Annotated in this window: 82 protein-coding genes, 1 tRNA gene, 8 pseudogenes and 4 CRISPR repeat arrays; of the genes and pseudogenes, 29 read left to right on the top strand and 62 right to left on the bottom strand. The window is 70.8% G+C overall.

What is annotated here, in order from left to right:
* Positions 1-99: 99 nt before the first annotated feature.
* Together ABZ573_RS26205 and ABZ573_RS26200 are read right to left on the bottom strand one after the other, a co-directional pair.
* Positions 100-1,803, bottom strand: a pseudogene (locus ABZ573_RS26205) (ATP-binding cassette domain-containing protein); the annotation flags it as partial.
* A gap of 150 nt (positions 1,804-1,953) precedes the next feature.
* Positions 1,954-2,436, bottom strand: a complete 483-nt coding sequence (locus tag ABZ573_RS26200; RefSeq protein ID WP_225852426.1) for an NUDIX hydrolase — start codon at positions 2,434-2,436, stop codon at positions 1,954-1,956.
* Positions 2,437-2,683: 247 nt separating this feature from the next.
* Between ABZ573_RS26200 and ABZ573_RS26195 the strand changes: the two are divergent.
* The 15 genes and pseudogenes from ABZ573_RS26195 to ABZ573_RS26125 all read left to right on the top strand — a co-directional run.
* A pseudogene (locus tag ABZ573_RS26195) lies at positions 2,684-3,343 on the top strand (helix-turn-helix transcriptional regulator); the annotation flags it as partial.
* Between the two features lie 629 nt (positions 3,344-3,972).
* The gene (locus ABZ573_RS26190; protein WP_225852427.1) at positions 3,973-4,182 is read left to right on the top strand and encodes a hypothetical protein; all 210 of its coding nucleotides are present in this window, start codon (positions 3,973-3,975) and stop codon (positions 4,180-4,182) included.
* Positions 4,182-4,640 carry a 2'-5' RNA ligase family protein gene (locus ABZ573_RS26185; protein ID WP_225852428.1) on the top strand — a complete coding sequence of 153 codons (459 nt, stop codon included), beginning with the start codon at positions 4,182-4,184 and terminating at the stop codon, positions 4,638-4,640. The genes ABZ573_RS26190 and ABZ573_RS26185 overlap by 1 nt, the downstream gene beginning before the upstream one ends.
* A gap of 519 nt (positions 4,641-5,159) precedes the next feature.
* The gene (locus ABZ573_RS26180; RefSeq protein WP_151456700.1) at positions 5,160-5,666 is read left to right on the top strand and encodes a hypothetical protein; all 507 of its coding nucleotides are present in this window, start codon (positions 5,160-5,162) and stop codon (positions 5,664-5,666) included.
* 649 nt (positions 5,667-6,315) lie between these two features.
* Entirely contained in the window at positions 6,316-7,455 is a 1,140-nt protein-coding gene (locus tag ABZ573_RS26175) for a DUF932 domain-containing protein (protein WP_151456701.1), read from the top strand.
* A gap of 136 nt (positions 7,456-7,591) precedes the next feature.
* Positions 7,592-8,128, top strand: a complete 537-nt coding sequence (locus tag ABZ573_RS26170; RefSeq protein ID WP_151456702.1) for a hypothetical protein — start codon at positions 7,592-7,594, stop codon at positions 8,126-8,128.
* A 164-nt stretch (positions 8,129-8,292) separates the two neighbouring features.
* Positions 8,293-9,990, top strand: coding sequence for a ParB/RepB/Spo0J family partition protein (locus tag ABZ573_RS26165; protein WP_151456703.1), 1,698 nt, complete (start codon positions 8,293-8,295; stop codon positions 9,988-9,990).
* A 139-nt stretch (positions 9,991-10,129) separates the two neighbouring features.
* Positions 10,130-10,912 (top strand): hypothetical protein, encoded by a 783-nt coding sequence (locus ABZ573_RS26160; protein WP_151457440.1) that lies wholly within the window; start codon positions 10,130-10,132, stop codon positions 10,910-10,912.
* Positions 10,913-11,488: 576 nt separating this feature from the next.
* Positions 11,489-11,818: a hypothetical protein gene (locus ABZ573_RS26155; RefSeq protein ID WP_151457439.1), complete on the top strand. Its 330-nt coding sequence runs from the start codon at positions 11,489-11,491 to the stop codon at positions 11,816-11,818.
* 273 nt (positions 11,819-12,091) lie between these two features.
* On the top strand, positions 12,092-12,769 hold the full coding sequence (locus ABZ573_RS26150) for a hypothetical protein (RefSeq protein WP_358121624.1): 678 nt from the start codon (positions 12,092-12,094) through the stop codon (positions 12,767-12,769).
* Between the two features lie 498 nt (positions 12,770-13,267).
* A complete protein-coding gene (locus tag ABZ573_RS26145; RefSeq protein WP_151457437.1) occupies positions 13,268-14,785 on the top strand; it encodes a hypothetical protein in 1,518 nt (505 codons plus the stop codon).
* A gap of 157 nt (positions 14,786-14,942) precedes the next feature.
* Positions 14,943-15,653, top strand: coding sequence for a hypothetical protein (locus ABZ573_RS26140; protein ID WP_151457436.1), 711 nt, complete (start codon positions 14,943-14,945; stop codon positions 15,651-15,653).
* An 84-nt stretch (positions 15,654-15,737) separates the two neighbouring features.
* A complete protein-coding gene (locus ABZ573_RS26135) occupies positions 15,738-16,250 on the top strand; it encodes a hypothetical protein (protein ID WP_151457299.1) in 513 nt (170 codons plus the stop codon).
* A gap of 287 nt (positions 16,251-16,537) precedes the next feature.
* The gene (locus tag ABZ573_RS26130; RefSeq protein ID WP_358121621.1) at positions 16,538-17,179 is read left to right on the top strand and encodes a GGDEF domain-containing protein; all 642 of its coding nucleotides are present in this window, start codon (positions 16,538-16,540) and stop codon (positions 17,177-17,179) included.
* 147 nt (positions 17,180-17,326) lie between these two features.
* The gene (locus tag ABZ573_RS26125) at positions 17,327-17,770 is read left to right on the top strand and encodes a hypothetical protein (RefSeq protein WP_151457301.1); all 444 of its coding nucleotides are present in this window, start codon (positions 17,327-17,329) and stop codon (positions 17,768-17,770) included.
* Between the two features lie 822 nt (positions 17,771-18,592).
* Here the strand turns inward: ABZ573_RS26125 and ABZ573_RS26120 are convergent.
* Positions 18,593-19,021, bottom strand: coding sequence for a hypothetical protein (locus tag ABZ573_RS26120; RefSeq protein WP_151457302.1), 429 nt, complete (start codon positions 19,019-19,021; stop codon positions 18,593-18,595).
* Between the two features lie 235 nt (positions 19,022-19,256).
* Between ABZ573_RS26120 and mobF the strand changes: the two genes are divergently transcribed.
* The 4 genes from mobF (at position 19,257) to ABZ573_RS26100 (ending at position 26,867) form a co-directional block, all read left to right on the top strand.
* Positions 19,257-23,498, top strand: coding sequence for a MobF family relaxase (mobF, locus tag ABZ573_RS26115; RefSeq protein ID WP_358121618.1), 4,242 nt, complete (start codon positions 19,257-19,259; stop codon positions 23,496-23,498).
* A complete protein-coding gene (locus ABZ573_RS26110; RefSeq protein ID WP_151456327.1) occupies positions 23,498-24,553 on the top strand; it encodes a DUF3800 domain-containing protein in 1,056 nt (351 codons plus the stop codon). Before mobF ends, ABZ573_RS26110 begins: the two co-directional genes overlap by 1 nt.
* A gap of 193 nt (positions 24,554-24,746) precedes the next feature.
* Positions 24,747-25,097: an Lsr2 family protein gene (locus ABZ573_RS26105; protein WP_358121615.1), complete on the top strand. Its 351-nt coding sequence runs from the start codon at positions 24,747-24,749 to the stop codon at positions 25,095-25,097.
* Positions 25,098-25,439: 342 nt separating this feature from the next.
* Complete coding sequence (locus ABZ573_RS26100; protein ID WP_358121613.1) at positions 25,440-26,867, top strand: NF041680 family putative transposase; 1,428 nt, start codon at positions 25,440-25,442, stop codon at positions 26,865-26,867.
* A gap of 35 nt (positions 26,868-26,902) precedes the next feature.
* On the opposite strand, the pseudogene ABZ573_RS26095 reads toward ABZ573_RS26100, so the two are convergent.
* From ABZ573_RS26095 to ABZ573_RS25985, 23 genes and pseudogenes are all read right to left on the bottom strand, one after another.
* A pseudogene (locus ABZ573_RS26095) lies at positions 26,903-27,280 on the bottom strand (transposase family protein); the annotation flags it as partial.
* Positions 27,281-27,810: pseudogene (locus ABZ573_RS26090) on the bottom strand (transposase family protein); the annotation flags it as partial. It abuts the pseudogene before it with no gap.
* Positions 27,811-27,936: 126 nt separating this feature from the next.
* Positions 27,937-28,467: a hypothetical protein gene (locus tag ABZ573_RS26085; RefSeq protein WP_151456329.1), complete on the bottom strand. Its 531-nt coding sequence runs from the start codon at positions 28,465-28,467 to the stop codon at positions 27,937-27,939.
* Between the two features lie 72 nt (positions 28,468-28,539).
* The gene (locus tag ABZ573_RS26080; protein WP_151456330.1) at positions 28,540-29,829 is read right to left on the bottom strand and encodes a hypothetical protein; all 1,290 of its coding nucleotides are present in this window, start codon (positions 29,827-29,829) and stop codon (positions 28,540-28,542) included.
* Entirely contained in the window at positions 29,826-31,628 is a 1,803-nt protein-coding gene (locus ABZ573_RS26075) for an RICIN domain-containing protein (RefSeq protein ID WP_358121611.1), read from the bottom strand. Before ABZ573_RS26075 ends, ABZ573_RS26080 begins: the two co-directional genes overlap by 4 nt.
* 331 nt (positions 31,629-31,959) lie before the next feature.
* Positions 31,960-33,134 (bottom strand): annotated as a pseudogene (locus ABZ573_RS26070) (IS256 family transposase).
* A gap of 52 nt (positions 33,135-33,186) precedes the next feature.
* Positions 33,187-33,549, bottom strand: coding sequence for a hypothetical protein (locus tag ABZ573_RS26065; RefSeq protein WP_151456332.1), 363 nt, complete (start codon positions 33,547-33,549; stop codon positions 33,187-33,189).
* A 180-nt stretch (positions 33,550-33,729) separates the two neighbouring features.
* Positions 33,730-34,766 (bottom strand): annotated as a pseudogene (locus tag ABZ573_RS26060) (IS110 family transposase).
* Between the two features lie 104 nt (positions 34,767-34,870).
* Positions 34,871-35,329: a hypothetical protein gene (locus tag ABZ573_RS26055; RefSeq protein WP_358121608.1), complete on the bottom strand. Its 459-nt coding sequence runs from the start codon at positions 35,327-35,329 to the stop codon at positions 34,871-34,873.
* A gap of 33 nt (positions 35,330-35,362) precedes the next feature.
* Positions 35,363-36,697 (bottom strand): MFS transporter, encoded by a 1,335-nt coding sequence (locus tag ABZ573_RS26050; RefSeq protein WP_358121606.1) that lies wholly within the window; start codon positions 36,695-36,697, stop codon positions 35,363-35,365.
* A gap of 185 nt (positions 36,698-36,882) precedes the next feature.
* The gene (locus ABZ573_RS26045) at positions 36,883-37,407 is read right to left on the bottom strand and encodes a MarR family transcriptional regulator (protein WP_358121604.1); all 525 of its coding nucleotides are present in this window, start codon (positions 37,405-37,407) and stop codon (positions 36,883-36,885) included.
* Positions 37,408-37,593: 186 nt separating this feature from the next.
* A complete protein-coding gene (locus ABZ573_RS26040) occupies positions 37,594-38,670 on the bottom strand; it encodes a M23 family metallopeptidase (RefSeq protein WP_358121602.1) in 1,077 nt (358 codons plus the stop codon).
* Positions 38,667-39,158: a hypothetical protein gene (locus tag ABZ573_RS26035; protein WP_358121600.1), complete on the bottom strand. Its 492-nt coding sequence runs from the start codon at positions 39,156-39,158 to the stop codon at positions 38,667-38,669. Before ABZ573_RS26035 ends, ABZ573_RS26040 begins: the two co-directional genes overlap by 4 nt.
* Positions 39,155-39,373, bottom strand: coding sequence for a hypothetical protein (locus tag ABZ573_RS26030; RefSeq protein WP_358121599.1), 219 nt, complete (start codon positions 39,371-39,373; stop codon positions 39,155-39,157). The genes ABZ573_RS26035 and ABZ573_RS26030 overlap by 4 nt, the downstream gene beginning before the upstream one ends.
* A gap of 5 nt (positions 39,374-39,378) precedes the next feature.
* Complete coding sequence (locus ABZ573_RS26025; RefSeq protein ID WP_358121597.1) at positions 39,379-39,645, bottom strand: hypothetical protein; 267 nt, start codon at positions 39,643-39,645, stop codon at positions 39,379-39,381.
* A complete protein-coding gene (locus ABZ573_RS26020; protein ID WP_358121595.1) occupies positions 39,642-40,247 on the bottom strand; it encodes a hypothetical protein in 606 nt (201 codons plus the stop codon). Before ABZ573_RS26020 ends, ABZ573_RS26025 begins: the two co-directional genes overlap by 4 nt.
* Positions 40,247-42,097 (bottom strand): TraM recognition domain-containing protein, encoded by a 1,851-nt coding sequence (locus tag ABZ573_RS26015; protein WP_358121593.1) that lies wholly within the window; start codon positions 42,095-42,097, stop codon positions 40,247-40,249. The genes ABZ573_RS26020 and ABZ573_RS26015 overlap by 1 nt, the downstream gene beginning before the upstream one ends.
* Positions 42,097-43,497, bottom strand: a complete 1,401-nt coding sequence (locus ABZ573_RS26010; RefSeq protein WP_358121592.1) for a hypothetical protein — start codon at positions 43,495-43,497, stop codon at positions 42,097-42,099. The genes ABZ573_RS26015 and ABZ573_RS26010 overlap by 1 nt, the downstream gene beginning before the upstream one ends.
* A 170-nt stretch (positions 43,498-43,667) precedes the next feature.
* Positions 43,668-45,134: an SCO6880 family protein gene (locus tag ABZ573_RS26005; protein ID WP_358121591.1), complete on the bottom strand. Its 1,467-nt coding sequence runs from the start codon at positions 45,132-45,134 to the stop codon at positions 43,668-43,670.
* Positions 45,135-45,155: 21 nt separating this feature from the next.
* Entirely contained in the window at positions 45,156-47,195 is a 2,040-nt protein-coding gene (locus ABZ573_RS26000; RefSeq protein WP_358121590.1) for a hypothetical protein, read from the bottom strand.
* Between the two features lie 3 nt (positions 47,196-47,198).
* Complete coding sequence (locus ABZ573_RS25995) at positions 47,199-47,822, bottom strand: hypothetical protein (RefSeq protein ID WP_358121589.1); 624 nt, start codon at positions 47,820-47,822, stop codon at positions 47,199-47,201.
* A 79-nt stretch (positions 47,823-47,901) separates the two neighbouring features.
* Complete coding sequence (locus ABZ573_RS25990) at positions 47,902-48,270, bottom strand: hypothetical protein (protein ID WP_358121587.1); 369 nt, start codon at positions 48,268-48,270, stop codon at positions 47,902-47,904.
* 2 nt (positions 48,271-48,272) lie between these two features.
* The gene (locus ABZ573_RS25985) at positions 48,273-49,244 is read right to left on the bottom strand and encodes a hypothetical protein (protein ID WP_358121585.1); all 972 of its coding nucleotides are present in this window, start codon (positions 49,242-49,244) and stop codon (positions 48,273-48,275) included.
* 404 nt (positions 49,245-49,648) lie between these two features.
* Between ABZ573_RS25985 and ABZ573_RS25980 the strand changes: the two genes are divergently transcribed.
* Positions 49,649-50,086, top strand: coding sequence for a hypothetical protein (locus ABZ573_RS25980; protein WP_151456373.1), 438 nt, complete (start codon positions 49,649-49,651; stop codon positions 50,084-50,086).
* A gap of 216 nt (positions 50,087-50,302) precedes the next feature.
* Positions 50,303-52,401: a CRISPR direct-repeat array (repeat unit 28 nt; unit sequence CTGCTCCCCGCGCACGCGGGGGTGGTCC).
* A gap of 124 nt (positions 52,402-52,525) precedes the next feature.
* Positions 52,526-54,077: direct repeats of the CRISPR family, unit length 28 nt; unit sequence CTGCTCCCCGCGCACGCGGGGGTGGTCC.
* A 354-nt stretch (positions 54,078-54,431) separates the two neighbouring features.
* On the opposite strand, the gene cas2e is transcribed toward ABZ573_RS25980, so the two are convergent.
* The 9 genes from cas2e to ABZ573_RS25935 are packed head-to-tail and all read right to left on the bottom strand — an operon-like array spanning position 54,432 to position 65,638.
* The gene (cas2e, locus tag ABZ573_RS25975) at positions 54,432-54,788 is read right to left on the bottom strand and encodes a type I-E CRISPR-associated endoribonuclease Cas2e (protein WP_151456374.1); all 357 of its coding nucleotides are present in this window, start codon (positions 54,786-54,788) and stop codon (positions 54,432-54,434) included.
* Complete coding sequence (gene cas1e / locus ABZ573_RS25970) at positions 54,788-55,738, bottom strand: type I-E CRISPR-associated endonuclease Cas1e (RefSeq protein WP_358121582.1); 951 nt, start codon at positions 55,736-55,738, stop codon at positions 54,788-54,790. Before cas1e ends, cas2e begins: the two co-directional genes overlap by 1 nt.
* A gap of 14 nt (positions 55,739-55,752) precedes the next feature.
* A complete protein-coding gene (gene cas6e, locus ABZ573_RS25965) occupies positions 55,753-56,418 on the bottom strand; it encodes a type I-E CRISPR-associated protein Cas6/Cse3/CasE (RefSeq protein ID WP_358121580.1) in 666 nt (221 codons plus the stop codon).
* Between the two features lie 2 nt (positions 56,419-56,420).
* Positions 56,421-57,122, bottom strand: a complete 702-nt coding sequence (gene cas5e, locus ABZ573_RS25960; RefSeq protein WP_358121578.1) for a type I-E CRISPR-associated protein Cas5/CasD — start codon at positions 57,120-57,122, stop codon at positions 56,421-56,423.
* Positions 57,119-58,243: a type I-E CRISPR-associated protein Cas7/Cse4/CasC gene (gene cas7e / locus ABZ573_RS25955; RefSeq protein ID WP_358121576.1), complete on the bottom strand. Its 1,125-nt coding sequence runs from the start codon at positions 58,241-58,243 to the stop codon at positions 57,119-57,121. Before cas7e ends, cas5e begins: the two co-directional genes overlap by 4 nt.
* Positions 58,240-58,914: a type I-E CRISPR-associated protein Cse2/CasB gene (gene casB, locus ABZ573_RS25950; RefSeq protein WP_358121574.1), complete on the bottom strand. Its 675-nt coding sequence runs from the start codon at positions 58,912-58,914 to the stop codon at positions 58,240-58,242. Before casB ends, cas7e begins: the two co-directional genes overlap by 4 nt.
* Positions 58,911-60,572 carry a type I-E CRISPR-associated protein Cse1/CasA gene (gene casA / locus ABZ573_RS25945; RefSeq protein WP_358121572.1) on the bottom strand — a complete coding sequence of 554 codons (1,662 nt, stop codon included), beginning with the start codon at positions 60,570-60,572 and terminating at the stop codon, positions 58,911-58,913. Before casA ends, casB begins: the two co-directional genes overlap by 4 nt.
* 36 nt (positions 60,573-60,608) lie before the next feature.
* Positions 60,609-63,452 carry a CRISPR-associated helicase Cas3' gene (gene cas3 / locus ABZ573_RS25940; protein ID WP_358121570.1) on the bottom strand — a complete coding sequence of 948 codons (2,844 nt, stop codon included), beginning with the start codon at positions 63,450-63,452 and terminating at the stop codon, positions 60,609-60,611.
* Complete coding sequence (locus ABZ573_RS25935; RefSeq protein ID WP_358121568.1) at positions 63,449-65,638, bottom strand: UvrD-helicase domain-containing protein; 2,190 nt, start codon at positions 65,636-65,638, stop codon at positions 63,449-63,451. The genes cas3 and ABZ573_RS25935 overlap by 4 nt, the downstream gene beginning before the upstream one ends.
* Before the next feature lie 352 nt (positions 65,639-65,990).
* Here ABZ573_RS25935 and ABZ573_RS25930 point away from each other — a divergent pair, with 352 nt between their 5' ends.
* A complete protein-coding gene (locus ABZ573_RS25930; protein ID WP_358121566.1) occupies positions 65,991-67,223 on the top strand; it encodes a serine/threonine-protein kinase in 1,233 nt (410 codons plus the stop codon).
* Here the strand turns inward: ABZ573_RS25930 and ABZ573_RS25925 are convergent.
* Positions 67,162-67,776, bottom strand: a complete 615-nt coding sequence (locus ABZ573_RS25925) for a hypothetical protein (RefSeq protein WP_358121564.1) — start codon at positions 67,774-67,776, stop codon at positions 67,162-67,164. The genes ABZ573_RS25930 and ABZ573_RS25925 overlap by 62 nt on opposite strands.
* Positions 67,777-68,174: 398 nt before the next feature.
* Here ABZ573_RS25925 and ABZ573_RS25920 point away from each other — a divergent pair, with 398 nt between their 5' ends.
* Both ABZ573_RS25920 and ABZ573_RS25915 read left to right on the top strand, forming a co-directional pair.
* Positions 68,175-70,271, top strand: a complete 2,097-nt coding sequence (locus tag ABZ573_RS25920) for an N-6 DNA methylase (protein WP_358121562.1) — start codon at positions 68,175-68,177, stop codon at positions 70,269-70,271.
* A 573-nt stretch (positions 70,272-70,844) separates the two neighbouring features.
* A CRISPR array of direct repeats spans positions 70,845-72,579; the repeat unit is 20 nt; unit sequence CGCGCACGCGGGGGTGATCC.
* A gap of 563 nt (positions 72,580-73,142) precedes the next feature.
* Positions 73,143-74,501: an MFS transporter gene (locus tag ABZ573_RS25915; protein WP_358121560.1), complete on the top strand. Its 1,359-nt coding sequence runs from the start codon at positions 73,143-73,145 to the stop codon at positions 74,499-74,501.
* A 597-nt stretch (positions 74,502-75,098) separates the two neighbouring features.
* Here ABZ573_RS25915 and ABZ573_RS25910 read toward each other — a convergent pair.
* Complete coding sequence (locus ABZ573_RS25910; RefSeq protein ID WP_358121558.1) at positions 75,099-76,295, bottom strand: hypothetical protein; 1,197 nt, start codon at positions 76,293-76,295, stop codon at positions 75,099-75,101.
* Between the two features lie 403 nt (positions 76,296-76,698).
* Between ABZ573_RS25910 and ABZ573_RS25905 the strand changes: the two genes are divergently transcribed.
* The 3 genes from ABZ573_RS25905 to ABZ573_RS25895 all read left to right on the top strand — a co-directional run bounded on the left by ABZ573_RS25905 (position 76,699) and on the right by ABZ573_RS25895 (position 78,561).
* On the top strand, positions 76,699-76,875 hold the full coding sequence (locus tag ABZ573_RS25905) for a hypothetical protein (RefSeq protein ID WP_358121556.1): 177 nt from the start codon (positions 76,699-76,701) through the stop codon (positions 76,873-76,875).
* 115 nt (positions 76,876-76,990) lie between these two features.
* Positions 76,991-78,406 (top strand): ISL3 family transposase, encoded by a 1,416-nt coding sequence (locus ABZ573_RS25900; RefSeq protein ID WP_358121554.1) that lies wholly within the window; start codon positions 76,991-76,993, stop codon positions 78,404-78,406.
* Positions 78,307-78,561 carry a transposase gene (locus ABZ573_RS25895; RefSeq protein ID WP_358121637.1) on the top strand — a complete coding sequence of 85 codons (255 nt, stop codon included), beginning with the start codon at positions 78,307-78,309 and terminating at the stop codon, positions 78,559-78,561. Before ABZ573_RS25900 ends, ABZ573_RS25895 begins: the two co-directional genes overlap by 100 nt.
* Positions 78,562-79,027: 466 nt before the next feature.
* A CRISPR array of direct repeats spans positions 79,028-81,979; the repeat unit is 28 nt; unit sequence CTGCTCCCCGCGCACGCGGGGGTGATCC.
* A 20-nt stretch (positions 81,980-81,999) separates the two neighbouring features.
* On the opposite strand, the gene ABZ573_RS25890 is transcribed toward ABZ573_RS25895, so the two are convergent.
* The 10 genes and pseudogenes from ABZ573_RS25890 to ald all read right to left on the bottom strand — a co-directional run bounded on the left by ABZ573_RS25890 (position 82,000) and on the right by ald (position 92,350).
* Positions 82,000-83,127 carry a site-specific integrase gene (locus ABZ573_RS25890; RefSeq protein WP_358121552.1) on the bottom strand — a complete coding sequence of 376 codons (1,128 nt, stop codon included), beginning with the start codon at positions 83,125-83,127 and terminating at the stop codon, positions 82,000-82,002.
* Positions 83,128-83,243: 116 nt separating this feature from the next.
* Positions 83,244-83,317, bottom strand: a tRNA-Pro gene (locus ABZ573_RS25885).
* A 198-nt stretch (positions 83,318-83,515) separates the two neighbouring features.
* Positions 83,516-84,919: a ribosome biogenesis GTPase Der gene (gene der, locus ABZ573_RS25880; RefSeq protein ID WP_132234404.1), complete on the bottom strand. Its 1,404-nt coding sequence runs from the start codon at positions 84,917-84,919 to the stop codon at positions 83,516-83,518.
* Positions 84,916-85,596 carry a (d)CMP kinase gene (gene cmk, locus ABZ573_RS25875; protein WP_151453735.1) on the bottom strand — a complete coding sequence of 227 codons (681 nt, stop codon included), beginning with the start codon at positions 85,594-85,596 and terminating at the stop codon, positions 84,916-84,918. The genes der and cmk overlap by 4 nt, the downstream gene beginning before the upstream one ends.
* Before the next feature lie 157 nt (positions 85,597-85,753).
* Positions 85,754-86,524, bottom strand: coding sequence for a pseudouridine synthase (locus ABZ573_RS25870; RefSeq protein ID WP_121397673.1), 771 nt, complete (start codon positions 86,522-86,524; stop codon positions 85,754-85,756).
* The gene (scpB, locus tag ABZ573_RS25865) at positions 86,511-87,371 is read right to left on the bottom strand and encodes an SMC-Scp complex subunit ScpB (RefSeq protein WP_358121635.1); all 861 of its coding nucleotides are present in this window, start codon (positions 87,369-87,371) and stop codon (positions 86,511-86,513) included. Before scpB ends, ABZ573_RS25870 begins: the two co-directional genes overlap by 14 nt.
* Before the next feature lie 605 nt (positions 87,372-87,976).
* Positions 87,977-88,885 (bottom strand): annotated as a pseudogene (locus ABZ573_RS25860) (ScpA family protein); the annotation flags it as partial.
* A gap of 35 nt (positions 88,886-88,920) precedes the next feature.
* Positions 88,921-89,844, bottom strand: coding sequence for an AAA family ATPase (locus ABZ573_RS25855; RefSeq protein ID WP_121397670.1), 924 nt, complete (start codon positions 89,842-89,844; stop codon positions 88,921-88,923).
* A 386-nt stretch (positions 89,845-90,230) separates the two neighbouring features.
* Positions 90,231-91,223 (bottom strand): site-specific tyrosine recombinase XerD, encoded by a 993-nt coding sequence (locus ABZ573_RS25850; RefSeq protein WP_358121633.1) that lies wholly within the window; start codon positions 91,221-91,223, stop codon positions 90,231-90,233.
* Positions 91,224-91,234: 11 nt separating this feature from the next.
* Entirely contained in the window at positions 91,235-92,350 is a 1,116-nt protein-coding gene (gene ald / locus ABZ573_RS25845; RefSeq protein WP_151455220.1) for an alanine dehydrogenase, read from the bottom strand.
* A 226-nt stretch (positions 92,351-92,576) separates the two neighbouring features.
* On the opposite strand from ald, the gene ABZ573_RS25840 reads away from it, so the two are divergent.
* The gene (locus ABZ573_RS25840) at positions 92,577-92,918 is read left to right on the top strand and encodes a TM2 domain-containing protein (RefSeq protein WP_327031199.1); all 342 of its coding nucleotides are present in this window, start codon (positions 92,577-92,579) and stop codon (positions 92,916-92,918) included.
* Positions 92,919-92,982: 64 nt separating this feature from the next.
* Here ABZ573_RS25840 and ABZ573_RS25835 read toward each other — a convergent pair whose 3' ends face one another.
* The 13 genes from ABZ573_RS25835 to ABZ573_RS25775 all read right to left on the bottom strand — a co-directional run bounded on the left by ABZ573_RS25835 (position 92,983) and on the right by ABZ573_RS25775 (position 108,755).
* Positions 92,983-93,588, bottom strand: a complete 606-nt coding sequence (locus ABZ573_RS25835) for an NUDIX hydrolase (RefSeq protein ID WP_358121631.1) — start codon at positions 93,586-93,588, stop codon at positions 92,983-92,985.
* A gap of 109 nt (positions 93,589-93,697) precedes the next feature.
* On the bottom strand, positions 93,698-95,449 hold the full coding sequence (locus ABZ573_RS25830; RefSeq protein WP_151455222.1) for a CTP synthase: 1,752 nt from the start codon (positions 95,447-95,449) through the stop codon (positions 93,698-93,700).
* A 151-nt stretch (positions 95,450-95,600) separates the two neighbouring features.
* Entirely contained in the window at positions 95,601-97,988 is a 2,388-nt protein-coding gene (locus ABZ573_RS25825; RefSeq protein WP_358121549.1) for a hypothetical protein, read from the bottom strand.
* Complete coding sequence (locus tag ABZ573_RS25820; protein ID WP_358121547.1) at positions 97,988-99,154, bottom strand: glycosyltransferase family 4 protein; 1,167 nt, start codon at positions 99,152-99,154, stop codon at positions 97,988-97,990. Before ABZ573_RS25820 ends, ABZ573_RS25825 begins: the two co-directional genes overlap by 1 nt.
* Before the next feature lie 55 nt (positions 99,155-99,209).
* A complete protein-coding gene (locus tag ABZ573_RS25815; RefSeq protein WP_358121545.1) occupies positions 99,210-100,910 on the bottom strand; it encodes a lipid II flippase MurJ in 1,701 nt (566 codons plus the stop codon).
* 1 nt (position 100,911) lies between these two features.
* Positions 100,912-101,778 (bottom strand): hypothetical protein, encoded by an 867-nt coding sequence (locus ABZ573_RS25810; protein ID WP_151455225.1) that lies wholly within the window; start codon positions 101,776-101,778, stop codon positions 100,912-100,914.
* A 61-nt stretch (positions 101,779-101,839) separates the two neighbouring features.
* Entirely contained in the window at positions 101,840-102,778 is a 939-nt protein-coding gene (locus ABZ573_RS25805; RefSeq protein ID WP_151455226.1) for a copper transporter, read from the bottom strand.
* 27 nt (positions 102,779-102,805) lie between these two features.
* Positions 102,806-103,984, bottom strand: coding sequence for a putative cytokinetic ring protein SteA (steA, locus tag ABZ573_RS25800; RefSeq protein WP_151455227.1), 1,179 nt, complete (start codon positions 103,982-103,984; stop codon positions 102,806-102,808).
* A gap of 118 nt (positions 103,985-104,102) precedes the next feature.
* Positions 104,103-105,860, bottom strand: a complete 1,758-nt coding sequence (recN, locus tag ABZ573_RS25795; protein WP_151455228.1) for a DNA repair protein RecN — start codon at positions 105,858-105,860, stop codon at positions 104,103-104,105.
* A 115-nt stretch (positions 105,861-105,975) separates the two neighbouring features.
* Positions 105,976-106,893, bottom strand: coding sequence for an NAD kinase (locus ABZ573_RS25790; protein WP_151455229.1), 918 nt, complete (start codon positions 106,891-106,893; stop codon positions 105,976-105,978).
* A 40-nt stretch (positions 106,894-106,933) separates the two neighbouring features.
* On the bottom strand, positions 106,934-107,794 hold the full coding sequence (locus ABZ573_RS25785; protein WP_151455230.1) for a TlyA family RNA methyltransferase: 861 nt from the start codon (positions 107,792-107,794) through the stop codon (positions 106,934-106,936).
* Between the two features lie 21 nt (positions 107,795-107,815).
* Positions 107,816-108,124 carry a hypothetical protein gene (locus ABZ573_RS25780; RefSeq protein ID WP_327027799.1) on the bottom strand — a complete coding sequence of 103 codons (309 nt, stop codon included), beginning with the start codon at positions 108,122-108,124 and terminating at the stop codon, positions 107,816-107,818.
* A 28-nt stretch (positions 108,125-108,152) separates the two neighbouring features.
* Positions 108,153-108,755: a hypothetical protein gene (locus ABZ573_RS25775; RefSeq protein WP_151457614.1), complete on the bottom strand. Its 603-nt coding sequence runs from the start codon at positions 108,753-108,755 to the stop codon at positions 108,153-108,155.
* Between the two features lie 113 nt (positions 108,756-108,868).
* Between ABZ573_RS25775 and ABZ573_RS25770 the strand changes: the two genes are divergently transcribed.
* Positions 108,869-109,207, top strand: a complete 339-nt coding sequence (locus tag ABZ573_RS25770) for an SCP2 sterol-binding domain-containing protein (RefSeq protein WP_132234479.1) — start codon at positions 108,869-108,871, stop codon at positions 109,205-109,207.
* Positions 109,208-109,332: 125 nt separating this feature from the next.
* Here ABZ573_RS25770 and ABZ573_RS25765 read toward each other — a convergent pair whose 3' ends face one another.
* A complete protein-coding gene (locus ABZ573_RS25765; protein WP_358121541.1) occupies positions 109,333-110,349 on the bottom strand; it encodes an HAD-IIA family hydrolase in 1,017 nt (338 codons plus the stop codon).
* Positions 110,346-111,326, bottom strand: coding sequence for a Replicase polyprotein 1ab (locus tag ABZ573_RS25760; protein WP_358121629.1), 981 nt, complete (start codon positions 111,324-111,326; stop codon positions 110,346-110,348). The genes ABZ573_RS25765 and ABZ573_RS25760 overlap by 4 nt, the downstream gene beginning before the upstream one ends.
* Between ABZ573_RS25760 and ABZ573_RS25755 the strand changes: the two are divergent.
* Positions 111,282-111,911: pseudogene (locus ABZ573_RS25755) on the top strand (hypothetical protein); the annotation flags it as partial. The gene ABZ573_RS25760 and the pseudogene ABZ573_RS25755 sit on opposite strands and share 45 nt — an antisense overlap.

Below are 111,911 nucleotides of genomic sequence, written 5' to 3'. Positions count from 1 at the left end.
CAACACCCCCCGGATCATCCAAACGACAGGGGCAGTAAGTCATACCGGGCCGGGCGACCGAGGGTCCCCGGCTGGGGACGATCAAAAAGGTAACGGGGCGAGGGCGGACGACGGCTCGTCCATGATGAGCACGTCGGCGTCGCGGAGGAATCCGCGGGCGGCGGTGATGCGTTGCCACTGGCCGCCGGAGAGGTCCTGGCCGCCGGCGAAGGTGCGGTCGAGCAACGTCTCGTAGCCGTGGGGCAGGTCGGTGATCATGTCGTGGGCGACGGCGCGGTCGGCGGCGGCCTCGATGCGGGTCTGCTCGGCGTTGGTGGTGATGTCTCCGACGGCGATGTTCGTGGCGGCGGTGAACGGCCACTTGTGGTACTCCTGCGTCACGACCCCGATCCGCGCCCGCAGCGCGTCGGTGCCCCAGTCGTCGGCTGGTCGGCCGTTGTAGCCGATGGTGCCGCCGGTAGGGGTACGGAGGGTGGCGATCATAGTGGCGAGGGTGGACTTGCCGGAGCCGTTCTCCCCGACGAACGCCACCGTCTGCCCCGCCTCGATCCTTAGGCTGACCTGGTCGACGGCCGCGGTGTCGCGGTCCGGGTAGCGGAGACTCACCGCGTCGACGGTGATCTCCCGCAGCCGGTCCGCAGCGGGCGTCTCGGCGGCCAGGCTCGGGTGCGATGGCAGGTAGTCGGCGGCGCGGGTCATGAAGCCGGTGTAGTCGCGGAAGTGCTGCCCCTCGGTGTAGACGCGGTCGACCTGGAAGGTCACCACGGCCAGGGACCGTTGCGCGGACTGGACGGCGATGACGCAGGTCGCGGCGGCGGCGAGGGGGATCTGCCCGTCGATGAGCAACAAGCCGAGCAACACGTAGACCGCGGTGGTGGCGATCCCGCCGATCATCGCGCCGACGGTGGTGGTCGTGGTGACCCGCCGGGCCAGGGCGAGTTGAATGCCGGTCTCGACGGCCATGACCCGGTCGTACTGGTCGAGCAGGAACCCGCGCAGGCCGTAGGAGCGCAGTTCGGGGGCGGAGTCGCGTTCGGCCATCAGCCGGTGCAGCAGCCACAACCGCCGACGGCGTACCGATCCGGCGGCGTAGGTCTGGTAGCGCAGGTGCCCGGCGCGCAGCGACGCCCACCCGTTCGGCACGGTCGCCACCAGCAGCGCCAGGAGGAGCAGCGGGTGGACCACCACGACGGCGACGGCGACGGCGAGGACGCCGGCAAGGCCGGCGAGCAGGTTCATCGAGGCCTGCACCAGGCCGGTGGTGGAGTTCGCGCCGCGGGAGGCGCGTTCCATGTCGTCGGCGAACGCGTCGGCGTCGAACGCCTCCAACCGCACCGCCGTGGTCACCTCGAACAGGCCGCGCTCGATCTCCCGGTCCACCTTCGGGGTCAGGCCGTTCTGGGCGTACCCCATGGCGGTGGCCATGCCGGCCCGCAGCGCAGTCACCGCCGCGAGCGCGGCCAGGGCGGGCAGCGCGGCCGTGACCTTGTCGGCGGTCGGGCCGCCGGCGAACAGTTCCACCGCCACCCGCTGGGTGGCGAGGAGCCCGAACGCCGCCAGCACCCCCGCGCCGACCGTCGTGCCCGCCACCACCGACGTGCGGACCCGGTCGGCGCGCCACCTCACCACGAGCGCGGCCCAGACCAGGCGGGGCAGCTCGGAGAAGACGGCGAACAGACCGGCCTGCGCCCTGGCCCGCACTCCGGTCTCCCACCACACTTCCCGCAACTCCGGCAACACCGAATCCCGCTGTGGCGGCTCGGGACGGGCGGGCGTCCGGTCGGAGTGAACGGTTCTGGGCATGGCGATACCTCCCGAAGGTGAGCAGGGTGAACTGCGGTGGGTGGTGGTGTCTCGATGGCGGACGGCCGGACGCCCAGGCCCCATCGGTGATCTCGGCGGGCGCCGCCGAAGCCGCGCCTCCTGCAGGAAGAGCCCTCAGGTGGCCAGCGGTCAGGTGACCCGGACGCCGTCTTCGAGGTAGTAGCAACACCCGTCAGCGCGGGCGCGCAGCGCCTCGGCGATCCGGCGAGCCAACAGCGGCCGTAACCGCCGGGCGATCTGTAGCGGGTCGCACCACGCCCAGCCCTTCAACTCCCCGGGCGGCACCACGATCCATTCCGTCGCGGTGGCGTCGAGGGTGCCGCCGTCGTAGATGACCATGACGCCCTCGGTACGCCCGTCGCGGGCCGGTACCCAGTCCACGACGAGCAACCGGCCTGGCGTCAGGTCCACGCCGAGTTCCTCCCGGCACTCCCGGACCGCGGCCTGGTACGGCGACTCGTCAGCCTCGACGCACCCGCCGGGAATCTCCCAATCCGCCTTGTACACGGGTTCGACCAGCAGAACCCGCTCGTCCGCGTCGGTGATCAGCAGCCCGGCGGCCATCCGCTTACGAGGCAGATCGGCGGTGACATCGCGGCGTCCGGAAGGCATGCGGAGACGGTAGGGCGCGGCAGAGGCGACACGCCCGCAGCGCCGTGCGCCGACATTGTCGGCAGATTCCGACACCAACTCCGACACCGCCAGCACCGCCGCCCCAGCCTGCCGACAGCGGCGTCGAGAACCCGCGCGAGCACCGCCGACAGCCGGGCAGGGGCCGTCGCCGGCAGCTCGGAAAGTGTCACCCGGGGCAGCTATGGTGTTCGCTCATCGTGACCGCGGCAACCCGGGGGTGGCAACGATGGCCGACCACGACGAGATCACCACCGCCCGCCGCGCGCTCGGCCGCCACCTCGCCCACCTGCGCAAAGACGCCGACCACACCCAGCACAGCCTCGCCCGGCTCGTGCAGTACGGGCGCAGCTCGATAGCGAACACCGAGACCGGACGACAGCATCCCGAACGCCCGTTCTGGACCCGCTGCGACCACGTGCTTCGCACCGGTGGTGTGCTGACCGCCGAGTACGACCGCATCGCCGACCTGAACCACCGCCGCCACCGCCCGGCGGATCCCCCCGGCAGCACCAGCGCAGCGGCGTGGTGGGAGCCCGAGGACGCCATCACCGCCCGCCGGTCGGCGCTGACCACCGCCACCGACGACGACGCCCGGCTGGCGCACCTGGAGGACGAGGTCCGGCAGGCGATCGCCGACAACGAACGCTGCCCACCCGCCGTCCTCGTCGCCCGGCTACGCCCCCTGCGGGTCTGTGTCGACCAGCTGATGGCCGGCCGGCAGCACCCGCCACAACGCGCCCGGCTCTACACCGCCGCCGCACACCTGTCCGGGCTCCACGCCGCCCTCGCCCTGGACCTGCGCGCCTTCCGCGTCGCACACGCCTACGCCGCCGAAGCGTTCGACCTCGCCCACACCGCCGAGCAACCCGACACACAGGCCTGGGCCCGCGCCACCCAAAGCCTGATCGCCTTCTACACCGGCAACCACCGCGACGCGCTCGCCTACGCCGAAGACGGCCTCCGCCACGCCGGCACCGGCCCCCACCGGATCCGCCTCACCGTCAACGGACAGGCGCGGGCCCTCGCCCACCTCGGCGACCGCAGTGCCGTCGACCGGGCTGTCGGTCGGACGTTCGACCTGCTGGCCGAACACCCGTCGGACGGGCAGGTCAGCACCAGCCTCACCCTCGGCCCCTACTGCCCCACCCGGGCCGCGGCCAACGCGACGACCGCCTACCTGGCCCTCGGCCACACCACCGACGTCGCCGACTATCTCGCCACCGCCATCGCCGCCTTCGACACCGCCCAGCTACGCGGCCCGCAAGCCCTCAGCCGCCTCGACCTGGCCACCGCCCACCTCCACGCCGACGACCCCGACCAAGCGGCCGAACTGGCGATGCAGGCCCTCACCCTCACCGCCGAGCACCGCTTCGAATCCGTCCACCAACGCACCCACCAGTTCCTCACCACCGCCCACCCCCTGCGCCACCACCCGCAGATACAGGACGTCGCGAACCTGCTCGCCGACCGCACACGCCCCCGCACGGCGCCACCAGCGGGCCTACGATCGCCGACATGAGCAGCCGGGAACCGACTAGCCTGCGGCAACGGTGGACCGCCTACCAGGACCTGCCCACCCTCACCGAGCACTGGTACTGGCGTCCCGGCTGGCACACCGGCCGCCACTTCTACACCTGGCACCCACCTTCCAACAGCAGCCCGCACTCCACCACCACGTCACCAACCTTCAACAGCAACTCGCCCCGCTGCCGGGGCTGGACCTAGTGCCGCTCGACGGCCTGCACCTGACCACGCAAGGAATCGGCTTCACCGACGAGGTACCCGACAACGACATCGACGCGATCGTCGCCGAAGCCCGCCAGCGGTGCGCTGCCCTGCCACCGCTGGAGCTGTCCCTCGGACCGGTCGACCCTGACCCCGAAGGCATCGGCCTGCTCGTCCAACCCTGGAACCCCGTCGAGCGGGTCCGCACCACCATCAGGGCCGCCATCGCCGCGGTGTGGCCCGTCGTTCCCGAACCAGCCGACGAAATCCGGCCCCACGTCACGATCGCCTACAGCAGCGCGCCCGCACCCACCGCGCCGATCCGCGCCCGGCTGACCGAACTGCGACACCTACCCCCCGTGACGGCGACGATCAGCGAAGTCTCACTGATCGCACTACGCCGGGAAGACCGCACCTACCGATGGTCGACCGTCGCCACCGCGCCCCTGAACGGATAAAGCCCGCCGGTCAGCACGTGATGCCGGTGAGACGGGCGACAGCGGTGTTCGCCGCGAGCCAGCCCGACACGTTCCCGCAGTCCTAGTAGTCAGCGCAGACGGCCAAGACGAGTACGTCGTGGTCGGCGGCATCGGCGTTGGCCACGTCTGTCGTCAGGAACTCGCCGGCCTCTCCGCCTCGCCCCTCGACTGGCGGATCGGAAGCATACGCGCGGTGCAGACGCCCCGGTTCTCGGCCGCCGGCCAACCGCGGCCCATAGGGTCGGCCCAGCGCACCCAACCCAGCGCCCTGAGCACCACCCACGATGCGCTGGCCGTGGTGCTACGCGCTCAGCGATCGGAAGGTCTGAGACTCAACTGCTAGCATCAGAAGCTCTTCGGCCTCACGTTCACGGCGTTTGCGGTGTGAGGTTGGGTTGTTGGTTGTTTCAGGCGGCCGGGGGGTTGCCACTTCGTCCGCGCGAGCGGATGAAGTCCCCCGGTCGTTTCCACCGCTGGACAGTCGCGGGCAGGGGCAGCATGGAGATCCGGAACATCGGTGGTCAGCCGCACACCGACATCGCCGGGGCGGCCGAGTTCACACGTCGTTCCGAGGCGACGGTCCGACTCAAGACCTCACCCAAGCAACGCGAGCAGGGCTCTGGTTGGCCCGCGCCAGTCAAGCAAGACAAGAAGTCCTGGTTTCCCATCGACGAGCTGAATCGCGTCCGGGACATCCTGCTGCCACAGATCGGCGAGTCCACGAGAGCACGTGTTCATCACGTTGACCTTGACGGCGACCCAGAGGAATTGATTTCCGCTTCCGAGTTTCGGAGACTTCTCGACATCAGCCAAGGGGCATGGGCCAGGTACGTCGATCTGAGCAGAGCGGCATGGAGAGGCCAAAAGGATGGCTACCTGCCCTTCTTCGATGACGAAAAACCGGCCCCTGTGCAAGGCAAAATTCGCTATTGGAAGCGCCGCCGCGTGCAAGAATGGATCAACAACAGGGCTACCAGCCTGCGAGATCCTGGACAGCCCGAGTGAACCACCACTGCACTAGCTGACGAGTGATCGACCGCTCTCGTCTATTGAGTCACACCGCCCGCCTCCGCTACCCGGAAGTCCTCCTCCGGCCGGGTTAGCGCTCCGCTGCATTATTCGACTTTAATCGGCGTTTCGCCCTGCAAGCATGGCGACAGCGTCCGTCGTGAACCACCCAGCAACCCGCCGTACCGACCGGGCACCCTGTCTAGCTGAGGTCAAAAACTATCACCGGCGGAAGGGGTGGCGTTCGCGGCTTTCCGGGTGGCGCTCCCAGGTGAAGGCCGCCGACGGCTGAGGTGAGGTCAACTGCGCCACGGTGGCAGTGGCCGAACGAATTCCGGCCGTAACACGAAAGCCGACTTAGTCGCATGCCCACAACCAAGATTGCCGCCAATCGCGCAACAAATGTTTACTTTCCGTCACGCAGACATCCGCCTCACCACACCTCACGACGGACCACCCACACCTTTGGGTCAACATCTGCCACCATGCCAAGCGAATTCAACACGAGATTCATCCAGAATCGTTCACAAGGAAGTGCCACCGAGTGGACAGACAAGCGCTCATGATGTACCATTAAATACATGAGGGAGGGGCGGCAACCCCCGACCGAATGACCAACAATTCCAACCTCACCGAAGGAAGTGCCGTGAGCGACACGATCAGCACCATCCCCCTGTCGGCCCGACACGCCTCCCTGGCGGACCTGACCGCCATCCTCAATCAGCAGCAGGGCCACAAGCTCGACATCGTGGCCGGCACCGGGATGCTGCGAGCCGAAGCCGGCCACCTGCGCATCACGGGGGCAGAGCCGGTCCTCACCGACACCGGGGTCACCTCCGCCGATGGGCTGTACCTGCCCACCGAACTCGGCGACGCCGGACTCGGCGAGAAGCTGGGCATTCCCACCGCCTACCTCCGCAAGACCCGCGCCCAGGCGCTGCACCTCTACGACACCAACGTCAACGGCTGGCTCGATCTCCAACACGGCAAGCGATACCTCGCCCGCTGCCTGTCCGACGGCAACGGCGGCGGCATCCTGCGCGCCTTCCTCAGCGACGGCTACAAGATCATCGATCACCTGGACGTGTTGATGTCCGCACTGACCGGCATCCGTGAGTCCGGGCTACGGGTGAACCTCGCGTGCGACCTGAGCGAGCGGCGCATGGTCGTGCGGGTTCACTCCGAGGCGATCAAGTCGCTGGCCCCGACTCTGCTGCGCAACTACCGCAGCCCTTTCACCGGAGCGACCGGGGCGGACAACCCGACTGTCTTCGCTGGGCTCGTCTTCACCAACAGCGAGACCGGTGCCGGCGCGATGACCATCACTCCGCGCATCGTCGTTCAGGTCTGCGACAACGGCGTGACCGTCACCAAGGATGCCCTGCGTGCGGTTCACCTGGGCGCGAAGATGGACGAGGGAACGATCCGGTGGAGCAACGACACCCACGAGGCGAATCTCAGCCTCATCGGTAAGCAGGCCCGCGACGCCGTGCGCCGCTTCCTCGACGTCCGCTACGTCCGCCGCAAGATCGAGGAGATCGAGGAGAAGGCGGGCCGGCGCATCCCGGACCCCGACCACACCATCCGCGTCGTCGGGCAGCGGCTTCGCTTCACCGAGGACCAGCAGCGCCTGATCCTGAACCACTTCATCGACGGCGGGGACCGAACCGCCGGGGGCATGCTGCACGCGGTCACCAGCGCCGCGCAGACCCTCAGCGACCCCGATGCCGCGTTCGACATGGAAAGCGTCGGCATCCGGGCCATGGAGATCGCTGCCACGCTCTGACCGTTGGGCGGGTGCCGCCGCCAGCGGCACCCGACCCCCAGCGGCCCGCACCCGCACTTCCGCCGGTGTTCCCGCTTCGCACGCTCGGTTGTCGCGTGCCATCCCGTGCCGATCTTCTCCCACCGATGGAGCACCCATGCCCATGTTCATCGGGCTGCCTCACGGCGTATCACTGCCCCGAAACCTCGCAGAGCCCGACGCGCGACACCTCGTATCCGTACTCGCCCGCACCTTCCAGTGGACTGGCCCCCTGTTCGGCCGCGCGGAGGTCGAGGCGTACCTACACGCCCAGGCAGACGACCCCGCCACCCTGCCCAGCCCCGCACTGACCGAAGAGAACTGGCAGCGCGTGCAAAAGACCGCCGCGTGGAAGGGCCTCGCCCTCGATGCCCGCCGCGCGATCGTCACCGCCGACGTCATCGGTCAAGCCCTCCGGCAGGCCGGATGCTGCTGCACCCACTGCGACACCCCGATTTCCGGCCCACCAACCGCCAACTGGGGCCTGTGCCCCGTCTGCCTGAACCGCGCACACCTCGCCGACCTACAGCTCATGCCGTGCCCGGCAGGCGACGGTGCCAGCAAACACCGTTGGGACGGCGGCACCTGCACCGACTGCACCATGCCGTCACCACCCAACCGCCCACACCTCACCGCCCTCGCCACAGCCGCCTGACTGGTCCAGCCCGGTTCCTTGACAACTCCACAGCGACCCGCGCGTAGCCCACCACCACCGCTGCCTTCGGTAGCGGTCCCACGAACCACCGGAGTGCTCTGGACGGCAACCCCAGACGCGCCCCGGCCAACCAACACACCCACAAACCGAAGGGAGCACGAACCGTGCTCACGGAAACCGCACCCGCACCAGAGATCGACAACGAAGCCCCAGATGACCGCCCGGACGCCGTCGACCTTCCCGAGATCGCCGAGGCAGCGACGACCGACAGCGACGCCCGGTCGCAAGGCACCGGCGACGACCAGGACATGCCCGAGCTGCCCGGCCGGCACTGCATGGTCGAGGTCGCCAACATCAAGCCCAACCCGGGTAACGCCCGCGACGACGCGCAGGCCCTCCCCGGCATCGTGCAGAACCTGCACCAGGACGGTGTTCGCGGCCTGCTCTCGCCGCTGATCGTCACGCCGCTCGGGCTCGGCGACGACGACGGTCCGTACCTCATCATCGACGGCGAGCAGCGCTACTGGTCCGCCGTCGAGGCAGAGCAGAAGTGGATCCAGGTCATCGTTCGTGACGACCTGGCCGCCAACCGCGAACAGCTCATCAGCATGCTCCGGCAGGTCCACCGCACCGACCTCACCGCCGCCCAGCAGGCCCGAGGCATCCAGCAACTCGCCCTCGACGGCATGAACGACGACGACATCGCCCGACACACCGGCTACCGGCCAGAGCAGATCAAGGCCGGGCGGCAGCTCGCCACCCTGGACAAGCGCACCACCGAGCGCACGCACACCCTCGGGCTCGACCTCACCCAGGTCGCCGCGCTTGCGGAATTCGCCGACGAACCCGAATGCGTCGAGACGCTGTTGGACGAGGCCGAGAATGGGCCCTTCGCCTTCGCCCGTGCCGTCGAGCAATATCGCGGCACGCGCGCCGCCATCGCCGCAGAAGCCGCCCGCCGCGCCGAACTGGTCGCCGCCGGAATCACGCTGCTGTCCGAGCACCCCCGATACAACGACCCCAAGATCAAGGAGGTCAGCGACCTACGCGACGCCGAGGGCAACCACGTCGACCCCGAAGGGCACAACGGCTGCCCCGGCCATGCCGTCCGACTGTTCCTCACCCACGACGACCGACGGACGGAAACCATCTACTGCACCGACTGGCGCGCGCACGGCCACGCCCTGCCCGCCTACGCCGTGACCTCCACCCGCAGTGGTCCCATGACCGAGCAGGAGAAGGCCGAACGGCGACTGGTCATCGAGAACAACAAGGCCATGGAGGTCGCCAACACGGTCCGCCGTGAATGGTTGGCGACGTTCCTGACCGCCAAGACCCCGCCGAAAGGCACGGCGAAGCTGATCGCGGAGATGCTGGCCGACTCCGGCTACATCCTCTCTACCTGGGTCAACGGCGGACGGAAGATGCTCGACGAACTCCTGTCACCGGGCAAGACCAAGCGACCCGGCACCAAGCGCGTCCCCGCGCGAGGTGTCAGCGACGGCCGTTACTCGGTCATCTCGCTCACGGCAATCGCCGCCGCCAACGAAAGTGGCATCACCCGGTCCTCCTGGCGGGCACCCGACCCGGCGGTCGCCAAGTGGTTGCAGTGGTGCGTCTCCAACGGCTTCCAAGTCGGCGAGGTCGAACAGCTCATCATCGACTCCGTCGCCAACCGCACGAAGCAGCGTGCCGACCTCAGCGTCGTCACGGCCCCGGAGCCCGACGAGCTGCTGTCTGGGCTCGACACCGACACCGCCGACAACGAGATCGCGCCCCGGCCGGACGAGGGGACGCCCAGCCCCTCGGACGACACCGACGAACCTGCCGGGTCCGCGCCCGAAAGCCGTCTCGCCGCCTGATACCGCCGGTCGGGGGCCACACCAAGCCCCCGACCGGCCCCCTCCCCCGGCTCCCCACTCCCCCGCCGTCCGCCCAGCACGGCACAACGAGCCCTCGCCGGTCAGACCCACATGCCCGACAGCACCCGAACGGACCGTCATGCCCACCCAGAACCCGAACCCGCGCCCAGCACTCAGCACCTCCAAGAAACACCTGCACGTCGTCCAATACTCCGGAGGCATCGGAAGCTGGGCCGCCGTCCAACGCGTCGCCGCCCAACACGGCACCGACCGACTCGTCCTACTCTTCGCCGACGTCCTCACCGAAGACCCAGACCTATACCGCTGGCTGCACGACAGCAGCGCACAACTCGGCGTACCCATCACCCGCGTCGCCGGCGGCCGCACCCCCTGGCAGCTCTTCCACGACGTCCGCTACCTCGGCAACAGCCGCATAGCCCCCTGCACCGTCACACTGAAAATCCGACCCTGCCGACGCTGGCTAGACGCCCACGCCGACCCGGCATCCACCACCCTGTACATCGGCCTCGACGCCTCAACCCGCGACCGCCGCCGCGCCCCCGCCATCGCCACCGGCTGGAACCCCTGGACCACCCGCTTCCCCCTACTCGACCCGCCGCACCTGACCAAGCAGGAACTGTTGGACTCGGCCCGGCAACTCGGACTACGCCCACCACGGCTCTACGACCTCGGCCTACCACACAACAAGTGCGGAGGAGCATGCGTCCGCGCCGGCAAACACCACTGGGCACGACTACTACACGTCCTGCCCGACCACTACACCGCCGCCGAAGCAGCCGAAACCCAACTACGCGAAAAACTCGGCGACGTCGCCATCCTCACCAAACAACGCCACCGCCAACGCCACCGACTCCCCCTGACCGAGCTGCGCCGCCGCCTCGCCACCGGGCAGCAACCGTGACCTTCGCCCACCACCGCCAGCCGGAAAGTCGACGGCTGGTGCCAACGCTGGCACCAGCATTCCCTGCGGCGCCACGACAGCCCAGGCTTCGAGCCTGACCGATAAACGGTGGCACCGGCCGCCGCCTCCGCCACGGGCTCACCGACCGCGCCAAGCGGGCCGCGATCCCTCCCGCTGTCCTCAACCCAGATATTGCCTCGGCCCGCCCTGGTCCAGACCGTTGCTCCCGCAGACAACGGCCGACCCGGCCGCTCGCTACGCTCGCAACCAGCCGCGTCGGCCTGCCAGCTCCGCCGTCCGCCCTACGATGGATCGCCCGCCACCACCCGAACAGGCCCGCCGCCCAGCGAACAACGCTCTGACCTTGGCAAAAGATCCTTAAAGCGGGTATAATAATAGCTATTCTGCTGAAGATGGCGAACCTTCATCAGAAGCCCACACGCCGGCCCCAAGGAGTTAGTCATGCCGCCCAGACCCCTCACCGATTCGGAACGCGCGAGGGCGCGTCACCTACCGTTGTGTCGTCACTGGCAGTGCCACGCGACGCGACCCCAGCTACTCGACGCGCAGGCAGACGTGGTGATGATCCGCGACTGCGCCGGCCAGTACCACCTGTTCCGCGATGGCACCGACCACGGCTTGATCCTCAAAGCCGACAAAGACCGCTGGTCGCTGACCCGAGAGCGCCATGCCCACATCGCCTCAGCCGAAGGCGAACGCTGGGAGCTCGTCGCCGAGTCGACCCCCGTGTGCGCCGGCGGATGGGACGCGCTGCGACGCGAGTACGTGGCACGCCACCTGCCGAGCGGACGGGTGATCGCACGATGCGACACGCAGTACGGCCTACTCGCCCGAGCCGCCCGCCGCCACCTTCGCGTCACCACCAGCAACCCACCAAACCAGTGACGCCACCGGCGCGCATCGCCGAATCCTGCGCCGTCAATGCTCGCAGCGCCGGGCCGCTGACGGGCAGGGCAACGGCCGGGGGGTTAGTTTGGCGAACTCCCCCCGGCCGCCTGGTGCCGACGCCACACAGGCCCCCAAAGGCCCATACGCCGAGCACGTGCCCGCCATTCTACGACAGACCGATCATCGACCAACGAAGCAGTAAGCATGGTCAACGCCCGCCTCGCCCATCCCCTACAGCCGTCCCATCGACCGATACGGCATCATCGGCGCATGCCCACCCGCGATGCCCACAGCGGTAACCACGTAGGTCGCACCCAGGCGGCGGCGATGCTTGGCATCTCCGTCAGCCACTTGGACCGGCTCTACGGCGAACGGGCCACCAACGGCTTCCCTGAGCGCGTCGACGGCACCAGATGGCGCACTGACGACATCGCCGCCTTCCAGCTACCCCGAGACAAGGCCCGACGCGCCGCCAGCGCCGCCGTGGACCGCAGCGGCGATCCCGACGAACTCGTCAACACCACCACCGTCGCGCACATGCTCGGCTATCAAAGCGTCGACTCCCTGCAAGGACGCAATCGGATCTGGCCGCTCCTGCTGGAGCGCGTCGACGACGAATCGCTGACTCCCACCGGCCGTAAGCGCCGCCGCTGGAGGCGCCGCACCGTGTGGGAGATCGCCGACAGCCGCACCGGCCAGGGCGCGCCCCACACCGGTCGTCCCCGGGCCACTCCCCACGGCCACCCAGATCGCTCCGGCGACCCCGACGAACTCGTCGGCGCCGCTGAGGCCGCACGCGTGCTGGGATACAACCACCCGACCGCCCTGCCCGACGAAGTGCTTCGTCAGGCAGACGAAGACACCACCGGCCCAAAAGGCCGCCACCGCCGCAAGTGGAAGCGCGCGACGCTCTGGACAATCCTCGATCAATCAGAGCAGCGCCGATAGCTTCCCGCCAGACTCGAAACCGGCACCCGCTCGCACTGCCCGCCGGTCGGTGGCGGGTCGCAGGCCCGGTCCTGACGGACCGGAAACCGGAAGCGGCCTCCGGCCGCACTGCCAAAACCCCTTCTTCCTTCGGTGGGGGCCCAACAGGCTAGCGACGTGCTCGCTCCGGTCAAGTCCGGGCGCGGCTCGCAAAACATCATGCACACCCCGCATGATCTTTTCCTCGAAACCCCGCGCCCGAACTTGACCTCCACTGCGCGCGCCGCGGGACGAGTGAACTCGCCCCCACCGCCGAAAGAAGTGGGGGACGCCGCCAGGGCCGCACGCCGCGAGCTGGTCGGCGTAGCCGCCGGCATCCCACCAGCAAGATCATAAAATCTCACGTCCGAACAGGACGGACACAGGTAGCCAACAGACGCCGAAACGGGTATAGTAAGAACTGTTCGGAGGGGACGGCGAACCCCCACCGCACACCACACACCAACCCCAAGGAGACGCATGGCCATCCATGACGACACCCTGCCAGCCATCGAGGGATACGGCTGCGCGACCTGCGGCGTACCCCTGACGGTCATCACCACCCACGGCGAGAGGACGTTCCACCACCCCGATCACAGCCCTCAGGACCACGATCCCCACCCGATTCCCCTCGCACAACTCGCCAACTCGCAAATGATGTGCGACTTCTGCTCCGCGCCGCACCCCGTCGCAACCTTCACCTTCGGCAACCTCGACGTAGCGATGTCGACCGACGCGGCTGGTGTGCGGATGCACAACCTCGGCAACAGTTGGGCCGCATGCGAGATCTGCGCCCGCCTGGTCGAGCAGCGCGACCCCGAAGGGCTCACCCGACGCGCACACAAGCGGGCTCGCCGCCACCATGGCCGCGTGGCAGGCGCACGGGTGCTACGACCCCTGCACCAAGCACTATTCGCCGCCACGCCCAACACTCCCGTACGGCGGCCTCTGTCGAGCCACGATGCGACTCCCCCCGTCGTCGGCTCCCTCAGCGACGCCCCCGCCGCGCCCGAATTTCGCTCACTGCGCCCGCAGATGCTGCCCAAGGTGCGGAATCGGCTGGTGCGCTTCTGGCGGACCTCCGGTCAGGGGTACCTACTCGACGTGGTCGCCAGCGGTGAGAGATACAAGGTCCCCGGGCACGTGTTTCCCGGTGCCGACCTCCACGCGCCGGCCGCATTCGTGGACGCCCGCGACCCCGAGCCGCTACGGCAGTACACCGCACTCATGGCCAATCACGTCGAGAACGCGCGGATCTTCTGGATTGACCCCGACTTCACCACCCTCGCCGCGCACGCCGCACGCGACCTTCCGGACGTACGCATCGAGCCGGTGGAAATGCCCGCCCCCGACGGACTGCTCATCTGGCACACCCCGGTCTACCAACCGACCGACCTGCAAACCGGCATCACGGTACCGATCATCGCGGCACAGTGGGGACCAGTCCCCGGCGGAGTGTGGATCACGTTCTACACCCCCGCCGAAGTCCTCGCGCAGGGCCGGCAACTCACCGAACCCGACCTGCAAGGACTCCGCGAGCGCATCGGATGGCTGGTCCCGGTCAGCACCGGCGCGGGACTGCGGTTCGGCCAGCCCTACACGCCCGCCAGCGAACAGACCCGCCTCATGCTGTGCTCACTGATCGCCACGTGGATCCTCACCACGCAACCAGACGCGGAGATCACCGACGAGCCGGCCGACAAGGCGACCCGCAAGGCGTACCAGCGCACCAACCGGCCCGCCCCCCTCGTACGACTCGTGCGGCTACGCCGCAAACATCAGCCACGACGCGACACCAGCGGCGACACACCGACGCGCGTCTACACCCGCCGATGGTGGGTGTCCGGGTTCTTCCGTGAGCAGCCCTGGGGACCCGGCCGCGCGCTACGGCGCCGCACCTACGTCCGCCCCCACGTCAAGGGACCGGCCGACGCGCCGCTCATCCTGAGCCAGCAGGTACACGTACTCGGCGACCCCGCAAATCAGAACAAGCCGTGACAGCACCCGGGGGAGTCGTCACGCACGACTCCCCCGGGCCGCACCACCCACGGCGCAACCAGGTAGACACCCACCATCGGAACGGGTATAGTAATAATTGTTCAGGCGGGACGGCGAACCCCACCGGGACAACCACCAAAACCCCTAGGAGACCCCTGTGAGCAGTCACCAACTCGACGCCCTCCCCGGCCGGGACGGCTACATCGTGCGCGTGGGGTGGGACCGCCCGTTGCACAGCTTCTTCGCCCAGGTGATCAACACCGGCGTCCTGGACGAGGAAAGCCCCGACGCCATGCCCGTCTGGCTCGGCGCAGAAGAATGCATCACCGACCCGGAAACCGTCATCGAGGCCGTGCGTCCGTATGCCGCCATCCCCGACACCCTGCGCGCCGACCTGGAGGCGGATCGAGCGTGGGAGGGCACCCGGGCACGGCCTGGATTCGCGCACACGGTACCGGTGATCCCCGGCCCGGCCCCGCTCGAACTGACGGCCACCCTGACCTACCCGACCACCGGCGGCAGCCTGGTCACATGCCCGCTGCGGGTGTACCGCACCGGCATCTTCTCCGTCACGGTCGTCGTCACCGACACGACCTCCCGCACCCCGTCACGGACGCAGCGCATCATCCGCGCCCTGAGCCGCAGCAACACCCCGGGTCGGACGCCGGACACGGACCACGCCGCCACCATTCACGCCCTACTCCGTGCCGCCTTCGGCGAGGAGCACGTCGAGTACATCCAGTACACGCCGCACCAGAGCGGCGAAGCCTTCCACGCGTTCCGAATCGCCCACGACGGCAGCACGGTCCGCGAGGCAATCCCGCTCAACGACATGCTGCGCCGCTTCGGCGCGGACATCACCCCCTAGGGCCGGGCACGCCCCACCCGCCCACCCGACCGCCGGTGCCGGCCGGGCCCTCCGGCCGGCACCACCCGAGCCAGAAAGACCCTCATGCTCGAGATTCCCATCCCGGTGACGCTGCGGCACCGCCCAACCGTCGGCGGCCTGGTCGTGCCATGGATCACCATGCAAATGCCCGACGGCCGACACCGGTTCGGAGCCATCGACGCCGAACGGCTCCTAGCAGCCCTGACCGACCGCATCTGCCAAACCTGCGGCTACGAGATGTCCCCGCCGTTCGTCTTCGCCATGCGAGACGTCGACCTCTCCCGGCTCATCTCGACAGAGCCCGCCATGCACCCTGAGTGCGCCCAATACAGCGTGACAGCATGCCCCATGCTCGCCGGCACCATGACCCGCTACCGCACCCAGCCACCAGACGCACCCGCATCCACCGGCGACCCGGCCGGCGTCCGCTCAGGCCACGCCGCCCAGGCCTGGCGGCTGCTCTGGACCAGCGGTTACCGGCGAATCTGGGATCACCGAACGCACACGCCCGCCGCTCAAATCCTCATCACGCAACTGCACCGCGTGCAACAGATCAAGCCACCCACCACCGACTAGCAAACAAGCACCGACCGGCGGCGACCCACCCCGGCCGCCGCCGGTCGGTGGCGGGTCGCAGGCCCGGTCCTGACGGACCGGAAACCGGAAGCGGCCTCCGGCCGCACGCCGCGAGCTGGTCGGCGTATCCGCCGGCATCCAACCATCAAGATCATAAAATCTGAAGTCCGAACAGGACGGACACAGGTAGCCAACAGACGTCGAAACGGGTATAGTAAGCACTGTTCGGAGGGGACGGCGAACCCCCACCGCACACCACACACAAACCCCTACGAGGGAGAGCACACATGCTCACCGCATCCACGATCCTGCTCGCAACCACCACCGCGTCATGCATCGCCCTTCTCATGCGCAACGCGAAGCTTCGCGCAGACCTGGCCACCGCCCGCCACGAAGCCGACCACGACGCGCTGACCGGACTGCCGAACCGCCGCGCCCTGCTCCGGCACCTCAACACCCTGCTCGCAGACCCCGCCCGCCCGGTAGCCGTCGCTCTTCTCGACCTCAACCGCTTCAAAGAGATCAACGACGAACACGGCCGCACCGCCGGGGACCTCGTGCTCTGCCAGGTAGCGAACACCCTGACAGCGCTCGACCTTTCGCGCGCGAAGGTCGGTCGAATGGGAGGCGATGAGTTCATGATCATCACCGACGACGGCATGCAGACCGCCCGGATCAACGCCAAGGCCGCCGCTCAGGCTCTCGACGCAGCGACGGTCGCCCTCGGGGAAACGAACTTCGGTTGTTACGCCAGTCTCGGGCTCGCCCTCGCGGACCACAACGAGGTGACCGCCGCCGACCTACTCAGCCGAGCAGACGCAGCCATGTACGCGGCCAAGCGACGCGGCGGAGGCGTCAAGGAGTGGCACCCCAACATCGGCGCGACCGTCGCCACGAAGCGCCCTAAGCAGCGCCGCCGCTACCGGTAGCCGGCATCCGTTCGGGTGGCCCGAAGCACTGAAGAGGCCTCCGGCCACCCGGACGAAAAAGCCCTCAGCGGTTAAGCAACAGGTGTTCGAGGGGGGACAGCGAACCCCGCTCGAACACCCCACCAAACCCCACAGCAGGAGTCCCCCATGGCAGCACCAGCCGGCCCCACCATGCTCCTACCAACCCTGCCCGCCGACCAGCGCACACGGCACATCCTTCACCTGCTCGACACTGCCCGCCGCCGCATGGCACAGGCGCTTACCGTCCTGCACCTCTGCGAGCACGCCCCGACGTGGCCCACTACACGCATCAACAACACCGCCGCCGCCATCGAGCTACGCGCCGCCACCGTCGCCCTGATCAAGTACGCCCGCCGCCACCACTGCGACGCCTGCAACCCCGGCCGCATGCGCCACACACTGCGCCTGGCCGCCCTCCTGCTCGACCTCTGGCAGAGCAGCAAACACCACGCGCAGCGACCCGACCTGTACTCGATCACGCTCGCCCACCGCGCCGAACGACTCTTCGGCGATACCGCCGGATGGGTCACCACCGGCGACCACCGCCGCCTCCTCGGTCAAACCGACTGATCAGCGCGCGGCCCGGCCGCCAACTCGGCGGCCGGGCCGCCGCACCGCGACGGCGTCGGCGCGCATCGAGCACGCCGCCGCCGGCTGCCGCTCCCGCCCCTCACCCCACGGACGCACCGTCAATGGAAGGCAGAATCTTGAGTCCCCTCAGCCGCACCGATCGGATCACCATCGCTCACGTCTGCCAGGACTGGGCTCCCAACTATCACAATGGTCCGTTCGCCTTCTCCACCGCTGACACCGTCCGCTACCTCGCCGACGGCCACCTAGAAGCCCTCACCGACCGGCACGGCCGAGACACCATCTGGCGCGCGGTCGCCGCACACCTCGCCGCCCACCCCGACACCCTCACCGCGCCCCGCACCACGCAGGCACTACGCGATCAGCGCCGAGCGCGACGCCCGGGCCGCCGCTCACCTGGACGCGGCCCGCGACCACCACCGCCGGGACCTGCCGTATGAAGCACTCGCCCTCATCGACCGCGCCGAGCTGTGCTCGCCCTCATACGACAACTTCGACCGCTTCCGCGCCAGCGTGCACCGCAAGTTGCCCCCGCACACCCCTACCAACCTGGACGGGACCGAGCTGCGCTACCGCCACACTCTCCCCTTGGCCCGCCCCACAGCGCCCGTCGCTTTCCACGGCGCGCGGGAGCAGCAGTGGGTCTACCCCGGTCGACAGGTCATCGTCGGTCCCTGGCCCGCCCCTACCTCCGAGCAGTGCACCGCAGTGGAACAGGACGGACTCTGGCTGGACGAAGGAACTGCCCTCGTGTGCCCTGGCTGCGGGCTGGACATGACCTGATCCGCGCTCGCCTTCCGCTCAGCCGCCGGCCGTCGGTCCGGCGGCTGACGCCGTGTCGTCGACCAGGCCCCCGCGCGAGAAGTTGTCCGCCACGCGGGGACGGCCGCGACGACGCGGCACCACCACGCCGAGCTGCGCGACGCGCTCCCGTACCGCTGCCCCGTCCGCCGTGCGCCGCAGCGCACGCACCCTGCTCACGTCCACCCCGGACAACTCAGCGGCTAACGCGTCATCACGCAGAACCGCCGCCAGGACCACCACCGACAGCTCATGCGCCGCCGTCGCGTCGCGGACCTCCCCGTCGAGCTTCGCCAGCATTTCAGCGCGCCGCTGCGCGACCTCGGCGACCGCCGCTCCGGACTGCGCGACGGCCCGCACCGCGCGCCGCTCCACCTCTTGCCGCGCCCGAAGTGCGCGGACCGCGTCATTCCCCGTTTGACTTGCCATGCAACGACCGTACCGACATTCCACGACCGCCAACACATTCCCAGCCCATCAATCTGCCAATTTGTTCGACAGTAGCCGCAATTCCAGAATTCATTTGCCAAGCGCTTCCCACCTAGCCACACATACGCCTGCCTGCCCAAACACACCCGTCATGATCATCTACTCACTTTAGAGGCGACACACCCTCTTGCATTCTCCATAGCCGCCTATGGTGTTGATCTTCTACGGTTTCGGCATGTTGGCCATCACGCGTATCTCGCCGGGCAGCGGATACCGGTACGTGATGGAGCAGGTCGCCGCCGGACGGCACGACCTGCGCGCCCCGACCAGCGATGACCCCACCGCCTACTACACCGACCCGACCGCGCGGGGCGAGAGTCCTGGGTGGTGGGCCGGTGACGGCGCCACGGTGCTGGGTGTGAGCGGTTGGGTCACCGAGAAGCAGATGCGTCTGCTCATCGGTGAAGGCCGGCACCCGCGCGTCGGCCATCAGCTCGGGCAGCGATGGCGCACCTACGCGCCGCAGACCGACGAGTACCGGGCTGCCGCCGCGCAGCGGGCATTGGACCTTCTTCCGCCCGATGCGACGGTCGAGCAGCGAGACAAGGCGTGGTACGACGCGATGACCGCCCCGGAACGCCGGGCCGTGTCCGGGTACGACGTCACCGCGTCCCCGGTAAACAGCGTGTCGCTGCTGTGGGCCTTCGGCGACGACGACGTCAAACGCGACGTCATGGCCGCCCACCACGCTGGTGTCCGCGCTGTGCTCGCTCACCTACAACGCCACGGCACCTACGCCCGCGCCGGCGCCGGCGGCGTGCGGCAGCTCGACACCGCCGGACTGGCGGCCATGGTCTTCGACCACCGCCTCAGCCGCGCACGCGACCCCCAACTGCACGCGCACATCGTCATCAGTGCCAAGGTCCTCGCCCGCACCCACGACGCAGACCCCCAGTGGCTGGCGCTGGACGGCAAGGCCCTCTACCGCGCCGCGATCGGCGCCCGGATCGCCTACGAACGCGCGATCGAAGCCGAGCTAGGCAAACGCCGCGGCATCACCTTCGCGCCCCGCCCCGACTCCGGGATCCGCGAAATCGTCGGCATCAGCGACGAGTCCCTGCGCCACTACGCCAAACGCCGTACCGCCATCACCGAACACCTACAGCACACCCCGAACCCGCAACAGCGCACCTCGGCACGAGGATGGCGGGCACGGGCGCAGCACGCCACGCTGCGGACCCGCCAACCGCACAAGGGCGCCGAGTCCACGCACGAGGCCGTGCGGCGGTGGCTTGCCGAAGACCGCAAGGCCGGCCTCGACACCAGCGGACAGATCAGCCGCCTGCTCGCCGGCCACGCACACGACACCACCACCGACACCGCGGCCAGGGTGCTGCGCCGTGCCCGGCGTATCGCCGGAAGCGCCGCCACCGTGGACGAAGCCACACTGCGGGCCGCCGCCACCCAGCTCCGCGTTCCGCACGCTCACTGGCCGCGCGTCCTCGACGCCGCCGTGCGTGCCGACGAACGCCTCGCGGTCGCCCGCGCCGTGCACACCCTCAGCCGCGAACGCGCCGTCTTCGGCCCCGACCACCTCGAACTCGCCATCGGCCGAACCCTCGGCATCACCCCGGGCCACTCCCCCACCGACGACTGGCGACGCGTGCAGCAGCTCGCCGCCACAGCCATCACCCAGCACACCGCGGGCCTGCGCGTCCTGACACCTCCCGCGCTCGTGCAGTGGGGCCCGAGCCTGCAACGCGCCAGCGACCAGCACAGCGAATACACCCGCCACCGCGACCTTCACCTGACCACCCGCAGCGTCCTGGCCGCCGAGCAGCACGTCATCGCCTACGCCCGCCGGCGCGGTGCCCGACCCGCACCCGCACACGCCATCAACGCCGCCATCACCGAATCGAACCTGCTGGGAGAGAAGACCGACGTCCTACGGTTCATCGTCGGTGACGACCGCCGCGTCACCAGTGTCATCGGTCCTGCCGGCAGCGGCAAGACGCACCTGCAACGGGCCGTCGTCGCCGCCGCGGCCCACGCGGGAGTACCCGTGCTCGGTCTCACCGTCGGCCAAGCCGCCGCGAACCTACTCGCCGACGCCACCCGTCGACCCGACGGCACCACACTGCGCACGGAGAACATCGCCCGATGGCTGCACGCCCAACAGCGGCCACCCGCCGGCACCCGCGCCCGCGACTGGCAGTTCGCGCCAGGACAGTGGGTCATCATCGACGAGGCGTCCCAGGTCTCCAGCCACGACCTCGCCCGCCTCACCCTCCAACTCGACCAGGTACGCGGGAAGCTCGTCCTCGTCGGCGACCCCCACCAGACCTCCGCCGTCGGCCCCGGCGGACTGCTGCGCTACCTCGCCACGCTCGGCGTCGCCCGCACCCTCACCGACGTGCACCGCTTCCACCAGCCATGGGAGAGATCCGCCTCGCTGCGGCTACGCCACGGCGACATCACCGTCCTGGCCGACTACGACCGACACCACCGCCTCATCGGCGGACACCGCGCCGACCTCGTCGACCAGATGCTCACCCGCTGGCTCGCCGACACCACCACCGGGCGCCGCAGCCTGATCCTCGTCGACACCAACGACGAAGCAGTAGACATCGCCCACCGCGCCCGGGCCATGCTCATCGCCGCCGGTCACGTACGAGGCCCAGCGGTACGCCTGCGCGACGGCAACACCGCCAGCGTCGGCGACATCATCGTCACCCGCCGCAACGACCGGCGCATCGCCGCCGGCCCCGACTACGTCACCAACCGCGACCAGTGGCGCATCGACGCCGTCACCCGCAACCGCCAACTGCACGTCACCAACGTCGTCACCGGCACCACCACCGTGCTGCCCGCCGCCTACACCGCCCGGCACATCCACCTCGCGTACGCCCAAACCGTCGACTCCGTCCAAGGACAAACCGTCGACACCGCCCGCGCGCTCATCGACGACAGCACCTCCCTGGAACGCGTCTACGTCATGCTGACCCGCGCCCGAACGCTCAACGAGGCGTACGTCGTCACCGACGACGAGCCCCGCGAAGGCACCCCACCCGCGCCACCCACCGCCGCCGTCGCGGTGCTCGCCGACATCATGCGCCGCACCGCACCCGAACGCTCCGCCACCGAAATCGAACAGCAACTCTGGGCCGACGTCGACGCCCTGCACGCCTGGACGCCGATCTACGACGACCTCGCCGCCCGCGCCGGCATCCCCGAATACCTCGCCATCGTCCGCCAACTCCGAGGCCCCGCCGTCGCCGACCGCCTCGCCCGTGAGCTTGCCCTCCCAGCACTCATCACCCGACTCACGACCTACGCCGCCGCCGGACACGATCCCCGCGACGTCCTGAGCCGCGTCATCCGCGTCCGCGAGCTAGACAGCGCGGAAGACCTCGCCGCCGTCCTGTCCTGGCGCATCGACCGCCTGATGCAACGCGCCACCGCGGACCCGACCGTCGCCGAGCGCCCCGAGCAGTGGGGCACCTACACCGACCGCCTGCCGGCCAACATGACCGGCGACATCGGCGACGCGCTGCGCCAGGTCGCCGCGATCTGTGACCGCCGCACCCACAGCCTCGGCCGGCTCGCCGCGCACGCCCGGCCCGCCTGGACGGCCGCTCTCGGTGACCTACCCACCGACGACGCGGGCCGCCAGCAGTGGCTCACCCGCGCGGAAGTTGTCGCCGCCTACCGCGACACCTACCAGTACACCGGCAAGCACCCCATCGGACCCGAACCACGTACCAGCGACATCAACCGCTGGAACGCCTGGCACCGGGCCCGACTCGTACTCGGCACCGCCACCCTCGCCGGCCAACTCACCACCGCACCCGACACCGAACTCACCCGCCTCATCACCGCGCAGCAGACCACCGATCGTGCCGCACCCGCCTACGTTGGCGACGACCTCCGCGCCACCTACCGCGCCCTCACCGCTGCCGAACACCACCGCCACGACCTCACCCAGCAGATCACCACCACCAACACCGCACACCACGAGGCGCGTGTACAAGCTCAGCAGCTGCAACCGCGCTGGTGGCACCACGGGCCCGCGCGCACCCGGCGCCTCACCGCCCAACGCGACGTGCTCGCCCACGCCACCACCGCCGCCCACCAGATCGGTCAGCTCCAGCAGCAGCTCGTCCGTCTCGACCACCAGATCGCGGGCAGCACCCACCGCGCCACAGCCCTCGACGGCCAGCACGCGACCTGGAAACGCTGGTACGACGGTGCCCTGCCCACGCGCTACGCCGGCCTCGCCGCCGCCGCCGAACAAGCCCGCCGCGCCGCCAGCCGCAATACCGCCCTCGCTGACGCCGTCGCCGCCACTACCGCCCGCGTCACCGCCGTACACGACACCCGTCCGGCACCCCAGAGCACGCCTGTCCCCGCGCAGCTGCGCACGCAAGCGCACGACGCACAACAGCGCACCGCTGAACATGAGACGGAGATCGACTGATGTTTCCCAGTGCCTTCGTCGACGAGTCCTTCTGGCAACCACAGAGCCGCCCCGGCGCGTACCTCATGTCCGCCGTCATCATCGACCAAGACGACGTCGCCCCCGCCCTCGCCGCCGCCAGCGCCGCCGCACGCGGCCAGCCCTACCACTCCAGCGAGCTCTACCACCGCGGGCACGTCGGCATCATCGAAGACATGCTCGACGTCGCCGCCAACCACGCCGGCTGGTCCGCCGTCTCCCTACAAATCCCCCTCGACACCCGACCAACCGAAACCTCCAGCGACGCCACGCGCTCCGTCCACCGCGTGCTCGGCGAACGCGAGTACGCCCGACAGGCCAGCCTCGAACAACTCCTGCGTTACCTCAACACCCAACGCGTACGCGATGTTTACCTCGAAAGCCGCGCCAGCCACCGCGAATGGCAACAAGCACGCACCGAAAACCGCCGCGTCCCCACTACCGACCGCAACGACATCCGCACCTACCGACGGCTGCTCGAACAACACGCCATCAGCCACCGCGTACGCATAGTCCACATCAAAGACCACACCCACCCCGGCCTCTGGCTCGCCGACGCCGTCGCCTGGTCCGTCGGCCGCGCCATCCGCACCAACGAGCCCCAATGGTTCAACCGCATCACCGACACAGCCACCATCATCGAAGCCGCCACAGGCAAAGAACTCCACATAAACGAGAGAGGGGCCGCTCCACCAACCGGCGAACGCGACCCCCACAACCTGAGCCAACGCGCCCAGATCATGTCCTCACCAACAGCATACCCGACAACCACAACGCCCGACCACACCCCGAACATCTACACCACACTGCTTCAGCAAGCAGAACAGGCACGCAACCCAGCCGCCCCGCTAGCCCAGCAACTCCTGAACAACATGCAAATACTCGCCGTGAAAGTCCAGCAACTCCAAGAAACCGTCGACAGGTTGACGCCCCACACGCGAGCCACCACGCAACACGCAGAGCACAGCCCGCATCTTCCCACGCAGGCCCCCTCTTGGCCGCAACAGCCCATAGACTCCGAGCCCGAACTACCGTAGATGCCAAGAATGAAGGGCTCAGCTGATCGCGCCAGCCTCTGCGCTCCGCAGGCGTGAGTAGTCAGGCACTGCCTCTCCGAGGTTTGCGGTTTCTGTAGCCCGACCATCATCCCCTACCGGTTGACTGAGCAGGCATCTCGTACGCTACCCTGCACCCCGTATTCGTAGACGCAACTCTCTCCAAGGATGCGGTGTGGCCAAACAAGTTATTCACAAGCTAGTCGACGACTTGGACGGTGGAGACGCTGTCGAGACCGTCAAGTTCTCGCTCGACGGTGTTCAGTACGAGATCGATCTGTCGAGCGCCAACGCCGAAATACTGCGTGGCGCCTTCGCGCCATACGTCGCTCACGGCACGAAGGTAAGCCGTGGAGGCGTCGTCGTCGGTGGGCGAGCCGCCCGCGGCCGGGCAGGTGCCACCGCTGACCGCGAGCAGAACAAGGCGATCCGCGCTTGGGCGAAGAAGGCCGGCAAGGACATCTCCGACCGGGGGCGGATCCCACAAGAAATCGTCGACGAATACCACGCGAAGGCCGGCCGCTAGCATCGCTGAAGGGCACAACGTGGACGTCAGCCCAGCGTTCGGCAGGGCGGTGGCGGGCAAGCCGTTGCCGGGAGTTCCCCTGGCTGATCCGGCTCGGGTTGCGCCGCCACACTCCGTCGAGCAGGTCGAAACTCGGCGAGGAACGCGAGCCTAGACGTGCACACTAACTTGATTTTTAACCTTCGTAGGTCCTTTTGGGGACCCTGGCTGGTCATGGAAACAGCCCTTGGTCATGATCTTCTTGTCTAGGGAAGAGCGTCAATAACCAAGGGCTGTTCTGGTAACCAGTGTGCATGATCGTGCTGCGGCTGATGCCGTCGGGGACCTGGACAGGTCCGACGAGTGTTCTACGGCTACTTGACCGCGCGGGCCGACGCTTTGTTCGACCTGGCGGATGCGGTGTCGTGCGCTGATGGGCCGGTCCGGTCGTTGGTGGAGTTGTCTCTGGTGGGTGAGCACCGCCGCGGTCATGGGGCGTTGTACGACGCTCTGGCGTGCGGGCGGCTGGACATCGACCGGCTGCGTACTGCTCTCGCCGCGGTGCCGCTGCCTCGGGCGGCTGACGGGCGTCTCGTGCTGGCGGTGGACATCACCTGTTGGCTGCGGCCGGACGCGCATACCTCGCCGCAGCGGGTCCTGTGTCACACCTATGGGCGTGGCAAGGACCAGACGATCATGGTTCCGGGTTGGCCGTACTCTATGGTCGTGGCCCTGGAGTCGGGTCGCAGTTCGTGGACCGCGCCGTTGGACGCGGTGCGGCTGGCGCCCGGTGTTGACGCGGCGACGGTCACCGCCGGGCAGGTGCGGGAAATCGTGGGCCGGCTGGCATCGGCCGGGCAGTGGCGGCCGGGTGACCCGGACGTGCTGGTCGTGGCGGATGCCGGCTACGACGCGCCCCGGCTGGCGTTCCTCCTGGCCGATCTGCCCGTGCAGGTCCTGGCGCGGATGCGCTCGGACCGGGTACTGCGCCGGGCCGCGCCGCCCCGCCTGCCGGGAACGAACGGCCGCCCGCCCCGCCACGGCGGCGAGTTCGTCTTCGGTGATCCCGCCACCTGGGGCGAACCCGACGCGGCCACGATCACCGACACCCGCCTCTACGGCACCGCGTGGGCCCGAGCCTGGAACCGGCTGCACCCACGGCTGACCCATCGGAACGCCTGGATCACCTCAGCGAAGATGCTGCCGGTCATCGAGGGAACGGTCGTTCGACTCGAGGTCGTCCACCTGCCCAGCGGAGCGACCCCGAAGCCGGTGTGGCTGTGGTGGTCCGGCGTCGACCCCACCGAGGCCGACGTCGACCGGCTCTGGCAGACGTTCCTACGCCGCTTCGACATCGAGCACACATTCCGCCTGTTCAAGCAGACCCTCGGCTGGACCTGCCCGAAAATCCGCACCCCACAGGCAGCCGACCGCTGGACCTGGCTGATCCTCGCCGCCTACACCCAGCTCCGCCTGGCCCGCGCCGCAGCCGCCGACCTGCGTCGCCCCTGGGAGAAACCAGCACCACCCCAGCGCCTGTCACCCGCCCGCGTTCGGCGAGGATTTCGACACCTCCGCGCGAAGTCCACCTGCCCCGCTGGCGCGCCGAAACCCTCCCGGCCAGGGCCTGGACGGCCACCCGGACGCCGCAACACCCAGCCCACCCCGCGTCACGACGTCCACATCGCGACTACCAAGAAGACCAACAGACCGGACACCAAGAAAACGAAGACCCCCGAATCCCCGTCCACGTCGAACAGGTTAAAGATCAAGCTAAGGGACGTCTCGTAACCGGGTGAAGGCGTTGCCTGGGAAGAGGTCGGCGGTCAGCCGGCGAGGATGATGTCGTGGAGGTTGGCGATGCCGGAAGCGGCGTCGGCCAATGTGTGGGCGGCGCGGCGGTAGTCGCGCAGGATCTTGAAGCACTTCATCCTGGCCAGGGCGTGTTCGACCCCTGCTCGGACGGTGCGGTGTTCAACGTTGAGAGCTTCCTTCCAGGTCGGCAGCGAGCTGCCGTCGGCGGGCTTGCGGTACGGCATGATCACCTCGGGGTTGCCTCGGTAGCCGCCGTCGGCCATCACCGGCCGCCCGTCCAGCTTCTCCTGGATACCCGAGGTGCGGTAGACGATCGTGTCGTTGCGGTTGCCGGGCTGCGGGTCGCCGACGGTGATGACCAGGCGGGTGCTGGCGTCGATGGCGACTCTCTTCCAGGTCTTGAGGGTGGCGATAGCCCGTTCGCCGCGGGCGCGGAGCATCGCGTGGGTCCGGGCCGCGGTCAGGTCGTGGACCAAGCCGGGCAGCGCCGGCGAAGCCCAGACGAGACGGCCAGCCGCGTCGGCGATGACCTGCACGTTCACGCCGTGCCGCTTATGTTTCCGGAGTAGTACGGTTTCTGCTCGGCGACCCGATCGATCGGGATCAGGCTGCCGTCCAGGATCGCGTACGCCAGCCGGCGGATCCGGTTCATGGCGGTGGTCAGGTCGTCGGCAGCCGACGCGAGCAGGCTATCGCTTCCTGCACGTACCGCCATGCGGTACTCACACCGATCTCGAAGCCGACAGCGAGGCGTGTGTAGGTATCACCGTTGCAGGTGAGCCAGAGCGAGCAGTGCCTGCCGTCCCGCGTTGAGGCGCCGCCACCTGGATCGGTGCTGGTTGCGGTGGCGGCGTATACGGTCAGCGAGGTGGTTCAGGGGCCGGCTGGACAACGAGGTCGTGGATGGGTAAAACAGCAGAGGCAAGGCTCCCGTGTTGGGGCATCGGGTTATGGTCGAATTGCTGTCTTACCTGGAGCCTCGCCCTCATCGATCCCCCGGGCTACGTACACCATCTCTGACCTGCAAGATCAGGTTCGAAAAGGCTCAATCGTTAAGACGGTCGGGCCAGAGTCGAATCAGGTACTGCTCGACGCCGTCGAGGCTGCGCCAGCCGGCGAGGGAATCGTCGGAGGAATTGGACTGGTTTGCCGCGCTCACCCGTACCGACTGCTGCTGGACCTCGGCCCGGCCGGTGTGCCCGAGTGCGACTGCGTAGCGGTCCGGCCCACCGGGGAGATCGATTACCGGCAGATCGAGCGGAAAGCTCGGATCAGATTCCACCATGAGCCGGCCGGTGGCGAGTTCCATCGCGGCGCGGGGCTCCCAGTGCCATGGTCGATCGTCAGTGGGTGCGGTGTCGAGGATCTCGATGCGGACCCGGGGCCAGGTCATCTGGTGGGCGCCACGCACTAGGAGGATGCCACCGGCGGCGGCGCAGAGATGCCCACGGCGGGTGCCGGGGATGCGGGCTGCCTTGAAGGCCGCCTTTCGGGCCTCGAAGCTGTCGGCGCTGACGTCTCGAACCAGGAACAGTCCGTTGTCACTGCGAATGACAGTGTCGATGACCGTCGGCATTGAATCAGCTCCTTTGGGAAGGACGCTCAGGGGGTTTCCGCGCCGCAGCGGCGCGGAAACCCCCGAGCGTCGTCAACGCTCGATAGCGACGAAAAACGGGTCGCCGTCCAGGATACGGTTGCCTTGGTAGAAGGCGATGTTCAGGTACAGGTTGCCGGATTCCTGGTTGTCAACTTCACCGATGATTCGGGACGATCCGTGCCAGGTGCGCCAGCCGTCCGGATTGCCGGTAGAGGCTGCACTGCCCGTGTAGGCACCCTCCATCGTAGACGCAAACGGGTACTCGTCGCAGTTGAGGTTGGGAGTGACGGCGCCCTCGCCCCAGACGTCCGTGCAGACCTTACCGGCAAACTCCCGATTCTTGATCCTCAAGGTATCGTTGACGAGCCGATGCAGTGGTCGCTGATTAGCCCCCAGCGAGGCGTTGTACTCCCCGGGCGGACTCTTACCCACGAACGACGGGAAGGTGCGGTTCAAGTTGTGCAGGGCGTCGTCGATGTGCTGGATAGATTCCTTGTAATCCGTTTCGTGTTCGTTGTCCGCCCTGGCCAGTGCGAGCAGGTCGAAGGTGGGGATGAAGTCGGAGAAGACCGTACCGTTATGCATCCCGGCTCTCTGCCCGGCCGAGTCGAACCGCACTACTCCGGTGGTCATGTTGTTGTCGATCCACGGGTCGATGGTCGGCGACACTGGCGTGATCGCCATGCTCATGTTCACCAGGGCGCTGGCCAGGTATTCGACTCCGATACCGGTCTGGTTCACTGAGGTCATCGTGACGTGGAAGTGGGGGCTGGTTCGCCACGAACCGAGCGGCTGGCTGAACTCGCCAAGGCTCGGGTTGCAGGACACAAAGGAACCACAGCCGCTGAGGCTAACCCGCATCGGGGTCGTCTCCCGTTCCTGCCCGCCGAGTGCCTCCCAGTCATCAAAGGTCAGCGTGAAGTCGACTTGCCGGGTGCCGTTCTGAGCGATGCCTACGAGGGTGTAGTCGAACTCGACACTGGCGATGTAGGTCGAGCAACCGCTGCACTTCAGCTCGACCTTGCGGTGACCGATCCAGCAACGGTTGTAGCGGTCAGCCATCCAGCCCAGTTGGGTGGATGCCTGTCCCGCGTGCTGGCTTCGGCACTCCTGCTTGAGGTCAGCAGGCGTGGAGGTGAGGCCGACCTGGCCGGTGTCCCGCGGGGAGTTGCTGTTGGTCTGCGGTGGCGCGTCCGCCGGGATCGGCTCGCCACCAAAGGACTCGGTGACCTCCCATCCTCGCTGCGGCTGGACGGGAGCGGCAGTGGCTGGGGCGGTGATGCCGAGGACCACGACTGTAGTGGCGATCAGGAGTGCTATTCGGTTCGTCGTGCTGGTCACGGCGTCTCCTTCAGTGCGCAGGTCTGACCCAAGCAGGCGTAGAGCAGCCTCCCGGTTCGCGCCTGGTAGACCATGGCGTAGCCGCGGAACTCGCGGTCCGGGCGGCCGCTCAGGCTCTTTACCGTGCCGGTACCGGTCACTACGTGAACCTGTTCCGACGGGTCTACCCCTCGAAGGGACGCTTTCGACCGATCGAGGAGTTGCGCGATGCTCATGCTGGTGGTGGCGATGCCCGCGCTGTCATCCATGACCGTCTGTTGGGCGATCTGCCGGGCCTTATCGGCGCTCAGCGGCACACCTCGGACTTCGGTCGCACGGCGGGTGGTGTTACACACCTTGCGGGCTTGGACGCATTCGGCCAAGCCCGGCACGGTGGCCAGGCACCGGGCGGCGTCGGTTGCCATGCAAGCGGCAAGTCGTCGTTGGTCCACGCCGTTATGCGTCCCAACCGAGGCGGGTCCAGACCGGTCGGCGGCCACGTTCGGTCCTGAGGCGAGCGTACCGACCGCCGGCTTACCCATCACGAACCGGTCGACCTCAGCGGGGTCGCCAGCAGTGGCGGACGCCCGTGGGACGAGCGATGTGGTGAAGCAGTAGGGTGGCGTGTTCGTTTCGCCGTACTCGATGGCATAGGGGTCCGGCTGGCCGCAGATGTTGGCCTGGAACTGGGCGACCTCGCCGAGGCGTGGACGGCGCCACACGCTGTTGCCGTCGAGGATCTGCAATCGGTTCTCGAAACCCGTGGCGAGTGCGATGTTTTCCGCGTACTGCGGCAGGAGCCCGTACTCCAGATCACGGGTGCGATTGCCAGCGGCGAGGCGGGTAGTCCCGACGGGGTTGAAGTCGTAGAACATGTCCCACTGTCCGTTGGAGTTGCCGAGGCTCATCCAGGTGTGTGTTGAACCGTCCGCGAGCGTGGAGTCGGATTCGTTGATGGCGTATAACTCCTCCACGATCTCGTCGTTCTCGATACCGCCTTCGAGCCAGTAGGCGCCGTGGACGGTGGTGTTGCCGTCAGAGGCCCATTTACCTCGCCAGCCCAGCTCGGCATAGTCGTAGCCAGGATTGGAACCGCTGCTGCTCAGCGGATCCCAGGTGACGAAGTTTGACATGGTGTTCGCGTCCGGATCGTAGGAGCCGGGCTCAGCAAGTGAGATGGGCTGCTGGCGCCAGGCTCCCATCACACCGAACACAGGCTGTGCGGGCTTCACGCAGAGACCAACCACCGTACGTTCTGAGCAGTCGAAACCACCAACCCTGGCCCGCCACAACTGTGTGTCGTAGGTGCTGCTGCAGGTCCACATGGTGGCCGGTTGGCCGTCATCGCTGTAGTAGAGGTCGAGGCACCGCCCGTCGCGCTTGCTGCGCAGGTTGAAGCCTCGGAACGGAAACGTCTGGGCAGTGCCGTTGGTCCACAACTGCGGATTCGTCGTCGCGCAATCGGCGAGGACCACATTCGCCCCGTCGGCGGCGGCCGACGACTGCAGGCAGCGGTTTGATGAGAGGTGCCGGATTCGGTACACCGGTACGGTGCCCGGCGTGACCACCTCGAACTTCCAGCGCTGGCTTTTCACTGCGGCGGGCAGTCCACTCTGGTAGGTGCGAATCTTCACCTGGGCGCCCGCCGTGTCGGAGTCGGTGGCCAAGACATGGGTATCGCCCGTGCTGGCCTGACCGATCGCCACCGGATCCGGGGCGGGTACGGCGGCATTGGCCACTCCTACCGGGCCTAGTACACCTCCGGTCACCGCCATGACGGCGACAAGCGCAGCCGCGCACCGACGTCTGAACTCGTGCATACGTGCTCCTTCCCTTGATGCCATTGGCACGGGGGCACGCTGAGGCCAAGCCACAGAACGTTCTCCCCCGTGCCGCACCGACGACCGTGGCTGGAAGTCAGCCTTGCATGCATCGAAAGGTGACGCTGTGATGAGTTTCACTACACGCAGGGTGACTGTTGAAGCTCTGGTCGAGCCTGCCGCAGTGAGCTTCAGGACGGCAGCAGCGGCCGTCATCGTCCCTTGGAGGCGGATTCAACCGGTCGTGGCAACACCTTGTCGGAGAGGTGGCGCGATGGTCACGTCCGCGCTGGTGGTGTAAGAGACGGCCATCGCGGGATCCGGTCTGATGCTATGCGGCGATCGGTGCCGTGTCGGTTTGGTTGGTGTCGTGTTGGCTGGTGTCGATCGTGATGAGGCGGGCTTTGGCGAGTAGTTCTAGGCCCGTGTAGCGGCGTCCTTCGGTCCATTCGTCGGTCTGTTCGGCCAGGACCGCGCCGACGAGGCGGATGATCGCCGGCCGGTTGGGGAAGATACCGACGACGTCGGTGCGGCGGCGGATCTCCTTGTTCAGCCGCTCCTGCGGATTGTTCGACCAATCTTGACGCCAAATCTCACGGGGGAAGGCGGTGAAGGCGAGCAGGTCGTCGCGGGCGGCGTCGAGGTGCTCGGCCGCGGCCGGGAACTTCGCCTCGATCGTGGTCATGACCCGGTCGAACTGGGCTCGGACGGCGTCGGCGTCGGGCTGGTCGAAGATCGTGCGCACGAGAGTGGCGATCCATGGCTGCGCCGACTTCGGGACCTTCGTCAGCAGGTTGCGCAGGTAGTGGGTGCGGCACCGCTGCCACGACGCTCCTGGCAGAGCCGCCCCGATGGCCTGGACCAGGCCGGCGTGGGCATCGGAGATGACCAGACGGACGCCGGACAGGCCTCGGGCGGTCAGGCTGCGCAGGAACGCCAGCCAGCCGGCGCCGTCCTCGTCCGAGGCAACGCCCAGGCCCAACACCTCGCGCCCTCCGTCGGCGTTGACCCCGACGGCGATCAGGGCGTAGACGTTCACCGTGCGGCCGTGCTCACGGACCTTCATCGTCAGGGCGTCCATCCACACGAACGTGTAATGCCCGGAATCGAGGGGCCGGTTGCGAAACGCTCCACCTGGACGTCGAGGTGGGCGGCTATCTCCGAGACCTGCGACTTCGACAGCTGCCGGACCCCGAGCTGCTCAACGAGCTTCTCCACCCGCCGCGTCGAGACCCCCAGCAGATACGACGTCGCCACGACTGAGACCAGTGCCTGCTCCGCCCGCCGCCGGTGCGTCAACAACCAGTCCGGGAAGTACGAACCCTGGCGCAGCTTGGGAATGGCCAAGTCGATCGTGCCAGCGCGGGTATCCCACTCGCGCCGGCGGTAACCGTTGCGGGAGTTCACCCGCTCGTCACTGCGCTGCCCGTAACCGGCACCGCAGATCGCGTCGGCCTCGGCGGACATCACCGCCTGCGCGAACGTCTTGATCATCGCCTGCAACATGTCCGGCGACGCGCCCTCGATGTGCTCGCACAGCAGGTCAACAGGGACGCTCCTATTGATTGTCAAGTTCCGAGGGAGTGGGCCAGGCAGCTTGCAGGGCCGTGAGGAGGTTGGTGAAGGTGGGCGTCACGGTCCGCCAGGAGATCTGGCGGGGGTCCGTCCATATGTCGGACGCCACGACCCGTGGATCGGCCGCGTCTGTGCGGTAGTCCAAGGCTAAGGCCACGTCGTCACCCGCGTACTCGTTGACTGCGATGAGCACGGCCTGGCCGACGTCGAGCCACGGCAGGTCGAGCGGGTGTTCCGAGCGGCTGCCACGAGTCATGCGGAACAGGTCGCAGATCGAGCTGTCGTCGGCGATGTGGTCCAGGGCCGCGTTCTGGAACCGCATGGCGTGGAGGTTCGGCATGAACATGAGAGGTTCTTCGAACCAGGGCATGAGGTCATGAAGAGCCTGGCGTCCTGGGTGCAGCCATCTACCGGTTCGCAGGAGCGACGTAAGTGCGTCGGGCAGGGGCAGGCCACGCACAGTCCAGTCTGGTGGATCGGGAAGGGGTTGTGGCTGCGGCAAGGTCACCGTCCAGGCTGGTTGGCGTTAGGTCGTCACGGTAGCTCGTAGCAGGGCGAATGTTTCGCGGGCGATATAGCGCTTGAGGCATCGCATGATCTCGGTCTTGGTTTTGCCTTCGGCGGTGCGGCGGGTGACGTAGTCCTTGGTGGGTTGGTGGCAGCGCATGCGGACCAGGGTGATGCGCCAGAGGGCGCTGTTAGCGTCACGGTCCCCGCCGCGGTGCAGGCGGTGGCGGTCGGTGCGTCCGGAACTGGCGGGAATCGGGGCCACGCCGCAGAGCCGGGCGAAGGCAGCTTCAGACCGCAGTCGGTGGGGGTTGTCGCCGGCGGTGACGAGGAGTTGTCCGGCGGTGTCGATGCCGACGCCGGGTAGCGCGACCAGCTCGGGTGCCACGTCGGTGACTACGGCGGTCAGGTGGCTGTCAAGAGCGTCGATTTCAGCCTGGAGGGCGAGCCAGCGGCGGGCGAGGCTCCGCAGTCAACCTTGGTGGCGGTGGCCGGATCTGTCACCGCTCCAGGCCGGAGAGCGGCGCAGGCGCGGACACGGTGCTTGCCGGCCAGGCCACGCAGGAGCTGCCTGACGGATTCGGGTGCCGAGACGATGAGTGCTTCCAGCTGGCCTCCGGCTTGGATGCGAGCCTTCATCGCTCCACGTCGGGCGACGCGCAGAGCCCGGATCATCTCGACCTGCGCGTCGCGGGTCTTCGGGGTGCCGTTGGCGCGGCCGGACAGCACTGCGCGGGCGGCGGATTCGGCGTCGATGGTGTCGGTCTTTCCGATACGGCGGCGGGTGGAGCGGTCTGGGCGGTCGACCTCGATAACTGCCAGGCCGTACTCGGTCAGGAACCGTAGCAACCCGGCGCCGTAACTGCCCGTGCCTTCCATGCCGATCGCGATGACGGTGCCGAAGGATTCAGCCCAGGTCGCCAATTGCGCGTAGCCGCGTAGCGTGCCCGGAAAGCTCCTCGGGCCTAGCACCCTGCCGGCCTGATCTAACACCGCCGCGACGTGCACGTCCTTGTGGGTGTCGACTCCGACGGTGACGTCCTGATCCTCGCTCACACTCTGCCTCCTATGTGGCGGATGAAGGCCATCGCTCGGCTGCCGAACACGAGGAGAACGCTGGACAAAACGGGATGAGGGACGAACCCAAGCTCCTAATCAAGTCACTCTTGCCCACCTGCGTAACCGCGACACCTACACCCGACTCGCGGTTCCTCCGCACCAGCGCCGGGCTGTCCGCGGCCACGGTCACCCGGGCTGACCAACCAGTGGCAGGACGAGGCTGCCGTCCCGAGTCGGATGCGTGCCAGGTGCAGGGCGTGCAGTGTGGCGTCGGCGGCGTTGTGGGTGACGCAGCCCCACCATCGTTCAGGGGCGCGGAACAAGCCGGCGAAGAAGCTCACGGCTTCGCGTTCGAGGTCGTGGCAGTGGTTGAGGTGGGTGGGGTCGGAGTCGGTGTCGCCGCTGTTGTAGATCGCGAAGTCGAGCAAGGGAGCAAGGGCGCGGAATCCGGTGGTGGCGGTGGTGCCGGTCAGGTCGATTCGGCGTGCGGTGGTGAGCCACTCGCACAGCGCGGCCAGCCGGGAGCCCAGTTCGGGATCAGGGTGAGCGGTGTGGGGCATGGGTGTTCCTTTCGTCGGTTCGGGGATGCCTTGTCAGGGGCGCAGGCGCGAGGCTGCGGCGGCGGCTGCGGCGGGCAGCAGCGCGGCCAGCGCTAGGGCGATGCTGGGTCCGCAGGGTTGCCACAGGGCGGCGCAGAGTGCGGTGCCGCCGCCTCCGCCGGTAAAGATCGCGAGCATGAGTAGTCCGGTGGCGCCGCCTCGCTGTTGTGGTGTGACGTGGCGGGTGATTTCTGCGGTGAGCAGCATCTGCGCGGTCGCCGATGTGGCGAACGCGGCTGTGGCTGCTGCGGCGACGCCGAGCGGCCTGGGGTCGAGTGCGGCGTAGCAGAGCGTGCCTGCGAGGAGCAGGCTGGCTGCCGTCAGGACGTGCCGGGCGGGTAGCCGTCGGGCGGCGACGGCGGCACCTCGGGCCAGCCCGGCGCCAACAGCGGCGCCGGGCAGCAGGAGCAGCCCGATGCCCATCGTGCTGTAGCCGAGCGTGGTCAGCAGGTGGGGTGCGGCGTAGAGGACGGCGAACAGCCCTGCGTAGACGCCCGCGCCAGCGAGTGCCGCGCGCCGGAACCATGGGGCCGCGAGCACGCCGTCGACGACGAATCCGTTCGTACGGCGGCTGCGAAGTGCGAGGGCCAGGGCGGCGGTCACCGTGGCTGCCGCGGACACCGCGATGGTGAGTGCACTGGTGTGCTGAGCAGCGGTCCGGGCAGTCAGGAGGAGCCCGGCTGCCACAGCGGCGAGGAGTCCCGCCCCGGGCCCGTCCAGCGGTTCTCGCTGGCGCCGAGGGGTGGTCAGGGGCCAGCAGAGCGGGATCGCGGCGATGGACAGCACGGGCAGGGCCAGGGCCACACGCCAGGACCAGGCTGCCGCGAGCGCGCCGGCCAGCGGCGCGGTAGCGCCGAACGCGGCCAGACACGCACCAAAACGCGCCAACGCCGTGGGTCGCTGCGGTGCGGGGAGGCGTGCGGCCGTGGCGAGGCTGACGGCTTTGACCGCGCCGGATCCCACTGCCAGCAGAATGCGCCCCGCAACGGCGATGGTCAGGTTCGGGGCCATGACGCAGGCCAGTGTTCCGGCGGCGAGCAGCGTGACCGCGATCAGCAGGACCGGTCGGTCACCCCACAGGTCGATGGTGCGTCCGGCGGTGACGGCGCCGACGCCGATGCCCACGGCGTACGCGGTGAGCAGCCATGCCAGAGCTGGGCCGCTGGCGTGCAGGTGTCGGGCGGCGTCGGGGAGCGCGACGGCTGCGGCGCTGACGCCGTATACGGCGGGCCCGTACAGCAGGCCCAATCGCCATCCGGCCCCTGCGGTGATGTGTTCTGCGGTGGGTCGGTCTGGCTTCGGGCTCGACAGGGTTGCCTGCGTGGTCATCGGGTTCTCGCTTCCGTCGCCGCCGCGTCAGCGGAGGTCTGGGTGGAGGCGGCACGGTGCGTATGCGCCCCCACCAGCAGTTCGGCCAGTACGGCGCCGGGGACGGCCACGGTCGGCGTGACAAGGACGCTGGGGCCGGAGGACGGGGCTGACGCACGGGACGGCGTGTTGGGCCGTGCGGCGGGTCATCGCGTGTTCCCTCCCGTGGCGGGGGTGTCGTTGGGGTGGCTGCGGGTGGCCACCACGCGCAGGACCTTCGTGAGGGCGTCTCGTGGTGGCATCCCTGGAGCGGCGAACAGCTCCGCCTGCTGTAGGTGGACGCGGTGTTGCAGCTCGCGTGCCAGTTCCATGCCGGCTTGTGTGGGGCGGACGACGATTCGTCTGCGGTCACGCTCGTGGAGCTGGCGGCGCACGAGGTCGCGCTGAACGAGGTCGCGGAGGACTTTGGTGAGGGTGGCTTTGGCGATGCCGACTTCCATGGTGATGGCGCGGGTTTCGATGACGCGGTGGGTGCAGATGAGCACCAGCACGTCGTAGCTGGTCCAGGTCAGGTCGGCCTCGCGCAGCACGCTGCGTTCCAGAAGGGCGCGGACGCTGTTCGCGGTGCGGCACAGCTGCGACACCGCATCGGGACGCGGTGGTGCGATGGGCCGGGCGTTGACCGGTGGGCGGTAGACGCCGGCGGTCTGCCGGCGGTGGCGGTGGTTCATCGCGGCCTACGCAGGTGTCGCGGTCGGCGCAGGGTGTTGCGGTCTCGGCGCTGGCCTTTGCCGCCGGCACGGTCGGCCGGTGGCGGCGGTTGTGGTGTGGGCACGCGCGGGTGCCCGTTCTGATCGGTGCGCATCTTCACCCCCGTGATTGGTGCGCTATCGATGTCCGGGATGAGAGGTCGTGGCTTAGCTGCTGTCGCCGAGTGGGACGCCGCGTTCACGCATGAACGGCACCGGGTCGGTGGAGTTGGCGCTGCTGAGGTCGCAGCGCGACTGGTCGCAGACCGCCTGGTGGGTTTCGAAGTGCAGGTGCGGGCCGGAGGAGTGGCCGCTGGTGCCGACCAAGCCGATCAGCTGGCCCGCCTGGACGGTGTCGCCGTCGCGGACGTCGGGGCGGCGGACCATGTGGCAGTAGCGGGTGCCGTAGCCGCCTGCGTGCACGAGGTCGACGTACCAGCCGCATCCTCGGGTGCTCGGGCTGCCGTCGATGTCGCAGTTGCCGGTGCTCGGGTCGCAGCCGGACCACACCACCTCACCGGCGCTGGCCGCACGGATAACGGTGTTGCGGGGGACGCTGAGGTCCACGCCGGCGTGCAGCCGGCCAGCGCGCGGCCCGTAGCCGCTGCCCACTTTCGCGCGCAACGGCACGGTCCAGCCCGACGCCGCCACGTTCGGTGCGCTGCCGCAGGAGGCGAGACTCGCCCCGGGCAGCTCACCGATCGCGTTGACGCCGACCACGGCCGCGACAACCTGCTCGGCGTCCTGCTCGTACTCGCCATAGCGGTCGGGGAACGCCGAGACCTGTACCCGCTGCGCGGCGACGGTCAGCGGCATCTTCTCCCAGCCGTCGATGCGCAGCAGCTTGTCGTAGAACTTTGCGCTGGCGTAGACGGGATCGAGGATCTGCGCGGGAGGGCCCCATCCCTGGCTGGGCCGCTGCTGAAACAGGCCAAGGGAGTCACGGTCGCCGCCGCGCAGGTTGCGCAGGCTGGACTCGACCATCGCCGTCGCTACCGCGATGACCCAACCTCGGGCAGGTATCCCCCGCTGCTGACCGACCGCGATGATCGTGGCCGCGTTGGTGACCTGCTCACTGGTCCACCGGCCGACTCCGCCACGGGCACCAGCACTGCTCGCGGTCTGCGCCGTGGTGGGGCCGCAGGCCACAGCCGGCGCCTCGGTGATCACCGACGCCACCGGCAGCCCACACAGCAGCAGCGCGGCCACCACCGCCACTACGAGCCCGGCCCGGCCCCGGCTCATCGGCGGTTACCCGAGTTCCTGCCGACGGTGGCCACCAGCCACCGCTGGTCGCCGCGCACGCACACCACGCGGATCACGCCTGCGTCGGTGCCGACGTCAATCTCCGCCCGGGTGTCGCTGGCGGACACGACACGGGCGGGCGCGGTGATGCGGGTGGCGGGCACGTTGGCCGGGTCGACGGTGTCGAGCAGATCCGCGTAGGCCGGCACCGCGTAGGGACGCAGTTCAGCGCGCCACCGGGCGGCCGGCACCGCGGGGCGGGCCCACAGTCCGACGAAGCGGGCCGCCGCGGTCGCGGCAGCCGGATCCGTGGCGGCGGAGCGGGTGGGCAGCACCCCGTCCGAATCCGCAGCCAGTCCCGACGGCGACTGACCGGCTGAGATGCTGGTAGTCGGCGCCGCCGGGGCCTGGTACGTCGGGTTCGCGCATCCGCCGGTCAGCAGCACGGCCGCCGCTAGGACCTGGGCGGTAAGGCGAGGGCGGGTCATGTCGGCTTCGCGGGCTCAGCGTCCGGGGCGGGCGCCGGGCCGAGCGCGGTGTTGACGCACTGTCCGAGCACACGTAGTTGGTGGTGCACGTCGACCAGCGCGGCGCTGCGCTGCGCCGAAAGTTGCCCGGCGGAGGTGTCAACGAAGTCGTTGATGTCGATGTGCAGGTAGGTGAGGCTGGTGATGATCGCGGTAAGGCGAGCGTCGCGCGACATCGCGTCTACTCCTCGATGTCGCGGTGGTAGTCGCCGTCGAGGTAGCCGTCGCTGGCCCAGTCCAGCTCCGTGTTGCGCCGTGTCTGCTGATCGATGTCCGTCCACTGCTGCTTCTCCTCGGGGTTGCGGCTATTGCCGTATGCCTCGTTGGGGTCTTCACGCAGGCCGGTGATGAAGTCGTCGAGGGTGTCGACCCCGACGCGCAGCCCGGTCAGGGCGGCCTCGAAGCGCTGCCAGTCCCACACGTTGGTGATCTCGGCCGGGTGTGTCATCTGCTGTTCTCTCCTTCCTGAGCCACCGCCGCAGCGGGCGGCGGGCGTGCGTCGATGTCGGCGCGCACGGCGTCTTCGGCCGGTGTCGGCCACGGCTGCGACCAAACGGCGTCCGGGCTGGGTTCGCTGTGCTGGCCGTAGCGGCAGCGGGGGTAGTCCCACTGCTGCCAGCGGGTGCGTGCGCGATGCAGCGCCTCGTGCCAGCGCAGCGGCGCGTCAGGGTCGGCTTTGGTCGAGTAGGCGTGGTGCCACGACATCGCCAAGGCAGTCAGTTCCTCCACCAGCGGCGGGTGTGCCGGCCAGCAGGCGCCGAAGTCCTGGGCCAGCCCGTAGCGGTCGGACAGCCAGCGGGTCCACGCGATCAGCCACGCCCACAGCTCCCGGGCGCGGTCGCGGTCCAGGTCGCGCCAGCAGTGCCGCGCCGGCACGAATCCGGTCGGTGAGTCGAGGGCGTCGACGCGCTCGGACAGCGTCACGTGGGCCTGGGCGAGTTGTTCCACCGAGCCGCGCAGTGTGTCGATCAGCGCGGCGAGTTCGGCGGTGGCGCGTTCCTGCGGTGACGCCTGCTCAGGGATGTGGAACAGGAAGGTGCGGTCCGGCATCAGCTGGCCCTCCCCAGTCGCGCGTCGAAGGCGTCCTGCGCGGTGTGGAATCGGTCGGCGTCCGGGCGTTCCCACCACGCCTGCTGCACCACCTCGACCGGTGGCATGTTGCCCAGCAGCACCAGGGCGTGCCCGGTCGGCAGGGTGCGCAGTTCCGCCAGGTCGACCAGGTGCTCGCGGCGGCTGTTCTCCTGCACGCTCGCCTTCCCACCACCCCACGACGCGGACGAGGACAGCTCCCGCACCTGCCCGAGAAGGGCTTGGGCGTCCTTGAGGGCGTTGACGTCCTGCGTGCCGCCCATCACGAAGCGGGCGTTCGCGCCGTCGCGCAGGGCCTGGCCGCCGTCGCGGCCCCATCGTTCTTCGAGTTGGTGGGTGTTCTGGCAGGCGATCGACAGGGCGATGCCCGAGCCGCCGCCCTCGGACGCCAGCGCCGGTAGGGAGGGCAGCGGCGCGATGTTGGTAATCTCGTCGCCGACCAGGTACAGGCAGGGCTCGACCCGGCCGCCTGGGGATACGAATGACCGTTGCAGGGTGCGGTAGATGATGTCCTCAGCGATGGCGGCGAACAGCGGCGCGGTCAACGCTTGACCGCTGCGGGTGCCAACCAGGTAGAGGGTGCCGGACTCATCCAGCCACTGCTCGGGGTCGAACTGCTGCCCGCGAGGCGGTGAGCAGGCGTGCAGGATACGGGGATTGCTGAACGCGTCCAGTGCGCCGAACACCACCGACTGGATGGCGTCACGGCTACGGCCAGAGGACTCGCGGTGGAAGGCGAGGCGGTCGGCCCACACCGTCTGCCCGTGGTGGCGCAGGATCCGCTCGGCGCGCGGCTCGCTCGGGTTGGCCGTCCAGCTCGCCACCTCGGTCATGGTGGCGTGCTCGTCGAGGGCGGCGGCGTGCAGCAGCCCACGGATGATCGCCGCCGCCTGGTCCTGGAAGTATTGGCCGTTGTCGACGTTGCCCTTGAGTCCGGCGCCAGCGGCGAAGCCCTTGGCGCGCAGTGCCGCGATGTCCGGGTCGTCCGCGCCGTCGATCGGTGACCAGCGCAGCCGAGGCACCCCCGGCACCTGGCCCTGCGGTTCGAAGATCCACGTCGGGCCGAGCGCGGCACGCAGGTCGTAGGTGACCGAGGCGACATCGAGGCGGGTGGAGGTCGTGATGACCGCGCCGCGAGCGTCGGCGACCCTCGGGATGATGTAGCGGGACGTCTTGTTCGCGAACCGGGCCGCTCCGGCGAGCAGCTCGGTGTACTCGTTGGCGAGATAGAGCGGTTCGCCAGTGAGGGCGTGCCGGCCGAGTAGCCGGGCCACTTCGAGGGGATCGCTGCGGCGGCGCTCCTTGACCGTCACCATGCCGGCAGAGTCCGTGTCGCGGATCGTCAGGCCAGGTCGCAGCACGTCAACGCGACGCAGCACCGCTTGGGCGGTCACCACCCGGTCCAGGTCCTTGCGGCCGGCGAACCCACGCCGCCGCGCCCACCGGCGAGCCACCCGCAGCGCCGGCACACCGACCCCGGCGAGAGCAGCGATGAACAGGACGATCCACAGCCCGTACAGCAGCGGGCCCGGCGGCAGGTCCTGGCGGGCTGCGCCCGGCCACGCCTGCTCGGGGTCGCCTGGCGCGGTGACGAACCGGGCGGCGATGCCGGGCATGTCGGCCGGTGAGCTGTCCGGCCACGCGGCATGGGTGAGTAACCCGCCCACCTGCCCGGCCAGCCACAAGGTGACCGTTCCGGTCACCACGAGCAGGACGGCGATGCCGGCCAGGGTCAGTCGGGCGAGAATATCGGCGCGGGCCACCCCACGGCGGGGCAGCCGATGCCCGGGAGACATCAGCGAGCCGGCCATCACCGCACCGCCTCGGCCTCGTCCGGCTCCCCCGGCGACGCGGTCGCTACGCGCGGGGTCTGCCGCATCCGACTGTCGGTGTCGACCATCTGCCGCTCGATGGCGGAGAGCTGGTGCTTGACGACGTAGGAGCGCAGCCCCACCTTCCACAGCCCGACACCACGACGTAGGTGCAGCAGCAGGTTCGTCTCCACATCGGTGGTGCCCAGGAACTCACGGGCCGCATCCAGGGAGCCGGGCGCCTGCCGGTAGGACACCCGCACACCGGTGTCCTCGATCAGGCCCCGGGCAATACGGACCTGCTCGGAGTCAGCGGCGCCACTGGCGGCGAGGTCGGAAAACCGGTGGAACGCGAGGATGTTGGCCGTGCCCAGGGCTCGGGCGAGCTTCAGCTGTTCACGCATCCGCCGCATCAGCCCCAGGTGGCGGCTGACGAGGGCGAACTCGTCGTAGAGGCAGACGCGAGTCGGGGCGTCCGGGCGGGTCAGCTCCGTCTCCAGCCACGACTGGGCGCAGGTCATCGCCATCGCCGTCATCTGGTCCGACGCCCGCACCGCCCGCAGGTCCAGAATCGCGCCCGGCTGATCGAAGTCGATCGTCAGCGTCGACGCGGCCGGGGCGTCGAAGATCCCGCCGAGCGCGCCGGTGATCAGCCGCTCCAACGCCAGCCGCACGCGGCGACTGTCGGCGGTGAACTGGTCGACGTCGTAGTGCACGCCGGCCAGCCGGTGCGCCCACCGCGGCGGGTCGCCCATCGCGGCGAGGACCCGCGACAGCGTCGGGATGTCCATCCGATCCGGGCTGGTGCCGTCATCGGCGCGGGTCACCGCGTCGAGGGCGTATTCGACCAGGGACCGTTCGGCCTCACCGAGCAGGCCACCGAGCTGGATCTCCAACAGCCCTTCCAGCAGCAGCAGCCGGCGGGCCCGCTGCAGCTGCAACCACTCCGCCTCACCCTGCCCCGGCAGCCGACGGATCCCCGCCAGAGGATTCATCACCACCCCCGACCCCGGGCCGACGCGCACGGGTCGGATGCCGGCGGCGTCGGCGAGGGTGTCGTATTCGCCCTTGACATCGACGATGTAGAACCGCACCCCGAACGGCACACCACGAAACGCGACCGTCTTGAGCAGCGACGACTTCGCCGACCCGATCTCCCCGGTCACCACCATGTTCGGGGCGCTCAGCACACCCGCCCGGTACAGCTCGTGGATACCGAAGACGAACCCGGCGCGGGAGTACACCTCCTGCCCGATCAGCGGCCCGTCCACCCCCAACCCCGGGTCCGCGACGAACGGGTACACGCTGCACAACTGCGCGCTCGTGGTCACCAGCGGCGGCAGCCGCAGCCGCCAATACACCCGCCCCGCCGCCCGCCCGAACGCCCCACGCCCATCCACCGAAGGCGGACCCAACAACCGATCCGACAACCGCCGCACCGCCCGCTGCTCTCGCGCCAGGTCCACCTGCGCCGCAGCGAGGTCACGGCGGGCAGCCGAGTCGGTGAGGCGCTGCGACCACGAGCCTTCCCGCCGGACACGCGGTCGGGCAGTCTTGTCGTTGCCCGTACTCACGCGAACCACCCCCGCATCGGCTTCAGTCCACGCGCCAGCGGCAACGCCCCGGCCGCGAAAGCCTGGTCCTGCTCGCCGTACAGCACGACCGCCTGGCAGCCGCAGCGACCCAGCACCCGGCGCACCGCACGCACGTCATGGCGCAACCGCTCAGGACTGTCAGCGGTCACAGTGACCAGCACCGCGTACCGGTAACGCACATGCCCCGCAGCCTGCTCCCGGTCGACCTGCTCGACCGCGCGGGCCTCCTCGTCCTCGCGGGCGGTACGCACCAGCCGCATCCGCCGCTTGGTCACCTCGTCCCCGGCACGGGCGACCTTGTCCCGCCGCGTCGCCAACTGCGCCAACTGCGCCGGCACCGGCTCCGCCACCACCGTCACCGCACGCCGCCCGACCGTGCGGGTGAACAGCGGCGTCATCCACGTCATCGGCACCGCCTGCCGCGGCATCTCATACACCCACAGCGTCTGCGAGAACCCCGAGTCGTGCCGATACGCCGACCAGCCCACCGTCTCCGCCGCCACCGGCCCACCCGCGCGCGGCGCCACCTGCGCCTCGACGTCCTCCGGGTCGAACTGCCCGCGCAGCACCGCCGCATACTCACGCGGCGTCAACCAGCCACCAGCGTCGATACCGGCCTCACGCACCGCCGCCTGCACACCAGTCAGCTTGTCCAGCACCACCGCGGCGATAGCGGCGTCCGTGCCGCCCGCGTCCGCAACCTCCCCCGACAGTTTCCGCACATCGAACACGGTCGTGAGAAACACGTCGTGGCGTTGGGTGCCCGGCCCCGCCGCCGCCGTCAGCTCCGCCAGCGACCGATACGCCCGCGTGCCCGTATCCACCGCCTGGCCGAGATAACGCTGCGCCCGGTTCGCCACGTCCGGCACCGCCCGCGCCGTCACCGCCCACCGCACCAAGCCGCTGTCGGCGTACTCAGTGCCCAGCAGGTTCAACACGTCCGCCCACGAGGCAAGGCGCTGCTGCTGCACCGTCGTGTCCGCCAAGACCAGGTTGCTGCCCGCGCACGACAACGTCGCGGTCACCGTGCCCTCCCGCCGGTGATGCAGCAGCCCCACCTCCGTCAGCCCGTCGGCGGCCACCGCCGGCAACCACTGATAGCCCGCCGCCGGCCCCGGCAGATGCAGATGCGCGGTACCCGGGTTCGCCGCCCACACCGCTCCCCGGTAGCGGTCCTGCCCGGCCGCCCGCTGCACCAGAGCGCCCACCACGATCGGCGTCCACTCGGTGACCCGCCGGCCCCGGATCCGCAACAGCGCCACGGTCAGCAGCAGCACCGCCGCCGCGAGCATCCCGGCCGCAGCGCCCTGCCGGCCCACCGCCAAGAGGTTCGCGGCGATGACCAGGCAGATCACCCCGGCAACGGCGGTGCCGATCTGCCCCCAGCTGAAGCCCAGCATCGATCCCCGCGTCGAGCGCGGCGGAAACTGGAACTGCGTCATGACCTCCCCCTTCGCAGTGATCTAGGCCGGCACGATCGGAATCTCGGCGGCACCACCAGCGGCAGCGCCCTGCCCGCCACTCCGGCCCGCCGCAGCGCCACCGCCGTCCTCGCGCGGCGGCGGGTCACTGCCGGGACTCGTCAGGCCCGCACTCGCACCCGCCGGAGCCGGAGCTCCGTCGCCGGCCCTGGGGCTACCATCGCTGGACAGCTGTGCGTTGCCATCGGTTGCACCGCCGCCGGTGCCGGGGCCGCCATCGCTCGGCAGCAACCCACTGCCATCGGCTAAGCCGGGACCTGCCGATGCCTCGTTGCGGGCCGCCTGCGGTGTCACCGGCAGCGCGCCCTGCTCGCCGACGCCATCACCCGGCATGGTCAGTTGCCCACGCGCCACGTCACCCTGGGCGGTCCGGGAGTCCCGCTCCACCCCCGCTGCCTCGTCAGCGTTCTCACCCCCGGCGGCCTGCTCATCACCGGTGGTGGCGGGCTGGCCGAACTGGTCACTGTCGCCCCGGCCGTGCAGGGCCTCCACCTCATCCGGCAGCCCCGCCACTGCACCGGCAGGTCCGGCCGGGGATGCCGGGCTAGTGGGGATGGCGTCGGCGTTGCCCTGCATCAGCGACGCCGCATCCACCTCACCCCCGTCGTCCGACGGGTCGGTCAGGCGCCGTGATGCGGCGTCGAGCCCGACCGCCCCGGCCGCCGAGGCCAGGAACCCTCGGGCGTCGACGTCGGCGAGGTAGCCGTCCCACATGCTCGTCAACCGCAGCAGGATCCACGGCGCGAGGACCATCAACACGATGATGAACAGCCCCCGCAGCACGTTGACCACGTTGTCGCTCTCGTAGGTGGTGCGGGTGCCGTAGATCCACAGCGCCGCGATGAAGAACTTCGACGCGGCCAGGGCGTTGCAGGTCCAGAACCACTTCCGGCCCCACGCGCGGGTCTCGGCCATGACCTGACCGGTCATCGCCATCGCCCCGAACAACGCCGCCCCTGCGGCCAGCAACGAGCGGAACAACAGCATCACGAACACCAGCACCAGGCCGACCACGCCGACCACGGCAACGACGAAGGCCAGCAGAACCGTGCCCGTGTCCGCGGTCAGCGCGTTCAACGCGTCGACCCACATGCTCGGCTGCCAGTCCCGCTGCTGGTTGCGGGCGATCAGCGCCAGCGTCGCCTCGTCCCAGGCCGCCATCAGCAGGTACGCGATGCCACCGGCGAACGCGATACCGAACATTGCCCGCACCAGCCCACCCAGGCTCGACAGCGGTCCTGGCCCGCTCATCCGCAGCCCGTTGATCGCCGTGGAGATCACGAACACGATCAGCACCATGACGATCAGCACGCCGGAGATGTCGTTGTAGACGCCGTAGAACGGTTCGTCTGGCACGGCGGAGGACTGTGTGAACACGAGCTCGGCGAGCTTGCCCAACGCCCACGCGAACCCGGCCACCGCGATGTCGGCCAGGCCCTCGAACCCCGTGCGCGCCGCTTCCTTCACCTGGGCGCCCACCTTGCAGGACACGTCCAACGGCCCGCACTCCGACGCCGCCTTCAGCGACGACGACGCTATCAACACTGACCGCAGCGCACGGCAACGCTCGGCCTTCGCTGTCCACCGCGACGCGTTCGACACGTCCTGTGCGGCTTCTGCGTCCAGCCGCTCGCAGCGCACCGGCTGCTCACCGGCGGCCGGCAGACGCTCGTCGAGCACCGACGCCGTGCCGTCCGGTGGCGGGGACTGCACCGTCACCGCCACCGCGTCGCAGTGTTCCTGCTCGACAGTGCTGGCCGCCGCGCTGCACACAGTCGTCCAGCCGTCGCCCTGCTGCCATCGCGCCCACGGCAGACACCAGGCCACCTGCGGCTGCCTCAGCGGCTCGGCACCCGTGCCCGGTTGGACGTCAGCCGGAGGGGCCGGGCACGCCGAGACCGGCGATGACGGCAACGGCGTGGGCGTTGGTGCCGCTGCGGCGGACGCGGGGGCAACCGCCGCGACCGTCATCGAGGACACCACCGCGAGCAGCAGCCGCAGGGCTGCGGGCAGGACAGCCATGGGTCACACCGTCCCCGGCGCCCACGACCGCACCCCGAGCACGTCAGCCAAGGGCTGCATGTCTCTTGGTCCACCGTCGCGGCGGGTGCCACGCTGATCCGGCGGCGGCACCGGCACCGCACGCTGCGCACCCACCAGACGCCACCGGCCCTGCGACCACCGCGCCGTCGCGGGCTGCACGTACCAGCCGCCCGCCAACCCGACGCCCAGGCCGCCAGCATTCGCGGTGGTGCCGCTCAGGGCGCAAACGAGCATCCGCACCGCCACATCGCGGCCCTCGGGTACAACCACGTCGAGGTCCTCATCGGCCACCCACACCTGCACCACCACCGTCTGCGCAATCGCTTCCCCTTCCGACGGTGGCCCGACAAGAGGCTGCACCGCCGGCGCAGCGCCTTCGGCGGCAATCAGTTCCAGCAGCGCCTGCCGACTGGTCACGTCCCGCGTGCCGGCCGCCGCCAGGACCTGCGTGTAGGCCGCCGCCGCATCCGCTGCGCCGCGAGGCGTGCCCGGGAAACCCACCGGCACGCCGGCCTGCATCCGCTCGGCATACCGAGGGGTCACCTGCCGTTGGGCAACACTCGCTCGGCCGGCGGCAAAGACCGCCAGACCGAAGGCCATCATCACGACCAGGACCGCAGCGAGGACTTCCGGCCGGCGGCCGGTGCTCGGCTTAAACTCCGCTCGAATCATCGTCCGGCCCCGGTCAGATTTCGCTAAGCAGGAACGCGATGATCGACGTGGCCGACCCCACCACGATCGCCACCAGACCGGCCTTCCACATCATCGACTTGCCACGATCACTGATGATGTGCGCGCCGAAGATCGGACCGATTCCAAACGCGATAGCCCCCGCCGCCAACCCCGCCACCGCCGAAATCACCCCAAGGAACAGGGCGGCGTTCGCGAGCTTGTAGAACAGATCCGAGCGCGGCACCGCCGCCGGATCCGGACTGATCCGGCCAAAATCGAAGCCACCACCCGACGGCTGCGGCGTCGGCGTTGGTGTCGGTGCCAAAAACGCCACCACGCCAGGGGCACGCACCGTCAGGACAGCCGCAAGCTGATACAACACGATCACTTCTCCCCGTTCGAGGCCGACCTTGGGCCGTTGGCAGCCGCAGGGTCAGCCGGACATCTATCGATCACTGCCGCGGCGACCTCGGTCAACGCCGACCGTGTGGCCTTCGCCAACACCCGCGGATCCAATGGATCCGGACGCACCAGTGCCGGGTCATAGGGCACCCGCACCAGCACCGCCGCGGACTGCCGCGCCAGCTGCTCTACCGCCCGCACCTCACGAGCCACTGATGGCGACGTGGCCATGACAACCACCACGGCCCGGTCAGGCACCTGCGTCAGCCCCGCCGTACGCATGTGCGCCAACAGCCGCAAGGTGTGCTGCACCGAATCCACCGTCGCCCGCGACACCAACACCGGCACGGTCGCCCAACTCAACGCCCGCCACGTCGACGCGCTGTGCGCCGTCGGCAAATCCAGCAACGCCAACCGGAACACCGCCCGCAGATGAGCGACCACACTGAACAACTCCGGCCACGTCGGCGGACGCCGCTTCGACGACAGCCTGCTTTCCCCCACCAGCACCCGCAGCCCCGTCGGCCCGACCTGCGCCAGCCGATCCGCCACGCCGCCATCCGCCAGCTCCGCGCCGGCAGCCACCGCATCCCACACCGTCGACGAGGTGCGGCGGGCCACCCGATGCTCCAGACCGCCCCACGCCCGCAATGTCGCGTCAACCGCCACCACCGGATCCGGCACCGCAAGCGCCAGCAACCCACCCAGCGACGCCGTCAACGCCGACCGCCCCACCCCGCCATCCGCTGACGACACGCAGGCCAACGGGCACCCCTCGCTCAGCAGCGCCGCCCGCCACCACAGCGACTCCACCCGCCTGCCTGCACCGAACTCGCGAGGGATCCCCCGCGTCACCGCCGCATCCACGCGGCGACGCCACTGCGACTTCAACGCCTCCACCCGGGCAGCGATCTCCTCGGGAGTAGGAGCCGGCGGAAAGGCTTTCTGCCTCACCGCCGGCTCCCCCAGCCCACCGCCCGCACTCGAAGGCACGTCGGCGGTGGGCTCTTCGGGCCGTCCGTCTGATGGCTCTTGCACGTCCGCCTCCCCGAAGGCTTGCCGTACAGCACTAGCCGCTGCCTACACCGGCGCGGCTGGTCCCCCGTTGCTGTCACGACCTGGACGCTGACCAAACGAAGCAGGCCCACGAAGACCAGCGCGCCTTGCAACGCCGATCTCCCACGAATCGAGAAGCCACCCCCCGGCAGCTAACTCAATCCGCTACGCTCCTCCCAAGCACACTTCCTACTAGATGAAGTGCACTTCACTGGCGATGCAGAGAGCTAAGCACGGACTACGCAGCGGCGTCAACTACAGTTCCGGGTTACGGCTACGAGTGGCTGCAGTTGGGAGGCTCCATGAAGGACACGCCAGCCGACCAGACCGAGGCCGCAACCTCTGACCTCATCCAAGGCAGACTCCGCGCCCTCTTCGCCGCCAGCCCTCCAGGCCGACCGCCATACACAGAACACGAAGTCGCGGTCGCGCTGACCAAAGCCGGCCACAAGATCACCGCAAACGGCATCCGACACCTACTCAAAGCCGAACGCATCAACCCCAAAGCCTCGACACTCCGTGGCCTCGCAGAGTTCTTCAACGTGCCAGTCGGCTACCTCCTAGGCGACAGCAGGCAACCCGAAGACCCCAACCCCCAGATCCGCCTAATGACACGATCAATCACGAAGCTCTCACCCGCCGCACAAGACGGCCTTCAAATGATCATTGACAACCTTCTTCGAGTCGAAGAGGGCGCACGGCGCACTGACAGCAAGAGGCACCCACAGCGATCCGATTGAGCCCCCGCAAGCACCACCTATAGCGCCACTGTTCGCCCTCCTGTCGTGGGCCTCGCAAGCCGCCGACCGAACGATCGCCGCTCACCCGGCAGCGCTCGCCACACACCAGCGCTACGATGAAGCAGCACCTCGTCCACTCTTTTTCGGATGAGGATCTTGCAGAACCTAGTGATGCAAAATCGACTTGTTGATCTTTAGCGCCGCAGGTCAGCAAGTCTGCTCCCCGCGCACGCGGGGGTGGTCCCCGTCTGACCAGCGGTTACGCACGCGAGGGGGGCTGCTCCCCGCGCACGCGGGGGTGGTCCCGACATCTTCGGCCCCTCCAGCCAGGGACCGCCCTGCTCCCCGCGCACGCGGGGGTGGTCCCTGCGCCTCCACCGCAGCGATCTCGGCCCGAACCTGCTCCCCGCGCACGCGGGGGTGGTCCCCGGGCGACGTCGCCCGTCATCAACGCACCGACCTGCTCCCCGCGCACGCGGGGGTGGTCCCGTGCCGCACCACCGAATTGATGATCGGCGAGTCTGCTCCCCGCGCACGCGGGGGTGGTCCGAAGACGACCGGTGCGCGTACCCGGGCGACCACCTGCTCCCCGCGCACGCGGGGGTGGTCCCGGGGACCGGTTGCGGCCGTTGCTACGCGGCATCTGCTCCCCGCGCACGCGGGGGTGGTCCTCTCATTTCCGGCGTCTCTCTCACCGACGCTACCTGCTCCCCGCGCACGCGGGGGTGGTCCTTGCAGCGGCCCGTGGGTGGACTCCCACCACAGCTGCTCCCCGCGCACGCGGGGGTGGTCCCTTTGCCCCCACCGCAGGTCACGAAGCCGGAGACTGCTCCCCGCGCACGCGGGGGTGGTCCGCTGAACCGGTCGTCGGTCACCGTGGATTCCCACTGCTCCCCGCGCACGCGGGGGTGGTCCGCCGGTCGCGTCGCCACCGTTCGCGGTGGACGACTGCTCCCCGCGCACGCGGGGGTGGTCCCCACACGCCACGCAGGAAGCCGTACGCGGGGATCTGCTCCCCGCGCACGCGGGGGTGGTCCGCCCAAGGGCTACGGTGCGAACTGGTTCTTCAACTGCTCCCCGCGCACGCGGGGGTGGTCCGAAGGTAAAGAGTGTCGCCGGTAGGAAGGCGTCCTGCTCCCCGCGCACGCGGGGGTGGTCCGTCGACGGCCGCCGGAGCGGAGTCGACCGTGGACTGCTCCCCGCGCACGCGGGGGTGGTCCCTTCCCTTGGGATCTTCTATTCGCTGCCGTTGTCTGCTCCCCGCGCACGCGGGGGTGGTCCCACCACTCTGACCGCCCGCGACATCCACACCGCCTGCTCCCCGCGCACGCGGGGGTGGTCCTGCGCGACCCGACCACCCCGGAGGCCAGGGTGACTGCTCCCCGCGCACGCGGGGGTGGTCCCAACCGCACCAAGGCGAGCGGCGCCCACGGGTCCTGCTCCCCGCGCACGCGGGGGTGGTCCTTCCTCCGACTCGGCGGCCCGCTTCTCGACGTACTGCTCCCCGCGCACGCGGGGGTGGTCCGTGCCCGTCGACACGCAGCCCGGCGCCCGTCATCTGCTCCCCGCGCACGCGGGGGTGGTCCCATGGGCGCTCGACTGTTCTTTGACGTAGAGGGCTGCTCCCCGCGCACGCGGGGGTGGTCCCTCACCATGCCGGCCGACGAGGTGTAGACCAGCCTGCTCCCCGCGCACGTGGGGGTGGTCCCTGGCCGGTCAGGACCGGGCTGTTGCCGTCCTCCTGCTCCCCGCGCACGCGGGGGTGGTCCCTCCGTCATCGGGTCATCGGCGTCCGGCACCGCCTGCTCCCCGCGCACGCGGGGGTGGTCCGTCGACCGCCCGGTCGGAGCCCTCGTGGCCGGCCTGCTCCCCGCACACGCGGGGGTGGTCCGCCGCGCTGGTATGCCGGTCGCAGCCTGGACGGCTGCTCCCCGCGCACGCGGGGGTGGTCCCGAAGAGCGATTCGCGCCCCTCGACGACCGGGTCTGCTCCCCGCGCACGCGGGGGTGGTCCCCTGCTGGAGACCGCCCCGGCGAAGGCGACGACCTGCTCCCCGCGCACGCGGGGGTGGTCCCGCCTACCGCGAGCGCAAGGGCTGGCCGCTGCTCTGCTCCCCGCGCACGCGGGGGTGGTCCGTGCCGCTCACGGGCACGGCGGGCGTCGGCGCACTGCTCCCCGCGCACGCGGGGGTGGTCCGCCGGGGCGGGTGGTGGCCACCGCGCGCAGCTGCTGCTCCCCGCGCACGCGGGGGTGGTCCCTACGACACGGTCAAGACCGGGTCGCAGCGGGTCTGCTCCCGCACGCGGGGGTGGTCCCAAATTCCCGGTCAGGTGCAGGTGTCGTCGGCGCGTGAAAATCGGACCCTGCTGGGGCCCTGGAACCCACGCGCCGATCCGGGGTCCGATTTCACGCGTCGCCGACAGCAGGGTGCGCGCCATCCTGCTCCCCGCGCACGCGGGGGTGGTCCGTCGGTGCCCACCACCGACACGACCGCGCCGAACTGCTCCCCGCGCACGCGGGGGTGGTCCGTACTCCCCCGGGGCGTGCGCATGGCCGGACACTGCTCCCCGCGCACGCGGGGGTGGTCCCTTGCGCCACGCCGAGATGGCCGCCTTGCCGGACTGCTCCCCGCGCACGCGGGGGTGGTCCCTGCACCGCCGGCTTCCCGATCAACATGAACTCCTGCTCCCCGCGCACGCGGGGGTGGTCCCATGGGCAAGAACGTAGTACGCGCGTACGGTTTCTGCTCCCCGCGCACGCGGGGTGGTCCGCGCATGGGTGAGGCGTTCGCGGGTATCAAGAGCTGCTCCCCGCGCACGCGGGGGTGGTCCCGGCTTGCCGTCTGCGATGGTCCGGGCCGGCTCCTGCTCCCCGCGCACGCGGGGGTGGTCCCGATCGGCGTCTCCTGCTCGGGCGCCTCGACGGCTGCTCCCCGCGCACGCGGGGGTGGTCCCAAGGTCGGCCTGCTCAGCGTGTCGGGCACCAACTGCTCCCCGCGCACGCGGGGGTAGTCCTGAGCCGGTGGAGTTCTCTCGCCCGGTGGGTCGCTGCTCCCCGCGCACGCGGGGGTGGTCCTCGGTGTGGGCGCTGCTGGTCATCGGTGGCACGCTGCTCCCCGCGCACGCGGGGGTGGTCCCTGCGCCGCGGAGTACGCCACCGGCGCGGTGACCTGCTCCCCGCGCACGTGGGGGTGGTCCTGCCCTGGGTCGGCCGTGGAAACTGGCGACGCCCTGCTCCCCGCGCACGCGGGGGTGGTCCCTGGAAGTGGTTTCTCATCGGGGCGGCGGCCGGCCTGCTCCCCGCGCACGCGGGGGTGGTCCGGGAGCCCTGCCGTCGGGTAGCCGACTGGCAGGCTGCTCCCCGCCCACGCGGGGGTGGTCCGGAGAACTGGCACCTGCGGCAGGAAGCGGCCAACTACCCCCCGCGCACGCGGGGGTGGTCCCCGTCACATACCCGCCGGGAACTGGGCAGTCGGCTGCTCCCCGCGCACGCGGGGGTGGTCCCGGCTCCGCAGTCGCGGTAGCAAGCGCCCACGTCTGCTCCCCGCGCACGCGGGGGTGGTCCGCAGCCACGATCAACGCCCTCGCGGACGCCCTCCTGCTCCCCGCGCACGCGGGGGTGGTCCCGATCCGGCAACGCACGTGGGGCTCTATCTTGGCTGCTCCCCGCGCACTCGGGGGTGGTCCCATCAGCGCGCAGATCGGCGAATGCTGGATCGCCTGCTCCCCGCGCACGCGGGGGTGGTCCTCTGGCGGCGTTCCGCCGGCCGGGCGGTGACTTCTGCTCCCCGCGCACGCGGGGGTGGTCCATGCCACGGGCCTGGCGGAATGCAGGGCATCTGCTGCTCCCCGCGAACGCGGGGATGGTCCTCCCAAGGAGTGGCCCCGTGCCACGCGAGAGGACTGCTCCCCGCGAACGCGGGGGTGGTCCTGCACGCACGCGCCATCGGCGCCATGTCGGCGCCTGCTCCCCGCGCAGGCGGGAGTGGCCCCTCCACCCGGACATTCTTCGGCCCTGGTCCCGCGCACCGGTGGGGGTACATCGCAGACGTCGGCGCCGGTATCATGCTGCGCCCTGAGCGCGGGTGGCTCAGCGGCTGATAGGCCCCGTAGGTGAGGTTCTGCTCCTGCGGACGCAGGTCTGATCGCGGATCGCGCCGTACCCGCGTTCGCGTGACGGTCCCGCTCCCCCCCCGCACACGTGACGTCGAAGGTTCTCGATTTGTCGCACCTATCGCTGCACGCCAGGCACACAGGGGTCTCCCCAAACCGAACTCGCCCAATCGACTACGTGTCGCATTCTTACCGTCGAATGGGCATCGATCGCCTTGCCTGTTGGCGTCCCTCTACGCTGGTCGCCCACGGCGCCCGAACCGGCGGCGCTTGGCCGCCTTGCTCCAGCCTCCAGCGACCGCAGGGTTGACCATCGGGTCAGCGGGACGCCGCATCAGGGTCACTCCATCCGCATCTACCGGAATCCAGTGATGGTCGTGGGCCAGGAACGACAGCCGCTGTTCTCCGCGAACCTGGAAGACCATCAACGCTCGGCCCGCACCGGCCATGTCGATAACGCGAGCCCACAGTCTGTCGCGTACGCGGGTGCTTACATGCCCGACGTACACGCCGGCGGAGATCTCAAACAACCACTGCGTCAGATGCCCCCGCAGTCCGGGCGGGCAGGCGGTGAGGATGATGACGGTCATCAGAAGTCGACCTCGCCAATGTCGGCGTAATTTCGACCTGCTGTCAGTTCGATGCCGGTGTCATCCCAGAGGCGTAGGGAATCTTCGTCCTCGATCTCACCTCCGGGCTGGGGTTGGAGCAGCAACATGCGGATGTCACGTACACACCGCGCGAGGATGGCCCCGTCGTGCACACGGTCACGTACCGCGCGTCGGGTGTCGGTGCCGATGTCGGTCGAGCCGCTTGCCACCACGTCGAAGGCAACGGGGATCGTTATCTCAGCCTTGTACAGGTCAGCGATGTCGTACACGAAGGCGCGTTCGTGTCCGGTGTGCACGAAGCCGAGACCAGGCGCGGCCCCAAGCGCGACGATGACCGTGTGCACGATGCCGTACAGGCAGGCGTGGGCGGCCGACAGCGCTTGGTTGATGGGGTCGCCGCCGGCAAAGTCGGTCCGGTCGTAGTCGCGGTGGCGCCAGGCGACACCAGTCCGTTCGGCATGCTCACGGTATGTCCGGCGGACTCGTGCGCCTTCTTTGCCGCGCAGTTGCTGCATCGTGAGGTTGGCGGTGGTCTCGCCGGGGAAGCGCATCGCGTACATGGTGCGGGCGACGGCGAGCCGGCGGTCTCGATGGCTGACCGCGGCGGCCTGCGCGACGAGCAGGCGGCTGGAAGCGGCGAGTGATCGTCCGTGCGCGTAGTAGCGCACGCCCCGCTCGCCGACCCAGACGGCGGTGGCTCCGTGGTCGGCGAGCAGGGCGATGGCCTGGTGGGTGATGCTGGTGCCGGGTCCGAGCAGCAGCACACCCACCGAGGCGGCCGGAATGTGTACAACGCCTTGATCATCGGTTGCGGTGATCGCGTTGCTGTCCCGGTGGATCACGCTGCGTTCGAGGTAGAGGAAGCTGATCCGGTCCTCGGCTCGGGTGAGGTCGCCGAGCTCGGCTGGCGGCACGCCTGGGATCTTCATCCGTCAGCCCGGATTCAGCCTGCGGGAGCGAGAGTGAGCAGGCCGCAGCCGTACGCCTTCGCATGTCCGATCCCGCTGGTCAACGCTCGACGGAAGGCGTCTGCATCGGTGACGTGGAGGATGCCGTCGTAGGTCACCGTCGTGAGGGTGACAGCGCCCATGCCTCGTCTGAAGGTCTGCGTCTGGCGACGGTGCAGCCGCAGGTTAGGGCGACCGTCCTGCTGGGTCGCCAGGGCGAAGCCGTTCCGGACGGCTCGGCTGGCCAACCATCCGACCTGTTCCTCTTCGCGAAGGTAGCCGAAGCGTTGTGTCTCCTTGGCGTCGGTGGTCTTACGCCCGTTGTGTGTGGGGTTGGCGGTGAGCCGAAACGCCCAATCCTGGCCGGGACGAAGCGAGCCGAGCAGCCCGCCGTAGTCGCGGGTTACCCAGGTCTCCGTGGTGGGCCAGCCGGCCTGCTCGACCAGATGGGTGAGATCGGGCCGGCCGGGGCTGACGATGTAGAGGTGGACAGTGGCGGTGGCTGGGGTGTCGAGCCGCCACAACGTACGGGTGCCGTCCCGTTCGTGGTCCTCCGCGACGGCGAAGGCGGCGCGGACCGCCGCGTGCATGGCATGCGGTGAAGAGAGCAGCTTCCGTGCACCTCGGCGAGCGGGGTTGATCTGAAATCGGGTGAGGAACATGCTCAGCCTCCCAGCAGGCTCAGCGGGTCGTGCTCGGCGACGCCGGCCCGTTCCGCGAGGTCGTTGGTGACGTCGACGTGCCGGCGCAGCACCGACCGCCAGGTGTGCTGCCGATGCGCGGGATCGAAGCTGACCGGCTCGTCGGGCAGGGTCTCCGTGACCGGCTCGCCGGGCCGGGCGTCTCGGATGATCTCCAACCGGACCGTGCGGGCCGCTTTGCGGCGGTGCCACTCGGCGGCGAGCCACGGCCACGACGTCAGGGCGTCATCGACAGTGCCTTCGTGTACGCCGAGGCTGATCGGGAGGGCCGGCGGGCACGAGCGGCGACCGAGATAGAGCGGAAACCGGGGCCGGTTGAGTGCCTCCATCAGACCGTGCAGAAGCTCCTGCTCACCGCTGACGGCGGCGAGAAAAGCGGCGTCGGAGAGGTAGAAGCGGTAGGTGAGTGGCGCGCTGTCGCGTCCGTCGAGAGAACGGGCGGTCTGGAAGTCCCGCAGGATCTGCCCGGGCTGGTCCAGCCGTACCCCGAACTCCAAGCCCAGCAACTCGGTAAGCGGCTCAGTACGTCGGACGCCCTTGGCTGCGGCGAGCAGGCCGATCACTCCGCTCTTGGTCGGCGCGACCTCGGTGCCCCGGCGAGCAAACCGGCTGGACGACCCCCACGACTGGAGCGGGCCCGCCAGCCTCAACAACAACACACTCATGCTGGCTGTCCGAGCGCCACAGCGACCTGCTCTCCCACTCCGGTGACCAACTCGCTGAAGCTGACCGCCTTGCCGAGGTCGGCCAGCACCGCAGTCTTGTCACCGACCTGGGTGACCCAGCTACCGACCGGCCGCTCGCCGAACGCGTTCTCGACGGCCACGGTGTGCTTCGCCAGGGCGGCTGCGGCCAGTTCGATCCGCCCGGCCGCGTGCGTCTCCCGGACGGGCGTCTCGAACGCCCCCACCAGGTTGATCGCTTGCGTGTCACGCAGCCGCACCAGCACCGCGTCGGGCAACGTACGGTGGGCGAACGTGTTCTGCTTGCCAGTCGGCATGCTACGCGCGAACGCCGTCAGGAATGCCTCGACCGCAGCTCGGGTCGCGCTCGCGTCGCCGAGGGTGCGGTGCAGCGCGTCCACGTCGACGGTCGCGTACCGGTACAGGGTGGACGAGTTGAACTCGATGGTGCCGATCATGCCCGCGCCGGTCTCGGCGGCGTCGGCCTTGCGGTCGTCGACGGCGGTGAAGTAGTCGAACTCGTTGTCGACGGCGTGGACGCTGATGGCGTGCGCCACCTGGCATGCGGCGTCGACGTTGATGTCTGTCATGTCGGCCACCATCCGGCCGAACATCGCGATGTCGACTGAGTGTTCGGTGTTGGCCAGTGCCTTGAACCGGTTCTTGTCGAGATTGGTGCCAGCTCGGGAGGCTTCCAGTGCTGCGGCGGCGAGGTTGTCCACCTGCCGGTGGCTCAGGAACATCAGGTAACCGGACTCGACGTCCTTCGCCTCGCTCTTCTTCTTTTCCGCCTTGGCGAGGCCGGCAGCCACGAAGACCTCGGCGGCCAGCGTGGATGCGGCCTCGTCGGACAGGCTGGGGTCGAGGGCCTTGATCCGCGCCGCGAGGGACTCGCCCACGCGCTTGGTCCGTTCGCCGAGCTGGGAGCGGTCGAGCAGGCCTGCGAACGCTAGCCGGATTGCGCGCTTCCATGCCTGGCTGGACACCCGCGCGCGCCGCACACCGCCGTAGACGGCGGTCTTGGGTGAGCCGGTGTCGTCTCGGTTGAGGTTGCTCGGTGGCACCGTCTGCAGCGCGTAGACGTCAATGATGGTGCGGCTCATGACAGGTTCTCCTCGTGGGCGTCGGTGGCGGGGGTCTCAACGTCAGTGCTGGGCCGGCTGCGGAAGAACTCCCGGCCCCAGATGGCCTGGACCTGGGGCCGACCCGTGGGTAGGCGCAGGGTCTGCAGGTCGTCGGCGAGCAGGCCGTAGTCGAGTGGGATCTGCGGTTCACGCAGCATCGTGATCAGGCTGCGCAGGTGGTAGATGCCCTCGTGGTAGGTGCTGGCAGTGCCGAGCGCGGCGAACCGGCGCCGTACACCGTCTGGCCCAGCCGAGGCGCGGACGAGCTCAGCCAGGGCCTGGCCAAGCCCTCGTCCATCCACGTGCATCCGTTCCCGGCGCGACTGCTGATGCAGCGCGTACAGGGTCACCGCGTCGTGCATGGCGTACTCGGCGTCGGTGGCAACGGCATCGTCTGCCGGCCGGTAACCCAGCAGGTCTTCCGGGACCTGCAGGTAGCGCTCGAGCGTGTAGTCGAAGCCTGGTGCCCGGCCGATGCCGCGCCGCAGCCGGGCGAGTGCGCTGACCGCCTCCGGCTGGGGCGCCTCACGCAACAGCCGCACCTGCAGGGCACCGACCGTCCGTGCGACATGTTCGCCGAGGCCTCTGCGACGGCGTGCCCACGGTCTGCGTGCCGGGGCGTCCCGCCGGCTGGTCTCTGCCACTGTCATGCTGCCTCCTCCTGCCTCTGGTGCTCGAGTTCAGCCGCCATCGGCAGCGCCTTAACCAGGCCAAGGCGGAACCACGCCTCCGCCTGTGAGCTCGAGAAATGCACATCCCTCCCGGCGCGATCGACGCCAGGCCGGCCGGCCCAGGCCGCCGGGCCGGCAGCGGCGACCATTTCACTGCCCAGCCGTTTCACGGCCCGCCGCACCAAGCGCTGCCACGAGGCTCGCTCGGCCACCGGATCGCTGTCCGGTCCGAGCCGTGCCAGCCAGTCCCGGAACGCGCGATCCAACAGGGCGTATCCGCGTTCAGCCGCGCGTTCGGCATCGCCGCTGTCAATGTCCCGGCTACCCGCGGCGCGTACCAGGTTGTCGGCGAGCCGGCGTAGCACCCTCACCGCGGACTCGGCGTCGCCGGCAGCGTCGACGGCAGCCGCGCGCAGCGCGGAGTCCTCGACCAGCAGCAGCACGTTCATGGTCAGCGCGTCGCTGAACACCTCGTCGACGACCGCCTGCTGGGTGCCGTAGGTGACGCTGGTGGCGCGCGTTCGTGCCTGGAAGTCCGACCCGACAACCCCGGTGACGGTCAGCCGGGCCAGCCACTGCACCACCATCGGCGACAGCCGCTGTGGCGCCTCGGCGCCGGGAAGCGGCGGCGTCGGCAGCAGGGTCTGAAGCCCTCGCCACAGTGCCCGACTGTGGTCGTGCGGCCGGGGCAGGTAGATCGGGGTCCGCTTCTGCTCACGCTCGCGTGGCCCGCTGCGTCCCCAGACGCTCATCGGCTCCAGCAGGTGTCGATCCTGCCACTCCAACCGATCACCGTTGGAGATCATGGCGCCGGTAACGCCACCAGCATCGCCGAACAGCCGGATCCGTCGTGACTGCCAGGTGTAAAGACTCAGCAGCCCGTGCGGGCCGCGTGCCGAGTCTGCCTCCTCGACGGCCGTCTGCGGCTCGCGCTCCCACACCGGCAGGTCTCGCTCGTCGGATACCTGCCAGCCGGGCGCGATCGGCACCAGATTGAGCAGCAGCGTCTCCAACAGGGTCGCGCCCTCGATGTGCACGCCCCCCAACGCCCCGAGCGACGCCACCCCGATGGGATAGCCCCGCCCACCTTTGACCCGCAGGTCTCCGACCGCCCCCGTCTTGATCCCGGAGGGGTCGTACGCCTGACAGTGCACCACCCAGCGGGCCGCCTCGGCCAGCGAGATCGACTCCATGCCCGGTCCGGCGCGCGTCGTCAGGAACGGCATACCGTTCGGCACGTCGGCGATGAGGCGCTCAAGTCCGTACGTGTTGTTCTTGGCCGCCCGCAGATCGGCCACCTGGTAAAACGGGCGCTCCGGATGCAGCAGGTCGAAGCGGTCGCGAAAGACGCCGAGGTATTCGGCAACGTCGGCGACCGGCAGCCGCCGGTCCCGCCACAGCGCCCGCCAAGCGGCCTCGCCCGGTGGGCCGCCCGTCGTCCTGTGCAGAATCGCCAACGCGAGCCGCAGAATCGCGAACGTCTGCGTGGGCAGCTCACAGGCAATCATGCGTACGTCGCCGGCCTGTTCGAACAGGCCGAGCAGCGACACGTCCCGTCGCTGTCCCTCGGCGTCCAGTACCGGAATCCACGCCTTATCCACCAGCGAAAATCCGGCTGGGTGCGGTAGGCCGCTCACTGGCAGCACCTCCTTTGCGTCTGCGATCGAGGGAACTCAGGTGTTGGCACGGGTAACGCGCAGCCCTTCCTCCGGGTGGTAGTGCAGGTCGAAGCCGGCCACCGTGGCGGTCCCGTCGGTGTCGACGTCGAGCACTAGCTCGCCGGCCAACCAGTGACTGTCCTGCCAGGCGCTGAGGTCGGTACGCCGTTCCAGCTCGGCGATCACCTCATCGATCACGTCCGTGGCAGTCATCGCGCGCGGCAGTGGCAGCGTGCAGCGCGCGATCCACCGAGGCAGTGGCCAACGCGGGAGGCTGCTGGTCGGCACCGACACTCCCCCACCATCGATCCACGACGGCAGGACCAAGCCGCCCGGTGTCCGTACCAGCAGCAGGACCTCGAGGGAGTCCGCGTCGGTGTCGCGGACGTGTCCCAGCGCCGCGCGGTCGTCGGCGTTGCCGACGCCGCCCGAGAGCCAGCCGATCAGTGGCGTCCCGGCCTCGGCGACGCCGGCCAGGCGGAAACCGTCAGCTTTCAGCTCCTTGGTGGTGATCTCGTCCCGCTGTTTGGCCTCTGCTTCGGCCATCGCGGGTTGCCACGACGGTGGGCCGAGCTCCACGTCGCCGTAGGCGGCCTGGGTGATCGGCGCGATGTCGCAGGGAAGTCGCAGTGGTGCGCCGTCCAGGTGCGGCAGCAGCACCGCTGCGCTGCGCAGCAGCGTGGCCGCCTGGTAGACGCGGCGTGAACCAGCTACCGGCTGCGGTGGCTCTGTTGTCCAGTCGGCGCCGCTGATCCAGCAGGTCGGGGTAACGAGCCTGGCGGGACGGTCGCCGCGCGCATGACGGTGTAGCCGACCGATGCGTTGCAGCACCAGGTCGACCGGGGCCAGGTCGGTAACGAGCAGGTCGAAGTCGATGTCGAGGGACTGCTCGGCGACCTGGCTGGCGACCACCACGTGCCGAGGCGGCCGGTTACCGCTGCCGGGCGGGCCGAACGTGTCGCGTAGCCAGCGGTCCTTCGCGGCGCGATCGACGGCCATGAACCGGGAGTGCGCCACCAACACGGGGATGTCCGGCCCGAGGGCCGCCCGCAGTGCGGCTGCCGTCTCCTGGACCCGCGCCACGGTGTTGCGGACCACCAGCGCACAGCCCTCGTCAGCCAGCTGGTCGCGCAGCAGCTCCACCAGCGCGGGCAAATCGTCGGCCAGGCGCCGCAGCTTCACTTCGACGCCTCGACCGGAGTCGGCGCAGCTGGTCGCGGTGGCGCCGCGATCGGCGGTCGAGACGGTGACCAGGGGGTATCTCAGGTCGGTACGCAGCGGTGCGTACGGGTCGACCCGCAGCTTGCCGCGGTCACGCCAGGTGAGCGCAGGCACTGGTCCGAGCCGGCCGATGTCGTACGCCGCCATCAGTTCGGCCCGCCGGCGTGCCGGCAGCGTCGCGGAGAGCACAATGACTGGGACGCCATACGCGCCGAGCCACTCCAACGCCCGGTCGAGAAAGCGACTCATGTAGACGTCGTAGGCATGCGCCTCGTCGATGACGACGATCTTGCCGGCGAGGCCGAGGTGACGCAGCACCAGATGTTTGCCTCGTAGCGCCGCGAACAGTAACTGGTCGATGGTCCCCACAACGAAGCTGGACAGCAGTGTTCGCTTGGGTCCGGCGAGCCAGACGTGCACGCCGATGTCGGTGCCGCCGTCGTCTTCGGCGATGCCGCTCGGCAGCGAGGTCGTCCGCAGCCGGTCGTAGTCGGCATTGAGTGCGGCCTTGCCGTGTGCCAGCCGTACGTCGCGGTCGCCTCGGCCGACCTGAGCGTCGGGCAGCCGGCGCAGCCAGGACAGCATCCGGTTGAACATGGCGTCGCTGGTGGCGCGGGTGGGCAACGCGAGGTAGCAGCCGGATGCCCCAGTACGGCGGGCCAGAATCTCCACCGCTGCCAGCGCGGCCTCGGTCTTGCCTTCGCCCATTGCCGCCTCGACGATCATCATCCCGGGCGCTGGCATGGTCGCGGCCAGCCCGGCAACGGTGCGCTGCACCGGTCGCGGCACCGCGGCGGCGGGTAGCTCGAAGCGCGCCCCGAAAAGCTCGTCCACGCTCACCGGCGGCGCGGCAGGCCGCCACGGGACCGGCAGGTCCAGCAGCTCCCAGCCGGCCGTAAGTCGGTCCGCGTCCGTGCTGTCCAGGATGTACGGGAAGAATTCCTCGTTGCTCGCGATCCAGTCGGCGACGATGACGAGGCCGGTGAGGGCGGCCTGCACGGGCTGCGACAGCGGTGCGTCGCTCCACTCGATGAGCCGCTCGCCTGCGCCCGACCGCTCTGCCATCCAGTTCAGCAGTTCGTGCTGCACCTGCCGCCAGTCCGGGTCACCAAGCAGGTGTGGACGCACCTGTACGTCGCGAAGCCCTTCGTCGGTCGGTGGAACACCGTGGTGGCCCCCGACGATGACCGCGTACGAGTGAGGGTCGGTCCAGTGCTGCTGCTGTAACCAGTCCGCCAGCACGAGGTGCCCGGCGGTGGCGTGGGGGGCGTACTTGCGGTCGGCGCGGATCAGGTCTCGGTGGTAGCCGAGCCCGTGGTCGCGCATCCGCTCCGCCAGCGCGTACGCCTGGCAGGCGAAGGCGGGCGTGGCTTTGCCGATGTCGTGCACCCCAGCGGTCCAGACGGCCAAGGTGCGGGCGTCCGCGTCGCCACCGGGCAGTTCGTCAGCGATGCGTTGGCGGACTGCCGGGCTCAGCCAGTGCTCCCAGAGCCGTCCGGCCACGTCGGCGGTGTCGGCAAGGTGCCGCCACAGCGGCAGCCAACCGACCGGTGAGGTGCCTTTACGGTCTGTCTTGCCCCAGACGGAGCGTGCCGCGTCGCCCAGTTTCGGGCCGCCAGCACTGGCGCGGGCGTTCATCGACGCACCGGCAGGAGCGGGCTGGGCGTGCCACTGTGCGACAGGTAGAGCACGTCGCGGGCGCGGGTCAGGGCGACGAACAGAAGGCAGCGCTCACGCTGCAGGTCCTGCCTGTGGGCGTGCGGGTCCTCTGCCGCCGAGGTGAGCGCATGTGGCGCCGGCAAGACCCCTGCGTCCAGCCCGACCACTGCGAGACATTGGAACTCCAGGCCCTTCATGCGGTGCATGGTGGCCACGCGCACCCCGTCGGTGCCTCTCTTGTCGTCGGCCACGGGAATGTGGGCCTCGGTCAAGATCCTCGTGATGGTGTTAACGAGCTGTCCGGTGCGGGCGGCCACGCCGACCGCGTGCGGTTCCACACCCTGTTCCAGCCAGGTCCCCACCCGTTCGATCAGCGCCTCGTGCTCTGCGTCGCGGCTGTCTTGAGCGACAAGTTCGGGGACGCCACCGCGGGTGATCGAACGGTAGCCCCGCAGTGTGTCGTCCTGGTCGTCGAGGCCGATGGCGGCGTCGCCGTTGAGGACCTTCACCGACAGGTCGAGGATCTCGTGGGTGGTCCGGTAGTTCACGGTGAGCCTGCGGGTGCGGCCACGCACCTGAATGCCCAGCTGAGCAAGCGACACATGGTTGTCGTAGATGCGCTGGTACGGATCGGCGAGCAGGAACATGTCGTTCGGTCCGGGTGCGACGAGCGCGCGCAGCAGCCGCCACTGCGCCGGATGTAGGTCCTGGCCTTCGTCGACGATGACATGCCGGTAAGGGGCGGGTGAGTGGCGCGCGATCGTTGCCGCGTCATCGGCGAGCTGGGTGTGGGTACGTAAGCGCCGCTTCGTCAGCTCCCGCTCCGCTGCGCTGATCGCGGCCCACACCTGTTCGCGTTGTGCGGCGCGCAGGCCCTCGCCACGGCCCTTGCGGGGGGCATCGCGGTATGCCTCCAGGGAAGTCAACTGTTGGGCCAGCACCACCTGCTCCCACTCCCGTCTCAGGAAGGCGCTGCTGACCGTGGTGACTTGGCCGGCGCGGTTCAGATAGGTGGGACCGGCCTTCGCGGCGGCCTCCCACAAGCGGTCGAGGACCTCGCTTTCAGCGACCGCGACCTTCTTGCCACCCCGGGCGACGATCTCGTAGGCCAGCTTGTCGACACTGATCACATCGATGCGCGCCCGCACGGCCGGCTCGGTCGCCAGCCGGTGCAGCTGCCTGGCGAGGGAGTCGGCGAGGGCACGGGTGAACGTGGTCAGCAGGACTTTCTCGCCGTCCGGCAAGCGCTTGGCGAGGAACACCGCCCGGTGCAGGCCGGTAACCGTCTTTCCCGTTCCGGCGCTGCCGGTCACCAAGGCGGGACCGCTGTAGGTTTCGCGATAGGCGACGTCACGTTGCGTCGGGTGCAGGAAGGTGCGCCACACGTCGAACGGGTGGGCGAGGATGGCGGCGAGTTCCACCGGACCCGAGACGAAGGCGATCCGCTCGGGCGTACGCCGCGCCGCGGTCAAGAGGTCCTCGGTGTCCACGCCCGACACGACCCGGTCAGCTATCTCCGCCCAGACCTCCTGCACCGGCAGTCCGCTGGCCAACCCGCGTAGGACGTCGAGCTGCATCTCGGGCAGGCGCCCGTCGAGACTGTCCAACTGCTGGTCCGTGCCGATGATCCGCAGTAGCGGAATCAGGTCCTCGTCCACGCCGAGCCGTACGAACTCGGCAGTCGAGACGTGGTCGAACAGGCGGTCGCTCGGCGAGGCTGAGGGCTCCGTACGAGCAAACTCCTCGATGCCTGCCTGGTCGCGCATCTCCAACACGCCGAGTGCGTGGTTGACGGTGAACCGGCGACTGACCGCGAAGGCAATGGCGTCGTCGTGCGGTAGGACATCGAGCAGCGCGTACTTCTGCTGACCGAGGGAGAGCACGATCCCGCGGTAGAACTGGTCGATGCGGATGGTGCGGATGTTCGGGTCCCGTGCGCCGGTCAGCTTCTCCAGGTGCAGGCCCGCGTGGGTGTGTTCGGCGAACTTGCTGATGGCGGCGTCTACGGCGCGCTGCACCCGACGTTGCAGTTTGGCGTAGGCGGGAAGAAACTCCCGGCCGATGGCCAGCTCAGCCATACGATCCCCCGTCGTCACAGCGCCCGAGAGGACAGGGCGCACAGCCTGCACCGCCATCAGCCGGTCAGGGATGGCGGTGTTGGTCACGCAGTAGAAGGCGGCACAGTCAGACCCGAGCCGCGCCGGTCCACAGTGAAGCACTTGTGAACCGTGCTTGCAAGGAATTCCGCGTGATCTGTCTTCACCACGACAGTTCGCCATCGACGGGGGCATGCTCACGGCGGACAGGCTGGACGGCGCCTGCGCCTCATGGTGCTGCCGTCGCCTGCGACCAACACGGTCAGAGCAAGCATGTGGCGGATCGGCCGTCGGGATGTCTCGCCGGGAACCTGATGTGCGTGGTTGCCGGCGATGGACAGTTATGCTGAGTCCCGTGGTAGCGGGCACGGACCTCAAAGACCGGTACAGAGTAGGCCGGTTCCCGTTTCCGCATAAGGGCATGGGTGAGGTCTGGCCCGCTCAGGACACCCTGCTCGACCGTCCCGTCATCGTGAAGTTCGTCAGCGCCGCCGCGATGAACATCGAGTTGGCGCGCCGATTCCGCCGCGAAGCGTTGCTGACCGCCCGGCTGGATCATCCTGGCGTTCCCGCCGTCTACGACCTCGGCGAGCAGGACGGCCAACCCTACGTCGTCCTACAGAAGATCAACGGAGTCACTCTCGCAGACCTGGTCGCCGAACAGGGGCGGCTTCCGATCGGCTGGGTTGCCGCCATCGGGGCCCAGGTCAGCAGCATCCTGCTCGCCGCACAGCAGATCGGCCTGGTGCACCGAGACATCAAGCCGAGCAACGTCATGCTGGACAGAAACGGCGCCGTGAAGGTGCTCGACTTCGGTCTGGCCGTCATCCGCGACGACGAACGCTATTCGCGGATCACCCAGACCGAACAAAGCCTGGGCACGGTCGGCTACATGGCTCCCGAACAGATCTTCGGGGACGCCGTCGACCACCGCACCGACCTGTACGGCTTGGGCGCCACGCTGTTCGACCTGCTCACCGGCCACCCGCCGTTCGATGGTGTCACCACCACCACGACGCTGCGGCACCAGATGGACGACCCTCCACCGCGCCCCACTGACCTGCGGCCGGACGTCCCAGCCGTGCTCGACGATTTGATTCACACGATGCTGGCGATCCACCCGCACGACCGGCCGGACACTGCTGCCGAGGTCTACGCCGCGCTCGCTCCCTTCGCCCAGGATTTACCGCCGATCCCAGGCGTGGCCGATGACCTCACTGGGTCAGTGCCGGCATACGCCGCGATCGTCGGGCGAGTGCCACAGCAAGCTCGCCCGGTAGTGACGTCGACGATCGGCCCCCTCCAACTCGACGTTGAACAGGCCTCGAAGCAGGCGGAACAACTGCATGCCGCCGGCGAATTCCGAGCTGCCGCCCGGCAGTGGCGGCAGCTCGCCGATCATCACGCGCGGAGCCACGGCGATAGTCACCCTCTGGTATTCGACCTCCGCCTGCGCGCCGCCCGCGCCCACGTGCCGCTCGGCGAGCACGACCGTGCCCTGCGCCAGCTCAAAAGCCTGATGCACAGCCGCGCCCAGGTGGACGGACCGGAACACTTCGCGGTGGTGGAACTGCGTCAAGAGATCGAACGACTCAGCAAGGAACGGCCTTCGCCACGCGAGCGCGCACGACACGTACCGGACGTGGATCACTGAACAACCGAGGCAACAGCACCGCCTTCTGCGCAGGGAAGCGACCGCCCCGATAGTGGAAGATCTGGGCGCAGTTCTGGCCACGCGTCTCGGTTGCCAGAGCGCGACGCGCCAGCGGCGAGTACATGCTGCTGTGCTTCAACCAGGCCGCCTCCTCGCCGTGCCGATCGAACCCGCGGCCGCTGCCCGCGTGCCCGAACACGTCATGGACCGCACGGAACATGTCGTTCTCGCCGTCACTGAGATACGGGTGCGGGTTACCGCTGGCCGCGCTGGCCCATACCTTCAGCTGACGGTGCCGCACATCGTCGACCATCGAGTCGACCTCCTCGTACGGGTCCTCGTCCACCACCCGCACCGTCACGCCCAGGCCACCGAACTCGACCCGGCCCACCATGAAGTGATACTGCCGCACGGTCTCCCGGCAGAACGCGGCGTAGGCGGCGTAGGCACGTTCCTCCCTGAACGGCGCGGCCATGTAGGCGTCAGCGATGGCAGCACCGACGACGGGGTCAAGGCGCACTCGCGCATACGCCTGGACCGGCGTGGCATCCATCGAGTCGGGCCGATACCGCCGCGCACCGCCACACACGTATGCGACCGGAGCAAAGGTTGGAGACTGGGCAGTTGACAGCGCAGTTGCGAGCAAGGGTGTTCATGGTCCTCCTTCGGTCGTCGATTGGTTGAGGGTCGGGTCAGCAGGCCACGGGGCTCGCCTGCGTGTCTTGCGTTCTTGGCTCCACACGGGGCGCCGCGTGCTGTTCACGACGCAGCACCTCCCCGAGCACCCGGATCTCAGACACCCGACGGTCCTGGTAGAACTTCGCGAACTTTCCGACGGTGGTGCTGCGCCCACGACGTGGCATGACTCCTCCAAGGACTCGGATCGACACTGCCGACGTTAGCGCCTGTGAACAGGCTACACAAGAGCCATTTCCGTGGTAGCGTTCACGCGTGACGAGAGAGTCGAGCACGGCCCCTAGCGAGGCCACCCTGACAGCCAGCGGCATCGCGCGGCTGGCCAATGTCGGCAGGGCCGCGGTAAGTAACTGGCGTCGCCGGTACGCAGACTTCCCCACCCCCGTAGGCGGCACCCCGACCAGCCCGTCATTCGATGCCCGGGCAGTAGAGCAATGGCTCCACCAGCACGGTCGGCTACACCAAGCCGGCACCGAGCAGTGGGCCTGGAGACACATCGAGAGCTACCAACCCGCAGCGCAAATCAGCGACGCACTCAACATCACCGGCGCATACCTACTCGTCCGCTCCGAACAGACCGAGCCCACTGGCGACAGCCTGCTCACCCCACGTCAGCTCGTCACCCACCTACGCACGCTCGACCCCGGCCTAGCCGAGATGGTCGGCGAGTTACTGCCCAATCAGTGGACCCCTCAACTCGCCACCCTGCTACGCACGGCCAACCAGCTCAGCTCGGAGCAGGACCCGGAGTCCGCCTTCGAATACCTGCACAGCCAGTACGTGGCCTCGGCCCACTCGCTCTCCGGGCTCGCCGGCACACCAGACAGCGTCGCCGACATAATGCTGACCGTCGCCGGCTCCGGAGCCCGCACCTTCGACTTCACCAGCGGCACCGGATCGATCCTGCGGATGGCCGCCGACCGGGCCCTACAGAGCGCGACCGTCACAAGGTGCTACGCGCAGGAGATCAAGCCGCAGTACGCCCTGATAACTCTGCTGCGACTCTGGTTCGTGCATCTGCGCGCCCAACGCGCTGGCCATCCGACGGAGCCTCCCATCGTGCACGTCGGCGACAGCCTGCTCGCCGACGCCATGCCCAACCTGCGAGCCGACGCCGTCGTGGCCAACTTCCCGTTCGGCATTCATGACTGGGGTCACGACCGCCTCGCCTACGATCCTCGCTGGACCTACGGCCTACCCCCGCGCACCGAACCCGAACTCGCCTGGGTACAGCACGCCCTGGCCCACCTCGCCCCCGGCGGCACCGCCGTCGTGCTCATGCCCCCCGCCGCCGCGTCGCGTCCAGCCGGCCGCCGCGTCCGCGCCGAACTGATCCGCCACGGAGCGCTCCGCGGGGTCATCGCTCTCCCCGCCGGCCTGATGCCACCGACCGGCATCGGACTGCATGTCTGGGTACTCACCCAGCCCGACCCGCAGCAGCCACACGCCGGCGACCTGCTCGTGGTCGACACCACTGCCGCATCGACGACCCGAAGCCTCTCCGACACAGTCGGAGAGGCTTGGCGTGCCTACCTATCCGATGACTACGCCCAAGTGCCCGGCGTCCACCGCGCGGTACCCGCCATCGAAGTGCTCGACGACCAGGTCGACCTGACCCCGCAACGCTACCTGCCGCAGGCCAGCAACCTCACCGCCGACCCAGCCCAGATCATCGCCAGGATCAGCGACTTCGACCAACTCCTCGACCACATACGACACGCTCTACCCGCAGTACGTCAGGCGCAGACCGCACCGCTACACGCCGCTCCCCAGGCCGACATTGCCGACCTGATCCGGTCCGGCAGCATCTCCGTGCAACGCGCAACTTCGCGTACCCGATCAACCAGCGCAACCACCACCGCCACGATCCTGACCGCCACTGATGTCCTGTCCGGCGGCCCCGCAACCGGCTCGACAGCCCGCGCCGCAAACGACCCCCCAGGACCGCAGGTACGCACCAACGACATCCTCATCCCCATCATCGGCCACAAGATAAGCGCCAGGGTCGCCACTCCTGCACAAGTCGGAGCCGAACTAGGACCCGGCGTTCAGCTGCTACGCGTCGACACGACCTGTTTCGATCCGTGGTTCGTCGCCGGCGTCATCTCCCACACAGACAACCTGCGTATCGCCGGTCGAGCCTCCAGCACCGCCAACAGCGCCCTACGCATCGACATCAAGCGACTCGCCATCCCCGTGCTGCCGTTGGACCAGCAGCAGGCGTACGGACAGGCCTTCTGCCGACTCGTAGAGTTCAGCACCGCCCTTGACCAGGCAGCGATGACCGGAGCCGCGTTAGCCCGCGAGATCAGCGACGGCCTCACCGCAGGCGCCCTCGACCTCACATCCTGATCGGCTATGCCAGGGGAGCCGTCTCCTCGGCACCCACAGGAGGAGACCGACGTACCTTTGATGCAGCGCGGCGCAGACCCCTGGCAAGCAGTTCCCCGCCGTGTTGGGTGACTGCTTTCCAGGGCATACGGATGGCCTCGAACGCGCGAATGCACGCGCCTTCGGCGGTGAACACGACCGCTCACTCGCCGCCTCAGCCGTTCGGTCCTGACCGCGCCCGCCTGATCGGCTCCGCTGTCGGCTCCGCCTGAAAGTTCAGCCGGCGTTGACATCCGCTCCCGAACGGTAAGCCAATGGGTGATCGAGAAGAGCTGTGTGACCACGACTGGTCACTCATACACTCCTTCCGAGCTGCTGCTCATCAGCCACAGCCGGATGTGCGCAGCGCCGTACGGCCTCGAAGCCTGCGGCTCCGACGTCCCCGAGGCCAACTCGCCCCAGCGCCTTGCCACACGCCCGGTACGCTGCACTTAGGGTCTCGTTGATTCAGCCTCCGCTTCTTAAGGGATCATCTTGCAAGCCAAAGTGAAGGAAAACCGCTTTGTTGATCTTTAGCGCCGCAGGTCAGCAAGTCTGCTCCCCGCGCACGCGGGGGTGATCCCTCCCCGGCCGCCGCGTCGCCGCTCGTGGACAGCTGCTCCCCGCGCACGCGGGGGTGATCCGCGTTGGGCAAGACCCCGGCGGCGGTCAAGTCGCTGCTCCCCGCGCACGCGGGGGTGATCCCTTCTTCTGCGTCTTGGTGTCTCCCATGTGGATCTGCTCCCCGCGCACGCGGGGGTGATCCCGGATCGGCGCGCGAGCGCCGGGGGGAGGTTTCCTGCTCCCCGCGCACGCGGGGGTGATCCCTCATCGCGCGTTGGCCGTCCGGCCGAACTCGACTGCTCCCCGCGCACGCGGGGGTGATCCCGGAGCACCCCCGATGGAGCAGCCCGACGAGCCTGCTCCCCGCGCACGCGGGGGTGATCCCTCCAGTCCGGCTCCGGGAACGAGAACAGCGGGCTGCTCCCCGCGCATGCGGGGGTGATCCCAGGAGCACGATGCCCGGCCTCGACACCCACTCCTGCTCCCCGCGCACGCGGGGGTGATCCGACGCACGCGGTGATGCGCCGCCTGCAGGTCGACTGCTCCCCGCGCACGCGGGGGTGATCCCCGTGGATCCGCCGTATCGGGTCCGCGTCCGCGCTGCTCCCCGCGCACGCGGGGGTGATCCCGACCGGGGGTGGATCCGGTACGTGGGGCCGGACTGCTCCCCGCGCACGCGGGGGTGATCCGCCACGCCCCCTGCGCGTCCAGGGTGACCGTGGCTGCTCCCCGCGCACGCGGGGGTGATCCGCCGGCCACCTCGATGCGGGGCCGGTCGGAGCTCTGCTCCCCGCGCACGCGGGGGTGATCCGTCGCCGCCGGAGGGCATCTGGGCGTCGGTCGTCTGCTCCCCGCGCACGCGGGGGTGATCCCGCCGCCTGGCTGGCCACCGCCCTGCCGTCCTCCTGCTCCCCGCGCACGCGGGGGTGATCCGTTCCAGCATGGACAGATGCGAGATGCTTTCCCCTGCTCCCCGCGCACGCGGGGGTGATCCTCGCTCCCACCGGCGGTATTCGCTTCACCGTTGCTGCTCCCCGCGCACGCGGGGGTGATCCGTCGAAGCGGCCCACGACGGTGACCGCCCACGCCTGCTCCCCGCGCACGCGGGGGTGATCCTTCGCACTCATAGTTGGAGTCCAGGTAGACCCTCTGCTCCCCGCGCCCGCGGGGATGATCCGCGGGTGCGGGCGGTCTCCGTCCACCAGTCCCACTGCTCCCCGCGCACGCGGGGGTGATCCGCTGCTGGCGGGGTGGAGCGCTGGCGCCCTTGCCTGCTCCCCGCGCACGCTGGGGTGATCCGACCGCAAAATCGCTGCGGGGCCTGTACCACCACTGCTCCCCGCGCACGCGGGGGGTAATCCCTGGCTCTGCGCGCCGACGGGTACGCCGAAACCTGCTCCCCGCGCACGCGGGGGTGATCCCGCGCCGACGACTCCGTAGCCGATGGCGCGATACTGCTCCCCCGCGCATGCGGGGCTGATCCCTGCCGGTAGCCGCCGCGACCACCGGCCCCGCCTGCTCCCCGCGCACGCGGGGGTGATCCGCCGCCGCCCGCGAAGGCCACGACGCCGACGCCCTGCTCATCGCGCACGCGGGGGTGATCCGCGTTCGCGCGGTGGTCGTGTCGTCGTGGGCGACTGCTCCCCGCGCACGCGGGGGTGATCCCAGGCCGACGCCGGCCGGCGCGCCGAGGGTTCCCTGGTCCCCGCGCACTCGGGGGCATCGACCAACTCCTGTCGACAAGCACCGCCGTGCCGGCGACCTGACTGACCAGTGTTCCGCTGCCCCCGGCGATGCCCAGCGCGAGACCAACGGCGAGACAGACCACCACCGGTATTCAGGTTTGCTTGGTCGCTAACCCACTTACCGGGAGACCTCTTCAGCTATCGATCACCGCCACGCCGTGACCTCACCCTGCCACGCCCGCTTACGAAACACAGGCTAGAGCGAGTGATGCCACCAGAAGACGGTGACGGCCACGGAGCGACCTCCGCAAGGACCGCCCAGGAGGTCTGTGGAAGCGCCCTGTGTAGGTGGGCGGTGCGCCAGCACCGCTCCCGATGAAATTGCGAGCCGCAGCCTCCCTGCAACGGTACAGTCTTGGGCGCGCCACGACAGCTTTCACGCTGCCGGAAATCAACTGCTTCACTAGGCGTGACCGCGGCTCCGCCCGGACGGTTGCCGGGTTGGGGTGATCGGGCGAGTACTCCGACGTACGGGTGAACCGGCCTTTCGAACCGGGCTGGGCCCTTCGCCGGCGCCCGACGGTGTCACACCCTGCGGTTACCTTTGCCGGCGCTGCCGACTGCCCTGATTGAGGAGACCGTGCCCGAGACAAGCGTTGCCTCCGAGACCAGTCCCGCGCCGGCACCCGCACACTGGAAACGCAACGTCGCGCTCTTCCTGTCCGGCCAGACCGTGTCGCTGTTCGGTTCAATGGTCGTCCAGTACGTGGTTATGTGGTACGTCACGCTCGAGACCAAGTCCGGTCTGGCGGTCGCGCTCTATGCCGTCTGCGCGTTCGCCCCCCAGGGTGTCGTGTCGATCTTCGGCGGGGTGCTGGCCGACCGGATGAACCGCAAGACGCTGACGATCATCGCCGATGCGGGCATCGCGGCGGCGACGCTGGTCCTGGCCCTGTTGATGTTGAACGGCATCACCGACCTGTGGGTGATCCTGCTGGCCGTCGCGGTCCGCTCGTTCGGGGCCGGGGTGCAGACACCGACGGTGCAGGCGATCATCCCGCAGATCGTGCCGGCTGACCAGCTGATGCGGGTCAACGGCATGTTCCAGACCATCAGCTCCGCGATGGCCCTGCTGGCTCCGGCGGCGGCTGCCGCCATCTACGCCGGTTTCGGAGTGGTGCCGGTCTTCTTCCTGGACGTGATCACCGCCGTGATCGGCATCGGGCTGCTGGCCCTGGTCGCAGTGCCCACCCTGGATCGGGCGACCCAGGCTACGACGACCTATCGACAGGATTTGGTCGAGGGTATGCGGTACATCTGGACCCACCGGATCGTCCGCTGGCTGCTGCTGGTCTTCGCGATCATCTTCATGCTCACCGTCGCGCCGTCGTTCGTGACGCCGCTGATGGTGGCCCGTACCTTCGGTAGCGAAAAGTGGATGCTGGCCGTACTGGAGATCGCGTTCAGCGTAGGAATGGTGCTCGGCGGAGCGTTGATCTCCACCTGGCTGGCCAAGCGCAGCCGGATCGGACTGGTCCTGATCTCCACCTTCGGCTTCGCGATTTTCACCGTAGCTATGGGCCTCAGCACCAACCTGTGGGTCTTCTACGGCTTCATGTTCTTGTTCGGGTTCGCGGTTCCCCTGTTCTCCACCCCGTTCATGACCTTGATCCAGGAGACGGTGGAGCCGGAGAAGCACGGCCGGGTGTTCAGCTACGTCGGCATCGTGATGGCCCTGGCCACCCCGATCGGCATGGTGGTGTTCGGCCCGCTGGCCGACGTCATCAGCGTCCAAGCCCTGCTGATCGTGGCTGGCCTGGTCACCATCGCCGTGATGATCGTGGCGATCATGGTGCCGTCCGGACAGGCCGCGATCGCCGCCGCCCGCGCCACGTCGTCGCCGGCGGCGGCGGCGTCCCAGGGTTCAGCCGCCGAGAAGCCGCTGGCCGCCCAGGCCCAGTAGGCGCTGCCCACTGTCGGGCATGCTGCTCTCCGTTTCGATGCAAGCAGGGGCGTTCGCAGATGTGGAATGAAGCCCTGCGGTGTGACCGGGCGGGCCGGACCGGGCTCCCGACGCGATCGCCGAGAGCCCGGTCCGGCCTCTCCTAGGCCCTGGTAGGGCGTCGATGGCGGCTTGGCCGATGAGGTCGATGCAGGTGGTGGGGTCATCAACGGTGACGGTGGTGGTGTGGTCGTAGACCCTGGACGGCCAGCCATTGTTGTCGGGTGCGAGCCAGAGGACGGCGCAGCCGGCATGGTGGAGGCGGGTGATGGTGGCCTGGCTTCGTCGGGCTTGACGTAGTGACCGTCGGAGACGACGGCGTCGGACCCCACCTCCCTCAAGCCTGCGCCCACGCCGGTCTCTGGTCCGTCCGGACCCATGCGACCGAATCACACCGTCACCGACAGTTGCGGCACAGGCCAGCACACGCGAAGGCCCCCGCCGACACCGCGCAAGCCGGCGAAACCGGTCGACCGGACTACAGCCACCGCCATCCGATACGCAGTCCTGACTGCAGCACGATGACTGTCCCGCCGACCGGTTCGGACACCGACCGGACTACCGGGCGGCGGGCCGGACCACGAGCTGGCTCACCTGCGGCAGCCGGACGCCGAGATCCCGCGACCGGCCGGTCGCCGCGTCGACGGCGGCAAGTTGCCCGTCCAGTCCGGTGACGAACAGCCACTTGCCGTCCGGGGACCAGACCACGGACCCCGGACTGGCCTCCACCGGCAGGCCCAGCACACGAACGACACCCAAGCGCAGATCCAACAAATGGACCCGGGGCGCGCCGGTGGCGTTCATGGCCACCAGGGCGGCCATCCGACCGTCACCGGAGATCGCCCCGCGGTCGAAGGCGGTGATCTCGGCCGGCAGCGTGACCGCCCGCCGGGCACCGCCGGGGTGTGAGATCAGCACGCCCGTGCACCGCAGACGCTCGTCGCACTCCCGGGCCAGCCAATGGCGCGGGCCGACGGCTACCAGGTCGCCCGTGGTGATTCGGCGGACCCCGTCGAGACGGATGGTGTAGACCCCGCCGGTCGCGGTGATCGCCGGATAACCAGCCCCGTCCGGCTGGGCGAAGCTGCTGACCCCCATAGGCAGGGCGATCTCCACACCGGTGGCCCTGCCGTCGAACCGGGCCAGCAGCATCCTGGGCCGCACGCCGTCACCGTTGGACACCCACACCGACTCCGGATCCGGCCCGGGCAGCATCGCCCCGGACCGGTCAAGGTCGTTGGTCGTCTCCGTCGCCGGCCGGCCGTCAGGCACCCGATAGCCCTCCACCGCGTCGACGGGACGGATAACCACCCCGTCCGGGGAGAGCAGGAAGCTGACCGGGCCGGTGCTCAGCAGCGCCCGCACCGGGGTGATGCTCACCCGGCCCCGCGCGAACTCGATCCGGACTACCGTGTCCGGCCCCCGGCCGTACAACTGCCAACCGCCGGTGATCCCGAGCAGGGGCCGGCCGACTTCAGTGACCGCAGGTGGCGCTCCGGTCGTGGCTGGCCCCGGGGTGGCCGGGGCGGTGGCCTCGGGTGCCGACGACGCGACCGCCGGCGCCGGCGACCGGCTCGCCGGGGGCGGAACCCGGTCGGCCCCGGTACGCGCGTACACGGCCAACCCGACCCCGGCGGCCAGCACCAACGGCAGCCACTTCGGCCGCCGCCGCCAGTGGGAGGCGGCGCCCTCGCGGGTCGAGCCGCCAATCTCGATGACGTCGCCCCGCGCCGGCCGGTCCTGGTCCCCCGTCATCCTGACATCATCCACCCCGAACATTCACGGCCCCGCAACCGACTACCACCCGGCCTCCGACCCGTCCCGTCATGGGTTCCTGGCCGCCTCGACGTTTGACGGCTCTTCGAAGTTCAGCGGGCTTGAGGTGTCCGCGGTGGCGCCGGCTGGTGGCGGTGCGGTGCGTAGGCGCTGGTTCTCCGGGGTTGCGAAAGCCGTAGGCCGTCGCGGGCGATCGTTAATTTCGCGGGTGGTGCCTTCTGAGCCTGAGTGGTGATGCCGGTATGCAGGAACGCGTGAATCTGCGGCCACCAGGCCTCGATCGTGGTGGCGGCTGCCCGACCACCTCGCGTACCCGAGCCAGCCCCACCGCGATGTCCGCGAAGCCCGCCGCAACAACCATGCCAGCAATCTGCTCGACGGCATGGTCGGCCGCGATGTCCGGGTAGCCGAACCATGGAACCGTTTCGTCGCCGTTCTCGCCGGCCTTACCCAGCCCTGGAGCTCAGGCCCGGTCGAAGGCCAGGTCAACCGCATCAAGACGATCAAGCGGCAGATGTATGGCCGGGCGAACCTCGACTCCTCCGCAAACGAGTCCTAGCTACAATATGAGCTGACACCAAGATCAATCACAGAATGTGTGCCAGAGCCAAAGTTCAGGCTCTGGCACACATTTTGTGAGTCGTGCTCGTCGGTGGTTCGGGTTGGGTGCCGGGGTGGAGATCATCGTGACGGTGCTTCCGCATCTGGTGGGCCTGCGGCTGGAAGCGGTGGTGGTCCGCGGCGTCGGGGTCAGGATCGACGCGGCGACACGGACGGTGCGGGCCGCGTGCGGAGCCTGCGGAATCTGGTCGACCACTCTGCATGGTTCCTATGTGCGCCGGCTGGCCGACGTCAGATTGGGCGGCCATGAGGTGCTGGTCGCGTTGACGGTCCGCAGGTTCACGTGCGCCAACGTCGGGTGCCGGCGGCGGACGTTCGTTGAGCAGGTGCCCGGTCTGACCCGCCGGTATGCCCGTCACACGTTGTTGGCGGCGGGTGACTTGGAAGCGGTCGCGGTGGCGTTGGGTGGCCGTCCGGGCAGCCGGTTGGCGCAGCGGTTGGCGGTGTCGGTGTCGCGGATGACGTTGATCCGGATGATCCGGAGGATGCCTGACCCGCCGGTGGTGACGCCGACGGTGCTGGGCGTGGACGACTTCGCCCGTCGTCGTGGGCACCGTTACGCCACGGTGCTGCTCGACATGCACGCCCGCCGGCCGATCGATGTCCTGCCTGACCGCACTGCCGACACCCTCGCCGCATGGCTGCGCGAGCACCCCGGGGTGCAGGTCATCTGCCGCGACCGGGGCGGCAGCTACGCCGACGGCGCTCGCAGAGGCGCACCCGACGCGGTCCAGGTCGCCGACCGGTGGCACCTGCTCAAGAACCTCAGCGACACGGTCGAGAAGGTCATCCGTGGGCACCGCCGGTGCCTACGCGAGCACACAGATCCGATACCTGCCCTGGCTGCGCCGGCCACCACCGAGCCGGGAACCACGGGACGGCGGGCGGCGAACACCCGCCAACGCCACGCGGCCGTGCACGCCCTACGCGCCGAAGGACTGTCCATCAAGGCGACGGCCCGCCGACTCGACATGAACGTCAAAACCGCCCGCAAATACGCTCACGCCGCCACCGCCGAGGCGTTGATCGGCCCGAACGCCAGCAGCCGACCCAGCGTCCTCGCACCGTTTCACCTCTACCTGCGGCAACGACTCACCGACGGTGTCCATGAGACAGCGCACCTGCACGCCGAGATCCTGGCCCGCGGCTATCAGGGCACCCTGCGGGTGCTGCGGGACTGGCTCACCACGAACCGCACCCGACCCACCCGCCGACCGCAGTCCGGGTGCCGTCGGCCCGGCGGATCACCGCCTGGATCATGCGACCCGGACACAAACTCACCGCCGACGACCACACCGACCTCGCCGACGCCCGCAACCGCTGCCCCGACCTCGACACCATCGCCGACCTCGCCCGCGGATTCGCAGCCCTGGTCCGCCACCAAGGCACCGGACAACACCTCGACGTCTGGATCGAACGTGCCCGCAACGCCGGATACCCCGAACTGCGCGGCTTCGCCGCTGGCCTGATCAGCGACCGCGACGCCGTCGTCGCTGGCCTCACCCAACCCTGGAGCTCAGGCCCAGTCGAGGGTCACGTCAACCGCATCAAAACGATCAAACGACAGATGTACGGCCGCGCGAACCTCGACCTCCTCCGCAAACGCGTCCTCGCCACACCATGAGCCACCACCAAGATCAATCACAAAATGTGTGCCAGAGCCTAAGTTCAGCCGGCGTTGACATGTGGTCCTTCACCTGCTCCCCGCGCACGCGGGGGTGATCCGGTCTGCGGCTGGCGCACAACGAGGCGGCGAACTGCTCCCCGCGTACGCGGGGTTAATCCGATAGCCCTGGCGCACCGCCGCGGTGATGACACCTGCCTCCCGCGCACGCGGGGTGACCCCCGCACTGACGATGCCGATTGACCTTCCTGCGGCTGCTCTCCGCGTATGAAGGGGTGACTGTCGGCGCCCAGTCCGGTCGATATGGGCATCACCTGCGCCCGGCGCACGCAGGGGTGATCCACACGCCCGGTATCCTGCACTGAGGATCTCGTCAAATAGGGCCTCCGGCTCTGGAAGGACGATCTTGCGGGCCAAAGTGAAGGAAAGCCGCTCTGTCGATCTCTAAAGCCGCAGGTCAGAAAGTCTGCTCCCCGCGCACGCGGGGGTGATCCTCGCAAAGATGTTCCGAGGCTGGGACGTAAGCGCTGCTCCCCGCGCACGCGGGGGTGATCCCCTGCGACGCGGCGTGGAGGGACCGGGCGCGACCTGCTCCCCGCGCACGCGGGGGTGATCCTCAGGGCGTCGGCGGCGCCCCACCGCAGCCGCACTGCTCCCCGCGCACGCGGGGGTGATCCCCCGTTCGACTTCATCGCGCGCACGTCGCCCCCCTGCTCCCCGCGCACGCGGGGGTGATCCCCTGGTGAATGCGCCCGGCGAGGGCGGCGGCTACTGCTCCCCGCGCACGCGGGGGTGATCCTGCGTCGGAGACTGGCCTCATGGCACCACCACGCTGCTCCCCGCGCACGCGGGGGTGATCCGCGCAGCACGTCGAACATGAGCAGCCGGGAGCGCTGCTCCCCGCGCACGCGGGGGTGATCCCGTGGAGTGCCGCATCGCGGTACCCACCGCGAGCTGCTCCCCGCGCACGCGGGGGTGATCCCAAGCGGGAGCGGGTCCGGCAGCTCGGCAACGCCTGCTCCCCGCGCACGCGGGGGTGATCCCGACGATTTCTACTGGGCGGCGTTCATCGCACCCTGCTCCCCGCGCACGCGGGGGTGATCCTAGCGCACCCCGCCGCCAGACCCCCGAGATCACCTGCTCCCCGCGCACGCGGGGGTGATCCCGCCGTGATGCCGAAGGTGGTCAGGCCTATCAGCTGCTCCCCGCGCACGCGGGGGTGATCCCGGGCAAGTCCTCGTCGTCAGGCCACGCCATGTCTGCTCCCCGCGCACGCGGGGGTGATCCGACGCTGGCTCCACGCCCAGCTCGGCGAGTACCCTGCTCCCCGCGCACGCGGGGGTGATCCCGACACGTTCGATCGGGCCATGTCCGGCGGGTGCTGCTCCCCGCGCACGCGGGGGTGATCCGGCGTCGGCGCGACGCTGGTCGCCCCGGTGAACCTGCTCCCCGCGCACGCGGGGGTGATCCCCATCCACTCCGTGGCCGCGAACGACACCGGCGCTGCTCCCCGCGCACGCGGGGGTGATCCTGCGGTGATCGGGTACTCGATCGGGTGGACGTTCTGCTCCCCGCGCACGCGGGGGTGATCCCTGATAGCTTGGTGTCCCCCCCAGGGGGGTCAGCTGCTCCCCGCGCACGCGGGGGTGATCCCGTGAACCCCGGCCGGTGTGCCTCCGCCGGGAGCTGCTCCCCGCGCACGCGGGGGTGATCCCCTGTGGGGGAGTGCGCATGACCCGATGGAGTTCTGCTCCCCGCGCACGCGGGGGTGATCCCTCGATCTGCCCTGTCCACGGGATTCGGCCGTTCTGCTCCCCGCGCACGCGGGGGTGATCCGCTGAGTCAACACAGCAGGCACGGCGTGTAATCCTGCTCCCCGCGCACGCGGGGGTGATCCGGTGCCGGCCGCCGCCGTGATGTTCGGCGAGGCCTGCTCCCCGCGCACGCGGGGGTGATCCGGCGCGGCCGTGGGATGACGCACCGCGCATCGCCTGCTCCCCGCGCACGCGGGGGTGATCCCCACAACCGCGTCGGTTGGGCGGGCCCGAACGACTGCTCCCCGCGCACGCGGGGGTGATCCCCCGACCCCAGTCGGCGGCCGGGCGGTCAGCAGCTGCTCCCCGCGCACGCGGGGGTGATCCCCGCAGGGCGGAGATCAAGCGGGAAAACAAGGCCTGCTCCCCGCGCACGCGGGGGTGATCCGGCGTAGCGCGCGCATGTGTAGTCCCCCCACGACTGCTCCCCGCGCACGCGGGGGTGATCCGGGACGTCGATCTCCCGGACGTTGAGGTTCCAGCTGCTCCCCGCGCACGCGGGGGTGATCCCGTGCAGCGGCCCCGCTCTCCCCTGATGGGAGGCTGCTCCCCGCGCACGCGGGGGTGATCCGGCTCCCGGGTCCTGGTCCTGGACCGCCGGCACCTGCTCCCCGCGCACGCGGGGGTGATCCTCCTCGCCGCCATCCATCATCTTGGCTACGTGACTGCTCCCCGCGCACGCGGGGGTGATCCGGCCTTGCCGTTGCGGGCCTGAAAGCCCATCGACTGCTCCCCGCGCACGCGGGGGTGATCCGATCACCCGTCCCTCGGGGTGGTCGGTGGTGTCCTGCTCCCCGCGCACGCGGGGGTGATCCCCACGGCCCGCTGTGCCAGTTGTGGCGTGGACTGCTCCCCGCGCACGCGGGGGTGATCCGTACAGGCCCTCGCCCATGAACGACGGCCGGTTCTGCTCCCCGCGCACGCGGGGGTGATCCCGGTAACGACGGGACCGGGTTCGGCGCGGGCGGCTGCTCCCCGCGCACGCGGGGGTGATCCCGGGTCTCGCGGTGCGCCTGCCAGATCTCGGCCTGCTCCCCGCGCACGCGGGGGTGATCCCTCCCCCAAGCTGGTCTTGATCACCGAACGGGCCTGCTCCCCGCGCACGCGGGGGTGATCCGCCCTCGCGCAGTACCGGGCCGAGCGGTGCCCGCTGCTCCCCGCGCACGCGGGGGTGATCCCCGCGCCGGGGGTCCGGCAGTCGCGCCCGTGGGCTGCTCCCCGCGCCGCGGGGGTGATCCCTCCTGGGCGCCCTCCGTGCAGGCGGGGCAGTCCTGCTCCCCGCGCACCCGGGGGTGATCCGTCGAACGGGTTCATACCGCGACCACCCTCCGGCTGCTTCCCGCGCACGCGGGGGTGATCCCAGGGTGCCATCAATGGTGCCGACGGGCTGAGGCTGCTCCCCGCGCACGCGGGGGTGATCCCAACCAGAACATCGGCGCCCGGGCGCTCCGGGACTGCTCCCCGCGCACGCGGGGGTGATCCCGCGTGCCCGAAGTCTGCGGGTCTCTGCTTGTTCTGCTCCCCGCGCACGCGGGGGTGATCCGCCGGCCGAACCGGACCGCCAGGCCGCACCGGCCTGCTCCCCGCGCACGCGGAGGTGATCCGGTACCGGAGTCCACCACCCTCAATGTCCCGACAGCAGGGCGCGCTCCATGAGTTCGGCTGCTCTTCGTTCGGCGTCCGGCAGGACGTGGGTGTAGACCATTCTGGTCGTACGCCCCTCGGCGTGGCCGAGCCGGTGTTGCATCACGTGCTCGGGCACGCCCCCATCCGCACCGGCGGTAGCCGACGTATGACGCGCATCGTGCAGAGCAATCACAGGCAGGCCCGCCGCACGGCACGCGAGTTCCCACTTGTCAGTGAAGTACTTCGGGTAGTACGGTTTGCCGTCCTCCCGGCAGAAGACGTAGCCCAGATCCTGATAGGCGATGCCCGCGGCGGCCTTCTCAGCCGCCTGCGCTTCGTGATGGGCTTCGAGGACCGCGACAACGAGTCCTCCGATCGCGATGGGGCGCGTACTCCTGCCCTTCGGGCTCTTCTCCACCACGCCCGCGCTCGTCGTCGTCCGTTGCCAGTCCACGAACAAGACTCCCCGCGCGAGGTCGAGCCTCGTCCATTTCAAGCCGGCCAGCTCACCGCGCCGCATGCCCAGTACGACGGCGAGCACCCAGGCCGCGTGAAGCCGATGCGTCGCATGGAACTTCAAGAAGGCGGCGGCTTGTGGCGCCGTCCACACACCCTTGCGGCCCATCGTCTGCCGCTGAACCTTCTTGGGCTGACGCACGCCTTCGATGCTGATACCCAGGTCCTTGAAGGCTTTCATGAGGACCCGATGGACATTGCGGACGGTCGTGGCCGACAGCGGTCCGCCGTTCTTGTTGCCCGAGCGAAGCAGCGTCTTGTAGAGCTCGTGGAGGACGCGCTTGTCCAAGGCGTACAGCTGCCGGGAGCCGATGTGCGGATTGACGTAGCACCGGATCAGGTCACGGTAGTTGCACAGCGTGGTTTCTTCGACATCGAGTTCTCGTTCGTCCAGCCATCCCTGCAGTTCAGCGGCGACGCTGCCGTCGGCAGCCAGGCCAGCATGCCCGAAAGACTGCAGCGCGGCTTTTTCAGCAGCCGCTGCGGCTTTCTGACTGGGGAAACCGCGACGCTTCTGCTGGCGCCGTTTGCCATCCTGCCCTGGTGGCAGGTCGATGACGTAGTACCAGGCGATTTTGTTGCCGCTGAGGCGGTAGCTGCTGACGGTCATGAGGGCACCCCCGTGGTCACGACGTGAGACCGACGGTTCAACCGTAGCGATCACTGTGACCACGTCCGTGACCACAAGATCATCGATGATCTTGTGGATGCCCTGCTCAATACCCGTCGGGACGGCCGGATTCGAACCGACGACCCCTTGACCCCCAGTCAAGTGCGCTACCAAGCTGCGCCACGTCCCGATGCTCTCGCGCGGATCTCCCCGCGACAGCCGGTACAGCTTAGCGCAGGATCTTCGCGCCGTCCGCACTGCCCCCTCCCGCGCCGGAACGCGTCGTCCCGCGCACATCCCCTACAGCATCCTAGGAGGATAGGGAAGTTGATGGGCAGCGGAAAAGCCGGGTGGGAGCGTGCTCCCACCCGGCTTCAGATCGGGCGGGTCAGCCGTGCGCCTTGCCCCGGCCGCCGGGGCCGAGCTTCTTGCGGGGGCGTACGGAGATCTCGATCGGGCTGCCCTCGTAGCCGAACTCCTCGCGCAGCTTGCGCTCGACGAACCGCTGGTAGCCGGCGTCCAGCGGAGCCGTGGTGAACAGCACGAAGCGCGGCGGCGCCACGCCCGCCTGGGTGGCGAAGAGGATCTTCGGCGCCCGACCGCCCCGCACCGGGTGCGGGGTCGCCTGCACCAGCGCGGTCAGCCACGAGTTGAGCTGCGCGGTCGGTACGCGGGTCTCCCAGCTGGCCAGGGCCTTGCGCAGCGCCGGCGCGAGCTTGTCGACCGCCCGGCCGGTCTGCGCCGACAGGTTGAGCCGGATCGCCCACGGGATGCGGCGCAGCTCGCGCTCGATCTCCTTGTCCAGGTAGTACCGGCGGTCGGCGTCGACCAGGTCCCACTTGTTGAAGGCGATCACCAGCGCCCGCCCGGCCTCGGTGACCATGGACAGGATCCGCTGGTCCTGCTCGCTGATGGGCTCGCTGGAGTCCAGCAGCACCACGGCGACCTCGGCGGCCTCGATCGCCCCGGCGGTCCGCAGGCTGGCGTAGTACTCGGTGCCGCTGGCCTTGCCGACCCGCTTGCGCAGGCCCGCCGTGTCGACGAGCTGCCAGGTCTCCCCGCCGATCTCGACCAGGCTGTCGACCGGGTCCACGGTGGTGCCGGCGACCGAGTCGACGACCGCCCGCTCCTCGCCCGAGAAGCGGTTGAGCAGGCTGGACTTGCCGACGTTCGGCCGGCCGACGAGGGCCACCCGGCGCGGGCCGCGCGGGCGGTTCTCGACGATCTTCGGGGCCTCCGGCAGCGCGGCCATGATGGCGTCGAGCAGGTCGCCGGAGCCACGTCCATGCAGCGCCGACACCGGGTACGGCTCACCCAGGCCCAGCGACCACAGCGAGGTGGCTTCCATCTCGATGGCGGTGTTGTCGGCCTTGTTCGCGACCAGGATCACCGGCTTGGCGCTGCGGCGCAGCATCCGTACGGCCGCCTCGTCCACGTCCGTCGAGCCGACCATCGCGTCGACCACGAACAGCACCACGTCGGCCGTGACGACCGCCGTCTCGGCCTGCGCCGCGATCGCGGCGGCCCGGTCCTTGGCGTCGGGCTCCCAGCCGCCGGTGTCCACCACGGTGAACTGCCGGCCGGCCCACTGCGCGTCGTACGGCACCCGGTCCCGGGTGACCCCGGGGACGTCCTCGACGACCGCCTGACGGCGCCCGATGATCCGGTTGACCAGGGTCGACTTGCCCACGTTGGGGCGGCCGACCACGGCCACGACCGGCTGCGGCCCGGTCGGCTCCTCGGTGTCGACGTCCGGTTCCCGCAGCTCGATCCACCCGTCGGTGTCGGTCATGCCACACCCCGATCGGTCAGCAGGTCGCGCAGGCGCCCGACGACCTCGTCGATGCCCAACTCGGTGGTGTCCAGCACCACGGCGTCGGCGGCCTGGGTCAGCGGGTCGGCCTTGCGCGTCGAGTCGAGCCGGTCCCGCCGGGCCAGGTCGGCCGCCGTCGCCGCCACGTCGGCGGCATCCTCGGCGCTGCGTCGGGCGGCCCGGGCCGCCTCGGAGGCGGTGAGGTAGACCTTCAGGTCGGCGTCCGGGGCCACCACGGACCCGATGTCGCGGCCCTCGACCACGATCCGGCCGGCATTGGTGATCATCTCCTGCTGCCGGGTGACCAGCAGCGCGCGCACCGCCGGCACGGCGGCTACGGCGGAGACCGCCCCGGTCACCTCCGGCCCACGGATCTCGGCGTCGACGTTCACGCCGTCGGCGGTCACGCCGTACCCCTGCGGGTCGGTGCCGATGCGCAGGTCCACCTCGCCGGCGACCTTGGCCACCGACTCGGCGTCGGTCAAGTCGACCCCCGAGCGCAGCACCGCCCAGGTGATGGCGCGGTACATGGCGCCGGTGTCGAGATAGCGGGCACCGAGGCCGACGGCGAGCCGCCGGGAGACGGTGGACTTACCCGAACCGGACGGTCCGTCCACAGCGACCACACATCGCCCGGCCCGTTCGTTTTCCTCCACCGTCGTCCTCCTCAGCCCGTACCTCACGAAACACCGGATGTGTCGCGAGCGGTTGTCCAAACGTTCTCAATGATGCCCGGCGTCGCGCCGCCCGGTGGGCGCCGCCCGCGCCGGGCCGCCAGGGAGCCTACCGGCAGCCGTACCCCGAACTCGGGGGTCAGTCACCCACGGCCTTGAACAGGGCGGCGACCTCCGCGTTGGTCAGCCGCCGCGTCCGCCCGGCGCGCAGGTCGCCCAGCCGGATCGGCCCGATCGCGGTACGCACCAGCCGGCTCACCGGATGGCCCGCCTCGCCGAGCAGGCGGCGGACGATGTGCTTGCGTCCCTCGTGCAGGCTCAGCTCCACCTGGGCGGTCCGTCCCAGCGTGTCCACCACCCGGAAGGAGTCGACCTTCGCCGGCCCGTCCTCGAGTTCCACGCCGGCCATCAGCCGCTTGCCGAGGTTGCGCGGGATCGGCCCGGACACCTCGCACAGGTACGTCTTCTGCACCCCGTACGACGGGTGCATCAGCTTGTGCGCGAGGGTGCCGTCGTTGGTGAGCAGCAGCAGGCCCTCGCTGTCGGCGTCGAGCCGCCCGACGTGGTAGACCCGCTGCTCCACCCGGTTGCCGAGGAAGTCGGCGAGCGCCGTGCGGCCCTTCTCGTCGGCCATCGTGGAGACGACCCCGCGGGGCTTGTTCATGGCAAGGTAGACCAGTCGGGTGTCGGCGACGAGGCGCTCGCCGTCGACGTGGATCACGGCGGTGGCGGGGTCGACCTTGTCGCCGAGCTGGGCGACCCGGCCGTCGACGGTGACCCGGCGACGGAAGATCAGGTCCTCGCAGGCGCGCCGGGAACCCACGCCGGCGGCGGCCAGCACCTTCTGCAGGCGCTCGGCCCCCTCGAAGGCGGGCGCGTCGGGGCGGGGCGTGCGGTCATCGCGTGGCATCGGCAAGCTCTTCTACGTCGTCGGGAAGGAACGGGGCCAGCGGCGGGAGGTCGTCGACGCTGTTCAGCCCGAGCTTCTCCAGGAACATCGTGGTGGTCCGGTAGAGGAACGCCCCGCTGTCCGGTTCGGTGCCGCACTCCTCGACCAACCCGCGGGAGACCAGGGTACGGATCACCCCGTCGCAGTTGACACCCCGGATGGCGGAGATCCGCGACCGGGTCACGGGCTGCTTGTAGGCGACCACGGCCAGTGTCTCCAGCGCGGCCTGGGTCAGCCGCACGGACTGCCCGTCCAGTACGAACCGTTCCACGTAGGTGGCGTATTCCGGGCGGGTGTAGAGACGCCAGCCACCCGCGGCCCGACGCAGCTCGAAGCCGTGTCCGGCGGCCGTGTAGCCCGCGGCGATCTCGTCCAACACCGGCCCGATCCGCTCGGCGGGTTGCTCCAGCACCTGGGCGAGCACCAGCTCGCTGACCGGCTCGTCCACCACCAGCAGGATCGCCTCCAGCGCCCCGCGCAGCTCCGCGTCGTCGAGTTCCGGCGCCGGCTCGGGCACCGCCCGCCGCCGCCCCGCCAGCCCCTTCGCGGGTACGCCCCCCGTCGGTCCCCGCCCCGCCGACCCGACCGCAGCCCCGCTCTCCCCCGCCGCTCCACTTCCCGCCGACCCGACCGCGGCCCCGCTCTCCCCCGCCGACCCTGCAGGCCCCGCCGACCCGGCCACCGGTGCCGGCTCCTCAGGCCCAGCCGCCGGTGCCGGCGCTTCAAGCCCAGCCGCCGATGCCGGCTCCTCAGGTCCTGCCGGCTCCCTGGGCTGATCCCCGTTGGCAGTCGCCGCGCCCGAGCCCACCTCCGCGCCGGGCGCGGCGTCGGAATCCTCGAAGCCCGCCCCCGCACCCGCCTCCCGTGCGGCGTCGGAGTCCTCGGAGATCTTGGTAGGTTCAGGCCCCTCAGGGGGCGCGGAACTACCAAGATCTCCGGCTTCGGGGGCCGCGGCGGGGGTCGTGGGGCGCTGCCAGGGCGGCACCCAGGCGGCGGCCTGGTCGGCCAGGGAGTCCCGACGCTCGTCGCTGCTCATCCCGCTCGCTCCTCCGGCGTCGCCGCCCCGCTCTCGTCCGCCGGCACACCCGGCGACGTCCCGCTCTCCAGCGCCGCCACACCCGACGCCGCCCCGCTGTCAGCCTCTGCCGTTCCGGCGTCGGCCACCGAACCGACGTCCGCCACCGCAGGCGGCGCCGATCCGTTGTCGACCACCGATTCGGCGTCCGCCGTCGCACCCGGCATCGAGTCGCTGTCGAGCACGGCCGGCCCGGCGTCCGCCGCCGATGCGGTGTCGGCCGCCAGCGCACCTGCGACCGCGCCTGAGCCGCTCTCGTCCACCGTGCCGTCCCACACCGGCCGCCGCTCGGCCGACGCGGCCGGCAACGGATCGGAGCCCGCCGACTCGGGCGGGGTGCCGGCGTACTCGTCGACGTGCAGGTCTGGGCCGCCGTCGGCAGGACCGGTCCAGCGTACGGTCAACTCCTCCAGGGCCTGCTCCTGGACGAAGGCGACCAGGCCCTCCCGGTAGAGCTCCAGCAGGGCCAGGAACCGGGCCACCACCTCCAGGGTGGCCTCGCAGTCGGCGCAGAGCAGCGAGAAGGTGGCCGTGCCGACCCGGCGCAGCCGCTCGGTGAGGATGCCCGCGTGCTCCCGGACGCTGACCCGGACCATGTGCACGTGGGCGATGGAGACCTCGGGCACCGGCTTCGGCGTCATCGCCCTGATCGCCAGCTTCAGCAGCCGTTCCGGGCCGATGCCGAGCACCAGGTCGGGCAGCGCGTCGGCGTACCGGGCCTCCAGGGTGACCGCGCGGGGGTACCGCCGGCCGCCGACCTCCTCCAGCGCGGCGATGTGCGCCGCCGCCTCCTTGTACGCCTTGTACTGCAACAGCCGGGCGAAGAGCAGGTCCCGCGCCTCCAGCAGCGCGAGGTCCTCCTCGTCCTCGACCTCGGCGGCGGGCAGCAGCCGGGCCGCCTTCAGGTCGAGCAGCGTCGCGGCGATGAGCAGGAACTCGCTGGCCTCGTCCAGGTCCCACTGGTCGCCCATCGCGCGGATGTAGGCGATGAACTCGTCGGTGACCCGGTGCAGCGCCACCTCGGTCACGTCGAGCTTGTGCTTGCCGATGAGCTGGAGCAGCAGGTCGAACGGGCCGGTGAAGTTCGCCAGCCGGACGGTGAACCCGCCGCTCTCCACCGCCGCCTCGGGCACGCCGGCCGGATCCGTCGGCACCTCGGCGACGGCCTCGGCGGCCCGTACGGGCGGCTGCTCCGGCGTCGTCGGAGGGTCGAGGGGTGGCGCGGTCACCGGAAGACCGTAGTCCACGCCCCGGCCCGCTCGGCGCGAAGGTGCACGCCGGCCTACCGCTCGGCCTGGGCGGCGATCACCTCGCGGGCCAGCTGACGGTAGTTGCGGGCGCCGGACGAGGCCGGGTCGAGCGTGGTGATCGGGGCACCGGCGACGGTGGACTCGGGGAACTTGACGGTCTTGGTGATCACCGTCTGGTAGACCTTGTCGCCGAAGGCCTCCACCACCCGCTGGAGCACCTGGCGGCAGTGGGTGGTGCGGCTGTCGTACATGGTGGCGAGGATGCCCTCGAGCTCCAGGTCGAAGTTGAGCCGCTCGCGCACCTTGTCGATGGTGTCCAGCAGCAGGGCCACCCCGCGCAGGCTGAAGAACTCGCACTCCAGCGGGATGAGCACGCCGTGCGCCACGGTCAGCGCGTTGATCGCCAGCAGGCCCAGCGAGGGCTGGCAGTCGATCAGGATGTAGTCGTACTCCTTGCGGACTGACCGGAGCACACGGGCCAGGGCCATCTCCCGGGCGACCTCGTTGACCAGCTGGATCTCGGCCGCGGAGAGGTCGATGTTGGCGGGCAGCAGGTGCAGCCCCGCCACGTCGGTCTTGATCAGGACGTCCTCGGCGGTGACGTCGTCCTGCATGAGCAGGTTGTAGACCGACAGGTCGAGGTTGTGCGGGTTGACCCCCAGCCCGACCGAGAGGGCGCCCTGCGGGTCGAAGTCGACAAGCAGCACCTTGCGGCCGTACTCGGCCAGTGCGGCGCCCAGGTTGATGGTCGTGGTGGTCTTGCCCACACCACCCTTCTGGTTGGCCATCGCGATGATCCGCGCCGGGCCGTGCCGGTCGGTCGGCATCGGCTCGGGAATCGGCTTACGCATCGTGTATGCCGCCGGATCCGCCGGACCGAGATCCGCCCCGAGCGTGGCCTGCTGCTCGCGGAGCTCCGACGTCCAGGTCTCGGCACGGTCACCGTTGCCAGCCATGTGCTCGTTGCCCCCTCCCGACGACCACCCGGCGTCGGAGCCGTCCGACGTCCTTCGCGGCGCCGCTGCGCACCCCGGTCTGCATCACCATCGCCCCAGGAGGTCCGCGCCGATGCCGACTGTACGCCACCGCCCGGCGGCCCGGTCGCACCCGCTCGGCGTGTCGCCGCCCCGCCGACCAGGCCAGCCACCGGCGGCGTGCTGCGCGCGCCGCCCCGGACACCGTCGCGCCGCGTGGACTGGCCGGCGGCCACCGGAGCAGACCGGGGTCCGGCCGGCCCCGGCGGGACGGCCGACGGTCGGCCCCACGCCCGGGACCGGGACCGGGACCGGGACCGGGACCGGGACCGGGACCGGGACCGGGACCGGAGCCGGAGCCGGGCGGGTCAACCCCGCGCCCGGGGATGGGCGGTGGCGTACACCTCGCGGAGCCGCTCGACCGTGACCAGGGTGTAGACCTGGGTGGTGGTCACCGAGGCGTGGCCGAGCAGTTCCTGCACCACCCGTACGTCCGCGCCGCCGTCGAGCAGGTGAGTGGCGTAGGAGTGGCGCAGGGTGTGCGGGGAGACCGCCTCCGGGCCGTCCACCGGCAGCCCGGCCCGCTGGGCGGCGCGACGCAGGATGGTCCACGCGCCCTGCCGGGTCAACGCGCCGCCGCGGGCGTTGAGGAAGACCGCCGGGGTGCCCCGGCCGGCGGCGGCGAGCCCGGGGCGGGCCCGCACCAGCCAGGCCCGTACCGCCTCGACGGCGCACCCCCCGACCGGGACGAGCCGGGTGCGGCCGCCCTTGCCGCGCAGCAGCACGGTGCCCTCGTCCACGTCCAGGTCGTCCACGGCGGCGCCGACCGCCTCGGAGATCCGCGCCCCGGTGCCGTACAGGAACTCCAGCAGCGCCCGGTCGCGCAGCGCGAGCGGCGCCTGGTCGCCGGCGGCGGTCAGCGACCCGGCGGTCTCCAGCAGCCGCACCACGGCGTCGGCCGGCAGCGCGCGGGGCAGCCGGCGCGGCGGCGTGGGCGGGCGGACGTCCCGGCTCGGGTCGGCGCCGGCCAGCCCCTCGCGCAGCGCGAACCGGTGCAGGCCGCGTACCGCGCTGGCCGCCCGCGCGGCGGAGGCCACCGCGAGCGGCGGATGCTCCTCGTCGCCGGCGCGCAGCCGGGCCAGGTGCGCCTCGACCTGCCCCGGGCCGACGGCGGCCAGGTCCGGCACGCCGGCCGCCGCCAGGGTGGCCAGGTAGCGCTCCAGGTCCCGTCGGTACGACGCGAGCGTGTTCGCCGACAGTCCCCGTTCGACGGTGAGGTGGTCGAGGTAGCCGCGGACGGCACGACGCAGGGCCGGCGCGGGCTCCACGCCCGCGCCGGCCCCGTCCGGTGTGCCGGTCAGCCCGCCACCTCTCAGGCCAGCGCGTCGGCCAGCGCGAGGGGCGCCATGCCGTGCGCCTCGGCGACCGGGCCGTAGGTGACCTGCCCGTCGTGGGTGTTCAGGCCCAGCGCCAGCGCCGGGTCGCGACGCAGCGCCTCGCGCCAGCCGTGGTTGGCCAGCTCCAGCGCGTACGGCAGGGTGACGTTGGTCAGCGCGTAGGTGCTGGTGTGCGGCACCGCGCCCGGCATGTTCGCCACGCAGTAGAAGATCGAGTCGTGCACCTGGTAGGTCGGCTCGGCGTGCGTGGTGGGACGCGAGTCCTCGAAGCAGCCGCCCTGGTCGATGGAGATGTCGACAAGCACGCTGCCCGGCTTCATCCGGGAGACCAGCTCGTTGGAGATCAGGGTCGGGGCCTTCGCGCCGGGCACCAGCACCGCGCCGATGACGAGGTCCGCGTCCAGCACGGCCCGCTCGATCTCGTACGCGTTGGAGGCGACCGTCTGCAGGTGGCCCCGGTAGATGGCGTCGGCCTGGCGCAGCCGGGCGACGTTCTTGTCCAGCAGCAGCACCTCGGCCTGCAGGCCGAGCGCGATCGCGGCGGCGTTCATGCCGGAGACGCCGGCGCCGATGACCACCGTCTTCGCGGCGTACACGCCGGAGACGCCGCCCATCAGGATGCCGCGCCCGCCGCCCTGCCGCTGGAGGTGGTAGGCGCCCACCTGCGGGGCGAGGCGACCGGCCACCTCGGACATCGGGGCGAGCAGCGGCAGCGACCGGTCGGGCAGCTCGACGGTCTCGTACGCGATGCCGGTGACCTTGCGGTCGACCAGCGCGTCGGTGCACGCCTTCGAGGCGGCCAGGTGCAGGTAGGTGAAGAGCACCTGCCCCTCGCGCATCCGGTGGTACTCCTCGGCGATCGGCTCCTTGACCTTGAGCACCAGCTCGGCGGTCTCCCACACCTCGTCGGCGGTGGCCAGGATCTTGGCACCGGCGGCGGTGAACTCGTCGTCGCCGATGCTGGACCCGACGCCGGCGCCGGACTCGACGAAGACCTGGTGACCGCTGCGGACGAACTCGTTGACGCCCGCCGGCGTGATCGCCACGCGGTACTCGTGGTTCTTGACCTCGCGTGGGATTCCGACCTTCACGATGCAGACACCTCTCTTCGGGGCTGCGCTCCCCCGACTGCGCGGTGCCACGACGGCCCCTTTGCCGCCGCGGTCCACCGGTCCCGCCGGCGGCAGTCTAGGCGCGTCGCCGCCCCCGATGAGGCAGCACAGTGACATCCGGTGCCCGCACCCGCTGACGATGTGTCAGGCGTGAACCGGGCCGGCGGTGGGACCCGCGCCTCAGCCGTCAGGACAGTGTTCATCCATTATCGTCCCACTCTTCGGGTGCCGCTGCGGACAGGAGAGCAGTGGATCACTAGGGTGTCGCCTCATGACCACACCTCCTTACCAGCCCGGCTTCCCCAACCAGCCCGGGTACCCGTCGGGTGTCTCCGACAAGAGCAAGGTCGTCGCGGGCGTCCTGCAGATCGTGCTGGGCACCTTCGGCGTCGGCCGCTTCTACATGGGCGACACCAAGACCGGCGTCATCCAGCTCATCGTGTCCCTCGTGACGTGCGGCATCGGCGGCATCTGGGGCCTCGTCGACGGCGTCCTGATCCTGATCAACGGTGGCGTCGACGGGCAGGGCCGGCCGCTGCGCGACTGACGACCCGGAACGACGAAAGGGGCCGTGCGGACGTACCGCACGGCCCCTTCACGTTCTTCCCGGCTCAGCCCGGCAGGGGCGCGTCGGCCCGGCGCAGCGCCGACCAGCCGGTGTCGCGGGCCCGGGCGGCGGCGAGCAGCCCGGCCACGCAGGAGGCGTTGGTGATCTCGCCCGCGAGGACCATGCCGACCGCCTCGTCCAGGTCGATGCGGACGACCTGGAGGTCGGCCTCCTCCTCGCGACGCTCGTGCCGCTGCTCCGCCGGCACGTCGGCCAGGTCCCGGGCCAGGAAGACCCGGACCAGCTCGTTGGTGAAGCCCGGCGAGCTGTGCAGGTCCACCAGGACGTCGATCCGCCCCGCGGTGAGGTCGACCTCCTCGGCCAGCTCCCGGACCGCGGCGGCGGCCAGGTCCTCGCCGGAGACGTCGGTCAGCCCGGCCGGCAGCTCCCACAGGTGCCGCCCCACCGGGTGCCGGTACTGGCGGATCAGCACCACCTGGCCGGCGGAGTCGAGCGCCACCACGGCGACCGCGCCGACGTGCCGGACGAAGTCGCGGACCCCCGTCCCGCCGCCCGGCATGGTCACCTCCTCGCTGACCACGTCGAAGATCCGACCCCGGTAGCGCTCGGTGCGGGAGCGCACCTCGTAGCGGTGCTCGACGGCGCGCACGCCGCTGTCGGGCCCGGTGCCACGCTCGCTCACGCCGCCGCCCCGCTTCGCGTGCCAGCGGCGCGAGGCGCCGCGCAGCGGTGCCCGATGGTTCGCTCGCTACGCTCGCTCACGAGGCCGACGTCGCCTTCGCGGCGGCGCCACCGTTGCGGGCGGCGTTCTGCGCCGCCGCGCTCTCGGCGGCCTCCAGGTCGACGGGGAGCTGGTCGGCCTCCGAGTAGGCCACCGCCGCCTTCACGAAGGAGGCGAACAGCGGGTGCGGCCGGGTCGGCCGGCTCTTCAGCTCCGGGTGCGCCTGGGTGGCCACGAAGAACGGGTGCAGGTCCCGGTCCAGCTCGATGAACTCGACCAGCCGCCCGTCGGGCGAGGTGCCGGAGATGTGCAGGCCCGCCTTGGTCAGCGCGTCGCGGTAGGCGTTGTTCACCTCGTACCGGTGCCGGTGCCGCTCGCTGACCTCGGTGCTGCCGTACGCCTCGGCGACCAGCGAGCCCTCGGCGAGCGCCGCCGGGTACGCGCCCAGCCGCATGGTGCCGCCCAGGTCGCCCCTGCCGGCCACGATGTCCTCCTGGTCGGCCATGGTGGCGATGACCGGGTGCGCGGCCTCCTCGTCGAACTCCAGCGAGTTGGCGCCGTCGAGGCCGGCCAGGTGCCGGGCCACGTCGATGGTCATGCACTGCAGGCCGAGGCAGAGGCCGAGCAGCGGGATGCCGTTCTCCCGGGCGTACCGGGCGGTGCCGATCTTGCCCTCGATGCCGCGCACCCCGAAGCCGCCGGGGATGACGATGCCGTCGACACCGGCCAGGGCGGCCGCCGCGCCGGACGGGGTGACGCACTCGTCGCTGGGCACCCAGCGCAGCTGCACCCGGGACCGGTGGCCGAAGCCGGCGGCCCGGATCGCCTCGCTGACCGACAGGTACGCGTCGGGCAGGTCGACGTACTTGCCGACCACGGCGACGGTGACGGTGTGCCGGGGCTGGTGCACCCGGTCCAGCAGGTCGTCCCAGCTGGCCCAGTCGACGTCCCGGAAGGAGAGGCCGAGCCGGCGCACCACGTACGCGTCGAGGCCCTCGCGGTGCAGCACCTTCGGGATGTCGTAGATGCTCGGCGCGTCCGGGGCGGCGGTGACGGCCTCGCGGTCGACGTCGCAGTAGAGCGACAGCTTCTGCTTGACCTTGTCGGGGATCTCCCGGTCGCAGCGCAGCACCAGCGCGTCGGGCTGGATGCCGATGCTGCGCAGCTGGGCCACCGAGTGCTGGGTCGGCTTCGTCTTCAGCTCGCCCGACGGCGCCAGGTACGGCACCAGCGAGACGTGCAGGTAGAAGCAGTTGTCGCGGCCCAGGTCGTGGCGGACCTGGCGGATCGACTCCAGGAACGGCAGCGACTCGATGTCGCCGACGGTGCCGCCGACCTCGGTGATCACCACGTCCGGCACCTGGCCGTCGTCGTCCGGGTCGGCCATCGCCAGGATCCGCGACTTGATCTCGTTGGTGATGTGCGGGATGACCTGGACGGTGTCGCCCAGGTACTCGCCGCGCCGCTCCTTGGCGATCACCTCCGAGTAGATCTGCCCGGTGGTGACGTTCGCCTTGCCGGAGAGCGCCCGGTCCAGGAACCGCTCGTAGTGCCCGACGTCGAGGTCGGTCTCGGCGCCGTCCTCGGTGACGAAGACCTCGCCGTGCTGGAACGGGTTCATCGTCCCCGGGTCGACGTTGAGGTAGGGGTCGAGCTTCTGCATGACCACGCGCAGGCCGCGCGCGGTGAGCAGGTTGCCGAGGCTGGAGGCGGTGAGGCCCTTACCCAGCGAGGAGGCGACTCCCCCGGTGACGAAAATGTGCCTGGTCGTCCGTGCTGAAGGGGCCAAGGCCTGCTCCCGTGTCGTCCGTCGCGGTCGTGCAGACCGCCGTGCCGATCAGCCAAGTGATCACGCGATCCACGGGATTCCACGGTAACACCTCTCCCGGCCCACCCGCCGGGCGCACCCGGAGCGGGCTGCGGGACGTCCCGCCCGCGCCTCAGCCGGCGGTGACCTCGGTCGATGCCAGGCCGGCCGGCGCGCGCTCCCCCGCGCCGGTTGCGGCCGTCGGTCCGGCCGCCCCGGTCGCCGGGCCCGGGGCGCGCGGAGCCGGGGGCGCCGCCGCCGTGGCCGGTCCCGCACCCGCATCGGGGGTACGGGCGGCGCCCGGCCCCGCGCCGGGCGGTGCCGGGCGGTCCGGGCCGGCGCCGTCCGGTCCCCCGCCGGTGTCCCCGCCGGAGCCGTCGCCCGTACCGCCGGGCCCCTCGTCGCGCGGGCGGGCCGCGTCGGGCAGCGTGCGGTCGGTGGAGTGGTCGAGCACCCGCAGCGCGGCCAGCGCCGCCATCGGCACCACCAGGGCGGCGGCCGCGCCGGCCACGTCCAGGGCGTCGCCGCCCAGCACCCCGCCGATCACCGCGGCGACGGCGGTGCCGGCCATCGCCGCCCGCATCGCCGGGTAGATGCCGAACAGCCGCATCAGCCCGCCCCACGGCTGGAGCAGGGCGAACCAGACCAGCAGGGCGCCGGCCAGGGCCAGCACCGTCAGCGGGCTGTTGACCAGGGTCTCGAAGTTGGCCGTGCTGGAGCGGTGCACGGTGAGCCCGCCGGTGCCGTCACCGACGGCGGCCAGGAACCGGCCGAGGCTGCCCCGCTCGGCGGCGGGCCGGCGCAGGTCGAGCACCGCGAAGCCGATCGTCAGCGCGAGCCCGGCCATGGTGGCCCAGGCGAGCCTGCTGATCGTCAGCCAGCCGCCGGCGCTGATCGCCGCGGCGACGCTCAGCCCGGCGGTCAGCGCGATCGCGCCGATCGGGTCGGCCCCCAGGTACGGGCTGCCGACGACCAGCACGGCGGCGCCGCCGACGGCCACCATCACGGGCGGCCGCCAGGACCGGCGGACCCGCTGGGCCAGCCATCCCGCGCTCAGCAGGGACCCGGCCAGGAACACCCCGAGCCCGACGGTGCCCAGCCCGGCGTACCGGCCGCCCTCCAGGGCGGAGTAGCCGACCACCCCGTTGAGCTGGAGGCGGGCGCCGGTGAGCACGTCCAGCCCCACGGCCAGCGTGGTCAGGCCGGCCACCGCACCGAGCGGACCGAGCGTGCTCGCGTGCCCGGGCGCGAGCCGCACCACGGCGGTCGCGGCGACCAGCAGCAGCACGGTCACCCCGGCGAAGTAGACGCCCGCGTGGTCCCCGCGCCACCAGGGCACGGCGTCGGCCAGCAGCGCGGCCGGGACGGCGAGGGCCGCCGCGACCAGCAGCAGCTCCACGACCGCCACCACCCGCCGCGAGACCGGCTCCGGGCCGTACGGGCCGGCGTGCCGGCGTGCCCGGCGCAGCAGCGGCAGCACCGCCACGGCCAGCAGCACCTGGGCGCCGGCCAGCAGGGTGAAGAACCAGTCGGCCACCCGGCGCTGGGCGGCCGCCTCCCGGTCGGCGTCCGCCGGCGCGGCGATCGCGGCGGCGAGGTCCGCCGGCCGCCCGCCGACCGACTCGGCGGGGCGGCCGAGGAAGAGCCGTTCGGGCATCGGCCGGCCCAGCGCGGTGAGCGCGGTCGGCGCGAGGTCGACCAGTTGCAGGTACCCCTCGCGGCCGGTGCTGGCCGAGGTGAGCCACCCGCCTTCCCAACCCGGCCCGTCGGCGACGGCGACGTGCAGCCGGGACGGGGCGTCGGTGTCGGACACCCCGGCGACGAGCACCAGCGAGCGGGGCGGCCGGGCGGCCAGCACCCGGGCCAGGCGGGCGTCCGCCTCCCGAGCGACCGCGGCCCGGGCCGCCGGGTCCTCGCCGGTGACCGTGCCGAGGTCGACGATGCTCAGCACGCAGGAGCCGAGCAGGCCCGTCGGGTCCGCCGGGAGCGCCGGCGCGTACCGGTCGACGCGGCCGAACGGTCGGGCGGCGGCCACGGCCGCGCCGGGCCCGACCGCCACCGAGCAGCGCACGGACTCCGCCAGCGCGCCGGGCACCGTGCCCCAGGGCAGCCGCTCCTGGTTGTGCAGGACGACGCTCTCCTGGTCGGGCAGGTTCGCGCCGATGCCGTCGGGCTGCTCGACCGTCACCTGGGCCGGTGGACAGCCCCCGGCCTGCCGGCTGCCGTTCCAGGCGGCGTAGCTGCCGGCGCCGAGGGTCAGCCAGCCGTCCACCGGGCAGGTCGGGCGGTGCGCGGAACGGACCGACAGGGAGCCGATCGAGCCGTCCTGGGCCATCCGCCACAACGTCGGCGTGGTCTGCGGGTCGACGTCCTCCCAGCGCAGCCCGGCAACCCCGACCAGCACCACGAAGTCGGCGGTACGCCCGGGCGACGCCGCCCGTTCGGGGCGGGCGGTCAGCGCGGTGATGCCCAGCGCCACCACGACCAGGGTCAGCAGGATCGGGGCGATTCTGCGCCGCATCACCGGCGTCCCGTCGACGGGGCGTCGGCGCCGGGGGCGGCCGGTCCGGCGCCGTGCGGGGCCAGCTCGGCGTAGAGCGCCGCCAACTGGGCAAGGGTGTCCGCCTCGGTGGGCCAGGAGGCGGCCCGGGCGGCGCCGCGCCGCGCCAGCTCGGCCCGCCCGGCGTCGTCGTCGAGCAGGGCGCGCACGGCCGCGTCGACGGCGTCCACGTCCGCCGGCGGCACCAACACCGCGGCGTCGCCGACCAGCTCCGGCAGGCCGCCGACCGCCGTCGCCACCAGTGGTACGCCGGCCCGCATCGCCTCCTGCGCGAAGAGCTGACGGGCCTCCCAGTCGCTGGTCACCAGCGCCAGGTCGGCCCCGGCCAGCAGGTCGGCCACGTCGGTGCGGTGCCCGAGCAGGGTCACCGGGGCCCGGGCGGCGGAGATCCGGGCCGCCAGCGGCAGGTAGGCGGGGCCGCTGCCGGCGATCACCACGACCGGCGCCGGTGTCCGGGTACGCCACCGGGCGGCGGCGTCGATCAGCACGTCGTACCGCTTCTGCGGGTGCAGCCGGCCCACGGAGAGGATCAGCGGCCGGTCCTGGCCGACGCCGAACTCGGCGCGGACGGCGGCCCGGCGGCGGCGCGGCGCGGGCAGTGCCGGCGCGGCGACCGGGGCGAGCCGGGCGTCCGCCGCGCCCAGCGCGGTGGCCCGCTCGACCAGGTCGGTGGAGGCGCCGAGCGCCACCCGGGCGCCCCGGGCGACCACCCGCTCGACGAGGCGCGACACGCCACCGCGCAGGCCGCCGGCGAGCACCGCGTTGTGCCAGGTGACCACGAGCGGGGCGGCGGGTCGGGCGAGCACGGCGACGAGCCCGGCGCGCAGGCCGTGGGCGTGCAGCACGTCGACCGGTTCGGCGGCGAGGGCCCGGCGCAGCGTGGTGACCGCGCGGGCGTCGGCCGGGGTCGGGCTGGCCGGGATCTCCACCGGCAGGAACCGGGCGCCGACGCCCGTGAAGTCGAACTGCTCCTGCGTCGCGGCGGGGCCGCAGACCAGCACGGAGGCGCCCGCGGCGGTCAGCCCCTCGGCCAGCGAGCGGACGTGCTGCCCGACGCCGCCGGTGCTGGAGGCGAGCAGCAGGGCCACCGTGCCGCGCCAGCCGGGAAACGGTGCCGGCTGCGTCACCGCGACCACCCCCGTTCGTCGGTAGTCGTCGGCCGGTCACCCGTCCTGCACCCGCTCACCGGGACACCGTCTCCTTCCCGCCACCCCGTTCCGGGGGGATGTCGCCCTCGCCCGTCCCATCGGCGGGGGCCGCCGGCCCACGCCGGCCCGCCCTGCCCAGCCGCCGGAGCACCCCGGCGAGCAGCGGCGTCACGTCCCGCCGGTCGACCAGCCAGACGACGGCGAGGAACACGACGCCGACCAAGGCTCCGGACAGCATGCCCTGCACGAGTGCACCCGGTGTCGTCGGGGTGCCGCCGGCGGCCGCGTCGAGCCAGCGGGCGAGGGCCGTTCCGGCGAGCGCGGCCAGGGCGCCGGCGAGCAGTCCGGCGGCGCCGGCCCGGCCCGCTCCGGCGAGCGCGGGGCGCCCGGCCGAGCGCCACACCGCGACGAGCAGCAGCCCGCCGAGCAGCACCATCCCGGCCGAGTTGGCCAGGGCGACCGCGAGCACCCGGTCCGTCACCGGCAGGAGGACTGCCAGCGGCACCGCCACCACCGGTACGGCCAGCCAGCCGGCGGTGATCGCGAAGGTCGCCGGGCGGGTGTCGCCCCGTGCGTAGAGGGCGCGGGAGAGCACCGCGAAGAGGCCGTAGCCGAGCAGCCCGGGGGCGAAGCCGGCGATGGCCGCGGCGGTGGAGGCCGGGTCGCCCGGGTAGAAGAACGCGGCGACCGGCGCGGCCGTGCCGACCAGTGCCGCCGCGCCGAGGCAGCTGAACAGCACCACCCCACGCACGGTCGAGGAGAGCGTGCGCCGGTACTCCTCGTCCCGCCCCGCCGCGGCGGCGGTCGCCAGCGTCGGGTACGCCGCCACCGCGAGCGGGACCGCGAGCACCGCCCAGGGCAGCAGGTACATCGTCTGAGCCAGGTTGAACACCTGCGGCGATCCGGTCGGGCCGCCGGAGACGCGGTTGAGCAGCACCAGGAGCGCGAGCTGCTGCGCGGTGACGGTGATCGCCCCGGCCATCGCCAGCCCGCCCACCCGCGCCCGGGCGTCGGGCGGGAACGCGTACCCGGGGCGTGGCCGCAGGCCCAACCGGCGCAGCGGGACCAGCAGCGACAGCGACAGCACCACGACGCCGAGCGTGGTGCCGGCCGACAGGAGCAGCTCGCCTCCACCGCTCACCTGCGCCACGCCGACGCTTCGTCCCTCCGTCCCGGCGAAGACGAGGTACACCACGATCACGGTGAGGCTGGACAGCAGCGGCGCGATCACCGGCCAGGCGAAGCGGCGGTGTGCCTGGAGCACCCCGGTGAGGACGATGCCGACGCCGTAGAGCGGCAACTGCGGGGCGAAGACCCGCAGCATCCGCGCCCCGGCCGCCAGCTCGGCCTCGGAGCGCCCCTCGCTGAGCAGCGACACGATCGGGCCGGCCGCCACCGCGACCAGGACGGCCAGCGGCACCAGCAGGGTGACCGTCCAGGTGAGCAGGGCCCCGGTGGTGGCGGACACCGCGCGCCGGTCACCGGCCGCGACCGGCCCGGCCAGCAGCGGTACGACCAGGCTCGCCAACGCGCCACCGGCCACGATCTCGAAGATGATGTTCGGCGCGGTGTTGGCGATGACGTACATGCCGCCGAGGTCGCTCTTCTGCACGACCCAGGTGAAGACGGCGGTACGGCCGAAGCCGGCGAGCCGGCTGAGGACGGTGAGTACGGCGATGAGCGCGGCCGCTCCGGCGACACGGCCGGCGCCGGCGAGGGGTGCCGGGGTCGTCACGTCAGTCGGCGCGCCGGCCCAGTGCGTCGAGCTCGCGCAGCCCGGGGGTGCGCTGGATGACCTGGGTGAAGCTGACCTTCTCGCTGGCCGCGGTGAGGCCGGCGAGCACGGCGAGCAGCCCGGCCCGCCCGACGGGCCCGGTACGCGCGGCCAGCGCCACGCCGAGCAGCGCGCCGAGCGCGTTCGCGCCGCTGTCGCCGAGCATCACGTCCTCGCCGAGGTCGGCGGGGAGCAGCCCGGCGGCGGCGCCGACGGCACCGGCGGCGATCCCGCCGTGCGGGCCACCGGCCAGCGGGGCGCCGAGCAGGAGGCCGGACTTCAGCGCCCGGCCGGGACGCAGGTCCAGCAGGTTGAGCAGGTTCGCGGTGCCGGCGATGACACCGGCGCCGAGCAGCACGTCGACGCCCCGGCCCAGCGGGCCCTGCCGCTGGCGACGCCGGTGCCCGGCGACCCGGGGGTCCGCGGCGAGCAGCGCGGCGGCGCCGAGGCCCGCGGCGCCCACCCCGACGACCTTGACCAGCCCGGCGGTGACCCGGCCCTCGCGCAGCGCGGCCAGGTGCCCCGCGAACCCCTTGGCCGCCTTCTGCTCCGGCCGGGTGCCGACCACGTCGTCGTAGAGCCCGACCGCCCCGGCACCCACCCCGGCGACCAGGGCCGCGGCTCCCGACGGGCCGCTGGAGGCGCCGAACGCGCCCGTCGCGGCGGCGCCTGCCGCGAGGGCGGGGCCGGCGGCCAGGCTCACCGTGCGGCCGCGGAAGTTGGTCCGCTCCAGCGCGGGCCCGGCCGGCGAGGTGCGCACCTCGCGCAGGGCGTAACGGGCGGCGGCGGCGCCCGCGCCGGCGATCAGCAGTCGACCGAGCAGGCTCACGCGTCCCCCTCCCGCCGTACGTGGGCGAGGCTGGATCCGGACACCGGGGTACGTCGTAGCATCACTGGGGCAGTCTAGGCAGCAGGGTGGCGTTGTCGGCGACGCCGTACTGACCGGCCTTCTTCTCGGTGACCTGTTGCACCAGCGCGAGGGCGGTGACCAGCTGGCCCTGGTTGGTGTTGGCGTTGTCGACGGTGGAGATGGTCTGCACCAGCACCGGGTCGCTCCGGACGGCGGCCACCAGGTTTCCGCCAGCCGAGCCGTTGCCGCCGACGACGATGGTGCCGGCCTGGTCGAACTGCTCGGCGACCTTGAGCACCGCCTCGTCCTTCTTCGCCGAGTCCTTGTCCACATACGGCTGCCCGCTGACCAGGACGACGGCCTCCGCCGGCGCGGTGACCGGCTTCTCGGTGGTCAGGTAGTTGGCGTTGACGTAGGCGGCAAGCACCGCCCGCCGGTCGGCCTCGGTGACGGGGGTGGCACCGGCCGCCCGGTCGATCAGGACGCTGGCCAGCAGCGCGCTGGACGTCTCGACACCGTTGCTGTTGCTCGGCAGGTCGGCGGTCGGCGCGCCGGTGGGGCGGGCAGCGGTGACCGCCAGCTCCAGCAGGTTGTTGTTGTTGTCCGGGTTGATGAACTTGTCCTGCAGGTCGATGCGACCGGTCACCTGGGCGCCGGCGAGCTGGAGCATCTTGACCACGCCCTCGGTGTGGTCGCGCCCGGTGGGCAGGCTGACGACCAGCACCCGCTTGCCGGTCAGCGTGCCCGGCAGGACGACCTCCGCGATCTGGGCGGCGAACTCCTCCTCGAGCTCGAGCTCCTTCTCCATGCTCTGGACCGCCTGGCGCATCAGCTGGTTGTCCTTGCGCAGCCCGTTGACGTGTTCCTTGAGCGAGTCGGCAACCGGGCCGTTGAGGGCGGCGGTGCCGACCACCAGGCCGATCGCCAACGCGAGGAAGACGGCGGTCAGGGACACGACGTGGTACCGGAAGTTGATCACACCTGCAGCCTCTTGATCGGTGGGACGCTAGAAAAGCTGTTCAAGCTGGAACACGAAATTGTTCCACCACTCGGAGACCACGCCCAAATACGCCTTGCCGACGGTGGAGACCGCCACGGCCGAGGCCATCGCCGCGATCGCGGAGAGCACCAGCAGCAGCAGCGACGACCCGGAGATGCTCTGCCGGTAGAGCCGGCTCACGCCCTTGGCGTCGACCAGCTTGCCGCCCACCTTGAGCCGGGTCAGGAACGTGGAGGCCATCCCGCCGCGGCCCTTGTCGAGGAACTCGACGAGCGTGGCGTGGGTGCCGACCGCGACCAGCAGCGAGGCGCCCTTCTCGTCGGCCAGCAGCATGGCCAGGTCCTCGCTGGTCGCCGCCGCCGGGAAGGTCACCGCCGGCACGCCGAGGCCGTTGACCCGGGCCAGGCCGGGCGCCCGGCCGTCCGGATAGGCGTGCACGATCACCTCGGCGCCGCAGCGCAGCACGTCGTCGGTGACCGAGTCCATGTCGCCGATGATCATGTCCGGCGTGTAGCCGGCCTCCACCAGCGCGTCCGCGCCGCCGTCGACGCCGATCAGGACCGGCTTGAACTCGCGGATGTAGGGGCGCAGCACGTCCAGGTCGGCCTTGTAGTCGTAGCCGCGCACCACGATCAGGCAGTGCCGCCCCTGCATCTCGGTCTGGATCTCCGGCACGCCGACCCCGTCGAGGAGCAGGTCGCGCTCCTGGCGGAGGTAGTCCATCGTGTTGGCGGCGAACGCCTCCAACTGGACCGAGAGCCCCTCCCGGGCGTCGGCCATCGACTTGGCCACCGACTCGGCGTCCTGGAGGCTGCCGTGCCCCACCGGCTCGTCGCCGAGGAAGACGGTGTTGCCCTCGATCCGGACGGTGTCGCCCTCGCGGATCCGCTCGAAGACCCCCTCCCCCAGGTCGTCCAGGAGCGGGATGCCGGCGGCGACCAGCACCTCGGGCCCGAGGTTGGGGTAGCGGCCGGAGACCGACGGCTTCGCGTTGAGCACGGCGCCGACGCCGACGGCGACGAGCGAGTCGGCGGCGACACGGTCGAGATCGACGTGGTCGATGACCGCGATGTCACCGGGGCGGAGCCGGCCGACCAGGCGTTTTGTCCGGCGGTCGAGGCGTGCGGTGCCGAGGATCCTGCCCGGTTCCGCGTTCCGGGTCCGGCGCAACGTGGGTAGACGCATCGTGACCATCCTGGCATGTGAGGCAGGCAATTCTGTCGCGACATGCCTGAGCAGGGCCGCCTACCCAGGGAAGCACACTAACGCGCAGGCCGGTGTGCCTGTGCTCACAATCGCCGACTCACGGGCGCCTTTCCCGGGCCGCCACGGCGAGAAGCTCCTCGGCGTGCGCGATACCCAGGTCCGAGTCGGGCAAACCCGCGAGCATCCGGGCCAGCTCCCGGGCGCGCTCGGTGTCCTCCACCACCCGCACCCCGCTGGTGGTGACCGCCCCGCCCGTGTCCTTCGCCACCACCAAGTGCCGGTCGGCGAACGCGGCCACCTGCGGCAGGTGAGTGACGACCAGCACCTGGTGGCTACGGGCCAGCCGGGCCAGCCGCCGGCCGATCTCGACCGCGGCCTGGCCGCCGACCCCGGCGTCGACCTCGTCGAAGACCAGCGTGGGTGGCCCGCCCGAGCCGGCGAAGACCACCTCGATGGCGAGCATCACCCGCGACAGCTCACCGCCGGAGGCGCCGCGCTGCAACGGCAGCGAGGGCGCGCCCGGGTGGGCCAGCAGGCGCAGCTCGACCTCGTCGCCGCCGTCCGGGCCGACGCCGACCTCGGTGCCGTTGACCGGCAGGGTCGGCTCGGCGCGCCCGGCGGCGCGGGGCAGCACCGCCACCTCGATCCGGGCGTGCGGCATGGCCAGCCCGGCCAGCTCGACGGTGACCTGCTCGGCGAAGCGGGTCGCCGCCTCCTGCCGCGACGTCGACACCCGGCCGGCCAGGTCGGCCACCTCACCGGCCAGCCGGGAGGCCTCCCGGTCCAACTCGTCCAGGAGGTCGTCGGAGGTGTCCAGGTCGGCCAGCCGGGTGCGGGCACGCTCGGCCCAGGCGATCACCCCGTCGACGTCGTCGGCGTACTTGCGGGTCAGCGCGCGCAGCGCCGCCCGCCGCTCGTAGACGGTCTGCAACCGGGCCGGGTCGGCGTCGAGCGCGGCGAGGTAGGCCGACAGCTCGGCGGAGACGTCCGTGACGAGAGTCGCCGCCTCCTCCAGCCGCCCCGCCAGCTCACCCAACGCCGGGTCCGTGCCGGCCTGCGCCTCCAGGGTGCGGCGGGCGGTGCCGAGCAGCGCCGCCGCGTCCGGCGTCTCGTCGGTCGCCTCCACGCCGCCGGCCACGCACTGGTGGGCCACCTGCGCCGCGGTACGCAGCCCCTCGGCGTGCTCCAGCCGCTGCGCCTCCGCCTTCAGCTCGTCGTCCTCGCCGGGCTGCGGGTCCACCCGGGTGATCTCGTCGAGGCCGAGCCGCAGCAGGTCCGCCTCCTGGTTGCGCTCGCGGGCGTTGCGCCGCCGGTCGGACAGGTCGTCGACCACCGCGCGCCAGCGGGCGTACGCCTCGCGCAGCGCGTCGAGCAGCTTCTCGTGCTCCGGGCCGGCGAAGCGGTCCAGCGCCGCCCGCTGCTCGGCCGGCCGCAGCAGCCGCAGCTGGTCGGACTGGCCGTGCACGGCCACCGCCTGCTCGCCCACCTCGCCGAGCATCGACACCGGCATGCTCCGCCCGCCCAGGTGCGCCCGGGAGCGGCCCTCCACGGTGACGGTGCGGCTCAGCAACACCGAGCCGTCCTCGTCGGGCTCGCCGCCCGCGTCGGTGATCCGCGCGTGCACGGTGGCGGCGACGCGGCCCGCGAGCCGCAGCCGGCCCTCGACCACCGCCCGGCCCGGCTGGGCGCGCACCCGCCCGGCGTCGGCCCGCCCGCCGAAGAGCAGGCCGAGGCCGGTGACCACCATGGTCTTGCCCGCCCCGGTCTCGCCGGTGATGACGTTCATGCCGCCGGTCAGCGGCAGCGTGGTGTCCTCGATGACGCCCAGTCCGGTGATGCGCAGCTCTTCCAGCACAGCAACCGACAGTAGACGCGGCCCCCGACACTTGACCAGCCGGCGTGCGCGCGCCGGTGCGTCCGCCCGCCGACACCTCGCCGGGGCGGCCCGTCGGCGCCGGCCGGGCCCGGGGTCAGCGGCGGTTGCCGCGCCAGCCGTGCACGGGCAGGTCGAACTTCGCCACCAGCCGGTCGGTGAACGGGCGGTCCCGCAGCCGCACGACGCGCACCGGCAGCGCGCCGCGCCGCACGGTGACCCGCGCCCCGGGCGGCAGGTCGTAGACCCGTCGGCCGTCGCAGGACATCACGGCGAGGGTGGTGAACGGGTCGACGGTGATGACGAACGTGGAGGTGGGCGCGGTGACCAGCGGCCGGCTGAACAGCGCGTGCGCGCTGATCGGCACCAGCAGCAGGGCCTCCACCTCCGGCCAGACCACCGGCCCGCCGCCGGAGAACGCGTACGCCGTCGAGCCAGTGGGGGTCGCGCAGACCACGCCGTCGCAGCCGTACCGGGACAGCGGGCGGCCGTCCACGTCGACCATCAGCTCCAGCATCTGGGCGCGCTCGCCCTTCTCGACGCTGATCTCGTTGAGCGCCCAGGACTCGATGGTCGGCCCGCCGTCGAACTCGGCGGTCACGTCGAGGGTGAGCCGCTCGTCGACGGTGTAGTTGCGCTCGACCACGTCGCGTACCGCGCTGTCCAGGTCGTCGATCTCGGCCTCGGCGAGGAAGCCGACCTTGCCGAGGTTGATGCCGATCAGCGGCACCTTCTCCGGGCGGGCCAGCTCCGCCGCGCGCAGGAAGGTGCCGTCCCCGCCGAGCGCGAAGACGATCTCCGCGCCCGCGGCCGCCTCGAGGCCGGTCACCGGGACCACTCCGGGCAGGTCGAGGTCGTCGGCCTCCTCGGCCACGACCCGCACCTCGAAGCCGGCCGAGATCAGGTCGGCGGCGACGGCGCGGGCGTGCTCGGTGCTGCGCCGGCGACCGGTGTGCGTCACCAGCAGCGCGGTGCGGCTCACCGGGACGGCCGTCCCGTCGCGCCCGCGCGGCATCCGCGCGGCACGCCCGCGACCGCGGGGCTCGCCAGTCCACTCACCCGGCCACCTCCTCCGTCGCCGCGTCCGGCTGGTCGCCGGACGGCACCGGGCCACCCGGCCCGGCGGTCACCACCGCGCGCACCCGCTCCGGGTCCGCCGGCGGTGCGTCCCGGCGTAACCATACGAAGAACTCGACGTTGCCGCTCGGCCCGGGCAGCGGACTCGCGGCCACGTCGGCCAGGCCGAGGTCGAGCCGGGCCGCCGCGGCGGCCACGTCGAGCACGGCCTCCGCGCGCAGCGACGGGTCCCGGACAACCCCGCCGGCGCCCACCCGCTCCTTGCCGACCTCGAACTGCGGCTTCACCATCAGCGCCAGGTCACCGTCGGGCCGGGTGCAGCCGGCCAACGCCGGCAGCACCAGCCGCAGGGAGATGAACGACAGGTCGGCGACCGTGAGGTCGACCGGGCCGTCGATGACCTCCGGTGTCAGCGTACGGACGTTGGTGCGCTCGAAGACCCGCACCCGGGGATCGTTGCGCAGCGGCCAGGCGAGCTGCCCGTAGCCGACGTCGACCGCGACCACCTCCGCCGCGTCGGCGCGCAGCAGCACGTCGGTGAAGCCGCCGGTGGAGGCGCCCGCGTCCAGGCACCGCCGGCCGGCCACTGTCAGCCCGCCCGGGGCGAAGGCGGCCAGCGCGCCGGCCAGCTTGTGCCCGCCCCGGGAGACGTACTCCGAGCCGGGGTCCTCGCCGGTGACCAGGAGCGGATCGGCGGGGTCGACCATCGCGGCGGGCTTACGGGCCGGCACGCCGCGCAGCTGGACCCGGCCGGCCTCCACCAGCGCGGCGGCCTGTTCCCGGGACCGGGCCAGCCCGCGGCGGACGAGTTCGGCGTCCAGCCGGTTACGACGTGCCATGCGTGGTTCTTCTCCGGTCGGTCAGGTCTGGTCGATGGTGGCGAGGGTCTCCCGCAGCGTCTCGTACGCCGCCTCGTACTGCGCGATCTGGTCGGCCGGGGCGAGCGTCGCGGCGTTGGCCATCGCCCGTACGGCGGCGTCCACGGCGGGATGCCGGTCGTCGCCGAGGTCGTCGGCGGACTCCGGCAGCGACGGCGGAGCCGGGCGCGGGCCCGGCCGGGCGGCGGGCGGCGGACCGGGGCGGAACGGGCCGGTCGCCGAGCCGTGTCCGGCGCCCGGCGGGCCGGGGCGGGCGCCGGGCGGCGGGCCGGGCCGGAAGGGGCCGCTCACGATCCGCTCCCCGCCGGGGCCGGGCGCATCACGCCTCGTCCTCCGGCGGCCGCTTGCGGGCCGGTGCCTTCTTCGCCGGCCGGACCGGCTCCGCGGCGCCCTCGGTCGGGGCGAGGGCCGACGGCGTCCGCTTGGCCACCGCCTTCTTCGCCACGGCCTTCTTGGCCAGTGCCTTCTTCGCGACGGCCGGCCTCGCCACCGGGGCGGGGGCAGCCGAGGTCGGTACGGCCGGCTCGGCCGCGCCCGGGGCGGGCGACGGCCCGGCGGCGGGCACCGGGTGCGCCGACGCCTCGGTGCCGGTGGGCAGCGGCGCCGGGGCGCCGAGGGTCGCCTTGGCGTCCCGGAGCTGGCGCTCGAGTTCGTGCACCCGTCGGGTCAGCTCGGCGACCTCGTCGGCGGTGGCGAGCCCCACCGCGCCGAGGGCCCGGTCCACTTCGAACCGCACCAGCTTGGTCAGCGACTCCCGGTTGGCCGCGCCCGTGGAGACCAACTCCTCGGCGAGGGTCTGCAGCTGGGCGGCGGTCGCCCCGCCCGAGCCGACGACCCGGCGAACCGCGTCCTGGGCCTTCTTCCGGGGCGCCTCCGTCAGGCCCATGGCCAGCTCGAGGTAGGCGCGCCACGCGTCCTGCATGCCTGTTTCCTTCCGCGGGGCGGGGGTGTGCAGGTGCCACGCTACCGGGCACCCCGCGACGCCCTGTGCGGTACGGTGCCGGGGACGGCGTGGCGAGCGGTGAGGGGGCGATGGTGGCCAGCGTGGACGAATGCCGGCAGGCGTTGCGGGATCTGGCGGCCCGGCTGGACCGCAACGCGGAGACGGTGCGCGAGAAGGTCGACTTCGACCGGACGCTGGCCTGCCGGATCACCGACTTGGAGACCGCCTTCCACGGCCGGCTCTCCGGCGGCCGCCTGGTCGACCTGGCTGACGGCGACGACCCGAAGGCCAAGATCGCGCTGAGCACCGGCAGCGACGACCTGCTCGCACTGGTCCGCGGCGAACTCGACATCACCCGCGCGGTCACGTCCCGGCGGGTGTCGATCAAGGCCAACCCGCTCGACCTGATGAAGCTGCGCAAGCTGCTCTGAGCCAACCCGCTCGGGGCCTGACCCGGGAATGCGGGCGGTCGTCGGCGGGATGAATTTCGGCGTCGGCGGCCCGTCAGCCGGATGGATTCGGCGTCGGCGGGAGCCAGTTCGGCGTCGGCGGCCCGTCAGGCGGACAGGCCGAGTTCGGCCAGTGCCTTCTCCGCCTCGGCCGAGCCGGGACGGATCCGCGCCGGCCGCGTCGACCAGACGGTCGCGCAGAGCGCCGCCAGGGCGTCCAGCGTGCGGCCCGACCCGGCCAGCTCCAGCGCGTCCTCCCGCGCGGCCACCGACCATCCACCGGCGTCCGCCGGGCCCGGGACCCGCACCACGGCCGCCGGGTCGAAGAGCCCCGCCAGGTCCATCGAGACGTACGTCGGCCTGCGGTGCGGCGGGGCGGCGAGCAGCTCGGCCGCGTCACTCACGCCGGTGAGCACCAGCAGACTGTCCAGTCCGGCCCGCCGGGCACCCTCGATGTCGGTGTCCAGCCGGTCGCCGACCAGCAACGTCCGGCCCTCGCCGGCACGTCGGGCCGCCGTGGTGAACAGGGCCGGCTCCGGCTTGCCGACGACCACGTCGGGATCCCGGCGCAGCGCGGTGCGCAGCACGGCGACCAGGGCACCGTTGCCCGGCAGTGGTCCACGATCGCTGGGCAGGGCCGGGTCGGTGTTGGTGGCGACCCAGGTCGCGCCGCCGCGTACGGCCACCGAGGCCTCGGCCAGGTCCGCCCAGCAGACCTGCGGGCCGAACCCCTGCACCACCGCGACCGGCGACTCGTCGGCCCGGGACACCGGGGTCAGCCCGACCGCGCGCAGCTCGGCCCGCAGAGCCTCGGTGCCGACGACCAGCACCGCGGCTCCGGCGGGAAGCTGGTCGCGAAGCAGCTCCGCGGCGGCCGCCGCCGAGGTGAGCACCTCCTCGGGCCGGGCGGGCACACCCATCCCGGTGAGCAGGTCGGCCACCTCGCTGGAGCGGCGCGAGGCGTTGTTGGTCGCGTACGCCACCGACCGGCCCTCGGCGTGCAGCCGGCCGACGGCCTCGACCGCGCCGGGGACCGGCCGGTCGATCAGGTAGATCACGCCGTCCAGGTCGAAGACGACCAGGGCGTACCCGTCGACCAGCCGTTCCCCGGCACCCGTCGTCATCGCTGCGCGGTGTCCGACCCGCCGGAGGCGGTGGGCTCGCCACCGCCGGTGGCGGCCCCGCTGTCGTCGCCGGGCGTACCGGCGGCGACGGTGCTTGCCTCGTCGTCGGTCAGCTCGTCGTCGGTCAGGTCGTCCGACGGCACCGCCGCGACCGCGGCCTCGTCCTGCTCGTCGTCCTCGTAATGCTCGTCCTGCTCGTCGTCCTCGTCACCTTCGTCGTCGTCTTCGTCCTCGTCGGCGTCGGCGTCGGCGTCGGCGGTCGGCTCCGTGTCGCCGGCGAGGTCGGCGTCCGGCCGGGCCGGTACCGCACCCGGGGCACCGGGGCCGGAGGCGATCGCCTCGGCGGACTCCTCGTCCTCCTCGTCGCCCTCGATCACCACACCGTCGAGCTCCAGCAGCCGCTCGGCGGCGTCGGTCTCGCCCTCGGTGTCGACGTCGGCGGCGCGGGAGAACCACTCGCGGGCCTCGTCACGACGACCGACGGCGAGCAGCGCGTCGGCGTACGCGTACCGCAGCCGGGCCGTCCACGGCTCGGCCGTCTCGCTCGTCAGCTCGGGAACCTGGAGCATGGCCACCGCGGCGTCCTTCTGGCCCAGGTCGCCGCGCGCCCCGGCCGCCACGATCAGCAGCTCGGTCGCCACGGCCTGGTCCAGCTTCTCCCGGTCCGCGCCACGGAACAGGTCGATCGCCCGCTCGGGCCGGCCCAGCGCCCGCTCGCAGTCCGCGAGCACGGCCAGGTGGCTCTGCAACCCGCTCATCCGGTGGTACGTACGCAGCTCCGCGATCGCGGTCTGCCACTCCCCCGCGTGGTACGCGGCCAGGCCGACCGCCTCGCGGACGGCCGCGATCCGGGACGCCAGCCGACGGGCCGCCAGCGCGTGCGCCAGCGCCTCGGCCGGGTCCTCGTCGATCAGCTGACCCGTCGCCACCAGGTGCCGGGCGACCGTCTCGGCGACCGGCTTCGCCAGCGAGAGCAGCTCGGCCCGGACGTCCTTGTCGAGGTCGGTCGCGACGATCTCGTCGGGCAGCGCGGGGCCCGCCGTACGCTCCCCCGCCGCCTCCGGACGCTCCCGCCGCTCGTCGCGACGCTCTCCGCCCCGGAAGCCGCCCTCACGACGGTCACCCTGGCGTTCTCCGCCCCGGTAGCCACCTTCGCGGTCACCGCCCCGGTAGCCACCCGGACGGTCGCCACCTTCACGACGGTCGCCACCACGGTAGCCGCCCTCGCGGTCGCCGCCACGGACACCGCCTGGACGGTCGCCACCCTCACGACGGAACCCGCCATCGCGGTCGCCACCCCGGTAACCACCCGGACGGTCGCCACCCTCGCGACGGTCGCCACCGCGGAAGCCGCCCTCACGCGGCGGGCCCGAACGGAAGCCACCCTCGCGGTCACCACCCCGGTAGCCGCCTGGACGGTCGCCGCCCTCGCGACGGTCGCCACCGCGGAAACCACCCTCGCGGTCACCACCCGGACGGTCGCCACCCTCGCGACGGTCGCCACCGCGGAAGCCGCCCTCACGCGGCGGACCCGAACGGAAACCACCCTCACGACGGTCCCC

It is taken from the genome of Micromonospora sp. NPDC007220, assembly GCF_040634035.1.
In the GTDB taxonomy this organism is placed as follows: domain Bacteria; phylum Actinomycetota; class Actinomycetes; order Mycobacteriales; family Micromonosporaceae; genus Micromonospora; species Micromonospora reichwaldensis.
The sequence above is the reverse complement of the archived record's forward strand: the minus strand, read 5'-3'. Positions and strand labels throughout refer to the sequence as shown.

Coding starts and splice junctions, on each gene's coding strand:
- ABZ573_RS26170 (WP_151456702.1), top strand. CDS start 7,592: ATGCCCATGTTCATCGGGCTGCCTCACGGCGTATCACTGCCCCGAAAC.
- ABZ573_RS26075 (WP_358121611.1), bottom strand. CDS start 31,628: ATGCACGAGTTCAGACGTCGGTGCGCGGCTGCGCTTGTCGCCGTCATG.
- ABZ573_RS26190 (WP_225852427.1), top strand. CDS start 3,973: ATGAGCAGCCGGGAACCGACTAGCCTGCGGCAACGGTGGACCGCCTAC.
- steA (WP_151455227.1), bottom strand. CDS start 103,984: ATGCGTCTACCCACGTTGCGCCGGACCCGGAACGCGGAACCGGGCAGG.
- ABZ573_RS25790 (WP_151455229.1), bottom strand. CDS start 106,893: ATGCCGCGCGGGCGCGACGGGACGGCCGTCCCGGTGAGCCGCACCGCG.
- ABZ573_RS25775 (WP_151457614.1), bottom strand. CDS start 108,755: ATGCAGGACGCGTGGCGCGCCTACCTCGAGCTGGCCATGGGCCTGACG.
- cas2e (WP_151456374.1), bottom strand. CDS start 54,788: ATGACCGTCATCATCCTCACCGCCTGCCCGCCCGGACTGCGGGGGCAT.
- ABZ573_RS26000 (WP_358121590.1), bottom strand. CDS start 47,195: ATGGCTGTCCTGCCCGCAGCCCTGCGGCTGCTGCTCGCGGTGGTGTCC.
- ABZ573_RS26040 (WP_358121602.1), bottom strand. CDS start 38,670: ATGAGCCGGGGCCGGGCCGGGCTCGTAGTGGCGGTGGTGGCCGCGCTG.
- cas3 (WP_358121570.1), bottom strand. CDS start 63,452: ATGAACGCCCGCGCCAGTGCTGGCGGCCCGAAACTGGGCGACGCGGCA.
- ABZ573_RS26160 (WP_151457440.1), top strand. CDS start 10,130: ATGCCCACCCAGAACCCGAACCCGCGCCCAGCACTCAGCACCTCCAAG.
- cas5e (WP_358121578.1), bottom strand. CDS start 57,122: ATGAGTGTGTTGTTGTTGAGGCTGGCGGGCCCGCTCCAGTCGTGGGGG.
- casB (WP_358121574.1), bottom strand. CDS start 58,914: ATGACAGTGGCAGAGACCAGCCGGCGGGACGCCCCGGCACGCAGACCG.
- ABZ573_RS26030 (WP_358121599.1), bottom strand. CDS start 39,373: ATGTCGCGCGACGCTCGCCTTACCGCGATCATCACCAGCCTCACCTAC.
- cas1e (WP_358121582.1), bottom strand. CDS start 55,738: ATGAAGATCCCAGGCGTGCCGCCAGCCGAGCTCGGCGACCTCACCCGA.
- ABZ573_RS26125 (WP_151457301.1), top strand. CDS start 17,327: ATGGCAGCACCAGCCGGCCCCACCATGCTCCTACCAACCCTGCCCGCC.
- cas7e (WP_358121576.1), bottom strand. CDS start 58,243: ATGAGCCGCACCATCATTGACGTCTACGCGCTGCAGACGGTGCCACCG.
- ABZ573_RS26035 (WP_358121600.1), bottom strand. CDS start 39,158: ATGACCCGCCCTCGCCTTACCGCCCAGGTCCTAGCGGCGGCCGTGCTG.
- ABZ573_RS25765 (WP_358121541.1), bottom strand. CDS start 110,349: ATGACGACGGGTGCCGGGGAACGGCTGGTCGACGGGTACGCCCTGGTC.
- mobF (WP_358121618.1), top strand. CDS start 19,257: ATGTTGGCCATCACGCGTATCTCGCCGGGCAGCGGATACCGGTACGTG.
- ABZ573_RS26085 (WP_151456329.1), bottom strand. CDS start 28,467: ATGCCGACGGTCATCGACACTGTCATTCGCAGTGACAACGGACTGTTC.
- ABZ573_RS26150 (WP_358121624.1), top strand. CDS start 12,092: ATGCCCACCCGCGATGCCCACAGCGGTAACCACGTAGGTCGCACCCAG.
- ABZ573_RS26110 (WP_151456327.1), top strand. CDS start 23,498: ATGTTTCCCAGTGCCTTCGTCGACGAGTCCTTCTGGCAACCACAGAGC.
- ABZ573_RS26050 (WP_358121606.1), bottom strand. CDS start 36,697: ATGACCACGCAGGCAACCCTGTCGAGCCCGAAGCCAGACCGACCCACC.
- ABZ573_RS26045 (WP_358121604.1), bottom strand. CDS start 37,407: ATGAACCACCGCCACCGCCGGCAGACCGCCGGCGTCTACCGCCCACCG.
- ABZ573_RS26120 (WP_151457302.1), bottom strand. CDS start 19,021: ATGGCAAGTCAAACGGGGAATGACGCGGTCCGCGCACTTCGGGCGCGG.
- der (WP_132234404.1), bottom strand. CDS start 84,919: ATGACCGACACCGACGGGTGGATCGAGCTGCGGGAACCGGACGTCGAC.
- ABZ573_RS26130 (WP_358121621.1), top strand. CDS start 16,538: ATGCTCACCGCATCCACGATCCTGCTCGCAACCACCACCGCGTCATGC.
- ABZ573_RS26180 (WP_151456700.1), top strand. CDS start 5,160: ATGGAGATCCGGAACATCGGTGGTCAGCCGCACACCGACATCGCCGGG.
- ABZ573_RS25825 (WP_358121549.1), bottom strand. CDS start 97,988: ATGCGGCGCAGAATCGCCCCGATCCTGCTGACCCTGGTCGTGGTGGCG.
- ABZ573_RS25930 (WP_358121566.1), top strand. CDS start 65,991: ATGGGTGAGGTCTGGCCCGCTCAGGACACCCTGCTCGACCGTCCCGTC.
- ABZ573_RS25980 (WP_151456373.1), top strand. CDS start 49,649: ATGAAGGACACGCCAGCCGACCAGACCGAGGCCGCAACCTCTGACCTC.
- ABZ573_RS26015 (WP_358121593.1), bottom strand. CDS start 42,097: ATGGCCGGCTCGCTGATGTCTCCCGGGCATCGGCTGCCCCGCCGTGGG.
- cas6e (WP_358121580.1), bottom strand. CDS start 56,418: ATGTTCCTCACCCGATTTCAGATCAACCCCGCTCGCCGAGGTGCACGG.
- ABZ573_RS26025 (WP_358121597.1), bottom strand. CDS start 39,645: ATGACACACCCGGCCGAGATCACCAACGTGTGGGACTGGCAGCGCTTC.
- ABZ573_RS25905 (WP_358121556.1), top strand. CDS start 76,699: ATGGTCGGCCGCGATGTCCGGGTAGCCGAACCATGGAACCGTTTCGTC.
- ABZ573_RS25870 (WP_121397673.1), bottom strand. CDS start 86,524: ATGCCACGCGATGACCGCACGCCCCGCCCCGACGCGCCCGCCTTCGAG.
- ABZ573_RS25925 (WP_358121564.1), bottom strand. CDS start 67,776: ATGGATGCCACGCCGGTCCAGGCGTATGCGCGAGTGCGCCTTGACCCC.
- ABZ573_RS25855 (WP_121397670.1), bottom strand. CDS start 89,844: ATGGCTGGCAACGGTGACCGTGCCGAGACCTGGACGTCGGAGCTCCGC.
- ABZ573_RS25910 (WP_358121558.1), bottom strand. CDS start 76,295: ATGACGGGGGACCAGGACCGGCCGGCGCGGGGCGACGTCATCGAGATT.
- ABZ573_RS26200 (WP_225852426.1), bottom strand. CDS start 2,436: ATGCCTTCCGGACGCCGCGATGTCACCGCCGATCTGCCTCGTAAGCGG.
- ABZ573_RS26135 (WP_151457299.1), top strand. CDS start 15,738: ATGCTCGAGATTCCCATCCCGGTGACGCTGCGGCACCGCCCAACCGTC.
- ABZ573_RS26145 (WP_151457437.1), top strand. CDS start 13,268: ATGGCCATCCATGACGACACCCTGCCAGCCATCGAGGGATACGGCTGC.
- ABZ573_RS26065 (WP_151456332.1), bottom strand. CDS start 33,549: ATGTTCATGCCGAACCTCCACGCCATGCGGTTCCAGAACGCGGCCCTG.
- ABZ573_RS26020 (WP_358121595.1), bottom strand. CDS start 40,247: ATGCCGGACCGCACCTTCCTGTTCCACATCCCTGAGCAGGCGTCACCG.
- ABZ573_RS26055 (WP_358121608.1), bottom strand. CDS start 35,329: ATGCCCCACACCGCTCACCCTGATCCCGAACTGGGCTCCCGGCTGGCC.
- ABZ573_RS26005 (WP_358121591.1), bottom strand. CDS start 45,134: ATGACGCAGTTCCAGTTTCCGCCGCGCTCGACGCGGGGATCGATGCTG.
- ABZ573_RS25890 (WP_358121552.1), bottom strand. CDS start 83,127: ATGACCGTCAGCAGCTACCGCCTCAGCGGCAACAAAATCGCCTGGTAC.
- ABZ573_RS25785 (WP_151455230.1), bottom strand. CDS start 107,794: ATGGCACGTCGTAACCGGCTGGACGCCGAACTCGTCCGCCGCGGGCTG.